This is a genomic window from Halioxenophilus aromaticivorans (assembly GCF_042850945.1).
Classification (GTDB): domain Bacteria; phylum Pseudomonadota; class Gammaproteobacteria; order Pseudomonadales; family Cellvibrionaceae; genus Halioxenophilus; species Halioxenophilus aromaticivorans.
The window spans coordinates 4,549,509-4,664,851 of sequence record NZ_AP031496.1; the positions used below are offsets into that span (position 1 = coordinate 4,549,509).

Sequence of the window (115,343 nt, forward strand, 5' to 3'; positions counted from 1 at the left end):
CATGGTGCCCTTCTTTACCGAATTCACTCAATACGGCGGCGGAGTTAAATCGTTTTTTGATTTGGTGATCGACGTCTTCTACGACACCATCCTGCCACTCAACGGTGCCCTAATCTGTATATTTGTGGTGTATCAATGGAAAAAACACAACCTCGACTCTGAGCTAGAACAAGGCGACCCAGAGTATAAAAGCAGCATCATGGAGCGGTACATTAATTTTGCCCTGGGTACCTTTATCCCAGCCATTTTAGTGTTGGTATTTATCAACACCGTTATGAGCAAATTCTTCGGCACATCATTAATTTAAGTTAGGCGCGAGTAATGGCATCTAGGGAACAGTTTTCATCCACCACGGGTTTTGTCATGGCGGCCGCCGGCTCCGCCATTGGCTTGGGCAATATTTGGGGCTTCCCCACCAATACCGCTGGCAATGGCGGTGCCGCTTTTGTGGTGATTTACTTGGCATTGGCATTTTTACTGGCCTACCCGGCACTCATGGCGGAATTGATCATTGGCCGGGCCTCCAGGGCCAACATTGTAACCTCGCTTAAAGGCATTGGTGCCGAACGCGGCATTGCCTGGGCCGGAGTTTTGGTGGGGCTGTACGGCGTTGTGATTGCCAGTTTGATTTACAGTTTCTACTCCATTGTGGCCGGCTGGATGGTGGCCCACTGGGCGGAATCTGTTACCAGCACGCTAGGCTTAACCGGTATCAGCGAGTGGTTGGTTGGCTTTAGCACCGAGCGTAACGTGATATTTACCGCCCTGTTTATGGCCCTAACCATGGCCATTATTTCTCAAGGGGTAAGTGCCGGCATCGAACGCTGGAGCACACGGTTAATGCCCATTATGTTTTTATTGTTTTTAGCGCTGATTATCTATGTGCTACTGCAAGAAGGCGCCACCGAAGGGCTTAAGCTGTATTTGATACCAGACTTCTCCGGCTTAAAGCCCGAGGTATTCGTCAACGCAATGGGGCAAGCGTTTTTCTCGCTCTCCCTCGGTGTAGGCACCATGTTAATTTACGGCTCCTATTTGGGTGAAAAAGAAAACCTCCCCAGAATTGGTGCCATAGTTACCCTAACCGATACCGGCATTGCCTTTGTGGCGGGCCTGTTGATCATGCCCGCTATTTTTGTGGCCAAGGAGTACGGCACCAACGTATTTACCGACAGCGGCGAATTAATCGCCGGGCCAGATTTAATCTTCCAGGTGTTGCCAGCGTTATTTGGCTCCATGGGCAGCGCAGGTTTGGTGGTTGCGTTTGCCTTTTTCACATTGATGACCATCGCGGCTCTCACCTCATCTATCTCCATGCTGGAGGTGCCCGTGTCTCTGGCCTGCGAACATACCGGAATCAAACGCAACAAAGCCACTTTGATGATTGGCAGCGTTATTTTTGTCATTAGCCTGATCATTTGTTTTAACTTTAACTCGCTATTTGTGTGGGTTATTAACTTCACCACCGTGTATAGCCAACCCATTTTGGGCATTTTGCTGTGTATTTTTGTGGGCTGGTTATGGCACCGCAACCGCATTTTGGAAGCACTCAAGCCCGGTATGCCCGAGGCAGAATCCAGCCTATTTTTTAAACTTTGGCCGGTGTACGTGCGCTTTGTATGCCCGGTTTTAATTGCCCTAGTATTGCTGCAAAGTCTCTAACCCTCACACGCTAATCAATGGGGTCAGAGCGTTTGATCGCCCAAATCAAACGCTCTGACCCCATTGATTCTCACATTTCTATAACAATCCCCACCCTGCTGTAATTTTTCCCCTGCGGCCAACGTATTAACCGGTGAGTTACGCCAACCATTGAGTGGTTGCACGTAAAAAATAACACACCGTTAATATGAGACTTGCATCATGAATACACTTCGCAGATCACTAATTCTGCTGTTCGCGCTATTGCCATTGAGCACTGCCTGGGCGGCGGATATGAAAAAAGAAGCAATCAGCCACGCCGAGATGGCCAGCCATAAGGAGCCGTTTACACAGGCTCGGTTTGAACAACTACAACAAGCCGGCGAAGTGATTTTAATCGATATCTACGCCAGTTGGTGCCCTACCTGCGCCAAGCAACAGGCGGTGCTAGAAACCTATAAAAAAGCCAACCCCGATAAGACGTTCTATACCTTGGTTGTGGATTACGACAAACAAAAACCTGTGGTGAGTGCCTTGCGCGCGCCGCGCCAATCCACCCTATTGCTGTACAAAGGCAGCCAACAGCATTGGTACAGCGTTGCCGAAACCCGCGCTGAGGTGATTACAGAACAGCTGGATAAAACCATCGCCTACGACTACCCAGCCAAAAACTAAACCATGGCTCTGGAATTTACCTCATTACCCCTGGCTTCAGTGGCCGGCGTTCTGAGCATACTATCGCCCTGCGTTTGGCCATTGATCCCCATGGTGATGGCCTCCTCAGCTAACGCCAGCCGCTGGGGCCTGGTGTTTTTAGCTTTAGGGTTAAGTTTGGCCTTTGCGTTGGCTGGCGGCGTTCTCACCTTTGTGTTGCTCAACCTTGGCCTACCCCCGGATGCCTTGCGCTGGGTAGGTACGGCTTTACTTATTTTGGTTGGATTGGTGTTGCTGATAAAACCCCTGGGCGAGTGGGCCAACACCCGGCTATCCATGCTCAGTAGTCGGTTTAACATCCACCAGCCACAAACCGCCTCTACCCTGGGCCAGCTTGCTGTGGGTTTTATGTTGGGCCTTGTGTGGCTACCCTGCGTGGGCCCCACCCTAGGAGCCGCTATTGCTTTGGCTTCGGTTGGCCAAAGCCTGGCCATGGCCAGCGCCATCCTCTTCTGCTACGGCCTTGGCTGCGCCCTGGCACTGATAGTGGCTGCGGTGTTATCACAGAAAGTAGTGCGCGCGGTAAGCCCCGGCCTACTGAGCCGCGCCCTGCAGGCCAAGCAGATGCTTGGAGGCATAATGGTGTTGTTAGGGTTGATGATCTTCACTGGGCTAGATAAACAGCTGGAGACGCTGGCCATTCAATACCTACCAGACTGGAGCTATTCGCTGTAACCCAACAAGGGCGGCGCGTTGCAATCCGCACCGCCGCCCTCATCTATAACTCAGCTACAGATATTTAACTACCACAGCGAATCTGGCCAAGCCCTATACCCCTGTCACGGCGCAAAGCAGGGCTAAACCAGTATTTGTTTCGTATTGCAGAGGTCTATATAATCCGCCGCCATGGCCAACAAACCGAAGAAAAAACCGGGCAGTAACACCATCGCCCAAAACCGCCGAGCACGCTTTGATTTTCACATAGAGGAAACATTCGAGGCGGGCGTTATGCTGCATGGCTGGGAAGTAAAAAGCCTGCGCGCCGGTAAAGGCCAACTCACCGACTGTTACGTGGTATTTGAGCGCGATGAAGCCTGGCTGCTCAACTGCCAAATCACGCCCATCAACACCATCTCCACGCACTTTGTCATCGACCCCATGCGTAAGCGCAAACTGCTGATGCACCGCAGAGAGATCGACAAACTGCAAGAAGCTGCCGATCAAAAAGGCCACACCATCGTCGCCCTAGCCCTGTATTGGAAAAACCATATGGTGAAATGCCAGGTGGCCATCGCCAAGGGTAAAAAGCAGCACGACAAGCGCGACACCGAGAAACAGCGCGATTGGGACCGGCAAAAAGCGCGCATTATGCGCCATAGCTAATCCATTCCCCACCGCCAAACCTTGAAAACCGCTTGGCACACCCCAATCTATGTTGTAGCATCGCCAATCCTCTTGCTATTGGGCTTGTAGTTTCGCACTACCCCCAGAGAGGACGGCAGGCCAGCCCTAACCACTTGGGCCTTTGTAGACCATAAAAGGACGCAAAGAGAGCCGCAATCCAGCACCCCGCAGCACCGAATTCGGGGGCGATTTGGATTCGACGACGGTGACAAAACTTTGAGTGCATGTGGTGATGACAGCCAATCACCTTAATCCAAAGCTGTAAACTAATAGTTGCAAATGATGACAACTACGGTGCTCAACTAGCTGCTTAATTGCAGCCTAATTGTTGCACCAACTAGCCGCTACGGCCGCTAGCGGTCTTTAACAAGGTGCCTATACCGCGTTAACGACTGTCAATCAGAATAGGATCGCAGCAAAGCACGCTTGGGGCGGCGCTGTTAAACACTTTACCAAGCCAGCACTTAGCACCCTGCCCGTTGGGTCGCCTAGTGTTAAATTAATAAACGGACCTAAACATGTAGAGCTTAAAGCGGCGCACTGGCGGACGCGGGTTCAAATCCCGCCGCCTCCACCAAATAAAAAAGGGCCCCCCAATTCTTGGGGGGCCCTTTTTTATTTGGTGGAGGTTGCCGAGTTTGGTCTCTCACATGTCCCGGGTTCAAAAATTCGTCGGGAACGAATTTTGACGCCCAACGGGCGGTCCCGCAGGGATGGCCTACATGGATGTAGGCCACACAAAAATGCAGGACAGCATTTTTGCACATCCGAAGGCTGCCCGAAGGGTGGCGCACATGGACGTGCGCCATGAAATCCCGCCGCCGCACTACGAAGCACGCAACTATCCACACTACCGCTTTTTCATCCGCCTGACGGCAGCGTGTTTGGACTCTCTCGCGTCCCGGGCTACAGAAACCGTCCATGGTTTCTGCCAAAGGCTCGCTTCGCTCATTCAAAAACATTCCCGATGTTTTTGTCACCAATCGTCTGGAACGATTGGTACCGCCTCTGGCGCCCAAAGGGGCGAGGCCTGGCAGGATTTTGCTCCTGCAAAACCTACATTCACGCCATCCATGGCGATCGATGGCCTCGAGCACAATCCTGCAGCCGGACCACGAAACACTATGCGTAGTACGTAAGGAAACTTCTCAGCTCCAATAGATAGCTGAATTCACATGTGTTCCAAGCTAGTGATGAAGAGCCCGCGCAATGCTTCTACAAGAGTCTCAATGACCACCTCTACTGAACGCAAGATAGATCCTCATCCCGATCTCAATAGTTGCCTTAAAAATTCAAAAATAAATGAATTTGAGCGCCTGACCCACTTTGTGCTGATCGAAAAACAGACCGTCCATGCAAATACAAATAATCAATTGAAGATGAAGATTAAATACCCGCGCTACAAAAGCAAAGATAAACTATCGAGATTCCTACCCGACTGACTATATATAGCTACGCATCTGAGATGTTTACAAACAGGACCAGATTTACTGGCCGCTAGATCGAAGTGGACTATAAGTTTTCGGGACTTCAAAGAAAAGCTTATATTAAGTAGTTTTCGCAGGTTGACAAAAGTCCGTTCGAGAATCAATAATTCGTGCTAGAGACGCGAAATGAGCCGAATTGGCTTAGTCGGGCGCTTCGCCAGACTCAATAATATTGCTTGGATTTATCCCGGAGAGAAGCCTCTGGGTATCTCCTCCGCAAGCTCCGTCAATCCCCAGAGGCTTCTCTCCGGGGGAGTTAGGTCTCTCAACTATTATAAGGTCTAAATGGAATTGATGGACCCAAGAATACCTATTCTCCAAAGAATTGACTTATCAAAATCCAGGGTTCAATTCAACAAAAAAACTGTTCTATTGTGCGGCGGCAGATACGGCGGGCCAGAAATACAAGAAGACGAGTTTCTGTCGATTAGGCACGCATTGTACATTGGCCAAGCACCCAACGATGATTTCGAATACTTACTCGCTGAAACCCATCCAGAATGGATACACGATGGAATTTACCCCAACCTTTTAGAGTATGAAAATAATCTTGCAACCCTATGCACTAGGGTTATCGTAATTCTGGAATCGGCGAGCGCCATCTCTGAAGCCGGAGTATTTTCCCAAGTTGAAGAACTGAGCAAAAAAACCACTCTTATAATTCCCGACAGACATCACGGGAGTAATTCATATATAGATTTGGGCGTGGTTAGAAAGATAGAAGAGGACTCAAATAAAAAAAGCCACTATTACCCCTGGCATGAGCACAGACACTCTTCAATCACAAAAGAATTAGCCGAGGAAATAAGAGAAGATCTGAAAGAAGTTATTTTAGATGATCACCCACGTCAGTTTTATAAAAATAGTAATACAGGGCATCTTATTATTTTAATTAACCAACTCATAATTTTCTTTCAAGCCTTGCTGATTAAAGAACTTGAAAGCTACCTTAAAATATTAGGGCTCGACATATCAGAAAAGCTATTAAAAAAACACTTAAAGCTCTTGGAAAACTTGGAAGCCATAAGGTTAGTCCCGGTAGGAAATCGCATCTTTTATACGTGTACAAATAGAGAATTATTCCGAATGATAGTTAAAAACTCCATTCGCACGGAAGACGAAGTCCGCATCATAGAAGAATGCAAACACTTTTACGAAAACAGCAAAGAAGAGAAAAAAAGACTTCAAGCCATTAAAAAGTCCATGGGGATACAGCTGTGAGCATAGCGGATAGAATCTCCACAGAACTTTTTGTACGGAAGCATTGGGTTTCCCGAGTTATTGCAAGGGCTCCTCACGCCTACAAAGAATATAGAATTAAAAAGAAGTCTGGTGGCTATCGGGAAATTGCTCAGCCTGCCCGAGAAACCAAGAGAGTGCAGTACTGGGTCATAGAAAACGTACTCTCTGAATTTGACGTGCATGATTGCGCCTTTGGCTATGTCCAAGGAAAAAGCATTAAACTGAACGCGGAACAACACAAACACAACCAATATATCGCAAAGCTAGATATAGAAAATTTTTTCACTTCCATTACCGAAGACCATGTCACCCTTTTCTTTAAAGAAAATACGAAATTCGACGACAATGACATATCCATCCTACTGAAAATACTTTTAAGGAGGAAGACTGGCGACACAAAAATGGCAATGACAATAGGCGCACCATCCTCCCCCACCCTTTCAAATATATTACTCTGCGATCTGGACCGAGAAATATACTCCCTATGCGCCCCCATGGGAATTACCTATACCAGGTACGCAGACGATATGAGCTTCTCCACCAATACAAAAGAAATTCTTTTTCAATTCAGCGATCGAATCATCCCATTAATCACCAAATACAAATATGGAGATTTCAGAATAAATCAAACGAAAACCATTTTTAGAAGCAAACGAAACTCTAGACGCATTACCGGCCTATGCATAACGAATGAAGAGAAAGTATCCTTAGGCAGAGCGAGAAAAAGAGAAATCAGCGCAATGATTCACCACTACAAGCTATCCAAGCTCGATAAAAAGTCCATAATAAAATTGAAGGGGTTGCTTGCCTTTGCACTGGACGTAGAACCCCTATTTGTAGCCAGAATGAAAACCAAGTATAGCCAAATAACCATCGACAAGATTATGAAGGAAGACTCGGGCAACTATCGGCAAAACAACAATATTCAGTCATAGGAATCAACGAATGACACTAAAGGAACTGACTTCTTTAGACCCACCACAGAGATTTGACGCCAACACTTTTCTCGCTTACAGACTCTCACCCAACGAAGGCGATACGCTATAAGCCCTGCATCACCTCGAACTAAAAGCTCCACAGCGGTGTGCGATAAAGCTTAACCCCTTAAAAAACATCCCAGAGATATCTAGAGCTTAGCTTCCAATATATACAATGAAATTCACATACCGTAATAATTCTTAGAAATCAAAAACACCTAGATTGTACATACCTACATCCCACACATACTGCGCATATAAACATTAAACGGATCCAGCTCCGGTAAAAGCTCGACCTTGTTACCCTCTAAATACTGACGCTGGATATTATAGGCCAGCTCTTCTGAGGCTCGAATGCAGGCGAACTTTTCCATGGCGCCGGATTCTTGCTGATGGTGGTGCACTAACTCGTGCAATAAAACAGAAGCGCCTTGATGGGTTTTTAGGTTGACGGTATCGGCGATGTAGATGGTGTTGCTTTTGTCATCGTAGAGCGCGTGCACTGGTCTATCGTAACGCTGATACAACTCGGCTTCTTCGGTTATCACCACGGTGGGTGGCGACTCTATGGTTATTTCGGTATTTACTGCTAACCATTCGATAAGTAACGCTAGTAATATTTCCACTGTGTTCACCTTTCAAACATGAGCTAACAAAATTAAACATAGACCAATTTAAGGGCTTTGTTAGCCGTTGCTTTTAAAGTGACACCTAAATAATGCATAGGAAAAAATTTGTGTTGTAGACCACGCACTTCCTACTAATAAGTGCGTGGTTTTATGAGGCTAGCGAATATCATTTCGTGCTTACAGCGTCAGCTCTCGCCGCACAATATCTGCCCCGGCACTTAGGGCATTTAATTTACCGCTCGCTACGGAGTGAGGCATGGGCGCCATGCCGCAGTTGGTGCATGGGTAGAGCTTATCGGCATCCACAAATTTAAGCGCCTGGCGCAGGGTTGCCGCTACTTGCTCTGGCGTCTCAACGTTATTAGATGCCACATCAATGGCACCCACCATCACTTTTTTGCCTCGGATCAGTTCGATCAGCTCCATGGGAACACGGGAGTTTTGGCACTCCAGTGAGACGATGTCGATGCTGGATTTTTGCAGCTTGGGGAAGACTTGCTCATACTGACGCCATTGCTGCCCCAAGGTTTGCTTCCAATCTGTGTTGGCTTTGATGCCATAGCCGTAGCAGATATGTACTGCGGTTTGGCATTGCAAGCCCTGTGCGGCTCGCTCCAACGCGGCTATGCCCCAATCGTTAACCTCATCAAAAAATACGTTAAACGCCGGCTCATCAAACTGAATAATATCAACCCCTGCAGCCTCCAGTGCTTTGGCCTCTTGATTTAATATTTTGGCAAATTCCCAGGCCAGCTTTTCTCGACTTTTATAGTGCGCATCGTAAAGCGTGTCGATCATCGTCATGGGGCCAGGCAATGCCCATTTGATAGGCTGCTTTGTTTGCGCGCGCAGATACTTGGCATCCTCTACAAACACCGGCGCCGGGCGCGTAACCTCCCCCACCACAGTGGGTACGCTTGCGTCGTAGCGATCGCGAATTTTTACGGTTTTACGCTGGTTAAAGTTTACCCCCGCTAGGTGCTCAATAAAGGTAGTCACAAAATGCTGCCGGGTTTGCTCACCATCACTCACAATATCGATACCGGCTTGCTGCTGGTTTTGCAACGCGATACTTAAGGCATCTCGTTTGCCTCGCATCAGAGCATCGCCCTGTAATTTCCAGGATGACCATAGAGTTTCTGGCTCTGCCAACCATTCCGGCTTAGGTAAACTGCCGGCGGTTGAGGTAGGTAATAATGTATTCATTTTTTCTCACTGCGTCGTAATTTTTAATAAATGTCGTTTAACTGCGCCGATTTAAAATAGGGGTTTACCTTACTAACGCCTACCAAAACTTAATGCGCCCGGCCAGCCGCTTGTTGCTTCAACTGGGCTTGATAGGGCTTTATAAAATTCGCTTCAGCAAACTTCCCCTGCTCCACCGCCAGCTGGCTACGCTCTTCCCGGTCGTACACAACACCGGTGAGAGAATGGTCTGGCTGATCCAGGCTTGGCTGGTAATTAGCGCCGGCCACCGAGTTAGCATTGTAAATCTCCGGGCGGTATATTTTTTGAAAGGTTTCCATCGTGCTAATGGTACTGATCAGCTCTAAATTGGTGTAGTCCGTTAGCAGATCGCCTATAAAGTAAAACGCCAATGGAGCCACACTGTTTGGTGGCATAAAGTAACGGACTTGAAGGCCCATTTTTTCGAAATATTGCTCGGTTAACGAAGATTCGTTTACCTCGTATTCCACGCCTAAAATTGGGTGTTGATTGCTCAATCGGCGGTAACGTTTGGCGCTAGAGACACTTAAGCAAATAACCGGCAACTTAGTAAACTGCTGCTGGTACTCCTGCGAGCTAATCAACGCCTGAAACAACTTACCATGCAAAGCGCCAAAATCTTTTGGTATGGCAATTTGCTGACCGCCCGTGTTATGGCTAGGCAACAAAATACTAAAATCGTAATCTCGCACGTAGGATGAGAAATTATTACCCACAACGCCAGGCAAACGCTTGTTGGTAGCGGTATCGACTATATGGGTATTTAGCATTTCGATATTGGGGAAGGCGTCGCCGGTAATATTTTGCCCCGCCACACCTACGGCCACGGAAACGATATCCAGCGCTAAGCGATAGCGGTTTTGGTTGGGGTTATCCCAATGGGCCAGTGCGTTAAAGCGATTGTCGATCATTCTTAAGGCCGCACGCAGGTTTTGCACACGGTTATGCCCGCGAGCCAAGTTGGCAAAATTGGTGGTGGTGCGGGTATTCTCGCAGGGCTGATACTGCTCGTTAAAGGGGGAGCAAGTGATACTGAATTGGAATTCTGTTGTCATCGCTTAGGTACCTGTTAGGTTGCTTTGCGCCAGCGCATCACACCCACGGCAAACGTGAGTGCAAACGCACCTGAGCAGCTAGTGGTGTGCTTTTTACCCAACCTAATGCATGAAAAAAAGTGATTTATTCTAATAAGAGCATGAAAAACACTCATGCAATGCTCAAACGGATGTTAGAATGCCGGATAAAAGCCCTACTCTTTTGCCATGCCGCCCCCGCCAGAGGCTATAGCTGAGTTCCTGCGCGCTATTGGTCGCCCGGCTGCGAGAGAGAATTTACCCACACCAATGTCCGCGATAAAAACACAACCACAGCATCTCTGGGCCGCCTTGCTAGGCCTCGTCTTTATTTAGGATGTTGGGGGGGTGAGAAAGGCAGAGCAAACGGCTCACCGCTCGTTGAATCACAAATAGGTTTGTCGATGACATTAACTGCGTTATTAGCACTTATAATCGCCACCTCTATAAACTCGGTGACGGCAAGCCCAGCCACCTCTTTTGCCGGCCTTAAAAAGTTGGTGGGGACCTGGAAGGTTGAGGGAGACGATAGCGGTTTTCACATAGCGTATGAATTAACCGCAAACGAAACGGTCTTGATTGAAAGCTGGGTATCCAACGGTAAAAAACACTTTTTAACCGTTTACCACATGGATAACGACAGACTGATTGCTAGCCCCGATGTACAGCTTTCTGACGAGCCCGGCCAGCGAAGGCCGGGTTTAGGTAGCCTAGCGCTTATTTGTTCTGCAGGTGCTGCCACAACACATCAATAAAAGACATTCCCAACCGCTTGGCCCGCTCTGGCGACCAACCCTGGGCAACGTCTGGCGTGTCTGCGGTATCCTTAAACGGCATTTCCAATGTCATGGCTAAACAACCAAAGGTGTGGGCAATGTAGTTGGAGCACATGCTTAAGTTAGCCGTTCCCGGCGGATTGGCTGGGTAGCCATAGGTGGTTTGAAAATCTGGATTGATGGCCTGGTAACCCTGGCGAAACGCATTCAGTTCGGCGTCGCGCTCTGGGGTCCAGCCCTCAATGCCCTGGGTGCCGGCAATGAAATTGTACGGTAACGCCTCATCGCCATGCACATCCAAACTCAGCCCCACCCCAGTTTGATGCATACGCTGGCGCACCAAATACACCTCCGGACTGGTTTCCATATTGGCATTTTGCCACTCGCGGTTGAGATTGGCCCCCGCTGCGTTGGTGCGCAGATGGCCACGGCGGCTGCCATCTGGGTTCATGTTAGGTACCGCATAAAAACACGCTTGTTTTAGTAGCGCCTTACTTACGGCGTCGTCTTCATCCAATAGCCGCTCTAGGAAGCCCTCCATCCACCATTCCGCCATGGTTTCACCGGGGTGCTGACGCGCTATGGTCCAAACCGGTAGGCGGCCAGCGCCGGAGTCACCAACCACCAGTAAATCAATATCTTGTCCATCCAGGGTTTCGCCTAAAACCTCCAGGCGAGCCAGAGGTGACGTTTGTGCGGTGGCTATTAGGTCGGCGTGGCGCTCTATTGGGTAGGGCGCAAAATAAGCGTAGTAGATGCCATCTTGGGATGAGGTGTGGGTTATAACCAACTCGCCGTCTTTGTAGGCTGTTGGTACGCGGAACCAAAATTCGCGATCATAGGAAGCCACGGCTTGATAGCCATCCCAACCCTTGGGATAGGCTGCATCGGCGGCGTTTTCGATCACATATTGGCACGCCTCACCCTGCACACCGCTGGCCCGAAAATGAAACCACTGGTAAAAATCCGAGTTGTTATCTTTACGGATAGAAAGGCGCACGTTGGAAGGATCGGTACAGGAAAGGCACTGTATATTGCCGCTATCGAAGCCGGTGGAGATTTTCATAAAAATGGCCTTAATCAAGGTAAGCGAGGTAACAAAAGAACGACGATACTAGCTCGGCAAAGGGGTTACAAGGCTGGGATTAGGTGCCTGCAAATTGGGGAACCACCGTACGGCGAAGCGTTACGCCAACAGGGCTACACTGCGGTTGCGCAGAATAGGCCCAACAGCAAATGGGACGAGCTTTACTAACTTACTGGCCGGCGTCTCCTTACCCAGTTGTCACCGCACCAGAACGCCAGACATCCAAAGCCAATCAGTAACTTGATCACACTTCCCTGGCTTCCAGATCGAAATTGACACAATGCTGAGATACCATAAGTTTGCGATAGCACAAGGTGATCTGAGTGTGACAACACACTCCAACGAAGACCACAGCCCACGCCGGGCGCACCATCAAAAAGGGAATTATAACGATGATTAAACTGTACGGTTTTGGCCAAGCCTTTGGCGTTGCCGACCCAAGTCCATTTGCTCTAAAAATCAACGCTTACATGACCATGGCCGGAATAGAATTTGAGCCCCGCAGCGGTTTTGCGGCTTTTAAAAACGCACCCAAAGGTAAGCTACCTTATATAGAAGACGAGGGCGTAATCATCGCCGACTCGTTTTTTATTTTGCAGCACCTGCAAGCCAAATACGGCACCTTATTAGAACAGCACATAACACAAGAGCAAAAGGCCCTCACCAACTTAATCATCAAGTCCCTAGATGAAAATTTTTATTGGTGCATTGTCTATTCTCGCTGGATTCGCGAGGACACTTGGCCCACCATCAAAAACACCTTTTTTAGTGGCATGCCTTTCCCGCTAAAGCATCTATTGCCGTTTTTGGCGAGGAAAGGCATAAAAAGCGCGTTTGTAAAACACGGCATGGGAAGGCACAGCGATGAAGAGATTATGAGCATTGCCAATGACACGCTGCACAGCTTATCAACCCTACTGGCAGATAAGCCCTACTTTTTTGGTGACCAGCCAAGCACTATTGACACTGCTGTTTATGCCTTTTTAGCCCAAGTAACCATTACTGATTTGGATAATCCATTAAACCGCATGGCCCGCGAGCACACGAACCTTGTAGCTTTCTGCGAGAGGATTAGAAGCCGATATTACGAGCCTGAAACGGCAATTAACTGATGGATAGCAAGGCGAATAAACTGCCAACCCAATGCGTTAAATCAGCGGCCGAGATAAATTACTTTAAACACTTGATAAGCAGTATAAACACAGCCGCCAAACACTATTAACCCGGTAACGATTAAGCGTGAGTGCTTTACCTCGGGCACCTGCGCTTCTAAACCGTCCATTTCTCTGGGGTGGTAGAGTGAGCGGGGGCTCCATAGGGCGATAATAATGAACGCGAATACGATCGCTAAAAACGTGTGAATGGAATAGATAAATGCATCCAAGCTATCCATCATTGCCGCCGCTAACGAAAAAACCGCATTGCATATCAACATCGCCAAGCCGAAAACACTCAGCGGTGACTTAACCGCCTTTAGAACAGTTCCAAAAGACGACGCTGGCTCGCTCAGAGAACCATTACCGCCAGTGGGTGCCTCTTCCCTCTGACCAGACAGATTCTCGCCGCTAGGACCATTGCCATTATCAACAGCACTAATACCCTCTTTTCGATTTTGCATGGTTTACCTTTATAGTTTTTCTTCATCACAGGAATATGCACGCCACGTCTAGGGCCCCATATTTAACAATGTACGTAGTAGCGCGCCGAGGGCGTTATGGATAAAACTGTAATACAGTTTAACCAGACACTAAAGAAAAATAGCAGGACCGACTGGTCAATTACATTAACGCAGAAATCGCCAACGGCCGCAAAGGAGGAACAATTATTGTCTGATAGGCAGAAAGAAGGCCCATAAAAACATAGGCAACACCTAAAAGTGCTACCTACTCAGTTTGTACATTCCGATTGGTGTATTGATCTCCATGGCATTGGGCTCAAACAAAACAATCTCCCAGTTCACCTCAGTGGCGCCAACGTTCAAAATCAGCGTATTACCGGAGGCCTTGTAAGGATAACGACGATTACCTGACCCTTTGATTTGCTCCACAACCTCACTCGGCTCAAACACAACAGCATTGCCTTCCTCTAACTGTTTACTTGCTCCATCGTCGTATTGTATTTCGACCAAGTTCCAATGCCCCAAAAACTCCGGCGACGACGCTCTTTCACTACACCCCGTAGCCGCGAACAAAACCCCGAGAAGAATAAGCGACAACCGAACTAAAGTTTTAATATTTTTTATTGTGCACTTTCTGGCCACACAGTTGTTCTTAACAAGTAAGACCAAGCTAGACATAGTTGGACTCTGATGCTCTTGAGCGCGCTGAGGCAATAGTACGAGCCAGCCCATCTGGTAGTTCATCTGTATTGTAAGTGGTTTTCGAAACCGCTCGATATTTTTCTGCTCCCTCCCAATCACGAGCAATAGCAATTACCCCCTGGGTAAAGCAACGACGCCCCCAAGGATGGGGAGACCAAAGGAACTCATTTTGATAAGTCAATTCATAATGCCACCCACGAGCCACCCTGGGATATGAGACGCTCGCCTGCATCTCGTCCTTCAAAACTGCAGCGGCGATTCCAACAACAATAGACGTAAGAACACCGCCTGTGGCAAGAGTGGCAGCCACGGTTAGCCCAGCGGTAGCCAAATGTCCCGTATACCGAATAGCTTTCTCATATTCTGCATTCCATTTCATAGCAGAATCATCTGTCGGAAAGTGTAGTGTATGCGTTAGATGGTTTGAAATCCGCTCCTTTTGGAAACAATTTGGAATTGGCCCACTCCCGATCCAATTGCCAGAGTCAGACCAATTTAATCTGTTATGACATTTACGAAGCAATTCGCTTCTTTGCTCAGCAGATAATCTAGCTACTACTGGAGCTTCACTTAAATCGTTCATGAATCTTCCCTGTTTAAAAATTTGCAGCGCAACATATACAGGACAAACACTCACACATAAAGAATATTTAAAACCACTTGAGATGTAGATCACAATTCCAACACTACTCTACATAACGTTCGCATCTGTAGCTTATACGAACGAGCTAGCTTAATGCTGTTACTTCCGCCAATAGCGAGCAAAACAACGAATCCTGCAAGCGAAAGAATAATGTTCTACCAACTAAAGACTTAATACTTTATTCGTTAATGGTACCGCACTAAACCGTTAGAACTACTGCATCGAAATTAGCAGACACCCCAAGAAAGATCCCCCTGAAATATGTCATCATTGAAAAAGACTTAAGTCTTTGTACTGCTAACGCCACCAAGCAACTGCAAATTTGTAAGCTGCTATTAAGGTAATTGAAATACAGTGACATTCACACAGACACTTCGCGCCTTATTATGACACCAATATTGTTGAATCAACGCCAGTGACGCATGAAACAAAAATTGCGCGGGGTTGCATCACCCAAATGACTAAAAGGGAGTATCCGATGAGAATATTTAGCCTTGCACTACTGACTAATCTATTGCTTTTAGGCTGCACAAACCAACCTAATGTAAGCGATAAATCTGCACACAACCATAATCAAATTACCGTCGCCACAGCACAACATCAGTTAAACGTGGGAATGACTGCCTCTGAAGTGGCTTCAATTTTGGGAGCGCCGACCATTATTTCTTCTGACGATCATAACCAAGAAATTTGGATCTACGATAAAACGACGACAGAAAGAACATCTTCTCGAGGCACAACCTGGCTGTTCGCCCTATTGGCAGGCAGCAACCAAAAACAAGAGACGGAAACCAGCTCCCAAAAAACATTAACGATTATCGTTCACTTTGACCAGAATAAGACAATTGACGATATCGCCTACCATTCGACCAGCTTTTAATAAGTGAGGTAAGCAATGTATATCAAACACGCTTTTTTCGTACTTTTAATGGCATTAATGGTTTTATTTTGCTCAGCTTGTGCCACCAAAAAACAAGGCGTCCTAGGGTTACCCCCCGTGGATGCAAGCAACCATTACAGACAAACCCACGCATTTAACACGGGAGACCGTGCACGAGTACTATCAGCAGCAGTTACCACGCTACAAGAATTGGGATACAACATTACTGTTGCCGAAAGCCAATTGGGCTTGGTTACCGCATCCAAAACAATTAATAACACCAATGCGTTTGACACGGCTCTCGCTACACTGGGAGCAATCCTGAGAGAAGAAACAACTGCGAGAAAGCAAACCCAGGAAATTACAATCTCTATCGTTGCTCTACCATCACAGACTGGTGAGAACACACGCATAAGAACTGCATTCCAGCGCACTACACGAGATACTCAAGGCACGATAACCAAAAAAGAGACCTTAACCGACCCGGAGTTATACAGATCATTTTACCAGAGGGTTTCTAAGTCTCATTTTTTGCAGGCGCACTACCTCTGAGCGTCCGAAAACCTCCAATAAGTGGCCAACATCATTAGAGTAAAGATCAGCTTTTCAATTTGCCCTATTCCGACTCGTTGATTTAGTGGCAAATAGCGACCCTACTGCATTGCGAAGAACAGGTATCAAAGTGTAGCTATGTCCCTACTCTACAGCTCTAAAATGATTGAATTCCACAAACTCACAGCCGCATTAAAATTGTCAGTTTACATTAAGCTGAATACGCTAAAGTCAATCTATAGTCTTCACTGAGTAATACCATGCTTCAATTTCGTTGTCTTTTAATATGGTTGTTGGCCCACCCTGTGTTGGCTGATGACACAGCTGGTGGCGACAACCAAAGTGATACCACAAAGCCTGAACTGGCAACTGACGCTCAAGAAGACACCACCTTAAAACGCGGCCCTACAGGGAAACTGGACCCTACCGAACGTTTAATAACCCCAGTAACCGGCTGGATTGAGAACCAAGCACACAAATCACGCCTATTGAACCCAGATAACAGCCTTAAAACCCCTGCTGAGAGGCAACAAAATAACAGCAATCTAAGGCAAGCCATTGTAGCAGCCCAAGAGTTGTATCCTGGCACCGTGCTTAGTGCCGAGCGGGTAATAGTAGACAAAAATAACATTTACAAGATCAAAATCTTGTCTCCCTCAGGTACTATTAGAGAGATAGAGATCGAAGGGACCTCACTTGCTCTAGGGAAAGAGAAATGAAAGCTTTAATCATCGAAGATGACGCTGTTTTGTTGCACCAGCTAGCCAACCAGCTGAGCGAACAAGACTACCAAGTGGATACAGCCACCAATGGTGAAGATGGCTTATACCAGGCCAAGGAATTCTACTATGACATTGCGGTTGTAGACATCGGCCTACCAAAGTTATCCGGCATTGAAATCGTTGAAGCGCTACGCAACGCCAACAGTAAGTTACCCATTCTTATTTTAACCGCTCGCAGCAGCTGGAAGGACAAGGTATCTGCATTAAGGTCTGGCGCTGACGATTACCTGGTAAAGCCTTTCCAACCCGAGGAATTGTTGGCGCGGTTAGAAGCCCTATTGCGTCGCGCTGGAGGCTATGCTAGCAGCCTAGTCACTCAAGGGCCAATCAGCTTAGACCTGCACTCCGGAGACGTACAAGTCAATGGCACCCCGCTAAAACTTACCGCACTAGAACTCAAGGTACTTCAGCACTTTTTGCTGAACCCAGATAAAGTGATCTCAAAAATTGCTTTAGCGGATTACATCTACGATGCGCAAACGGAAAGAGACAGCAACGTAATAGAGGTAATTATCGCTCGGTTACGCCAAAAGCTGGACCCAGATAATCACTACAAACCCATCGAAACGTTACGCGGGCGCGGGTACAGACTACGGGGCGGTTTGGTGTGAAAAGTAAATCACTAAAACAACAGCTTCTGTACGGCAGCGCGTTTAGCTTGATAGGACTCATGTTAGCCAGCGCCCTTGTGGTATACGCCTACTTCGTAAAGATGATTCACCAAAACGCACAGCAGCAGTTGCAGCTCCATGTTTATAACATATTGTCCGTTGCCGACTTTAAAGGCACGGACATTTTCTTACCCAGTATTTTATACAACCCCAGGTTTAATACTGCCCAATCCGGCCTGTGGGCTTACGTGCTAGATAGCCACGAAAACGTTGCATGGCAGAGCCTATCGGCCACCCCATGGAACGATAAATACCCGCTGCCAAATCAATCCGGAGAATGGATTTATAACAAAGTTGCGTCCAATCAGCATGAATATCTAACCGTTTCCTATAAAGTTACCTGGCAAGGGGAATCGAACACCGCCGATTATTTCCTAATAATAGGAGAGGACACCCAGGCCCACCGCTGGGCAATCCGTAAGCTAACGCTATGGCTATCACTGGTATTCGCAACCATTACCGGCTTAATCCTAATCGGCCAATATCTAGCATTGAAACGCGCACTAAAACCGATAGACACACTCGCCGAAGAAATTAGTGCCATGGAGCAAGGCAAGCGAGAAAAACTTTCCTTTTTTTACCCAACTGAATTACGCATGGTGGAGAGAAACATCAATGCGTTAATCGAAAAGGAACACAGGCTGCGCCAGCGGTACCGGGAAGCGATGGCGAACCTTGCCCACAGTTTAAAAACGCCCATGACTATTTTAACGGGCGAGCTACGCAACGCGCCCAATAACGATGTGGTTCACAGCGCCCTACAAAGAATAAACAGCAACATAGAGTACCAGCTGCGCCGGGCGATTGTTTCAGGCCATACGGTCTTTACCCAAAGCATCGAAATAGAAAATGTGATAGACCACGTTTTACAGGCGTTGAATAAAATTTATGGCCACAAAAAGATTGACGTTACCAGCGAGGTTTCACCCAGCGATGTATTTTTCGGCGATGAAAACGACATGCTGGAAATTCTAGGAAATATACTCGATAACGCCTTTAAGCATGCCAAACGTCGAATAGCCATTACAACACAAAGCACAGACTTTATGCTTTCTATTCGAGTAGAGGATGATGGGCCGGGGCTTGAGCGCAGCGACGCTCACCGAGTATTTAATCGTGGAGAACGACTGGATCAAACCGAACCTGGCCAAGGAATCGGTTTGGCAGCGGTTGCTGATATCGTCGTCAGCTATGGCGGTGATATAAACGTTTATCACTCTTCTTTAGGAGGCGCCTGTTTTGAAGTTACGTTTAATAACAAGGAGAACAACAATGGATAAAATACTGATTGCATTTGCTCTAGCGATACTGATGAGCGCCTGCTCCTCAGTGACCGTCCGAACAGATCAGCTGAGTAAAAACCGAGAGCCACCAAACTTCCAAAAAAGATACAACTATTACTGGTGGGGCCTTAAAGGAGGGCACGCTGTTAATGTTAGGCTGGAATGCCAGGGAAAGCCGGTTGAACAAATGCAATCACTGTATACAACCAGCGATTGGTTGCTAGGATTGGTAACCGTTGGTATCTACCTTCCCAGAACAGCAAGAATCTGGTGTATGGAGGAAAACAATGCTTAACAAAACCATCTATACAGCCCTATCAACTCTCTGCATTTTGATCAGCGGCTGTAGCACTATGCACTTTGTCAATGGCCCAGAGACCGAAGAAAAAAGCCGCAGCCACTGGCATCATTCGGCAATCTACGGTGCTTTTGAAATCAGCCCACCCTACGACATCGCAGAGAGCTGCTACGGCAAAGAGTGGAATAAAATCACCATAGAACGGACCCTCCTTAACTCTCTGGCATCCTTCGGAATAAATGGAGTTAATTTGTACACCCCGTGGAGTGTTCATTACAGCTGCCGACTGCCCGTTGACCAACTACAGTACCAGGATGATCTGTAATAGGGCCAAACCCAGCATTATTTCATCAACGCGCTGCCATAGCCCTAACCGCGGGCTATGGCAAAGCATTACTTCCAAGATGAAATCGCCAAAAGCAATCTTCAATTACTATCGGCTTAACTCTACCAGCCGGCACGCGGGTTAAAGTGGCTGGCATTTTGCAATGCTTGCCAATGGGAGTGCAATTGCGCATCGTCCTCGGTTGGGTTCATTATTTTCAACACCGCAATTAAATCACCCCGGCTATTTTTGGTCGCCAACCCTTTACCTTTGATACGAAGTTTCTGGCCGGCTTGAGAATTGGCCGGAATGGTAATATTGACCTTACCTTCCAAGGTTGGCACGGTGACCTTTGCTCCCAGCGCCGCTTCCCAAGGAGCCACGGGCACCGTTATAAGCAGATCCTGGCCCTGCACATCAAACTTAGGATGTGGCACCAGCCGTACGCGCAGATACAGATCACCGTTATCGCCACCATTGTCGCCAACACCGCCCTGGCCTTTTAATCGTATCCGCTCCCCATCCGCAACGCCTGCCGGAATTTTTACCTTGAGTGTTTTAGTGGCCTTGTAGCGGCCACCGTTGGCGTCAACTTGCGGACTATGATACTGAATGGTTTTGGATTGCTCTGTTAGTGTATCTTCCAAAAACACGGGCAGCTCAGTTTCAACATCGTCGCCTTTTTGGGCGAAGTTGGAGCCTCTCCCGAACCCATTAAACGCCGAGCCACTGTTTTGGAAGTCACCCGCGCCAAAAATAGAACTGAAAAAATCGGAAAAGTCGCCGCTGTAGAACTGTTGCTCAGAACCAGCTCCGCTATGGCTGGATTGCCAACCGGGAGGGGGTTGGAATCGCCCATTTTGACCGTATTGCTTTAGCGCGTCGTATTCAGCGCGTTTTTCTGCATTTTTCAGCACTTCGTATGCTTCCGAGAGCTCTTTAAACCTGGCCTCTGCATCCGGCTCTTTGCTTACATCTGGATGGTACTGGCGTGCCAGTTTTCGATAAGCACTCTTAATCGCTTTGTCATCTGCGGTTTCTTCAACGCCTAATATTTTGTAGTAATCTTTAAACTCCATGGTCGTCCCACCTTTGGGCATGGTACGCCACCAACGAGGTTGCGCTGAAAGCCCAATAAGATACAAGCCCGGCCGGTTAAAGGCCTGGGGGTTAATGATATAAAACTATGTGGGGACGGATTGGGGGGACATCAAGGGGCCAAGTTGGGCAGCCCCTTGACTCAGGTATGCTGGAATTTTACCGAGCACTCTATTGTGGAGAAGTATTCAAAAAGCTTTGTTCGGGTACTGCGGCGCCCGGACATGCCCATACCTAATGGACATGCGCCAACCAAGCGGTGCAACCAAGATACGCTGGCAACAGGCGTACCGAGCGTCGCTAACTCCTACGCAGCAGCAAGTAGGCCCAGCAGCTCATCTTTCAGCTGCAATCGCTGCCGCTTAGCAGTCTCTTCCTCGCTGGTGGCCACCGGGGTCACTTCGTTTTGCATGTTCTCAATGGATTTCGTCAGCTCGTGGCATTCATCAAAGAGCCTACGAAAATGCGCATCCGAGGTTTTTAGCGCATGAATTTTGTCTTTGTATTCGGGCAATTCGTGGATTAGATCATGATGCTCAACAGGCATGTTATTTCCTCTTTAATGTTGTTACCTATTTAGAGTAGCGCCATGGTATGAGTTCCATTTGATTTATATCATAAAGCGCTATGCATGCTTTTAAGAGGTTATTAAAATGGAGCCTATGGCCAGAACTACAATGTCAGACTTACAATATCAGAGCCACAATCACGGGTCGCGAACATCCAGGTACAGTGATCTCGATCTCCGTAGCGCTGCGCAAGCTAGTTTACGAAGATCAAGAAGCCTATGAGTGTAAACTCTATGGTAATTGTGATGCGCAACTGAAGGACGAAGATAGAATCGATAGGAGTTTGAAACGTGCATAGCAGTAAATTAAGAAACTACGCAGCGGGCCTGTCGTCGCTGTTAACCATGGCACTGCTCTGTTTTGCTTTTGCAAAATACGCCTTAGCGCAAAGTGTAAACGCAACCCCAGCCCATTTTTTGAATGATGGTAAGGATATTATCGCTGCTATCGAATATCCGCCACAGGCTCAGGAGGGCACAGTTACCGTGCGAGGCGCAGCCAAAGTATCTAAAGGGGGGACGGTTCGGTATGTTTCCATTCACACAAACTCTGAGCAACCAGAGCTTATCGAACCATTTGAGCAAGCAGTCGTTAAAGGCTTGGGAAACCGATGGAAAATCTCTCCGGCCATTGTTAACGGTAAACAAGTAAAAGTATGGTTTAACTTTTCCGTTGTTTTTGAGAAATACAAAGACTCTACTCGCATTACCTTACACGAAAGCCTTGTGTTCAACCCATCCAAGCACCCCAGCAACTACATCGACCCGCAACGTTATGGCCGAATGCCGTGGCCAGCAGCCTGTGGCAAACATGAGCTTAGAGAGCTGACACCCATCTACATCGGCACTAACATAGATAAAACCGGCACGCCAACTAACCCTAGAGTGCTCGCGGGAGAGGTGCTAGAAAACTGTAAACAAAGTTTGCTGAAGCGAATATCTGAAGCCACATTCATACCCGCCATGCACAATGGCAATTTTGTTTCGGGAACGCATATTGAAGCCTGGTTTTAGTAGAGCACGAGGCCACGCACAGTCTCCCAAAACAAATACCCTGGAAATAACTCAGCAATCTGCAACAGAGGACCAACACCATGAAAATCGAAATGATCTGTACCGGAGAAGAGGTGTTATCCGGCCAAATTGTAGATACCAACGCAGCTTGGTTTGGCGATGTGCTGATGCAACACGGAATCGAAATGCAACGCCGCATTACGGTGGGTGACCGTCTACAAGACTTAATCGACGTATTTGTAGAACGCAGCCACCACGCTGACATTATTTTGGTTAACGGCGGCTTGGGCCCCACCAGTGACGACATGAGCGCTGAGGCCATGGCTAAGGCCAAAGGTGAACCTTTAGCCGAAAACAAAGCTTGGCGCGAGCATATGGAAGGCTGGTACGAAAAAAATAACCGGCCTATGCACGCCAGCAACCTAAAGCAAGCCATGCTGCCCCAGTCCGCAGTGATGGTGCACAACCCGGTGGGTACTGCTTGTGGCTTTAGGGTCGAACTGAACGGAGCTTGGTTATTTTTTACTCCCGGCGTACCAAGGGAGTTTAAAACCATGGTTTATGAACAATTCTTGCCATTTGTTCATGAGTTATTCCCGCAGGCCCAAGCGACCAAACTGATTAAATGGCTTACTTTTGGTGCGGGAGAATCGGCACTGGCCCACGAGCTAGACGCTCTTTGTGTACCCGCCGATATCACTGTAGGCTACCGCACCTCCCTACCCCACGTAGAAATTAAGCTACTCGCCAGAGGGGAACAGGCCATCGCGGCACTGCCAGAATTTACCCAACAAGTGAAACAAGCCATCGGCCACTACGTGGTATCGCAGCGCTTCTCCACACTGGCACAAGAAGTCCATGCACTGCTTACCGAGCGCGACACAACCACCACGCTAAGCTTGGCGGAGTCGTGTACCGGCGGAATGGTGGCGAGCCGATTAATCGACTTTCCTGGAAGCTCACAATACCTGGCCCAGGGAATAGTTGCTTATAACAACACTGCAAAAATGGATTTGCTCGGCGTTAAACCCACCACACTGCAGCAGTATGGCGCAGTTTCTTTGCAATGTGTTAGCGAAATGGCTGAAGGAGCCCGCTCACGACTGGATACTGACTTCGGCCTCGCCATTAGCGGCATCGCCGGGCCGGATGGTGGTACGGAGGACAAACCCGTTGGCACGGTAGCGTTGGCCTTGGTGAGCCGTACACAAACCTGGAGCCAGGTAGTAAAGGCCCCATTGCGGGGCCGCACGCAAATTCGTCAAGTGAGTTGCGCTGTCGCACTGGACATGCTGCGGCGAGCACTGCTGGGTGAAAACCCCATCGCTGATTACGGTTTTATCGAAAGGCTGAATTAAATTCGGTATACAACTTGGACCCCAGGGCTTCAATGCTAAGAACTGTAGAACACCCTTTAAAAAATACGGCTTAAATTATTTGCAAAAACGATAAATAAAAAAGCCCCGCTGAGCTTCCATACTGAGCGGGACAACAGGGCGTTTGTTTTACGAGCGGTTACTCAGGCTGAATTTGCGCTCTGATTTCACCCGAGGGGTGTGCATCGCTGTGAACATTGACATAGTGGCCGCCACCGATCAGCGTGTTAGTTTGATCCGCCGTTAACAATTGGGCGTCAGGCACTTTATAGCCTGTATCAGTAGCCTCTAACATCACAACCACATCACCGGTTTGGCCCACAGCCCCTTGGTGAATATGGGCCGCAGTACTGACCATATTACTAACGCTAAAAGCACCTCTTAAGCTACCCGTGCTGGTGTTGATGGTGAAGGCACCTTCACCACTGGCCATGGTATCCACGGGGGGTACAGAATTATCCCCAGAAAAAGCCAAGGGCAGTAGGTGCGTGTTTGCGGTGAGCGCTTGGCCACGGATTTCTCCAGAGGCGAACTCCGCGGAATGCACATTAACGTAATGGCCGGCATCCAAAAATTCGGCCAAGTCTTCAGCGCCTAGAACGGTACTGTCTGGTGTCATCCACATGGCCATGTTATCGGTGCTCTGGTTAAGCCCCACCGCAACCCCACCATTAGCGCCTGCGGTACCAGCGTGAAGATGCGCAGCGGTAGCTGTCATGTTTTCAGTAATTACCCTAAGCAACAGCTCTCCACTTTTGCTGTTGACTAAGCCATAACCATCGCCACCGGCTGAACTCATCACAGAAGGTACCTCTTGTGCACCCGATAAATCGAACGCCAGCACCTGCCATGGGGATGCGACTATTTGCCCACGCAGCTCGCCACCGGGGAAATCGTCGGAATGGACGTTGACGTAGTGCCCACCAGCCAACAGAGCGGCCTGGGTGGATGCCTCGAGCATGGTGCCTGCTGGTGTCTGCCACAAACCGTCCATTTCGGAATTGGCCTCCAGCATAATGGCAACGTCACCGCTCATGGCTATCTCGCCTTGGTGAACGTGGGCGGCGGTTGCGGTCATATCAAACACATGCGCGTTTAACTTCAGCTCTCCGCTGCTTGAGTTTAAGGTTGCGTAACCCAGGCCAGTTGCTTCTGTGTCCACCTGGGGCACCTCTTGCATCCCTGATAGCGGAAACACCATCAATTGATAGTCCTCGGGTAATATCTGCCCACGAATTTCGCCGCCGGCGTGCTCGCTGGAATGGACATTGACGTAGAGCTCGGCCGCCATCAGTTGTGAAGCCTCATCGCCCGTCAACATGGAACCGTCCGGCGACTGCCACATGCCTTCGCCCTCGCCCATCTCCAACGCTAGGACAACACCACCGCTTAATCCCGCTTGGCCCGCGTGAACATGAGCCGCTTCGCCCTGCACATCCCACGTCCATACGTTGGTTTCCATTGCGCCTGTGGCACTGTCGTAAAAAACGTAGCCATGGCCGTAGGCCGACGTGTACACGGAAGGTACCTCTTGCTCTCCCTTTAACATAAACACGTGAACGCTTTGCGATTCCACTAATATTTGGCCACGTAACTCACCGCTGGCCTGCGCGCTGGTGTGTACATTGATATACAGACCTCCAGCCAGCAACATTGCCAACTGATCGTCGGAAACCATTTCATCTTGTATTTCCCAACTGCCATCCATGTCATCGTCACTGAACGCGAAGACCACATCGCCATTGATGCCCACTTCGCCCGCGTGTATATGAGCACCGGTTACCCCGGCAACACTGCTTAAATCCAACATCGCACTCAACGTTTCGCCGTCGGTGATCGTTACCGTTGCCATGGCTTGGTTGTCTGACTCAACCATAGGCACTTCCTGTTCGCCTTTTAATTGCACCGTGTAAGTATCAACCACCGGATCTGGCTCTGGCGTTGCCACTGGAGTTGAAGACCGATTGTTGTCACTGCCGCCGCAGCCCGTAATAAGCAGAGCAGAAGCAGTGAAGGTTAGAACAGTTTTTTGATTGGAGAACATAATTACACTTTCTTAGTTATGCATAAAACTGGCAGACATTTGCCAGCTCAATGCTTGATTATTATTACTACCACATAATTGAGGGGTAACGCGACAGACCGAATAATTACGATAGCAGGTGATAAACAGACTGGCAGGGGTTAGACCGATTCAGTTTAGATAACGACATTTATATTGCCGAGCAGAAGCACCGATTAAATTGGCAATTTACGTTACGACAAAATAAAGTTTGCGATAATAAATATAAGCTATTGAATGTTTAAGCCAGCGCAGCAATGCTTTTTACCTAGCGGAGAATTACGGGCCTGTAATTGCGGGACCATAATTACGGTTCTGTAATTTCGGGTCTGTAATTGCGAGGCCATATTTGCAAGACAGACATTGGACAACCTAGTTGAAATCTATCGGGCCTAGCTGCTATTTCTTCAAACTAATTTTCCTACCCTAAATCAACTTTCTGCTTTCAAATTAATTTACTACCTCAAACTCAGCCTAATGACCCAGCACTAGCACGACAAGCTAATTGAGCTCCAGCTTGAATTAAAGCCAGTTTATCGGTATGTTGAAGCGACGTTACTGTTGCTCAATGGCGGGTATAACATGAGACTTTTACTGGCGGCTTTGGCTCTCATTGCACACCAAGCATCCGCAGGCACTGCCAGCGTGTTGGCAAGCCTAGACCAGCTAAAATGGCAAAGCCGGATCATTGCTATCAACGCCTCCACCAATGGCCATAGCGCTAATCCTGGCAACATTGAATCATACAAATCAACCTTAAAAGCTTATAAATCGCTAATCGAGGATAGAGACATCGTTTGGCTGGTTGTTACCAGTGACGCAATTACCTCTAACTTCCCTGGCAGCGTAACCGGCAATGTGAGAACAGAAATCCAAGCACTTACCACGACGGATGGCACAAGCGTTGTTTTAATAGGCAAAGACGGCACCGTAAAAGATAAATCGAATACCTTAGATCTTGAATCGCTATTCGGCCTTATCGACACCATGCCCATGCGCATTAACGAAATGCAAAGTAAACGCTGATAATGCTTGTAGAAACATCTCCCCAGAAACATCACCGAAAAAAATCACCACAAAAAAATCTGAACAGAAGCACTACAAATAAAAACACAACCATGAAAAGCGCGGCGAATATGGATTTATAATCAATGAGTGACCGTATTATTTTATTCGATGGGGTATGCAAGCTGTGTTCAGCCTGGGCAAAATTTTTGATTAAATACGACCGCAACCACACATTTACACTTGCCACCGTACAGTCCGCTGCTGGCCAGCAATTATTGACGCAACATGGGTTACCCATCGATTCCTATAGCACCATGGTGCTTATCGATGGTGAAACACTTTACACACAATCCAGTGCCTTTTTACGGGTTATGCGTTTGCTACCGCTGCCCTGGCCTCTATTCACTATTTTCTACATCGTACCCCGCCCGATTCGAGACTGGCTGTACGATAGAATCGCGTTAAACCGATATAAACTGTTTGGCAAGTTCGACAGCTGCCTGCTACCCACCCCAGATCATCAAAAGAGATTTATCGACGGTGACTAATAGCGCTGCGTATATTTTTGCTAGGGCCTGTTGACACTAATTTGGCACCACTGCTGGAGACCAGCTTCCCGTTCAACTAGGCGCCAAGCGTGAAATATAGTGGGCCTACATGAGCGATTGGCAACAACGTTGAGCGGGAAGCTGGCTCCAGCCCTTTGGGTTGAGCCAGGAAATAGCCCACTCGTTGTTGCTCACCGCTTATTTGGGCCCACCAAACTTCGCGGTTCGCGCCTAGATTGGACTATTTCCTGACTCAACAGAGGCTCCGAATTAGTGTCAACAGGCCCTAGGGTAACGGTAGCGTTTGTTTGGATCTATCACGGCGTGTTTCCCAAATTATTAGGCCCACACCCGGATGAGCTGGCAATGAATATGGCTACCGGGATGAGCCATGAGCAGGCACACGCCGTAGCGATGCTAGGCGGTATTGGCGAGGTGATCTTTGGGCTTGGCGTACTTATCCTATGGCGACAGCGCTGGCCATTGGTATTGAGTGCGGTTGCCATGGCTGTGCTATTGGCTTTTGTGATCGGTTATTACCCCGTCGTGCTCACCGCAGCCTTTAACCCAGTAACCACCAACATCGGTGTTCTTGCGCTCTCGCTGGTTGCCTACAGCCTACGGCCCCAATCAACCTTACGTTGATACAGATGTTGCTCTTCATTCGGGTTAGATTCATCATAAGGTGGTTATATAGCCGCTCAAAATAAATGCACATCACACCCTAGGCCACAGGAGCCCCCCCATGCAGCAGTTAACTGAAGCCGGGCAAAACATCGTTAATGACCTCTCTAGCCGCTACAACCTGTCACATGACGCCGTAATCCACATGATGGTTAGCGTTAACAACGGTGCCGGCGGTATGGCACAGTTCAACTGTCCCGAGCTTGGCGGCTCTGGACAGTGGATGCGAGGCGGCATGACCATGGTCGGCGATATGTTCAACCACAACCTCAAGGCCACTGTAGACAATCTTTGCAATGAGTTATCCAGCGCGTTGGCCAGCACGCAAGTATTCCCGGTTATCCCTGCCGGCCGGCCTGGCAGCCCCAATTGGTGGCCCGGCGACTTAGGCATTCCTTTCAGCACCGGAGCTCAGAATTTTATTCGCTACGCCGTATTCCCACAAAGGCTGGCGGTGGAGAACAATGGCCAAGTAACCGTCTATGACACGCTAGATCACAGCATTGGTGGCGTCAGCCAACAACAGGGCGGCGATAGCTCACTCAGCTTTAGTAGCCAATACGGCACTGTGTCGGTTAACAGCCTCCCCGTCATTTCTGGGCCGGGTGTGCCTCCGCCACCGCAAACAAATTTCGCAGCTCCAGCAACTAACGAGCCTTACAGTGCACCATCACCAAGCATTATGCCAGAGACACCAGCAGCGCCGGAAACACAGCCAACACCTGTTCCAAACACAATCAACAGTAACGAGGCCATGAACCTGCTAGAACAGTTGGGCCGCTTGCGAGACGCCGGAGTCGTTACGCAGGAAGAGTTTGACCATAAAAAACGGGAATTAATGGCAAGAATTTAATCGTCATCAGAGCGATGTGATTTGGCTTGTTGAACTCTTGGGGGGTATTAAAAGCGCTTAATGCAAGCTCGTAGCGCATTAGGGAGCACAGAATGCGCTCTACTAAATTACCCCTGTTTGGATTTCCGATGCAATTCAAACATTGCCGTCCACGGAGGGTAGATAGACTGGCCCCTGAGCAGCCAAGATGGCTTGCACCGGCAGCCGCCGCAAACAGGCAGCGCTGTCGCCAGCACTATCACAGCCCAGTGTCATAGGGGTGGCCGCGCCTATTGCCTCAGCGAGCGGTAGGCTGAGTTGACTAGGTGCGTAAGTGCCACTTTGTACAATGGCTTTGTGGAAAAGCCCTTGCGCCTGGGAAGAAACCAGCTGTGTCATCACACTGTGGCCACCGGCGGATTCACCAAAAATGGTGACATTCGAAGGGTCGCCACCATACTCTTCCTCTTCGATATTGCTCTGCACCCAAGCCAAGGCGGCCTGTTGATCCATTATTCCGTAATTACCAGAACCCATACCACTTTCGACAGATAATATCGGGTGGCTTAAAAACCCTAAGATTCTCAAACGATAGTTTAACGTAACAACCACAACCCCCTGCCCCACCAGAACCTTCGGGTGGTATGTGGGCTGGTAGTCGGGGTTGCCATTTTCGGGATCGTTACCAGAGCCGGCCACAAACGCGCCGCCATGTATCCATACCATCACAGGGAACTCTCCAGTGGTGTCCGGTGTAAATACATTCAAATACAAACAATCCTCAGAAACACTGGCAGAACCGAAGGAACCGCCCGTCTGGGCGCATTTGCTACCATATGCTGTGGCCAGTAGTAATTCTGAACGATTGGCAGGCGGAGCTCGCGGCCTGAAACGATTTTCACCCCTGGGAGGCGCTGCGTAGTGGATTCCCTTAAAAGCGACAACCCCGGTATATTCGTCTTCCACGCCCCTTCTAAATCCTGTTCGGTCTGGGCTTGATTGCTAGATAGGCTATTTTCATCCGATGAGTCTGAGTCACAGCCTAATAAGGCTAGGGCCTGTTGCCGCCCAGGGCAGCCAAGGCTTGAACAAACGCAACAATAAAGAGCTATGAAAGATCCTTAGGTTTACCATCGCAACTTACCCCACTTTTATTGTTATTAGGTGTAGTTATTAGGTTGCCTACCCGCACAAGTAAAAAGCGGGGCCGTTACCAGCGCTTAGGTAAGCGCGATGAATATACCGCCTAAATAGGAATGGATGCTCCCCAACACACTAAAGTGTGTTGATTCGTGTAATAGTTTTCCTCTTAATGATATTTAACGTGCGATTAGTGATTCGGCAATTCAATGGAACTGAGCATATTTCTTGTTCGACCTAGTGGTTATTCACCTACCACAATTTTGGCTTCGGACCTTAATATCGCCTGTGGCGCGCAGAATTTATTCGGCCAACGGCAACTGTAGCCGAACCGTTGTGCCACCAAATGAGTTCGGTGACAATATTTGAATCGTGCCTCGGTGCCTATCTACGATGCGTTTAGCGATCGCTAAGCCCGCGCCATTACCGGGGTAATCTCGCCCTACAGCTCTGAAAAACATTTCAAATACGTGCGGTTGATGTTTTGCAGCAACACCAATACCGTTGTCGATAATGTTAAATTGAGCTAGCGATGGATTCTGAGTTCGATCTTCGTTCGATTCAATTGAAATTCGCGCTGTCAGAGCTTTATTGTGAAAAACCAAACTGTTTTTCACAAGCTGAAGAAACAGGATCTCCAATTGCTTGGCAGAACCAATAACGCACGGGGCCGGCTGAATGTTCAATTTAGCGCCCACGGTTTCTATATCCACCTGCAACCTCTGCACGACGGCTTTTAACACCTCAGTGCAATCTACCGCTGACTCGCCTTGTGTTTGCGAACTTACTCTTGAATAAGCCAACAAATCGTCCATTTGGCTTCGAAGTAGGTCTAGGGTTTGAAACGACTCTGCAATACCATGAGTGATCGTTTCTTCGGCGTGCTTATCATTAGCCTCTTCAATCTGTTCCAAATACCACTGTAAGTGTCGTATTGGCGCCTTTAAGTCATGTGACACACGATAGACAAATGCTTGGTGCTCTATGTGCAGGCGTTCTATCTCTGCACGTAACTTGTTTAAATCTGAACTCACAGACCCACACCTAACCTACTGCTCTACTTTGGATGGCAATACGACAATATCAACCCAAAAATTTTCTACCCGGTTGACTATATCAAAGAACTTTCGAGCATCTACCGGCTTTACTATGTAGCAATTAGCGTGTAGGTCATAACTTTGCAATACGTCTTGGTCTGATTCCGAGGATGTCATAATAATAACAGGAATTCGTTTTAGCTCGGTATGCGCTTTTATATCTGCCAGTACTTCTTTACCATCGGTTTTAGGCATGTTTAAATCCAACAAAATGATATCCGGCGTGACGGCATCTTCGTACCCCCCTCGCTTATACAAAAAATCCAAGGCCTCATCACCGTCGCGCACACTGTGGATTTTGTTGCGAAAGCGAGCCTTTTCAAACGCCCTCATTGTCATTTCGATATCTGCGGGATTGTCTTCTACCAGTAAGACCTCTGCCAAAACGTTTGCCATCTCAACCTCCTTATGCTTGCACTTTTTTTAGTGTAAAAAAAAATGTTGAACCTTCGCCAACCGTTGATTCAGCCCACATTTTACCGCCATGAATTTCGACAATCTTTTTACAAATTGCCAAACCAATGCCTGTTCCGGGGTATTCGTTCTGGTGGTGCAGCCTTTTAAAAATTACAAATATCTTATCAAAGTGCCTTTTATCAATCCCGATACCGTTGTCTTGAATCGCGAACTGCCAACAAGCTATCTGATCACTTGCTGTTACTGAAATCGCCAAAGCACGCTCCTTCGACTGGTACTTTACTGCATTACTTATGATATTTTGAAATAGTTGGTAGAGGATAGTCTGATGCCCTCTCACCACAGGCAACTCATTGCGTTTAACATTTAGCCCGATCTGATTTGACTCTAGTAGATCCTGTACAGCTACTACAGAGTCAAGAAGCTCGGCCGTATCGACTAACTCCAACTGGTTTGTTTGGTATTCCAATCGAGAAAAACTGAGTAAATCCCGAACCAGATTTTGTGCCCGAACAGCGCCGTCAACCACGTAGTCCATGTAGCGCGCTAGGGATTCTTCTGCTAACACCCCTGAAGGAAGTTGTTTTTTCAATTCACCACTGTACATGCTAATCATTCGCAGTGGTTCCTGCAAATCGTGGGAGCAGACATAAGCGAAGTTCTGTAATTCCAGATTCTGGTTTTTTATCAAGTCGTGCGCTTTCTTTTGTTCAGTAATATCATTAACAATCACAACGAAACGCACGTCTGTTTCACCAATCTGGGCCTTATCAACCAACACTTCCACTGGGACTAAACGCCCACGCCTGCCCAACGCCTTCTGTTCACAACGAAAAGGATACCGAGCAGACTCTGTCTGATTTGTGGGCACTTCCTGAGAATTCAGGATGGCACCTAAATGTTGTTTGGGGAAGTAGCTAGCCAAGCTACGCCCAGCAATCCCCCCTTTGGTTTCACCCAGGATTTTACTGAATTCTTCATTGGCAGACTCGATGACCCCGCCTCCATCGACCAAAACAATGCCCACCGGGGCGTATTCCAGTACCGCATTAAGATACGAGCGCTCTTTTTGTAATAACCCCAGTAGTTTATAAAAGCGCGTTACGTACAGTGCCGCAAAAACAAACAGTAGAAATACAACAACATCGCTCATTAGGCGCCACTGACCTACTCTATCCAATTGAGCCATCTGGTTGCGGTAGGCATGATCTTCTATGGCGTGTAAATCGCTGATGTGGGTGCGCACCGAATCCATCAGTTGCCGGCCAAGGTTGGTATGGACTACCTCAGCAGCTTGTTCGATACTTTGTGTTTGAGCAAGATGAATAGTCAGAGCGAGCTCCTGTAATTTCTCGCCTGCTAGCTCGCTGATCATTGCCACCCGATTGCTGAGCGCTGGAGAATCCGCTGTCAACTGAGCCAAATGATCAAGAGCGGCTGAAATTCGTTTAATCGCCGTTAAATAAGGCGCCAGGTATTCTTGCTCTTGGGTTATCAAGTAGCCACGCTGGCCGGTTTCTGCGTCTTGCAATAATGAAAACGTAATCGTTAATTGAGACTTGATTGCGGCAATATCAGCCAGGCGATCCGATACGTCATTTTCGATATATCGAGCCCACAGCGACACTCCGATCACCACGATTAGCAGGACGAAGGTCACCGCAAGGGCTTTGGCAGAGGCGATATGATTGTTGTGCAGTTTAGAGTGCATTACTAAAGTAACTTTCGGCCATAGGAACTCTGACATACAAAACACGCACTTAGGATACGTCGCCAGCCTATTTTATTATCTTATTAACAATCTAGAGTGCCACAAACTGCATAGCAACCTCTCCCCAAAGTGCTTTGCTATAAATAGTACAGGTATTCCGGTGCTATCACCATCCCGCACATTGGTATCGGCCAAATGAGCATTGTGACGGCACTTGTGATTGGGAGCTTGACCTGACAAGAATAATGGCCAAACTGAACGCAGTTATGCAGACCTCTTTACTAATAACATCTCTGCAATGGCACCAAAATTGATTGATAAACGCAAACAGACAGTGGCGCACAAATTATCACAGATGACACGCCAACTCTGTTCCAGGCATACGGCACCAGAGCTGCAGGGTCAATACGTAGAGCCTTGTGCCGCTGTTACATTTACGCACTAGAGCGTAATCCAAAAGCGTCACCGAGCACCGATACACGATGGCGCACTCGAAGCTGTCCAACGAATTTCGCTTATTCAACTCGTCTGACATCAATGAAGCGGTAGCCTTTTATAAATTGGCGTTGTTCAAAAATCCGGGGCCACCTCTTAAAACTGTTGAACTTTTGCAGTGCTTGTTACCACTATCGCTCCTGGTTTTGCCAAGCAGGCGCACATGTACCGCGCTATTATTGAAAAATTCAAACCCACCGGAGTGGTAAAAACAGCAAACTTCGGATTCCAGTCTAGACTTTATATCCCCTTCAGACGATAGACGAAACCGGGATCGCCTTGGCAATATTATTTTGGTGAACGCCTTGATGACACAACTCTTCACGGTTGGGATTTTGTCCGGTTTTCCGTTCAATCACACACTATTTTTTAAAGTGCATTTTTCTACTCCCGCAGCCTCGGCACAAGCCTCCGGCGCGCCGCTATCGAAACTGGGATTAGCGTTACCGTTAGCTAAACGCTTGTGATGGCGCCAACGTTTTCTATATTGCGCTTCCATGTAGGAAACAGCTGCAGCTTTGGCGCGCTTACCGTATCGATTAGTAACGCTGCCAGAACCGCTCTCGCCCCGCGCGGTAAAATCGCCAAAATCAACTGGGCCAATCGATCCACCGGTGGTTTCCCATTAATAGGAGGCATCGCAGCGGCGTGTTTCGCCACTGGCCGCAACGACAAAAAGAGTCAAAAATTTACACCAATAATTGAAGCAAGCTAGGCATAGCAATACACTCCATTTTGCAATAGTTTTAGTTACAGTGAAACTTTAGGTTGAGCGGTTCGGCAAACTTTTAGCCAGCAATAATAGCGACTAAAAATCCCTACCCTGACTAGGCAGCCTCAGGGCGGCAGTGCCCTTTATTAAACTATCCATATACTCAACGGCCATATCGCCAAACCTAGGGCAAAACGCCATACTTTCATCGATGGCAGACCGAAAATGAACACCGGCCCACAGCCGACTTTGACCGCAGTCTTGGGCTAGGTCCGTCCAGGTATCGAAGACTAAGGTAGTATCACTTGCAGGCGTTACACCAGGCTCAATACGCGAAGAACCCGCAGGATAATTAACCGGGTATTGCAACAAATCTGTTCCCAAAAATAAACGCGCAGACTGCGCATGGGCCTGGCAAAAACAGGCAGACGCTGACGGGTACTCAGGGTGATCGGCTTCTTCTAAGTAGCTTTGCCACTCGTCTCCTGGCACATCAGCGGAACCCTGCCCTGGCCCTCCCCACGCCCTTACCCAGCGATACCGGTAAAGTAAATTAATAGCACTGAAAGGCCGTACTGCGTCGTGCCGCCGTTTTTCTTTCCACACAAAGATACCGGCATCAAAGGCGGCCATGTTAGTGAGAAAATCCAATTGAATAAATTCTAACAAGGTGAGGTTTTGGCTCAGCGCTGCATGCACTGCGGAGATACCCAAAGACACGATTTTATTGTCAAACAATTCTGCTTTGAGCTTTTGCTCTTCAGTTAAATTAGCGGATGCTTGCAGCACCTCATTAGCCTGCACAACATAGGCCTTGCGGTGTGTTATGTTACTTTTAAAAGGCCTTGGCAAACTGAATAAGTGCGGGCTTTCAAAGGAATAGGGTTCAACCAAAGCATATTGTGGGGTAACAAACTGCTGCACTTTATAAAGCCCCAATCCCTGCCGCTGAATATCCGGTTGCCAACGTGATGGCCGGTGCAAACGGTAGGCCGTATTAACCGGTACGTAGCCGGTATAATCGCTATAGGCTGGCGACGCTATAGGGCCTTCATTGCCCAACTGATTCATTCCATCGTTTTCACGGCCATTGGCCACAGCAATACCCGCCACATTGCCCAAGCCAACGGCCGTTGTAATGTCTTCCGACTCGTCATCTGGGTCCAACCCCACTTGCTCCAGCATTGCACGCCAGCTGCCAGTAAACTCTGGCAGCAATCGGTTGAGCACTTGATAAGACGCATACATCAGCGCAACATTCAGATTCGCATTAGAAGCCTGGGACTCTGGCCGCCGCCCCAGATGCGAATAAACGCCCACCGCGGTGGGATGATAAGGCGCTGTTGCGTCATACCACGCATTGGTGATCAACGTGGTTACGCGTAACACCAAAGTCGCATCCCCGGCGTTGGCTGAGACATTTTGGTAAATAATAGGCACCACCGCAGGTATCACAACCTCCACGGCAGCATTGCCGGCATTCAAGTCAAACGCAGGCTGGCTTTTCACTGGCAATGCCATTGACCATACCAGTGCCAAAAGCCCGCACAGAAAATTTCTGTGCACACGCTGTTTATTCTTATACACCATTGCTTGTCTCCCTCTGATGGGTGTTCATCAATAAGGCCCGGTGGCATCTATGTTCCTCCAAGCCAACCCTGACGCTTTATTGCACTCCTCCGGCGGTGAAATTTCATGAATATCCATACCTAATTTGGTCTCACGAAGGTAAACTGATGAGAACTTCCTTAGGCCCTAAATTTGATTGGCAGATATTTTTCCTATTTTTGGTTACCAACAAATCGATACGCCAATTAATGACGAGAATCACGTAATCGATATGCTTGATCGCGACACGCAACTACAAGCGCTGCACAGGGAATATGACCGTATACAAAACTGTGGTGGCAAGGCTATTTTTATTACCGGCGAAGCGGGCATTGGCAAAAGTACGCTGGCCGAGAATTTTTTAGCAGGCCTGGATAAAACCATACTAAGAGCAATAGCGCTGTGCGACCCTCTATCCACTCCGCGGCCACTGGGACCTGTTAGAGATCTCTACCTAGCCATTAATGGTCACCCACCGAGCGACGCCAACAGCTCGGGCTTTTATTTTGAGCAATGGTTGGCACAACTACAGGCAATGCCAATACCCCCGGTATTAGTGATAGAAGATTTACACTGGGTCGATGAACGAACATTGGATTGGATCCAATTCGTCGGCCGGCGCATTATTCAGCTGCCAATTTTACTGCTGTGCACCTTTAGAGACGATGAGATTTACAGTAACCACCCGCTAAAAAAGGCCTTAGCCACCGTTCCTGCTAGCTATCAAATCAGCCTGTCTTTGCCAGCGCTATCGCTTAGCGCCATAGATGAGATGAATACCAATTCCGGCATAAGCAGCCAACGATTACTTTCGATTACTGGTGGCAACCCCTTTTATTTAACGGAATTATTGAATAGCCAGCATTCAAGCCAAATACCGACTACGGTGGCCGACGTAATACAGTCTAGACTCAATAGCTTACCCAGTGAGGCGCAATTTCTGATTGAGCGATTAGCCTGCGTGGTGGGCGTAATTTCCATACCGTTGCTGCCTGCCATCAGTGACAATCGAGACCTCAGCCCTGTAGACAACGCTATTGAACGCGGTATATTAGAGGAGAGCTGTCACGGGCTGTGTTTTCGACACGATATTGTGCGGATAACCATTTACAATCAACTCAAACCTTTTCAACGCCGGCAACATGAGCGCGCCATACTTCGGGCACTGCTCGGATTACCGGACCATACGCCTTTTCTCGACAGCATAGTGCATTACGCACAAAAGACTGAATCCATAGATACGCTGTTACAATTTGCGCCATTGGCCGCAGCTAAAGCGGCACAATTCGGCGCGCACAAAGAAGCGACAGCTTACCTGGCCCAGTGTAAGCCCATCTTAAATCACACTAGCGCAGATATTGCCGCCACATTACTGGAGGAATGGGCCTACGAAGCGGGATTATCCATACACATTGACTCGGAGGTGATCGACGCTCGTAAACAAGCCATTGACCTATGGCAGCAACTTGGCCGCAACGATAAAGTTGGGGAAAATTTACGCTGGTTATCGCGCATGCATTGGTATCGAGGAGAGTCCCAGCAGGCGCACAGCTATATCGAGCAAGCCCTGGTCATTTTAGAACAAGAGCCTGCCTCGGTTGCGCAGGCCAACGCCTACGCCCTGCGAGCCCAATACCATATGCTGCAGGACCAAATGCCCGAGGCCATTACATGGGCAAATAAAACCATTGCGCTGGCCAAGCAGTTTAATTGCCAAGAAATTCTCGCCCATGCTCTTAATACGAAGGGCACAGCTAAAATGTTCCGGGCCGATTTAACTGGCGAAGCAGATTTACAACAGAGCTTGGCTATTTCTTTGGCCAATAAATTGGATGAACAAGCTGCTCGTGTATACACCAACCTATCTGAGTGTTTAATAGAAAACGGCGAACTGAGCAAAGCCGAAGCCTGCATAGAACAAGGTATTAGCTTTGATACCAGCCACGATTTGGATTCCTGGACGTATTACCTCATTGGCAGAAAGGCGCAATTAAAGCTGGAGCAGAGTCAATTTCAAGAAGCGCAACTCATTGCCAATAGCGCTCTGCGCCAACCCAACCAAACGCTATTAATGAAGATTCCAGCGCAGATCACGCTGGCGAGAACCCTGCTTAGGCAAGGCAGCCCAGGGTTTGAAAAACACCAAGCTCAGGCTAAAGCCGATGCGCTGAAAATCAACGAACCGCAATACCTGGCGGCAGTTTACTTAACCGATTTGGAATACGCCGTTATTCATGAGCAACAAGCCATGGCCACCACGGCCCTAAGCGCCTTACTAAAATTGGGTGCCCTGGCATTAAGCCATCGAAAACGCGGCGAGGCATGTTTTTGGGCCCATTACGGTGATTTGGAAATACCTAGCCGATTTACTAAAAATCTACCACAGGTTTTTGATGTATTTTTAGGCGGCGACATTCAGCGTGCTGCCAACTTATTTACTGAACAGCAATCGGTTTATTTTGCCGGCTGGTGCCTTAGCCTTCAGTCCGAGCCAGAATCCTTGACTCAAGCACAGAATCTGTTTGCTACCATCGGTGCAAATAGTGCTCTTGGCTACATTACGAAACACAACAATAGCACCACAGAAAAAATATCCTTAAATAGTGCTTCTACACCTAGCACACAGACTGCTCTCCACAGTAATCCGCCGACTCATATGCCCTACGGTTTAACCAAAAAAGAGCGACTTGTGTTGTCGTTACTTGTTGCTGGCAACAGCAATAGCGCCATCGCCGAAAAGCTGTCTCGCTCTAAACGCACCATCGAAAATCATGTTGCTTCCATCTTCAGTAAGCTCGGCTGCAAAAATCGAGTAGAAGTTTTACTGAAAATACAAAGTGAACCTTGGATTCAGCAATCCACCCCCGAGGCAGTATTAGCCGATTGAGTGTGCCGCTAGGCTTTCATTGATCTGATGGTCAACCAGCCCACGGCCAAAGCAAAAGCAAAGCTCAACAGGGTTCCCAGCATCATATATTCGGTGAGTTTCATATCCTTATTGGTGGTTAAGTCGCCAAACCGAAAAATGGTTTTTGTGGCCACTAAAAAACCGATGCCGGTAAACTGCCCCATTAAAACAAACGATAACGTTAAAAAGCGCTCTATGTAGCCGATCCAGGCTCCGGCGGAGGCCAATCCCACGCCAGTGAGAGCGCCAGCTTCGCCTTGCTCTGCAGTTTGGCTCATGGCATCGGTATGCCTTTTAAGTGCCATAGAAATCAGTACAGAGGCCGGCTTGCCCACCAACAGATAGGCCAAGGCTATGGCTAGATTCTGGCTGCTCATTAACCAGGCGGCAACTCTCTTAATATCGTCGAAGGCGGTATCCGTTATCCACAACCAAAGCGCAAAGATAATCGTGATATGAATTATTTGATCGATCAGAAAATATAGTAAAGTAGCTGGCCGATAGGATTTCCAACCGTCCGTTAATACGTGGCTAATGGCCAAAATTGCCACCGCACCAGCCACCTGCAACCATGGCGCGGGCTGTTGCCCTGGTAAAAACCACAACAAAAGCACCGCCAAGTAGAGTACCAAATGAACCAAACCGTGCTTCCACAGACCGGGAGATTTGAAATGATTTTCGTTGCGGCAGTGAATCCATTTTCCGGCCTGCAAATAAAAGTCCGCTACAAAATGCGCAGCCAACAGCAACAATAAAAGCTCCATTACTCCTCCCCGGCAATCCGCGTCACGTGATGATTAACAAGCCGCACATAATCGCGGATCAAAAATGCCCCAATACTACTCAATCGATTACTGATGTTTTGCCGGCTGGTGCCGGTGAGCTGAGCAAGCGCTCTATGCTCTGCAAATCCGCTTTCTATATATTGGCTTAGTAGTTGGGCTTGGGACTTGGTGAGGTTATTCAGCTGGTGGTTAAAGAATCGCGTCAGTAAATTCAACTCTTCTGAGTTAACGGCCTGGCCGAAGGTTAGGGTCATTTCCGCACGAGCGGTTTGCTCTAATGCTCGACCAGAATCAATAAACGCCTGGCCCATGGCCGTACCGGGTTTGCCAGTGCTTTTATCGTCGCAGGCGTCATCCTCGCCAAACGCCAGCGCCATGGTGCACAAGATAGGCTTAGCTGCACATTCAGCGGCGTGTAAACCGAGCTTTATGGCCAAAGTGGATTCCAGCGCTTGCAGCGGATTGGTGTAGCGTACCTGGAAGCCATCACCTCGGTAGATTTCACTGTCCGCACCACAGCGCTTCTGCTCAGCCTTAAGTAGCGCACTCAATAGCGCTAGAGTATCTTTATAAACACCTTTTGGGAGCTTGGTGGAATGCACCAAGTCGGCGGTTAGAACGGCTATCACAGTATGTGCCTCTTGTATGAGGCATCAACCTTATTATATTGCCAACAACTCTGCAACTGTATTTAGTTGCATTAATAAGAGCAACTTTATTAAGTTGCAATAGAATTCAATGACGATAGCCAGCCTTACCTGCCCCACCGCCCCACACAATGCAGTAGACTTACCCCTTTTTTACTACAGGAATGCTATGCGCCCCTCCTCCCACGGCGGCGACTATGCCCCGCAACACTTCAACTGGCAAGTGCTCACCGCCATTTGGCCCTACCTTGCAGCTTATAAACTGCGTATTGGGCTAGCGCTGCTATGCTTAATGGCCGCCAAACTGGCCAGCACCTATATCCCGTTTCTGCTCAAGTACATGGTGGATACTCTGGATACCAGTACAAACGGCAATGCCAATCTGGTGCTTATGCCACTGGCCCTGGTGGTTGCCTACGGCGCCGCCCGTTTTGCCAATGTGTTATTTGGCGAACTCAGGGATACTGTATTTGGCCGAGTAACAGAACAGGCCATGCGCCGCATTGGACTCAAAGTTTTTCGCCACCTGCACCAGCTGGATTTAGCCTTTCATTTGGATCGTCGCACCGGCGCATTATCACGGGATATCGAGCGCGGCACCAACGGCATCAGTTTTTTAATGCGCTTTTTCGTTTTTAATATTATCCCCACCATTTTTGAGATCGTTTTAATCGCCGGAATTCTTTTTGTTAATTACGGTTGGTTGTACGCTCTGGTCACCCTGGCCGCCGTTGCTGCCTACGCCGTATTTACCTTTTACACCACAGAATGGCGCACTCGATTTATGCGTGAGGCCAACGCCGCCGACAATTCCGCCAACGCTCGTGCCGTAGACAGCTTATTAAACTTTGAAACGGTTAAATATTTTAACAACGAAGGATTTGAGGCAGATCGCTACGATCAGGATTTAATCGGCTGGGCCCAGGCACGGCGCAAGAATCGCCTATCGCTGTTTACCCTAAACGGCGGCCAGGCGTTGATTATTGCGGTGTCTCAAACCTTAATGATTGGCATGGCCGCCAACGCCGTAACCCAAGGCGATATGACCTTGGGCGATTTTACGTTGATCAACGCCTTTATGATGCAGCTATTTTTGCCGCTGAATTTTTTAGGCTTTGTGTACCGAGAAATTAAAGCCTCTCTGGCTAATATAGAGCAGATGTTCGCTCTACTGGATGAAAAACCGACAGTCATCGATACCCCCGATGCTCCCACCCTCAACACCCACCAGGGCCGAGTTGAATTTGATAAACTGTGGTTTAGTTATAGCCCGGATCGGCCTATTTTAAAGGGTGTGAGTTTTGCCATAGAGCCCGGCCAGAAGGTAGCGGTGGTGGGCGCCAGCGGCGCGGGAAAGTCCACCCTGGTAAAATTACTGTTCCGATTCTACGACCCACAAAAGGGCCAAATCCGTATTGATGGCCAAGATATCCAAGCGGTTACCCAAAGCTCGCTCCGCCAACACATCGGCATAGTGCCACAGGATACCGTGCTGTTTAATGACACCATTTTAGAGAATATTCGCTACGGTAACCCTATGGCTACGGACACAGAAGTTAACCAAGCTATCAAGCTGGCGCATTTGTCGGACTTTATTAATAACCTACCCAAGGGTGCAAATACCATGGTGGGAGAGCGCGGATTAAAACTCAGCGGAGGCGAAAAACAACGCGTCGCCATCGCCCGAACCTTGCTGAAAAACGCTTTAATTCTCGCCTTTGACGAAGCCACGTCGTCCTTGGATAGCCACTCGGAACAAGCCATACTGCAGGCACTGGAAGAGATCGCCCAGGGCCACAGCAGCTTGGTGATTGCTCACCGGCTTTCTACCATTGTGGATGCGGATAACATCGTAGTGCTGAATGCCGGAGAAGTGGTAGAGCAAGGTAACCACACCGCATTGCTTGCCCTCAATGGGCACTACGCCAAACTGTGGCAGAGCCAACAAAAACAAGCCACTGCAAGCGATTAACAAGGTTTTTTTAAACCGCAAAATCCAACGCCATGGTGACACTAAGTACAGTGATGGTAACAATGGACACGCCAAACACTTGCCGTGCCCAGCCCCGAACATCCACACCGGAGCGATACCCTCGCAGGGCCATCAATAACCACCAACAGCTGGTAGTACTGGCCACCAACAAAAAGGCACCGCCGGTGTAACCTTGGAAGGACAACAGCATAGTGACCAAACTAAACACTAGGATGTAAGCCACGATGTGGAATTTCGCTTTACCGATACCCGCAGCCACGGGCAGCACCGGAATGTTAGCAGCGGCGTAATCTTGGTAGCGATAAATGGCAATGGCATAAGAATGAGGCATCTGCCACAGACAAAACATCAACAGCAAAATACTAGCGCCGGCGTCCCATTGACCGGCCGCCGCGGTGTAACCCACCACAGGCGGCACCGCGCCGGATAAACTGCCCACCAAAGTGCCGTATACCGAGCGCCGTTTAAACCAAAGACTGTAAAAGCCAACGTACACCAATAAACCGAATGCGGCCAACCACACACTTAGACTATTGGCATAGCGATGCAACAACACCAACCCCAGGGCCGACAACAATAGCCCACTGCCATAGGCCATAGACGCGGATACCTCACCGGTGACGGTGGCGCGATGCTTAGTGCGCTGCATGCAGGCGTCGATATCGCGATCTATGCCGTTATTAATGGCACAACCACCCGCCACTACAGCGGTAAGGCCCAGCATGCTGGCAATAAATACCGGCCACTGGACATTACCCTGGGCGGCTAAAAAGTAGCCGCCAGCCGCGGCAACTAAATTACCGCCAACAATACCAGGCTTTATTACGTTTAAAGTCGATTTTTTCACCGATTACCCCATCATCATGTGGTTAGCGCTGTAAATAATCCAAACGGACAAACCCACCACCAGTAAAATAACCAGCGCCGTAAATAAAAAAGTGAACGTATTTTCTCGGCTACTGTAAGAAAAATCCAAGTGCAAAAAGTATTTAAGGTGTACCAATACTTGAACCACGGCGGTAGATACGATTAAAACCACTAAGCTACCTTTACTGAGCGCGTGGCTCATCACCGCGGCAAATGGGATAACCGTCAACACCACCGCTAGCACAAAACCCATTAGATAACCGCTAACCGATCCGTGGGATGCCGCCATTTCAGTACCTGAATCACTCATTACAATACCCCCAACAAATACACCACAGAAAATACACACACCCAAACCACATCCAAAAAGTGCCAAAACAGGCTCAAGCAGCTTAGGCGGGTTACGGTGCGTTTCGGCAAACCTTTTTTTGTAACCTCTAACAGCAGTACAACCATCCACACTAGGCCCGCTGTGACGTGCAACCCGCGCATACCAACCAAGGCAAAAAAAGACGATAAAAACGCACTGCGCGATGGACCATAACCTTCGCTGATGAGGTGGTGAAACTCATTGACCTCCATGGCGATAAAAATGGCGCCTAGGGCAAATGTCACCATTAACCAACCCAGCACCTGGGAGCGCTTTTGCTGGTGGGCTGCGATCATGGCAAAGCCATAGGTGATACTGCTTACTAATAACGTAGCCGTCTCTACCGCAACGTAGGGCAATTCAAAAATATCGGGGCCCGACGGCCCACCGGCGGTATTCATAAACAATACCGCGTAGGTTGCAAAAACCGACGCAAACAACAAACAGTCGGTCATTAGATAAATCCAAAAACCGAAGGTGGTAATATTGCTGCTATCGGGGTGCTCATCGCCATGGTCACCCTGGGCCATATGCGGCGGCACCCCGGCGATTGCGGTGTTCATAGTATTCATAGCGCAGCCTCCTTAACCGCCGCTAGATGCTGGCTTTCAATCTCCGCTACCTGGTCTGGTTGCACGTAATAATCCACATCATCGTCGTAGGCACGGTGAATAAAAAAGCCAAAGGCGGCGATTAAACCCACTACCGCCAACCACACAATGTGCCATACGGCGGCAAAGCCAAACACCGTCAGCGAACCCGCAATCAATACGCCAGCGGTGGTATTTTTGGGCATGTGAATGGGCTGATATTCAGCCACCTGCTGGTAGGCCAAGCCCTGCTCTTTTGCCTCGGTAAAGGCATCGATGTCGTGCACATCGGGCAGGCGAGCAAAGTTATAGAATTGCGGTGGCGACGCCGTGGACCACTCCAAGGTATGGCCGTTCCAAGGGTCACCGGTGGTATCGCGGTTTTTCTCTCTATCGCGGAAGGCGACGTAGAGTTGAACAAACTGTAAAACAATACCAATCATAATAATGAATGCGCCGGCACAAGCGATGTACAGCCACAGATTCCAATCCGGGTTATCGGTATGGTTTAAGCGCCGTGTCATACCTAAAAAGCCCAACACGTATAACGGCATAAAGGCCACGTAGAAACCCACCTGCCAACACCAAAACGACGCTTTGCCCAAGCGCTCATTAAGATGAAAGCCCATGGATTTCGAAAACCAAAACGAAAACCCAGCCAGGTAACCAAATACCGCGCCGCCGATGATGGTGTTGTGGAAATGCGCAATCAAAAACAGGCTGTTGTGCAGCACAAAATCTGCCCCTGGCACGGCCAGTAGGACTCCAGTCATACCGCCGATGGTGAAGGTCACCATAAAACCCAGGGTCCACAATACCGGCACGGTAATCTGTAAACGGCCGCGATACATGGTAAATAGCCAGTTAAATAATTTTACGCCTGTGGGCACCGCAATCACCATGGTCATCACACCAAAAAACGCGTTAACGTTGGCACCGGAGCCCATGGTAAAAAAGTGGTGTAACCACACCATAAACCCTAACACCGCAATGGCACCACTGGCCCAAACCATGGAGGTATAGCCAAATAAGCGCTTGGCGGTAAAGGTAGAAATCACCTCAGAGAAAATACCAAACGCCGGCAGGATTAAAATATACACCTCGGGGTGACCCCAAGCCCAAAACAGGTTGATGTACATCATGGCGTTGCCGCCACCATCGTTGGTGAAAAAATGAAAATCCAAGTAGCGATCTAGGGTTAGCAAACCCAGCACGCCGGTTAGAATGGGAAACGAGGCTACGATTAAAATGTTGGCCCAGGTGCAGGTCCAGGTAAAAATGGGCATCTGCATTAATTTCATTCCGGGCGTGCGCATTTTAATTACCGTGACCAAAAAGTTAACCCCGGTTAGGAGTGTTCCTATGCCCGATATCTGCAATGCCCAGATGTAATAGTCCACCCCCACTCCGGGGCTAAACGTCAGCTCAGATAAGGGCGGATAGGCCATCCAGCCGGTGCGTGCAAATTCACCCACCGCCAAAGAGAGATTAATTAATACCGCACCGCCGGCGGTGAGCCAAAAGCTGAGGTTATTTAAAAACGGGAAAGCCACATCCCGTGCACCAATTTGCAAAGGCAGAACGATGTTCATTAACCCGATCATAAATGGCATGGCCATAAAAATAATCATGATCACACCGTGGGCCGAGAAGATCTGATCGTAGTGCTCCGGCGGTAAATATCCCTCAGCGCCGCCGGTGGCTAAAGCCAGTTGGGTGCGCATCATAATGGCATCGGAAAAACCACGCACCAACATCACCAAGGCCAGCACTATGTACATTACCCCCAAGCGTTTGTGATCCACCGAGGTAAACCAATCGCGCCACAGCACGCCCCATTTACGGTAACGAGTGACGGCCACAGCGATGGCGATTCCCACCACCGCGACCATCAAGAGCGTGCCCATAACGATGGGTTCGTGATATGGGATTGCATCCCAAGATAATTTTCCTAATATCGACATGGTATTACCTACGACTCCTTAGCACTGGCCGATGCTGAACCGGATTGATGGGCAGCGTGGGGAGACGAATGTTGCCCTTGCGCGTGGTCACCAGATTTGCTTTTCCAACTGTTGTAATTCTTCATATATTTATGCATCACTTGCTGAAATAGCCCTTTTTCTACTTGGGCAAAATATTCAATGGCATGAGCTTCACTGGGTTCCGCCAGCTGCTGATATTGGCGTTGGCCTAGGGAGTTCGGCGCCGACTTAACCTCATCCACCCAATCAGCAAAGGCCTCAGGGCTGGTGGCCATGGCGATAAATTTCATACCAGAGAAACCGGCACCACTGTAATTGGCAGAGAAACCTTGGAATTCGCCGGGCTCGTCAGCCACCAGATGTAATTTGGTTTCCATACCCGCCATGCAATAAATTTGGCTACCCAACTGGGGAATAAAAAAGGAGTTCATGGTTGACTCCGAAGTCAGCTTAAATTGCAAATGCTGATGCGCGGGGAATACCAATTCGTTGACGGTGGCGATGCCCTGCTCTGGGTAGATAAACAACCATTTCCAATTGAGTGATACCACCTCAATAACTAGGGGAGGCTGCTCATCATCAAGTGGTTTGTAAGGATCCAACACATGGGTGGAGCGCCATGTGATGGTGCCCAACACCAAGATGATGACCAGGGGAATAAGCCAAATAACGGCTTCAATGGCGTGGGAGCGGGACCACTTTGGATCGTAAACTTCGTTTGATCGGCTAGCCCGATAGCGCCAGGCGAAATAAATGGTCATAAAGATAACCGGCAACACCACTATGAGCATTAGGCCGGTAGCCACGAGAATCAGCGTTTTCTCGTGGCTGGCCACCTGGCCCTTCGGGTCTAAAATACCGCCGCAACTGGCCAGCAATAAGCAGGCTCCCAGGAGCGCAAGCAGCTTCCAAGATCGTAGCAACACGTTGCATCCTTTTAGAAACGTGAAACAAAGTTCTGGGCGCAGCGGATCTATCCCGAGAAACCCGGGGAACGAAAGTACGCCCATTGAGACTTGAGTTTTCCGCTGTGCGGAATCACTCAAATAGAAACAGAGATTAAGAAACCTGTGGGGGAGCCCGGCTTAGATGAGCACTGCGAGGGAGAGAATATTTCGTCAATTGCACCGGCCTGCGCTGGAGCAGCAAACGGAACCGAGCAACAAGAGATTTAAGGAAATCGAAAAAGACCAAGAAATGCTTTAAAAAAAGGATATCAGCCACTAACAAGAGCGAAAGCCCCATCAGTACAAAAGCCTCGTATCCATCCACACCGTGTAATAACTGAACGGCGTCTCCGGTATCAAACACCAACCCGTGTTGTACCAACACAAGATGTAAACTCAGCCACAACAAACCTAGCATCAGCCACATAACGGCCATCAGCGCGCCCGGCGTAGACGCGGACTGAAGTACTGTCTGAGATCGAGGTGTGTTGATTTTGGAAGCGTTCAATTGGCCTAGTCCAAAGGAAAATTCAAAATACTTGTAGGTCAAACGACGTGAACAAATAACTGAAGGTGCCGAAAATAGTCGGTTATAAGATGGGACAAGTTAATTTCAAAAAAATTCAATGAAGGTATAGAAATGTGCGCGCATGGGTTGCAATACAGCAGAAGATCCTACCTACGGGCACCAACTGATCTTCTTTCCCCCCTGGTAGCGCACCGCCAGGCCTTGGGCCACCAGCAACGCGCCCAGGCTACGGTCATCCACACAGACATCCGCCAGCAACCGAAAGTACTTATCGCGCTTGATATTCATTAAGGTAACCGAGTTGGCTTGGGTAACAGCCCTGCGGGTGAACAGCCTCGCCGCCAGCGCGCGTTTTTTCTCTTGGGGGCACTGGGCGCGAATTTCTGGCGTATCGATACCGGCCACCCGTACACCAATGGCTTGGCCGATCACCCCTGGCCAAGCATCGATGGTCACGGTAATGGAATCGCCATCGTAAATACCCACAACCTGGCTTACGGCAACCTGGCCGAAGGTCTCAGACTCGGGCCTGACACAAGCAAAAACAGCACAGGACATAAGCTGGCACGCGACCAGCAGCAAGCAGGCAGACCTCAACAAACGCAAACAACACCTCAAGCAAAATAGGCTTTACTCTACAAGCTTAGCCTTGTTGCTCCACGCTGTCAGCCAAGCTGGCAAGTTGTTCTAGCCGCTGGGTGAGTGCGTCGGTAGGCGCCAGGCCCACGGTATCTAACAGGGTTTGCCAGCGGTAGGCCCAATCGTGACGACGCAGGGATTCCACCACATTACGCTGGCGAATCCGTGCCACTCGCTCTGGGTCTGACTCTAGTTCGCGGTAGAGATCAATGATTTTACTCGGATCTTCTGGGTTGGGAATCACCACATCGGGCCAGCCAAACAGCGCATCGAAGGCCTGATTGCGCGGGGCATCGCCAATCATCACGCAACCGGCGGCAGCACCTTCAAAAAAGCGGTAACCCACTTCGTGGTCGTTGGCCCCCAATGGCTGGTCGAACTTTGGCCGATTAGCTAGAAAATACTTAGATCGTTTGAGAAAACTAAGCAATTGTTGGCGGTGATCCTGGGTTGTGACCACCTCCGCCTTAGCCAGCCCACGGACGGTATCTCGCAGATAGAAAAAAAGTTGATCCGTTTGAGAATGAGCCAACAAGCTTCTGTGTATTTGCTCCGGTCTTCTGCCCACACTCAAAAAGTCGATGCACCGCCCAGCTAAGTCTGGATACGGGCAAGAGGCCAAAGCATCAACCGCAGGCGGCAGATAGTAACATGGGCGGCCAATCTGTTTGCTTAACTCTTCCACCGGCCCAGCGCAGCCAATAAACACTGCATCGAAGCATTGCAAACGGTGTAAAAACTCAGTCTTTAACGGCAATTGACTAGCCCACAGTTCACTGATGTAACACACCGAAATTTTTGCAATGTTGCTAAAATCTCGCTGACGCCCCATGGTCAGTAGATCAGCCACAATGCCACAGTGAACAAAGGCCAACTCGTATTGAGCACCGCCGGCCCGGAAAGATGGGGTTAAGGTGTACTTACCTTGGGAGTAGCGCTCCACGAGCTTAGTACCAAGACGGGCAAGTTGCGCACCTGGTGCAGGTTTCACACTGGCTATATCCGCCGGCTCCAGCTGGGCCATTAAGTCTTCAAATTCGTAGCCCAAACACAACCAAGTTAACGGCCGGCTGGCCCGCTGACTAACTATAATAGAACGCGCCGGTTGCTGTGACCTGATCAGATCCCAAGAGCCCAATGGTTTACCCTCCAGGTAATGCAGTTTTACGTATTTTACAACGCAATAATGGTTGGCGCTAAACCTAAGCGGGTTAAATCGGCGCTGATTTCGTCGCAGTATACTGCGTTCATAATCACTACCACGTCGGGCTTATAATCTGTTAAAAACTCTGGGCCAGCAATGGGTATTCCCGAGCCAGGTAAAAAATGGCCTTGGCGATAGGGGTTAATGTCTACCACATACTCCACGGTGGCGTTGGTATCAAAGTCAGACAAAAACGCCACGGCCTTAGAACCGCCACCCCACAAAATCACTTTTTTGCCCTGGGACGCGTAATCGTTCAAGCGGCTTTGCCATTCCTGCTGCTTGGCTTGAAAGCGCTCAGGGAAGGTAGCGACCAAATCCGTTAATGCTGATAAATCAGTATCCGTTACAGGCGCAGCGTCGGTATCGCTAATCGCGTAGGCTTCGATGGTTAGATATTGGTCTGCATACTCGGTGGCCACATCGTCCACTGCGAAGCCATTTTGCTCAAATAAATAGCGTAAGGATTCTGGCGTAAAGTAAGAGCAGTGCTCGTAGTAAATATCCTCGAAGGCTATTTCACGCAGAATTCGGGTGGACTCGGGAATCTGGAAAAACACCGTGGTGCCAGCGCGGTCGCCAATAGCTCGGCGTACGGTGGCGATGAAGTCTCCGGTTGGGTGAATGTGCTCCAATGTCATTTTACAGACGTAAAAATCGGCATTGTGATTGGCGTATTTTTCTGAGTAGAAATCGGCAATAAATTGCGTGCGCTCGGCCACCGGCGAATCCGCCAGCCGCTGCACGTCAACACCCGGGTCAAACCCAGTACCGCGATTTTCTCCCAGGCTGCACAGCAAGGCTAAAAATTCGCCTTTACCACAACCAATTTCGATGATGTCTTTTTCATGCAGGTTGTGTTTTTCAATTAAGCGCTCAGCCAGTTTGTGATGAAACTTTTGAAAAGTACCAGAAAACCCTTGGGTCTCCTCGTACCGGCCGGAGTATTCCGTCAACTTAGGGTTAAACGTGGTATTGGAAATAAAACCGCAATGGCGGCAATAACCGAGCTCTATTCGGCCTTTGGGATAACTTTGGGCCGCCTGTTTCGAATCGAGTAAAATACAGCTGTTTACAGGGACATTTTCTGCGCGATGAAAAATTTCCATTTCACCGGCATGGCAGTTTAAGCACACCACCGGGCTATTTGCTAAGGCAACACTCATGAGGCTTACACACGTAATTTGTTTGACTAGAGGATGGCGGGTTTGGGCACCGGCACAATAAATTTACCACCACGCTCGGCGTACTGAGATTGCTGGGCGCGAATTTCATCGGCAAAATTCCACGCTAAAATCAGCAGGTAGTCTGGCATAGATTCGAGCAACTTCTCGGGCGCAAAAATAGGCAGAAGCTGCCCCGGCATATGCAACCCTTGCTTATAGCTGTTGCGATCTACCACAAAGTCTACCAGCTCGGCGCCCACGCCCACGTAGTTGATCATAGTGGCGCCTTTAGCGGCGGCACCGTAGGCGGCAATGCTCTTGCCTTCGCTTTTTAATTTTTGCAGCAAGGCCAGTAGATCGTGCTTGAGCTGATCCACGCGCTGGGCAAAATCTTCGTAGTAGGTACTGGTATCCATACCCACGGCGCGCTCTTGAGCCAACAGTTCTTTTACGGAATCTTGCACAGCTTCTTGCTTACCCAAAAATAACCGCAGTGACCCACCGTGAATGGACAGCCGACGTACGTCATTCAGGTATAACCCATGGCGACGGAACAGCTTATCCAGGGCAATACCCGAGAAGTAACACAAATGCTCGTGGTAGATGGTATCGAACTCTACGTGCTCAATGAGATCCTTCACGTAGGGCACTTCGATCACAATTTCGCCGTCGTCTTTTACCAAGGTAGCCAACGCGCTCACAATGCCATTGGTGTCTGCCACATGGGCCAAAACATTGTTGGCGTGGATCACATCCGCTTGTTTGCCTTCATCGGCCAAGGATTGCGCCAGCGCCGGTGTAAAGAAATCCACCAGGGTATCAACGCCAATGTCCATGGCCCGCTGTGCCGGTCCGGAGGCCGGGTCTATGCCCAACACTGGAATGCCTGCGGCGTGGTAGTTTTTCAGTAAATAGCCGTCGTTGCTGGCGATTTCAACCACCAAGTGCTGGGGGCCCAATTTACGCCGCGCAATGATTTCAGCAACGTTGGCGGCGGAGTGTTTTAACAGCGCTTCAGAGAACGACGAGTAATAAGGGTAATCCTGGCAAAACAGAACATCCGGGGGTACCGTTTCGCGGATTTGAATCAACGTGCACTGCTCGCAGTACACCACGCTCAGTGGGTAGGTGCCTTCCGGCTTATCGAGGTTCTCGGGTTTTACCAAGGCATCGGCCAGGGGGGTTACACCCAGATCTAAAATTTGCGTCAGTTTACTGCTGGCGCAGGAGCGACAGCTTTTAATTGATTCCATGTTTGATCCTTTCGTTAGCGCCAATGCAGATGGTCGTCCAGCAAGCCATCTTCTACCAAGTGCTTAATATGCGCGATGCGCTTGTAACGCTCGCCTTCAAACTCCTCCAGCGTTAGGCCCACGTCGCGGTAGGCCTGATACAGCTGCTCGATGCCCCGCTCCACCGTCCACTGGGGCTTAAAGCCGTGTAGGGTGCGGGCGATTTTATTGCAATCAACGCGGTAGCAACGTGGGTCTGGGCCAGCATCGGGGGCGTATTCCACTTTGCAGCCCGGCACTATGTCTTGCACGATATCCGCCAGCTCACGTACCTGGTAGTTTTCTGTGGTAACACCAACATTAAACGCCTGGTTGTGAACCACCGAGCGTTGCGCTTCCAGCACAGCAATATACGCACAAGCGATATCTTCCACATGCACCATAGGTCGCCAGGGTGTACCGTCACTTTTGATAAATACCCGCCCGGTGGTAATGGCCCAGGCGGTGAGATTGTTGATGACCAGGTCAAAGCGCAATAGCGGAGACACACCGTAGGCGGTTGAAGCGCGCAGGTAGGTTGGTGAAAAGCTGTCATCGGCCAGCTGATTGAGCGCCTTTTCAACGTTGACCTTGGATACACCATAGGGCGTCACTGGGTTAAAGCTGGCCTGTTCATCCAGAAAGTCGGCGCCGGCCGCGCCATAGTTACTGCACGAAGAGGCAAACAGAAACCGCGGTACACCGGCGGCTTTAGCGCGCTTGGCCAGGGCTACGGAGGCTTGCTGATTGATTTCTTCGGTGAGCGTTGGACGGTAGTCACCCAGTGGGTCGTTGGAGAGGCCCGCCAGGTGAATAACCGCATCGAAGCCTTCCAGCTCCACCCCGTCCAGGGTTCGCACATCGGTATCAAACCCTGGGACTTCAGTTAATTCGCCGACAAACAGACAGCGCTTAAAGTAATTGGTGTCTAGCCCCACTACCTCGTGGCCGTGGGCCTTAAGCATGGGCGTGAGTACGCTGCCGATATAGCCGTTGTGGCCGGTTAACAACACCTTCATTGCTTTAACTCCAGGTCTTCCAGGGGGCTTCGCCAGAATCCCACAAACGTTCTAATAGCTTTTTATCTCGCATGGTATCCATGCACTGCCAAAACGATTCGTGACGATAGGCCATCAGCTGGCCATCTTTGGCCAGGTTTTCCATGGGTTTTTTCTCCCATTGGGTATCGTCACCGTCGATATAGTCAAAGATTTCGGGCTCCAACACGAAGAAGGCCCCGTTGATCCAACCTTCGCTGGTTTGCGGCTTTTCATCGAAGCGAGTGATTTGGTCACCGTCCAATTCTATGTGGCCAAAGCGGGCTGGGGGGCGCACCGCAGTCATGGTAGCCAAACGGCCATGGGAGCGATGGAATCGCAGTAAGTCATCCAAGTCGATGTCGGCTACGCCGTCGCCCCAGGTAAGCATAAAGGTCTCGTTGCCCATCCAAGGCTTAAGACGCTTGATTCTGCCTCCGGTGTTGGTATTGGCGCCGGTTTCCACCAAATCCACGGACCAATCCATGGCGGGCGTATCGTAGCTCTTGACCTCGCCGCTGCCGGTGTTCACCGTCAAACTGCCGTGTAGGAAGGAGAAATCACGCATCCAGCGCTTGATAATCTCACCCTTGTAACCAAGTGCGATGGCGAAATCGTTATGCCCGAACTTGGAATACAACATCATGATGTGCCACAGAATGGGATATCCACCGATCTCCACCATGGGCTTGGGTTTGGTGTCGGTTTCTTCCGCCAACCGGGTTCCCAATCCACCTGCCAGTATTCCAACTTTCATAGGCACTCCTCTGTGTGCGTTGTGCAATGCATGTATCGTTATAAACCTGGGTCGTCCAACCGGTCCACCAGGACATACAAACCGGTCATTTTACCAGATACGGGCCTAGAGCCGGTGCGTTTATAAACCAAATTGCAATATCTTTACAATTTAAGATTTTCCTAATCTGTGGTTTTTATAACCAAGCGTCGTCTATAACCACGCCAGATCTTCTTCACGGCACAATGGCCCTCATTTTTGTGATAGCGCAAAAATAAACGCGCCAATCGCTAAACCACAATGTGAAGACCAGACTCAAGGCTCGTCTGCGGCCTGTTAAAAAGCTGCTTGCAGCGCGAATGCTAAGAAACAGGATAGGAACAGGATGTCTGTCGATGGGTTGGCGCCCAGCTAAGCCGGATAGATCTGCGCTGCGTATCACCAACATTAAATGCAAACTCAAACACCCGAGGACAAGATGCCGGAGAGAAGTACGGAAGATGTCATGATCTCTAGAGTTATTGAAATGGCATGGGAAGATCGAACACCGTTTGAGGCTATTTTGGCCAACTACGGCTTTTGTGAGGCCGAGGTTATTAAGATTATGCGCGGGAACTTAAAGCCAGCCAGCTTTAGAGCTTGGCGCAAGCGCGTAACCAACAGAAAAACCAAACACCTAAAACTCAGGCCGGAGGGTATCCTGCGCGGCTACTGCCCCACACAGTACAAGCAAAGATCGCGCGGCAAATAGAGTCAACCGGCAGACAAAATTGCCGCAATGTCGGCAAGCAGCGCTGCCTACCAAGCGGGTTCTCAACACAAAGCGGCTCCACGACCGTTTTGTAGGTCAGCTATAAATAGGTACTTCGATAATATTTTATATAAACTCAGCTTATTGGATCTCAACGCAATTGATTTCATCGGTAATAAGCTGCAAGTAATGATTGTATTGCGCACCTTTCCACGCACTGTAATTCAAATTTTTAAAGTAGCCGGTCAGGCGCACATAAATTTGCTGAATGTCATTTTTATCGTCAGAATTTACCGGCGCGGCCAGAGCTTGCTCTAATAGAGACAGCAAATCCAACTGCCGAGCCAATGGCACGCTAACGTCTATGTCATCGAATGCATCCTGCTGCAAATATACCCGGTCCACCATTTGAGCTTGTAAAAAAATGACAAAGTCTTCCAAGCTCACCCCTTCTTCACCGGTGACCTTCATCATATTGGTAATATGCTCCCCTGCCTGCAATAAACTTCGCAGCGCTTCAACACGCTGCTGCCAATCGCCAGCCATATGTTGTTGATACCAGGGGGAAAGCTGCTCGTAATAGCGCGACCAAGACTGTAACGGGTCCACCGCGGGGTAAAACCGTTGGAACGCTCGCTCCGAAGATAAACCTAAAAAGGTCTTTACCGTGCCCAAGGTAGACTGAGTGACAGGTTCTTCAAAATTCCCCCCTGCCGGTGACACGGTTCCAATCATAGTTAGGGAGCCAGCCCGCTCTTGCCCCCGTCGCTGTACCACGCCAGCGCGTTCATAAATGCCTTTAATGGCGGAATCCAAATATGCCGGAAAGGCTTCCTCACCGGGAATTTCTTCCAAACGACCAGAGGTTTCTCGCATGGCTTGGGCCCAGCGGGAGGTGGAGTCGGCAATTAAAAGCACATCGTAACCCATCAGCTGGTAATACTCGGCCAGTGTGATACCGGTATAAATAGAGGCTTCACGAGCGGCCACCGGCATGGAAGAGGTATTACAGACTATAATGGTGCGGTCCATTAAAGTACCGCCTGTTTTAGGATCTGGTAAGGAGGGGAATTCTTTAATGGTTTCCACCACCTCCCCGGCTCGCTCGCCGCAGGCGACAACAATGACGATATCGACGTCCGAGTAGCGGGAAATTAAGCCTTGCAAAATGGTTTTACCCGCCCCAAACGGCCCTGGGATACAACCCGTTCCGCCTTTAGCAATGGGGAAAAATGTATCGATCAGGCGGATTGTAGTGGTTAACGGTTGGACAGGATAATGCCGCTCGGCGCAACCCTGCTGAATTAAATGTTTGGTTAAGGAAAGCCGAATAGGCCAGCGCTGACGCAGGCTTACCGGGCGTCGCTGACCGGCGCCAGCATTGAGCTCCAACACAGTATCATCAACGCAAAAACTGCCTTCCTGAACCCAACTCACGCTACAAGTTTTGGCAACATCAAAGGGCACGAAAATGTGATGCTCGAAGCGCCCTTCGGCCACGGTTCCCAACACCTCACCAGGGTTTACCGTCTCGCCCGCTTTTACCCTCGGTTTAAATAACCACTTGCGGTTGTCAGGCAGAGCATTGATATCCATACCTCGCGGTAAAAATAAACCCATACGCTTGCCAAGTTCGGCCAATGGATTTTGCAAACCATCATAAACATTGCCTAATAGGCCTGGCCCCAAATCCACCGACAGCATAGCCTTGGTCTGGGTTACTGGGTCTCCCACCCCCACGCCCACCGTGCTTTCATACACCTGGGCGTCGGCTCGCTTGCCGTCGATGCGTAATATTTCGGCTTTTAAATATTCCTGCCGCTGGTTAGCCGCCAAACGGGTGGGTAGGATATGAATGACTTCGTTTTTTGACAAAGGTAAAAAGCCACCACCGGCAAGTTCAATACTTTCGATGGTGACCAAATCATCCTGCACAGCGACCACCCGGGCACTGATCACTGCCGTGTTTTGGGCTGGGGTATCACGTTCAGACTTCCCTTCAACTTGGCTCATCACCGCTCGGACCTCTTCAATAAAACAACATTATTGCTCAGCTTTGCGCCACTGCGACCAGTGGGCAACTATGTCATCGACCAAATGCCCGCCCACGGCAACAATATTTTGCAACGTGATATCAAATCCACCCGCCGTATTGCCCGGAGCCGGATCTAAATGTTGTAGCGTGGATTCGCTAGCGCTACCTTGATCAAAATTCACCGCACCGCGTAAACTCAACAAACGCTGTGTGCCGTGCAATCGGTTTATCACCTGCGCAATGGCGGCGGCTTCCATTTCTGTCATTGTGTAGGGCGGTGCGTCGTATAACTCGGTGATGTACTGCGCCTCGCGAGACAAACCCGGGCCATGAAAAAACGTATCTCCGGTGATGTGGGTACCCATCAGTAAACGCGGCTTACGGCGAGCTTGCGGCTGGCTGTATCTTCGCTTGTATCGCTCGGCCGAGGGAGACGTCTGCAACGCAACAGATTGCGTTTTGCCATAGACTTTGTCTACCAAGTTTTGGTTTAAAGGGAAAGAGCGTAAAGACTCGTAGCCTGCCCTGGGTTTAAACGCCGGTGACACAGCCGGCTCTTCTTCTGGCGACCAACGGTGCCCAAGATCATAATCCACCAACCAAGAGGCCCAACTAACATCCCCAATCGTACCCACTGAAGGCGGAATACCCGCAACGCCTGTGATAAGAAAGTAGCTTTGGCTAAAATCAAATCGCTGGTCGAGTAAAATGGCCAACATGTTACTACTGGAAGCAACCTTGCCCATACCCAACACCGCGCCACAAACAGCCTCTGCATTACAATAGATGGGGTTGCTGGCGCCGACCACTGACATAGGTTCACTATTAGCAAAATAGCGTTGATACCAATACTGGAACTCCCCGGCTTTGTCTCCTTGCATCTGACCAATCTCGAACATAGCGCCGATCAATACCTTTACCTTGACGGGCTCCGCCGTTTTAGCGTCACCGGCCAGAGCAGCCTGGGTTAGCAGAAGGCTAATAAAACAGGCAAACACAGCGTTGGACCAAAATCTTAATCGTTTGACTTCAATATTGCTGCTCATCTAACAAAACCTCATACTTTATTAATGGCCCTCGATTAACCGGCCTCAAGAAACGTCGGATAACTCTGGTTCTGGCAGAGCGTCTAGGATCGATTCGAATACCACCATTGCGGCATCGGCTTGGTAGCTGCGCCAACGGTCGATAATGCACCACTGCAGATAATAAACGGCTAAAGCAGTAAAATCGTACTGCAAACCATTGGCCAAGCGACTAAGCCCACGCCAAATTTGCTGCATCATTAATTGTTCTAACGAATAAAACTGTTGGTTTAGGATAAATTGTTGGGCTTTTTCCAACCAGCCGTAACGACGACCTAGGCCAAAGGTTGGCTCCTGCCAGTGCTGGTGAATTACTCCCCGTAATTGGCTGGGTGTCCAGTCACCAGCAAGTGTGTTCCCTTGGCTCCGAGCCACCAGTGCTGCCACCAGCGCCCGCAGATCAATCACCTGGGTAATGAATAGGTTTAATCCCCCACAAGCAACACGTTGAACCAGACTTGATAATACAGCAAGCTGACTGTGCTTATCTTTCTCACTCACAATGCTCTGCCAATCGACTAACAGTCGTAATTGCGCCAATCTAGCTTGGTCTATCGCGTTTATAGCCGACAAACGTTTACGCAAAGTAATTTCGGAAACCGGAGAACAGGCCGTTTGCAGCGTCAATGGCATGCGCGGCAAACTCGCCAGTAAATGAGTATATTCATAGGCTGGCTGGGATAAAACGGTGTCTTTTCCCGGATCTAAATTCAACGAATAATGCCATCCAACAAAGCACGAAAGCGCGGGTTCAAATAAGTCAACAACATATCTGCGATGGCTTCATCGGTAACATCCACCGATACCTTGTCGTCCTTGATTTCGATTTTAATGCCCGCCAACTCGGCATCGCCACGGGTGAAAGTTACACCTTCTCGCAGGATTTTGTGCTGTTGTGAAAAAACAAAATCGGCCAACTCGCCACTTCCACCCAGCTCCGGGTCGTTGATAATATCCTCAAGCTGCATAATTTTATCGGGCAGCGTAATTTTTAACGCTTGAAGATTTCCGAGGTTTGCCTGATCGATAATTTTTCCGGCGGCAGCTATAACCAATTGCTGAACGACATCGTCAGATTGCACCGTTTGATGAACCAATCGTTTAACATCGTCCGTAAAGCGGGTAAGCAGATGGTTTTTAATATCCAACACCATATCCCGGTAACAAGTCTGTAGATCTTCCTGCGCGGCTTGGCGCTCACGTTGGATGTTGTCTCTGGCTTGCTGAATCAACTGCTCACTTTGCTTTTTTGCCTGCGCCAGTGTTTGTTGCGCCTCATGCTCCGCTGCCGCCAATATTTGCCGGGACTTTTTCTCCGCCGCCTCAACCCCTTCAGATTGCAACTTAGCCACTAATTCATCGATACCAAAGGCAATTTGCTCGGAATTTTTATTCATAGTGCTGCACCACCACCCGTCACTAAGGAGCCGGACAACACCAGAGCAAAAATAAATACAAACACACCGAAACCCTCGACGATGGCGATAGGCGTGATAGACAACCCGAACAGTTCTGGTTTTTCTTTCACAGAGTTAATTGCCGCCACACAGAGTCGCCCTTGCCAACTGGCAGTCAACAGAAACGCCACTCCCGCCAAACTGCCGATAGCGGCCAGGGCGACGCCTGTTTCTGGCCGAGCTTGGGCTTGGAAAGCAAACATTAACACGATGCCATAGATCACAAAGGTGGAAGGCAACACTGATATACCGATAAAACGCCCGTAGCCAGCTTCGGTATCCAACATTGCACCCAGCGCAGCCTGGCCACCCAGGGCGCAGCCAATCACACTACCCACTGCTCCCAACGCAACCGGCGCAAACACGCCCAACCAAGCTAAACCCAAAAGCACGTCATTCATAGGACAGGTCCCTGCAAGAAAAAGGTACAAACGGGTAGCCCTCGCCCGGCTCTCCCCAGTTATAGAATTCGATAAAATTGAGTCGCAATCCGTGCACCACCCCAGCCATAATCGCTAACAATAAATTTACCGAATGACCAAACAGCAATATCAACAAGCCTCCGGCCAGAGCCAAACCACCTTGATGGATATTGTGCATGGCCAATTGGTTAAATGTGACAGCCAAGGATGCGCTGGCCAAGCCCAGGGCAAACAACCGCATGTAACTGAGGGTATCGCCAAACAATTTGGAGCTGTTCAACAGTGGTAAAAACCCATTAGCGAGGCTACGCCACCAACCTTGATTATCGTTTAAACTGCGCCAAACCGAGCCGACCCCAACCGCAACAAAGCCCAGGGCCAGCAGGCCTTGAGCGCACCATACTGGCCATAATTCATTGGCAAAGACGGTGTGCGAAAGGCCAGCAAACAGCCACCAAAAAAATCCCCCCAGCGCCATAGCGCTCCAGCCAGCTTTGCTAAGCCACTTAGACCTGGGAGCAATTTCACCCTTTAATGCGCTGAAATTAGCCACCACAATATGCAACACACCAATAAAAACAGAAAGTTGCATCATGATTTGGTAGTTGTCTAAATCCAATAGATGCAAGTGGCTCAGCCAACCATTGCCGGGCGAAACGCCAAAATAGCTGCCCACCAAAATGCCCCAGGCCAAAGCCGTTATCACCATTACGGCGGCCAGCCAACGCAGATCCCGGCCCAAAGCACTGTGCTCTAGGCGGCGCCAATAACACCCGAGAACACCTCCTAGAAGAAGCGCATAGCCAGCATCGGACAATATCATGGCAAAAAAAAGTGAAAAGAATAAATACAAGTGCGCCGACGGGTCCCAAGCATGATAACTGGGCAGTTGATAAACGCCAGCCAGCAAAGCACCTGATTTAAACCATTTATTGGGCGCCAATAGGGTTGGGGGTAAATCCTCTGCATTTGCAGTACGGGCGGTAAAGGCAAACCGATTATGAGCCGCTAGGGTTTCAAATTCGGCCACACGTTTTTTTGGCAGCCAAATTTGAAGCGTAAAAAAACCGCCAGACACTCTACATAGGCTGCGTGCGTAGTTAGCAAAAGTACGGTTATCAGCGACGATCATGTGCTTCTCAATTAAACCAATAAAACGAGTCAGCAGATAACGTTGATGGTAGAGTTCATCTAACTTCTGCTCTAACGTGTCTTGTTCTTGCAATAATTGACTTAAGGGCTTTGCCCCCAGATGCTGGCGAGTTACGGGAAGCAATGTCGGTGACGGTTCGTGCTGACTAATCACTACAACGTACAGTTTGGTATTGCTACGCCCCACTATTTGCCAAGGCAAAGTTAACTCGGTCAACGCTCGGCGCTTAGACATTGGCAACAAGTAAAACCAAAACCGATAGTGACCAATAGTTTGTCTTGGGGGAAAGTCGAAGTCGCCCCAAGGTCTTACCAGCTCTATTCGTTGACGAACTTTCTCTAATTGTTGTTCGCATTCTCGCAGTTGCTGCTTTACCGCTAAAGCCGCAGCAACGGTTTGTTGAAAATCAAACTGCGCAAAGTGATTTAACCGGCGGCGCTGTTGTGCGCCGCCCTTTAAAAACTTTAGGGCTAATTTTCCGTCTGCATCCCTGGCAGTTTGCGAAGCCCCAGACGAGGCCTTATCGTCGGCAATTAAGTGACATTGGCCGTAGTGCTGCAAGGTTTTTAGCACCCGAGACTGATCGCGGCTGGAAGCGGCTACAGTCACCTTGACCAGCGGAACTATACTCATTGCACGTTTCTCATTGGACTGAATCCATTTCGCTATGTGTCACAGAGCGTTTCATTTAGCGCTTAGCCCTAGGCTATTAGTAATTGCTAACAGGCTCACGGCATCGGGTCTGGAAGTGCCCGGCGGCGTTTAGCTATTTTGGCAGCAACCACCGCCTCGCGCTCTCGATCCCCCAGATAGACTTGTATGCGTTTAATATTGCTACTGGTGCGTGGAATCAATACATTATCAAACAGGTTAACACGCTGGGTAGTCTTAACCACCGCGGCGCGTAATAAGACGAGCTGTTGTTTTTTAACCTTTAGCGCCACACGTAGCTGTATAGCGGTCAATAATTGCTGCTGTAAATAACCTAACCAGGGCGCATTTACCATGGGGGGGCGGGGTATTACCGTAGCACCGTATTCAACTACGTGGGGTAAAATAACGCCCATTTGGCTGCGGCTCTCAACGCTCACCTGCCCAACAGATACTAGATCAGAGATAGAAAACCGCAGCGCCGACAGCATGGGCAATTGATTTTTTACAGTGGCCATCACTTCTTCCAGTTCACGGCACAGCGCATCGTACTCAATTTGGCATTGCTTTTGAGCTTGGCGTAATTGCTGACGCTTTAAATCCAGCGCAGGTAAAAAGCGCTGGTAAGCCATCAGTTTTTTACGCTCGCTGGCCAACGTATGTTTCGATAGCAGTAATCGAGCCATGGCTAGCTGGCCAACTGTTGCTTTGGAAAATATTGATCGACTAACGCCTGCTTCATTAACAACTGTTCTGGCTTAAAACACTCCGCCAACGTCTGCCAACACAAATCTAAAGCGTCTTCTAAGGGCATACTGATATCCAAGCCCATAAAGCGTCGTTCAAACAACTGACCAAACTTGAGTAATTGTTGGTCATACTCCGTCAAGTCAAAGGCCATGGCACTTTTCTGCTCGGCGGCCTTGGATTCAGAATAGAAACGAATCATGGTGTTCATAATGGGGCTGTGGTCGCGCCGGGTTTGCTTACCCGCTACTTGCTGCTTTAAGCGAGACAGCGACCCAAAGGGGTCTAACTTGCCGTCATGCAAGTAAAACTGTCCTTCGGTGATGTAGCCCGTGTTATCGGGTACCGGGTGGGTAACATCGTGACCAGGCATGGTGGTCACCGACAGGATGGTTAACGACCCACCTTGGGCGTAGTCACAGGCTTTTTCATAGCGACGAGCCAGCTGCGAATACAAGTCTCCGGTGTAGCCCCGGTTTGAGGGCACTCGCTCATTGGCCACCCCCACCTCCTTTAGTGCGTCAGCAAAGGCGGTCATATCCGTTAGCAACACCAGTACCCGCTTACCCTCTTCTACGGCAAAAAATTCAGCCACAGCTAGGGCTAAATCCGGTACCAGTAACCGTTCGACAATGGAATCCGACGCTTGGTTAACAAACATCACCGTGCGCGCTGCAAGGCCTGCGGAAAGAAACGACTGCCGAAAGAAGTGGTAGTCGTCAAAGCCTAAACCTAACCCTCCGAACACCACCAGATCCGCATCGGCCTGAATGCCTATGCGGGCCAGAAGCGCATTGTGAGGTTCGCCAGACACAGAAAAAATGGGAATTTTTTGACTCTCAACCAAACAATTAAAAACATCGATCATGGGCACGTTGGTGCGAATCATTTTCGATGCCAGCACCCGATGCATAGGGTTTACCGTGGGACCCGCCAAAGGAATTTTTTTGTCGAAAGATAGGTCCGGCCCACTATCAATGGCCTCGCCTTTACCATTAAAAATGCGGCCCAGGACATTGTCGCTGGCAGTCACCATCATTGGCTGGTTGAGAAACCGCACACTGGCATCGGTGGCCAGGCCCTTGGTACCGTCGAACACCTGCAGGGTCACTTGGGGCCCGTTTATCTCCGTAACTTGGGCCAAACGACTGCCATTGTCTTGGTCAATCAACGCTAAATCAGCCAAACGCACAGCAGGCGCAGCTCCTGGCTCTGGCATGGCTACGCGCACCAAGTCGCCCACGATGTGGGTGATGGAGTGATAGGATGTGTAGCAACCCTTCATAGCCAACCCCCCAATGCCGGTGACTGCTTACATTATTAGATTCTGAGATAATAAAATACTGGGTTAAACAGCGGGTGAATACTTAGAGATGCTCTTTTATTTACCTAAATCAATTTAGCGCGAAAAAGTCTTTTCGCAGCTCGCCGTGGTTGGTAGATTTGCCGCCTAACAATACCACCTTCATAAAAATGTCACATCCACTGACTATGGTTTTCGCTCAATGCCCCTCTAAAAACTCAACCTTTTAGAGACTATTCGTCAAGATTCAAAGACGCCTACCGCCATGACACAAATGCACATCGAAAACCTCTTCCCCACACCTGTGATGCGGGTTGAAAAGATCTTTAGCCCACAGGAATTGGATACCCTGCAAACACAGCTAGGTAACGGCGCCACGGTAGCCAACGCCAAAACCGACTTACTGACCCACACCCAACCACTAAACACTGATGACATTGCCGAACTGGGTGATTTATCCCACCGATTACAAGATTACCTGCGAGATTTTGGTTTCTTAATGTTTGGCGAAAACCTGCACTGGACAGTAAAAGAAATGTGGATGAATGAATCGGTTACCGGCGCAGCACAGCTATTACATTCCCACGCCAATAGCATGATTTCTGCTGTTATTTATCTCACCGACGTACACCCATCGGCACGGATTGTTTTTCACAAGCCCAGCAGTGGCAATCAGTTTATTTTCAGCAACACCCACGCCGAAAGTGCCACTACCCCGTTTAATGCTGAACGCTGGGTTCCTGAACAACTCAACCGCGGCGATGTTGTATTTTTCCCCAGTTATATGCAGCATGCGGTGCCCCCAAACCAAGGCAACCAACCCCGCATCAGCATTGCACTAAATGCCTTACCGGATCGGTTGAAAAGCTGGGATTACCAAGTCAATTTTAACCACTCTTCCTAACTGGGTATTGGTGTGCACCTTGTATTTGAAAGTGACCAAGCCTTGGTCATCGACAATTTTTTAGCAGCCTCCGACTTCGAACAAATGTGGCGATGGTTCCAGGTTGCACCATTTTTTCCAAACGATCTGCGAGGTCTACACGGCGCCTGGCGCTTGGACGACGGCCGCGTGTTTCGGGGGCCAGACGTCTACTACGGCAAGATTGCCCAGGAGGTTGCCGCCAATAACGAGGGCGCCTTCGCCTACCCTACAGGCACCGCTTTGGATTTATTGGCGCAAACGTTCTGCCAAGCCTCAGAACTCTACCGAAGGCTGGTTGGCAGTGAAGGCAAAGAGTGGCGGACCATGGCCATGGCACCGCGTTTATATGAGCGTGGCAGTAGCCTCTATTGGCATCGCGACACCCCATCGGTGGTCACCGGCTCTTGTACCTACTACGCTCACCCGGAATGGAACATACAATGGGGCGGCGAGCTGTACATCGCCCATCCCTCGGCTCTGAAAATACCAGCATCCCATGGCCCATCAATGATAGCCCCCAAAGAGGTTATCGGCCGAGGACAGGTGCAGCTTTCCGGTCATTTGGATAATCGGGAAGTTAACGCTGCTTTAATGGAGGCGGGCATGGGCTATTACGTAATGCCGAAACCCAACCGGTTGGTGGTGATGAAAACCGGCAATCCCCATATGATCAGCGCAGTCAAGCCAGCTGCTGGTGACCATGTGCGCGCCAGTGTAACGATGTTTCTAATTCGTCCCGGCCAGGAAGGCGTGGAAGGGTTGCGTTAAAAGGGATGCGCTAAAAGGGTTGCGCTAAAACGCCAAAATTGATTATCAGTTGGCCCGTGGCTCAGCCCCCAAGCTGCCAAATTTTGGCGGAAACATTCTAGCCAATAATTCTCTAGCATCAGGTAAGGTTGGGTTGGCTTTATCCAGCGCCAATAGCAATTCTCTGGCTAGCAGCGGGTCTTGGTTGTAAACCGCTTGGGCCATTTGCAAAACGGGATCGTAGGCGGGCAAAAAGTCCGGCGACAGAGCCACCGCTTCCAGCAATGGGCCGCGGGTTTGGGCAATCATCTCTTTTATACCAACATCAGGGTTAGCACCAACACCGGCAGCAAGAAAGTGATCTCGGGCTTGCCAATACGCCTGTAGGCGTTGATCAAACACGCTGCCGCGCTGTTCACTGGCAAGCAGAGTTCCACGCTGAGCAGACAGCTGTTCTACCAACGCTAACAAGCGCTGGGCGGGGGGCTCTGGCTGGCCGTAGACAAAACTTGGCGCTTGGTACACCACCCAAGGAAAGTCATCCGTATTAAGCGGCACGCCTTGGCTGAAACTGCGTAGCCCTTCGGGCCCGGCTATAAACCCACCTAACAGTGCGAAATCCGAATTCAACCGCGACTGCACCAGTTGCTGTTGCAAGGCGCGGTTATGCACACGCTCTTGCAGCCAATCCTCACCAAAGCCCTTTAGCCCATCGCCGCCCAGCAGGCACAGCAGTGGCTGTTGCAAACTGTAATGGGCAAGGTGCATCTGCGCGTTTGGGAAGACCGCTAAAAAACTGCCCGTGATACTGCGCAAGGTTGATAAGTCCAGCTGAAACAGCGGTAACCATTGGCAAAAAACGCCACCTGGCGCTAGACGCTGTCGTACAGCGTTAAAATGCTCCACCGTGTAGAGAGAGCCTGCACCATCCCGGGATGGATGAAAAACCTCGGCAATAATGACGTCGTAGTGGTTGGTGTCAGCGACCACAAATCGGCGCGCATCGGCGGCTAACAATCTCGGCCGGTTTGGCCAATGGTCGCCCGCAGCATCCACCCCGAAATACGGCATCAGCGAAATCATTTCCGGAATCAACTCTACCGCGGTGACCCTAAGTTTGGGGTAATACTGGGCTGCTTGAAAGGTAATCCCCGTGCCCAACCCAAGATACAAAACCTGCTCGGCATTACCACCTTGCCACAGCAAGGGCAAATGCGTCTGCCGATGATCGGAAAATCGGCTGGCAGTTCCACCCATGGTGAAGCGGTTATTGACCTTTAAATGGCGCGATTGGTCTGGCTCCTCCACCACCGCCACCGCAGCGATAACGCCCTCTTGGTATTGCAGCAACTGACTGCCCGCCGGTGCCGCCACAAATCGCAATGGCGCCACTAACACAAACAATACCAGCGCACCCAGAGCAACCGGTAGATTGTAGCGCCAGGTAAACCTACGCCTAGGCAGCAGCCAAGTAAGCACACCATAACCTGCTGCAACCATCACCAATGCAGTTAAGGCACCCACTTTAGGTAATAACACCACTCCCAGAAGCACCGGCGCTCCCGCCGCGCCCAGGGTATTCACTCCCATGGCTAGCCCTAATCCACAGTTGCCACTGGCACGCTGAGCCAAATGACTGAACAGCGCCCCCATGCAAAGCGTTGGGATTAAAAAAACCATGCTGGCGACACTCAACTCAGCCAACATTGCGGACCAATTACTAGGCCCTAACGAAGTCAATACAACGTCGTACAGCCACTGCGATTGCGACAACAAGCCACTGCCTAACAAACATGCCAAAGCAACCGCCGCCAGCAGAAAACGGTCAACTGCGTAGGGGGCGAAGCGATTTTGTAAGGCAATGGGGCCGGCCCGCTGCGAACGCTGATAAAGCGCTGCACCGATGGCTGTGCCCATCAAATATAGCGATAAAATCGCAGCAAAGCTGTATACCGTACCTTCGAGAATTTGCGCCAGTACCCTGACCACCAAAATCTCGTAACCCAATCCTAAAAAGCCGGTGAAAAATAGCAATGGAAGCACTGGCTTGGCCGCGCCGGTTGGTGTTTCGGATTCGGTATGCTCATTAAGGCTCGCCGCGTTTTTATTGACCGCACCACGCAAACTAATACTCAACAACGCAGCGATACCGAAATTGATCGCCGCAAACAAGATTAGTGTTCGGTTGAGGCCAAGACTGGGCAGTAAATAATAGGTTGCCAGCAAGGTGCCGACACAAGCCCCTGCGGTGTTTATGGCATACAAACCGGCAACACGAGGGCCGGTTTGGCCAATGGTTTTGGCCAATTGCAAAGCGGCGGGCAGAGTCGCCCCCATGGCGAAGGTGGCCGGTAATAACACCAGCAAGGTCGCAGTAAACGCCACCAACCAATGCCACAGCGGATCGGGTTGGCTACCAATTAACTGCGCCGTCCATTGATTGTAATGCGGCATGGTAAATATCAGCATCAGCGCCCAAGCACCGATAACGACTTCCAACACCAAATACCACGTGAGTGGCGACTGAGTGTTACGTAGCCGAGCATTGAGTAACAAGCCACCCAATGCCAAACCAACAAAAAACGCCGCCACCACCGCTAGCACCGCCGTGAATTCATGGCCGAGCGACACCGACAGCATTCGCGTCCAGGCCATTTGATAACCCAGCCCGGCAAAGCCGGATAACAACACAGCCGCGTGCAATAGCCAGCCATGTCGACTGACGGGTGTTGTCACCACGGCGGCGGGAGCGCTAAGCACCGACGACACCAAAGCTTTCGAACCCGCCATAAATCAGCCCGGCGGCCAGTATCCAACTGCCCAGTGCACGCAGAGCTATACGCCCCCAGGGTTGCTGATCGTTAACCAGCGCCGCAGCACCGGCCACCAGGACTACCACCAAATAGGCCGCCGTGGTCACGCCTGCCACGTACAGCAAGGGGCTGCCATCCTGCAGTTGGATATCGCCATTGGCGTAGCCATGGCACAGCGCAAACAGGGCAACTAATACCAACCCCGCCCAGGGCGCAATGGGCCGCGAGTAAACCACCAAGGCTCCTAGAGCGATAAAAGAGGCAATATTGAGTAGTAAAACCGCGTCTTCTATAATCCACTGCGATTCTGAGACCATACCTGCCATCACCCCCAAAGCCACCATCAGAGGGAACAGCAGCAAGCTTTTACGAGCAAAAGCCTTGCTTTGCATTAAAGAAAAAATCGCCAAAGCCAACCAAGGCACTAGGTGCACCAGGGACGTTAATGGGTGCAACAAACCACTGTAGAATTCGCCAAAGCGGGTGGATACTAAATGGGCATGAGCAAAACTGGGCTGGGATAACAACACCAAAGCCATCATTGGGCGCAGCCACCGATTGATACTGAAGCTAGTTGACCCTTTAGCCAGTTGCATCGGGCTGAGAAAATTCAGCAGCATGGCCCTACCCCGCGATACCGGCAATGGATGCTAGAAAAAACACACCAAACCCGGAAATCACTGCGCCGCAGCAGCGTATGGCCAACGCTCCCGCGGGCCATCGAATTAAAAGACCGGTGGCAATGCCCGCAAGATGCAGTAAGCCCGTTGAGATTATAAAACCCACACCATAGGCCAGTGGGTTGGCCGCACTGGGCATTTCTGTGCCGTGGGCGTGGCCGTGAAATATGGCAAACAAACCAACCAGCAAGCCCGCCACCCATAGCCCAGGCCGTATATTGCCAGCCACCATGCCGCCCAATGCCAGAGCCGATAAAGCGATACCCACCTCAATAAATGGTAAGGGCATGCCCAGCAAACCTAACAAGCCACCCACCGCCATCACCACAGGAAACACAATGGGCAATAAATACACCGCCGGCATTCCCAATTGAGCCCCCCACAAACCCACCGCGACCATGGCCAATAAATGGTCCAAGCCAAATATGGGGTGCAGTAAACCACTTAGCAAACCACCGGCTACACCCTCCTCAGTGTGCGCAGATGCGGCCATGGATGAACTCGCAGCGGTTATCACAAACGCGACCTGGATTAAAAAATGTGGCTGAGCTTTTTTTATAAAAATCAAAACTGTACTCCCAATATTTAATTTATTGGCCAAGCCCGCGGCATAGTTATCGCTGCACTGGCGGCCGGTGAACATTGCGCTACACCACAAGCGCCAACACACGGCCTATAAACCAATAACTGGCTATTCCTCCCATGGCGTAAATGCCTGCGGTGGAAGTCCATGCCGGGGGGATCGCCTCTAATTTACGGTGCGCGTGGTAAAGCCCGAGCACCACAAACACGAACGCTAATTGCCCCAGCTCTACGCCAAGGTTAAAAAACAGCAGCGCCAGCGGTAGATTCTGTGCATCCAGCCCCACCTCTGTCATGGCTCCAGCAAACCCAAAACCGTGTAATAAGCCAAAACCGAAAGCAATCAACCAGGGCCACTGTGCGCTTAAACTGCGCTGACCGGCACGATAGCGCAGCACTTCCACCGCCAAAATAACGATACTCAGTGCGATGGCAGCGTTAACGGGTTTTTCAGGCACACCCACCCAACCCAATGTGGCCGCGGCTAAGGTAATACTGTGAGCCACCGTGAAGGCAGTGATGGTTTTTACCAACACAGGAGTGCTGCTCACCAACACTATTAGCCCCAACACGAATAACAGGTGATCGACACCCAGCATAATGTGCTCGACCCCAAGCGGAATATAGGCAGAGGCGATGGTTCTCCAGGGCAGTTTGCCATCGGCGGTGAGCATTAAACTGCGATTAGAGCCGGTTAAGGTATAGGTTCGCATTCGGCCCTCACGGGGGTGCACTTTAACCACCGCCGCAGAGTATTGCTCGCCGATTTGCGGCATAGACAATACGCCCAGTAAACCGCGCTGGCCGCAATCTAAACGCGGATAGCGCTCCTGGCAGTGGGCCGGCCACTGCACCGTGGGTGGTTGGTCGGAGTTTGTGGAGTAGTAGGTCCACTCCAGCATCAACACACCGCTGCGTCCCTCGCGAATATCCAAGGATGCTACCGGTGTGGAATGCGCCATAACACTGGAGGATCCCACCGCCAGTATTAGCAACAGCATGGACATCAATGCCCTTAGCAATTGAACTTTCATCGTTTTAGTTAACTTGGTTGTCTTTGGATGCGCCGGCCCGGGCCTTCATGGTGCGGCTATCTGCCCGAGTGGCACCACCAGTGGAAGATTCCACCGAAGCTATTATTTGTGGCAATTGGTCGCGCTCAAATTCGCGATGCAACTGGTATTTATCGGCGATCTCTCCAGCCATTTCGACGAGTTGAATGTCGGCTGAAATTTCCATAAACGCTTTACTGACTTTGGTTTTTACCTCGTCGAACTGCGCGGGAATTGGCGCGTGTCTTTTTGTGATCCGAGCAAGGTGCCAGCCTTTATTGGAGGTGACGGCACGCCATTGGCCTACCGGTGAGTCAACCAGTTGCTGGGCATTATTTTCGCCGAAAAGCGCTTTTACATTGGCAATGGGACGACGCTGGTAGCGCCGGGTCTGAGCTTGATACTCTGGCGGGCTTCCATTAGTGCCAATCTCTACAGCCAACGACTGCGCTGCAATTTCACTGAGCTCTGTTATCGGAAATTGCTCAAAAGAATATCGCTCGGGAATGTCGTATTTTTCACGATTAAGCTCAAACCACTGCTTCAGCACCTCATCGGAGGGGGGATCTTGCACAATGCGGTTAAACAAAATATTGCGCATCTTTAAAATCAAACGACTACGCATCATTTCATCGCCTTGGTCTAATCCCAACGCTTGGGCCTCGCGATAGAAGACCTCGTTTTGGCCCCACTTGATAATCAGGTTTTCAATTTCCTCCGGTTCGGGCAATCGGCCTTGCCCTTCTTGAAAAACACCCACCAGCCAAGCCACACGGTCAGCATCGATATAAATTTGCTTCGGATCACTGCGACTGTTGGAAAAGAAATGATCCAGTGCAAATAAAACCAAGCCAATTAATAGAAACTGTAGCAACGGCTCGCGCAGAACGGACACCCAGTATTTCTTAGCAGGCATGACTTAAACTCTATGCAACAAAGGTGGTAGGAAATTAATTCAAAATTAAAACGGATTTATTACGCTTTTATTAAGCGCTTATGACAACCAGAGCCCTTATTGGGCTAAAGAGCGTTAAGCCGCGCAGAAAACTGACATTTGTAACCTCTTATCAATCAAGCTGTCATATTGCCCTGCTTGAATTGCAGTGACCTTTCACTTTCGCCTTCCGAAAGGTCAATTCCTTCGTCCGAACACAAATATCTACCGCCCACTCCGCACTTTCTTTTGCGTGGTTAGGTTTTGTCTGTTTGGTTGAGGTACGACTAGCTGCTGACAGCATTAAAATTCAAGGAGAAAAAGATGAAACCTAACGTTATGTCCGCCGCATTGACAGCCGCCTTGGCTGGCTCCGCGGGTTCGGCCATGGCCGGAGAATATTTATCCGGCGATTTTCACAACCACACTACCTGCTCCGACGGTTCTACCAACGTTGAAGTACTGACTGAAAAATCATTAACCTACCTAGATTGGTTTATCCACGTAGGTCACTCTGGTTCCGGCGAGCGAGACTGCCGTGTATCCGACTTTTTGTATCTAAACCGCGACGGAGCCTACAACCGTGGCCTTTGGGCGAATACCGTCGGTGCCGGCCCCAACGGCGGCGACTCCTTTGAGATTAAAGGCGACTACGCCGAATCGACCCTGCGCGACGGCAACACCGTAGAGCGTATGTGGCGCTGGCAGTCGCTACAGGAATTCAACCTGCCTTCCATCGTTACCGCCCGCGACCTCCCCGGTAACGAAGACAAAGAGGCGTTCCTAGGCTTGGAATGGGTTGTACCTGGCCACGAGCACTCCTCCAACTCAATTTCCACGGGTGCCTATGCCGAAGAGCCAAACTCTGACGCCGTTGCTCAGTTCGAATACTGCTTCGCTCGCAACTCTGACGATACCTCCCAGGGTGGTGGCCAGGGTTGGACCTGCGAATTATCCGAAGCGGGTAATGAAAAAATTAAGGAACTGTTCGCCGGTCGTCCAGAGGAAGGCGTCGCCGACTACAACAGCACCCTGGTTGACGGCATTAACATTGACGACGTTGGTGAGCATGTGAAATCCACTGCCGCTGTATTGTGGATGCAAGAAAACTATCCCGGTGAGAGCTTTTCTGTAGGCGCCCACGTTGAGCGTCAGGGGGCGTTTATCGAAGCCGATGATGAAGGTTATAACGTTGAGCACTTCCGTGATTGGCATTCCGTCGCCCCAGAAGTTGCCTTCGGTTTTGAGTCCGAGCCTGGCCACCAAGCGGTATCAGACCGCGGTAGCTATAACGCCGGCCGGCCAACCTCCGGTTTGTATACCTACGGTGGCGTGGGGTGTTACGCCGGTGCAGAGGCAGCTAAGCCCGGACTAAACTTTGACGGCGAACCCATTACCCAGGCGGATTACGACAAATACTACAACAGCTACTTCCCAGCGGAGCCGTTGGAAATGTACAGTGGTGACATTGAAAAAATCACCCTTTGTCGCCCCGGTGTTCGTACCATGTGGGACGCTATGCTGTCTGAAGGTCGTCGCTTCTGGTATTTCGCTTCTTCCGATTGGCATTCACGCGGTTCTTTTGGCCCACTGGATTTCGAAACCGATAACGATTTCTGGCCCGGTGAATACCAAGAGATTTTCACCTACGTAGAGGACTACGGTGACGACCCAGCAGTGGACATCATCGACAGCCTTCGCAGCGGTAACTCTTATTCTGTTCAAGGGCAATTAGTCAGCGGCCACGGCTTCGCTTTTTACGCTTGTACTCGCAAACGTAAGTGCGCCTCCATGGGTGAAACCTTAAAAGTGAAAGAAGGCGAACAGGTCTTTGTTGAGCTGCGCGCCATCGATCCGAAAAGCCCCAACAACAGCCCATACAAGTTCAACAACCCATCTCTGCTGCAAGTAGGCATCGAAGAGCCGTTGAACAAACCAAGCCTGCGCCACGTTGACTTCATCACCGGCATAGTGGGCGAAAAGTTCACTCCCGCCGACGAAGGCTACTTTAACCCGCTGGCTCCAGCGACGACCAAAATCGCCAAAAACTTTACCTACACCGGCGATGAAGTGCGTATCTCGTCTACCTACGTATTCCGTGCAACACAAGACAGCTACGTTCGCGCTCGCGGTACGAATATCCCAGCCGGTACGCCGAATGTTCGCGATATGGACGGTAATCCACTGCCAGACTTCCTCAACAACAATATCGCCTGTGACGACCCTGCTTGTCCTGCGCACATTGAGGGTGTTTTAAACAAAGACGTGGAAGCTTGGGCTAACCTTTCATTTACCACTAACCCAATCTTCATTGAAATTGAAGAAGAGCGTAAGTGGACTTGGAATCGTCCTAAAGACTGATAACGATAAATATTTAGGCATGGGCCCTGCGGGGCCCTTTTTTATGGTAACCAAGCTATAAATACAGCACAGAAAAGTGGTCCAGTCGCTTGTCTTAAAGTCAGTGCTGTGAGACTTAGTGCTCATGTGGTTGGTGTTCGTCGCCGTGGTTTTGCTTAGCATGACTGGCTTTCGCATGTCGCTCCCAGGGGGGCAGGCGGCTCTGTTTCGCCTTAGTTTTGGCATTTGCTGCTTCCGTACTTAGCCTTTTGCCCGTGGTGCGAGCCGCCGCTACTTCATTTGGGTAGACATCGCCGTTGTTGTCGCTATCGATACGTTTTAACCCCGCATTTAAATAATCGCGCAATTCATCCGGAGACGCTTTGCCATCGCCGTTGGCATCCATCTCTGAAAACGTGATGTCCAATAGCGCCTTATCTTTGGCAAAGGGATTATTCACAATCTCTTGGCGGGATAAACTGCGGGAACTGTCTGTATCGCTGGCTAAAAAGATCGGCGCAAAGTGATCGTCTGCCTCTCCTGTTTGTATAAAGCCGACATTTTCACAATCCAGCTCGTTGAAATACAAACCTAAAAACTGAGCAGCTGCCTTAGTTTTCTGCTGGTCAGTCAGTTGCTCTGCTTCAGCTACAAGCTGCATTTGCAGTGTGGCTTGGGGTTTGACTTCCAGTTGGCCTTCGGCAAACGCCAAGCACGGGTGACCGATGGCAATATTCAGAAGGATCAGGCGCGTTATTTTGTATTTCATATTCTTTATCTGAAGTGGGTTGTCATATTGGTGCTACTAACGGGCTCTAACTGCTGGTCATCTATTTGTTGAAAATCAGACGACGACAATGATGCACTTTAGTCCTGAAAAATTACCTAACCCAGATGACACACTAATGACGCTTAGAGTCTGGAGGACTCCAAAACGAAATCCACAAAGGCCCTATTGGCTTTGGATAAATAGCCGTCCTTGCGCCAAGCCAAGCATAAATCCAACATCACAGGAGGATTAAAAGACAGGGTGATCAAATCCGGGTCGTCCTCCGTGGCCATGGTCAGTAGTGTGGATATGCCGGAGCCCTGTTTTACAATGGATCGAATCAATGGCAACAGGTTGGTTTCGAAATTAATTTTGGGCGCAATACCATATTGCTCGGCCATTTGATTGATGACTTTGCGGTGGAAGTAGCCCTCTCGGAACAGCACCAGATCTTCGCCGAGAAACGCCTGGGGCGTAACCGAGCCCTGGCCGGCAAAAGGGTGGGCGGCATTCACCACCACTCGCATCTCTTCTCTTAATAAGGGTACGGCCTGTATGGTATCCGGTACGGCTTCCGCTTCTATCACCGCCAAATCCAGCTCGCCGCGCTCCAACATGGTTTGCAGTTGCCAGGCTCCGCCCTCGTGCACGGTAAAGGTTAGGTTCGGGTAGCGCCGGCGGAAGGCCATAATGATTGACGGAAAGTGATAGCTCCCTAACATACTGGGCGTGCCCAATTGCACCGAGCCGCGCTCCAGGCCGCGTAACTCGCGCATTTCTAACTCTGCATCGGCCACCGCCTGCAAAATACGCTCAGCCTGACGATACAACCGCTGCCCCTCGTCAGTGAGGCTGATTTGCCGCTCAACCCGATGAAACAAGGTTAGCTCCAGCGACTGTTCCAGTTTTTTCACCGCCATGCTCACCGCTGGCTGGGCGATGTGAAGCTGCTCCGCCGCCAGGGTGAAGCTACCTCTTTTGGCGACTTCGTAGAAGTAATGCAAGCCTTTAAAGTACATTAGCGCCACCGCAATCGATAACAAAACGTTATGCTTTAAATAAGATAGATATATTTTTATTATGACTCAGCCGGCGATATAGTCCAATTCTCTTTCAACTTGGCTGTATCCCATGATCCCCTACGGAACCGGCGCCTATTGGCGCATCACTCTGGCGCTGTGCCTGGGCTCTTTTTTGGTATTCTCCTGCTTGTACACCACCCAGCCGCTGATGCCTATACTCGCCAAGCAGTTTGCAGTGAGTGAACTTGCCGCCAGCTTTAGCCTTACCATCAGCACCTTCGCCCTGGGCCTTTCGCTGCTGATCTACGGGCCGCTGTCCGACGCCCTGGGTCGCCGCGGCTTAATTGTGGCCAGCATCGCGGGGCTGTTTGTAACCACCCTAGCCCTGTCCCAGGTGAGTACTTATCCCCAGCTACTGGCCCTACGCGCGGTGCAGGGTTTCTTCATCGCCGGCTTGCCCGCCATCGCCGTGGCCTACATGGCCGATGAATTCACTCCCGAGGCATTGATGCACAGCGTGGGTATTTATATCGCCGCTAACACCTTGGGGGGTATTGGCGGAAGATTAATGGCAGGTTTCATCGGTGAGTATTTGGGCTGGCAACAGGCGTTTTTCGCCATGGGGCTGTTGGGTGTTTTAGTTTGGTGCATTTTATTGGTGGCGCTGCCAAAGTCTCTGCACTTTCGGCCCCAAAGCCTACAGCCACACCGTATTTTGGCCGACCTTAAAACCCACCTCAGCAATCGACTTCTTCTGCCTGCCTATATCCTGGGCGGTTTAAACTTTTTAGTGTTCGTTAACCAGTTCAGTTTTTTAACCTTCGTTTTGGAGTCTGCGCCCTACCACCTCAGTGCTAAGTTTTTAGGCATGTTATTTTTAGTGTACTTAACGGGCACAGCGGCTTCGGCGTTATCCGGGAAGTTGGGCAATGGGTTCGGTCAGGCGAACTGCATGCTGTTGGGGTCGGCACTGGTTATTGTCGGTACCTTGGTTACCCTATTGTCACCCTTACCGTTTATTATTTTGGGGTTATTGATTAACAGCTTTGGATTCTTTTTGGCCCACAGCAGTGCCAGTAGCTGGGTCAGCCGCAACGCCACCCATGGAAAGGCCACGGCCAGCTCGTTGTATTTGGTGTTTTATTACGTGGGCGCGAGTGTTGGCGGGAGTTATTTAAATATCTTTTGGCAGTGGCAGCAATGGCGAGGGGTTGTTGCAGGCTCAATTTCATTGCTGTTAGTTACTTGTGCCATGGCAGTGATGCTGAGGGGCCAACAATCACTGCGCGCTACTGTTGCCGTGCCGTAACAGTACTTAAAGGTGGCGGCGCTTTAAAATAGCCAGCAAAAAGGCTACTCCTTGGGTGCCGCCCGCTCGGAAACAATCAACCATTTAGAACCCACTTTCACAAACCGTAACTGCTTGCGCATCTGCTCTTGGAAGTTTCGGGAAGAATAATGTTGAGTGAAGGTTGCAAATCCAACATCGTTATTGCGCGCCACTTCTAGGTTGACATCCTCCAGCTGTAGGCGAATTTGCTTTTGCGGTGTTACACGCTCCAAGCGCTGCTTGCGCCAAGTCTCTCGACTGGTGCCGATATCCGGATTGAAAAATGGTGCATAGAAAGTAAGGTAATACTCGGCATCACCAGACTCCCAAGCCATACGCCATTTTTCTAGGGTTTCAGCCACACGGCTTTTGCTAAAGCGTAGCTCTTCTGCTTCTGCTTCAGCATCGTCCAGCGGTGAAGTGGCGCTGCCTGCCCTGGAGGATTCAACTTGCTCAGCATTGGCTGCCGGGCTGGAATTGGTATCCGTGTTTTGGGTTTGCTCCTCGGTAGCGTCGCTTTCACCCGTTGCTGCCACCGCCGCGATGGCGGCTTGGTCACTGGCGGGCTGCGTTGCTGGAGTTCTCACTATCTTGCCGCCAATGGTAGATTCAGACGGCGTGGCGACCATGGTGACCGATGCCGCCGGGGCCTTGGCAAAAGTAGCGGGATCGGTAGTGGGAGACGCTAATAAAGCAAGCACTACCTTAAGAACCAAATAAAGCATTAACGCGCACAGCAACAACACCCAAGTTCGTACTCGGGTACGGTCTGAAAAAAATGACTCAAACCACCAATAACGGTGATAGCAATTCAAGCACCTATAGGGCCGCCAGGGCAGCAAACGCACAATTAACCGATCACCGCTATTAGCCCGGGATTTTATGGCCCGCCTGATACCGCACTTACGACAGGTTTGTGGCTGCTCGCTGGTTTCGCTGATATCCGACGCTAGGTCGTTGTAGGACGAGGACATTTGCTCATCATCAGCGCCGCCAAACAACCCTTTTAAGCGCTGCTTAATACCACCTTGTTTAGGCTCGTTTAATACTGTTACAACCATATCTCTGTACGAATGACTTACCGCTGTGTTACTGACCGACTTACATCAAGCCACGTTGCTGGCGCGCGGATTACCACACACTAATGAAATAGCACTGTAGGCCTTTTGGCCGGAAAAATCTGCCCACGAGATGTTAAAGAAGTTTAAAGTTCATTGAAATACCTCGACATCTGGCGAATCAAGGCAGTATACAGCAGCTCTCTATTGACTGTAGGACCACACATCGTATGTGTTGGCATCATTGATCGGGTAATCAAAACCACCTGGTTAGATTTAAGGTTGAAACAGCATCGCCGTAGCTTTACAGCGTGCAAATAAAAAGCCCTGGCGTCTCCACCAAGGCTTGCTAAGTGATTCATCGATAATCAGCGTTTTCTTGCTAACTACTTCCTATCTATCCAATTTCTATCTATCAGCTGCCTTGCTAACAGTCTTCTCACTTACAGCTTATATCTCTACAAGAGGGGCCATAACCTAGCAGCGACATGCCGCTGTTTCGCGTTGCTAGAAAACAGCGGATACTCGCTTTCTTTTGCCAAGCTAGAACCGAAAGTCATCTGTTAGCTTATAAGAAATTAGTAGTTCACTACTACCACATCTTGGTCCAGCGCAGATATTACACGCTCTGCTGTGTTACCACGCCGCGTTGCAGTAAGGCCTTTTTGGTTTAAGGTACCAATGATCACCAAATCTGCACCCAGGCGCTTAGCCAACGCTGCAACGGCTTCGTTGGTGTAGCCTTCCTCTACGTGAATACGCTCTGGCGGCACACCGGATTCTTTCGCCAACCGACCGCGATCCGGGTAATGCATTGAGTCTAAATAGGCGTTAACAATATGCAATTCAGCGCCGTAATAACCCGCCAAACGCTCGCCAGCACCGATAATGGATTGATTTAATTTTATCTGTTCGTCTTTAGTGGCCTGAAAGTTAACCGCCGCGAGAATAATTTCTCGTTTTTCTTTTGCTCCAGGCTGAATGAGAGCCACCGGGCACTCGGCATTTTTTAACAATTTCCATTTTGATTCGGTAAAGAATAAACGGGTAGAAGAACCGCGCTCGTGCACGGGTAAATAAATTAAATCGGGATGAAAAGGTTTGGCAGCACGGGCGATGCTTTCTTGCCACTCACTGGACCAACACACTTCCAATGAGTATTCCACGCCGGCGTTTTCCAGCGGGGTGCGAATTTCCGCACTAAACCAACTTTGATCGCGAAATAAATTATTATTCACCGCTCGAGTGTCTACGGCATCGGCATCCACCGCCACAAACACTTTCACCACCGGCGGTTGTTCTGCCAGTTGCGCTGTTTTAATCGCTCTCTCCAAAGCAATGTGTTTACTGTGGGATGGGTCGACAACGACAAAGATTTTCTTAGATTCAGCCATTATTGCGCCTATTGTTGTGTTATTTATTACTATTATTTGAGTGGGCATAGCCCTGGTTCTGCTTCACGCACGGCAATTAAACCACAATCACATTAAGGATTCATAGTGGGCACACTGCGGCTTTTGCCCCCGGTGGCATCAACTCCTTCGCAGATCACGCATATACATAGAGAGCATACACACAGAGAATAGCGCTAAACCTTGGCAAGGCCTTGCTCTTTCCCGTAGCATTCGCGCCAGCAAGCCCGGTCCTTAGCCGGCAGATTTTGTTACCATAGGCGGATACATTATGACCACTAAACAGATTCCCAACGTAGACCTTACCACCCAAGCCAATGTGTATTTCGATGGCAAATGCGTTAGCCACGGCTTTACCCTAGCGGACGGTACCGAAAAATCCGTGGGTGTTGTCTTACCTTCTGAGCTCACGTTTAACACCGCGGCTGCAGAAATTATGGAGTGCGTTGCGGGGGCTTGTGAATATAAGCTCGCGGGCAGCGACCATTGGCAAACCTGCAGTGCTGGCCAAAGCTTTAACATCACCGCCAATAGCAGCTTTGATATTAAGGTTGCAGAAGCCTTCCACTATATTTGTCATTACGGTTAAAGATCTGCTTAGCCTCGCTCTGGCCATGGATGGCCAAGTGACCCCACTGAACAGCACGCCTTGAAGGACAGGCCTTACGATCCAGCCTTTAACCTCAATTTACCAGTATCCCAAAGCTTGTACTCTAAGCATCTAAACAAAAAGCATCTAAACAAAGCCCGCTCTAGGGCTACCCCCCCACTTAAGATACGTTATATCATTGCGGCTAATTATCCCAGTTTTTAGCTGCTAATTATCGATCCGGTGTTCATCTACCCGACTTATCCCCCACCTAAATGCCAGAGATTCTTAAATTATGAGTTGGAAAGCCACCCGTATTTTTTCCATTGTTTTGTTATGCACTTGGGCAACAACCGTATTCGCCAGCCAGCCGTTCGAGTTAGACGGTGTTGTTGTCCCGGCAGGGGAGCAAAAGTCGTTTATGCTGCCGGCGCCCGGTATGGGAATACCAGTAACGGTAATCAATGGCAACCAACCCGGCCCTGTGCTTACCCTAACCGCTGGTGTCCACGGCGATGAGTTCCCCTCTATTTTAGCGCTGCAAAGCTTGAGAACCCGCATCGATGCCGCCGAATTAAAAGGTACTCTGGTGTTGGTGCATTTGGCCAACCTGCCTGGTTTCCACGCCCGCCGGATTGCGCTGCATCCAGAGGATGACAAAAATCTTAACCGCGAATTTCCAGGCGCGGCCGACGGCACTGCCACCGAACAACTGGCTTTTTATTTAACCCGCCAGGTTATTCCTAAAACCGATTATTTAATCGACTTGCACTCTGGCAGCGCGTATCAGGCTTTACACCACCATGTGTATTCTCCCGTGCTTTATCAGGAGCCGCTGGATGAGAAAACCTTAGCGTTTGCCGAGGCCACCGGTATGCAGCACATCGTGCTGTACGATAAGCGCCCCAAGGACTTGGCTAACACTATCTCCTACCCCAACACCGCCCAGGTACGCGGCAAGCCTGCGCTGACCGTGGAGGTGGGCCATTCTGGCCTGCGTGACGATGCTTTTGTCGAGGAAATTATCGCGATTTGCACCAATGCGCTCAAGCATCTGGGTATGCTAGCAGGTAAGCCCAAAACCAAGGCAATCATTTATAGCCATCTGGAATCTATTGCCAGCCCGGCCAGTGGCATTTTTACGCCGGTTGCCGCCATTGGCCAACCGGTGCAGCCCGGCGACCTGTTGGGCACCGTTAGCAATTATTATGGAGAGCCGGTAGCGGAAATTAAAGCCACAGAGGCAGGCACTATTTTGATGTTGCGTCAATGGCCTGCCATCGCAGAAGGCGAAAGCCCAGCGACCTTGGGAATAGAAAAATAACCGTGGTTTGATCCTGAAACGGCGCCCTGCCGTTTCACGGAGCGAACTATTGTTTACTTCAAACTTCGGGTCTCTTTGTTCCAACACTCCCGGCGGCAATGCGATCGTTAAAGCCGCCGGTGCAAATATTAAAGCCACTTTGGGTGCGTCAAAACACAACACTTAATAACGCTGCGACGATAAACGCAATAGTGCCGAGCAGGGTTTCCATTACCGTCCAGGTTTTCAAAGTGGTTTTCTCATCCATATCCAGCAGGCGAGACACCAGCCAGAAGCCGGAATCGTTAAAATGAGAGAGTACCGTTGCGCCACCGGCAATGGCGATTACGATAAAGCAATAATCCGCTTCTGAAAGCCCAGGTGTGGCCGCAACAATCGGCGCCATTAATGCGGCAGTTGTGGTTAACGCAACCGTAGCCGACCCCTGTGCCACCCGTAAACAGGTAGCAATCACAAACGCTGCCACAATAACCGGCAGGCCAGTGTTGCCTAGCAATCCCGCCAGCGCCTCACCAATACCGCTGCCTCGCAAAACGCCACCAAACATACCGCCTGCGCCGGTTACCAGAATGACACCACAAATGGGTGCCAATGAATCTCCGCACAGCTTCTCAACGTTTTCCTTACCCAAACTCTTTGTAAACAACACCAAGCACAGTAACAAAGTAATCAGCAGCGCTATCGGTGTTTTGCCTAACATGCGCAGAATGTGCACCCAGGTTTGGTCGCCGTTAATTGCACCGGATACCTGCAGGGTATTCAGGCCGGTATCCATAAAAATCAGTAGTACCGGGGTAAGCAGTACCAGCAGCACAGTAGCAAACGAGGGCGCTGTGGCTTGCAGCGAATTCTCCGCTTTAGAATTGATGTGTTTAAACATTTCAGGAAGCGGTAGCACGAACTTTTTACCGGCATAGAGGGCAAACAGGTACGCGCCGAAATACCAGGTAGGAATGGCAATCACCAAGCCGACAAACAATAGTAAACCAATATTGGCACCCAGCAAATCTGCCGCTGCCACCGGGCCTGGATGGGGCGGAACAAAGGCGTGCATCACGGCAAACGCACCGGCTGCTGGAAAGGCATATTTGATGGTGGAGCCGCCAAACCGCGCAGCCACGCTCAGCAGGATGGGAAACATCACAATCAGCCCGGCATCAAAGAAAATCGGAAAGCCAAACAACAATGAGGCAATACCAATGGCAAACGGCGCACGCTGCTCGCCGAAGCGGTTAATCAGGCCGTCGGCCAATACCTGGGCACCTCCGGTTACTTCCAATAGCTTACCGATCATGCAACCTAAGCCTACCAGTAGCGCCACCGATGCCAGTGTGCCGCCGAAGCCACCCATCATTACCGGCACAATGTCTTCACTGGCTATGCCCGCCACGGCGGCGGTCAACACACTCACTAAAATAAGCGCGACAAAGGCATGCACCCTTAGGCGAATAATCAGAATCACCAGTAATACCACGGCACCCAAACCGGTGAGCAACAGGTGTGTGGGATCGGAAACCGTTGTTTCAGCCATCGTGGACTCTCTTTTGCGCAGTTCGCTATTATTGCTTTTTAAGCGGTATTTTTGCTCTGTTTGCTGGTGACTTGTTATTGTGGCCAGCTAACAGCACCCGGCGACCCGCTGCTAATGATCGACAAGCGGATAAACCATATCAAAAAACGGCAGTCACCAATAGCTTGGGGCGGCCCTAAGACTCACCGTTCAATTGACCGACACGGCCGTAGGCCAACGGTTGCAGCCCGCTGGGCAGTGCTAGCGATTAATAAGGAGAGCCGGTTAAAGAAATCGAGGCCAGGGTGGCGGGAATTTTGATCCTGAAAAGGCGTCCCTGCCCTTTCGCGTTATCGAACTTATTTACCCTTAAGGGCTTCGGTAGTATTTAGGGTTGAGCTTTGGTGTGCTGTATCCACTGCTCGGTTCTTTGCTCCAACACATCCAGCGGCAAGGCTCCTTTTTCTAAAATCGCATCGTGAAAATCGCGTAGATTAAAGGCTTCCCCTAATTGTTCAGAGGCCTGTTGGCGTAGGGCTTTTATCTTTAACTCGCCGATTTTATAGGCCAATGCTTGGCCGGGCATTGCGATGTAGCGGTCGACTTCCACGGTTATATCGTGCTCAGACTTACCTGCGTTTTCAATAAAATAGTCGATGGCCTGTTGTCGGCTCCAGCCCAGTGCGTGCATGCCGGTATCTACCACCAAACGCACCGCGCGCCACATTTCGTAGGTCAACTGGCCAAATTTATCGTAGGGGTCATCGTACATTGCCATGTCTTCGCCCAGGCTTTCAGAGTAAAGCCCCCAGCCCTCAATAAACGCGGTGTAGAACAGATTCTTAACCAGATCGTGGGCGGCCTCTTGCTCCTGAGCCAGAGCAATTTGCAGGTGATGACCCGGTACCGCCTCGTGTAAGGTCAGCGCAACCATCTCCCACTTAGGCCGCGATTTTAAATCGTAGGTATTAGCGAAAAACACACCGGCGCGGCCCTGCTCAAGGGTACCCGACATATAATAGGCAGTAGGGGCGGATTTCTCCGCGTAGCTGGGTATCGGTGAAACACCGTAGGGCAATCGTGGCAAGGTGCCAAACAGCTTAACCAATTGCGGGTCTGCCTGTTTGGCAATATCACGATAGCGCTGCAGTAATTGCTCAGGCTCTGTAAAAAAGAACTGTGGGTCGGTTCTTAAAAAAGTAAAAAATTCGCTTAAACTGCCCTCGAAGCCGGTAGACTTCATGGTGCTCTGCATAGCTTTCCGGATTCGTTTTACTTCCTGCAAGCCAATGTTATGAATTTCTTTCGGCGTCAGTTCTGTGGTGGTGTAACTGCGCGCGGCGTAGGCGTACCAGGCCTCGCCATTGGGCAATTCCGATGCGCCCACAGCAACTCTTGCCGCCGGTAAATAAGTTTGTTCTAGATAATCCCGCAGTGTTTGGTAAGCAGGCAGCACACCGTCTTTAACAGCGTTTATTGCGGCATTTTTTAACTGCTTTTGCTGGCGGTCTTTAATGGTGTCGGGAAAGCGCTCAAACGATGTTAAAAAGCTGCTGTCATCCACCCCCTGGTCCAACACGCCAGTAACCTGCTCAATCACCCGCTGGACGACAATTTTCGGCGGCATAAGCTCGGCGTCTTTGCTTTCTGCCAGCAAGCCTAACACTTGCTCCATCAACAAAGGTAAACCCTCTAGCCGGGCAACAATATTTTCATAGTCCTTTAAATTGCTGGTTGGCATGCTGGCAATCACATCAGGCACTTCAATGTGCGCTCCGGACATTTGGCTTAATGGCCAGGGCGCTGGGCTCAGCCAACCCGCCGCTAGCGGGCCATAAAATTCATTTTGCTGTTGCGTATCTTGCAACGACTTCACCACCAACTGGTATTCCAAACTGGCCTTGGGGTCTAGCTGGCTGGTGTCAATGTTAGCCAAGGCGCTTAATTCTTGTGGTGTTTGTTGAGTGCGTTCGGCCATGGCGGTGGGCGTAAGATCCGTCCAGCGGTTATGGGCAGCTGGGTAGCCGTAGTAGGTGCCCAACTCTGGGTAGTCGGCCAGTGATTGCTGCCAAATGAGATCAAACAATTGGTAGAGCTTATCTTGCTCGGTCAATTTACTGTTGCTGGCCACACTGGCTAAGCGTTGTGAATAATCGCTGGCTAACACCGTGGACGGCCAAACGATGTAGCCAACGATAAGCAACAAGAGTTGCACTAAGACAGAGTATTTAAAATAAAACGAACGAGAATGCCTATGCATGGGTAGTGGCCTTTTTAACAAGATTCCCAATAGTAGCCGCATCTAAAGCATGGGTTCCACCGCCTGTTCTGAACTACGTCACAACCTCCAAACAACAGGCCCGGCTATCGAGATTGCTGCACGTCAATGCCGGAGTTAATTTCACTGCCGCTGCTGGTTCGCAATATCAACATTTCTGGCACTTGCGTTACATTACGGAATAATTGCTGGTAATAACCTTTGTCGGCTTTCCAGCCCACCGAGCCCAGTGTTTGCGGCTGGCCATTCACAAGAACCTCGGCGCTAATGTCTGCCGTGCCCGCCGGTGCATCCGAGGTGGCCCGCACCCAGAGTTGTTGTTGCTCAACAAAATAGATGGCACTGAACACACTTATCGTATCCGGGGCGGTACAAGCATTACCGCTGCCAGTGACAGCCGCTATCACAGAGGCCCCACTGGCACTGTGTATCTCCACGGTTTCGGGTTTGCAATCGATGTTTTTAAAGTTTTGTTGATAGGCATTTTTGCTCGGCTTCCAGGCCACCTCGCCAAGCTCGGTCACTTGGCCTTGCTGGCTCATACTACCGGTTAATGTGGCTGAACCTTGCGGCTGCAAATTGGAAACGACTCTTATCCATAAAAAGTCTTCAGCGGCGTTGTAGAACGCATCGGTAATGCTGAGTTCTTCCGGGGCGATGCCATCGCCAAACAACCCGACATCCAGCCCGTGGCGGATTTGACCATCGGCCAAATACCGGCAAGCGTCGGTGCCGTCTATGGGGCTAGCATTGCTGTCCACGGTGTAATCGCCGGCCGCCAAGGCTGGGCTAAATTGATAGCCCGCCGGCGCCACAAATTGCAACTGATAATCCCCAGCCGGCAACTGATCAAAGCTATAGGCGCCATTGCCATCGCTGACCGTGGCTCTAACCGCAGCGGCATCACAATTTAAACGAAGATTTACCTTCACACCGGCAAGCCCCACCTCGCCGCCGTCTTGAATACCGTTTTCGTTGTCGTCCAACCAAACAAAATCTCCAATGGAGCCGCTGCCAGTACTTAGTTGAGTTTCCATCACCCAGGGCTCACGGCCATGCTCGCCATCGTCGGCAGAAAAATACAAACCACCGGCCACTGCTAGATGCTGCGGGTTAGCCCCCAACATGCCCGGCCGGATGTCGGCCACCAACACAGTGCCCACTGAGGTGCCATCACTTTGCCAAAGTTCTCGGCCGTGGGTGCCGTCGTCGGCGGTAAAGTACAAGGTGTTATCGAATACGGTTAACTGTGCTGGCGCACTGTCACCGCCCGGCCACAAATCCGCCAACAGCGTTGTGCCAGCAGCCGAGCCATCACTTACCCACAATTCGGCGCCGTGCACGCCATCATTGGCTTGGAAGTAGAGCTTGCCGTTGAATGCGGTTAACTCATCCAGATGAGCGCCCTGACCTGGGAAAATGTTTTTAATGAGAGAAGTACCGCCACTGGTACCGTTAGTACGCCATAATTCCGGGCCAGTAACACCGTTGTCGGCAATAAAATAGGCCACATTGCCAACCACCGTTATTTGCGAAATTGCACTGTTATTACCGGGGTGAATATTTGCGATCAACTGCGTACCGGCGGCCCTACCGTCACTGCGCCACAGCTCACGGCCGTCGGCCTGGGTGTACGCCGTCAACAGTAATTGATTGCCAAACGCTGTGATCTGCTCAGGGCTGCTGCTATCGCTACCTGATACAATATCAACAGCTAGTTGGGTGCCAGCCGAGGTGCCGTCGGTTTGCCACAATTCTGCACCGTGGATGCCATCGTTGGCGGAGAAATACGCTACACCACCCAATACCGTCGCCTCGCGGCGATAATCATTACCACCGGCAAAAGCAGTGCTGTTGATATCTTTAACCAGCTCGGCGGTATTATCCGAACTATTCGCTTTGAATAGTGCCGCCTCGCCGTTATTTTGGTCCGCGGTAAAAAGTACTTCGTCCTGCAACTCGAAAAGTCTGTTTGGCCGAGCATTACCATTGGCCGTTGCATACAGCAATTGCGTCCCTACCGCTGTGCCATCACTGCGCCAAAGATTATAATCTCCCAGCTTCATGTGGCTGGCGCTGAAGAAGGCCTGATTGTCCAAAACAGTGATTTCCTCCGGATTGGCGTCGGCATCGCCGGGATAGATATCGTCTACCAAACTGGTACTGGCGCCTTCGCTCAGCCAAAGCTCTCTACCGCTTTGAATGGTCTGGGCCGAGAAATAAACCCCATTGCCCGCCGCCGTAAATTGCTCGGGGTCGCTACTGGCCGCATCCGGTGTAATATTCGCCGCTAAGCGAGTGCCAGCCGCACTGCCATCGGTCTCCCAGAGCTCTACACCCGCCAAGCCGCTGTAGGCGGTAAAATACAGACGGTTACCGACCTCGGTCATATGGCTGGGCTGGCGTGAATCTCCGCTGCGATTACGCTGAAAATCCCCTACCTTGAGGGTACCGCTGGCTTGCCCGTTACTGCGCCACAAATCAACGCCATTACCGTCATCGGCCACTAAGAAGTAGAGTAAATTACCGGCAATCACATAGCTTGCGCGCAATTGATTATTGGCCGGAACTTGAAAAAAACGGTTGGTGTTTACGGCGGTGCCATCGCTGCGCCACACGGCGAAGCCATCGCCATCGTTGGCCGAAAAATACAGTTCGCCATTGAAGGGGATAAAGCTATGGGCGTAGGAATCTCCGGCCGGATTTATATCCAACAGCATAACCGTACCGGCTGCAGTGCCATCGGACACCCACATTTCCTCGCCGTTAACGCCATCATCAAACTGAAAATAGAGTTTGCTGCCAAAGCCTTGCAAGTGGTCTGGCACCGGGGAGGAACTGGACAGCCCGGCTAAATCCGCCACCATGGCCGTGCCACTGCTGGTGCCATCGCTGAGCCATAGCTGCGTATTCTGGTAGACGAAAAATAATCGGCTACCCACGGCTGTGAAGTGATCCAGGCTCAACCCAGAAGGTGCATTTAACAGCGTGTGGGTGCCAGCCGGCGTGCCATCGGTTACCCACAAATCGCCTTCAACCAATAAAAACAGTTGATCACCTACCGGCGTCATTTGCTGGGGTGCCGGCAATGGGTTACCGCCCGCATCCAATACCTTTTGAGTGCCAATATCGGTGCCATCACTCACCCACAGGTGTGCACCAACCCCACCGCCTTCGTACGCACCGAAATACAACAGGCCATTTAATGCAGTTAATTCATAGGGCGCTCTGTGGCCCTGGTTAGAATTGATTTCTTTTACCATATGGGTACCGGCCTGCGTACCGTCACTAACCCACAGTTCGGAGCCGTTTTCGCGTTCATCCTGCGCGACAAAAAAAAGCTGACTACCCGCCACTACGGCTTGCTCAATCTCTGCACGGCCGCCGTAGTTTGGCGCCGCAACCGGTTGCGCGCTACTTCCGTCGAAGCGCCACAATTGACCACCCGCCGCTCCACTGTCTGTCGTTCCCACGTAGCCCTGAAAATACACCTGATTGTCATAGGCCACTAGATTATTGGGATAGGACCCCTGCACACTTGGCGCGGGATCTGCATCAATAAGTAACCTAGGGTTAGCGTGGGACTGATCAGCCACGGTCATGGCGGAGATGAGCAACAGAGACATAAGCGTTGGCGCAACAACGCGTCGATTACGATCCTTCGTTAGCATAAGAGCACCTGTGTGATTAGCACAGCCGAGGAAATTTGGATTACGCGGGCTTTAACTGTGAATTGATTTCGGTAAGGTTAGCGTGAGCAGACGAATCCAAAAGTGGCTGTGTTATTCGTTGTTTTAGTATTCAGATTGTGAGCGAGCATTCACACGCTACGAGCTTCAAGACGAGAAGTCTAATCATTTATTTATCAATTAATTTGTTATCTACATTGACTTTAGAAAACAAGAGTTTAAACAATCGCTTACTTGGCATCAGGCAAAATTGGCGTGGTACACGGCAAATACTAGAAAGTCAGGTAGGCGCGTTTTGCCACATTATTTTCTACAATTACGGTGGCTTAGTACCTACAGGAGTACCTACCAGGAGTACCTACCAGGAGTACCTACAGGAAATTGCAATACCAACAATCCATTGTAAGCTTTGCACACCACGCTCTCAATCGCTGAACTAATCACCACGGCAGCAAACAAAACGAGAAGCAAAACAGAAACATTCGAGCCGCTACATTGGCCGAAGCAGCAACACCAAAAACTGGAATGTTTAATTCCAGTTATCCGCCCGCTATTCAATCACTTGCAACTATTTGGAGTTTTTAATGCTATTACGCAATGAGGTACAGTTAATTTGCTACCCCAATCGTATAGGTAATGATATATCTGACTTGTACTCATTTATGCACCAGCACCTAACCAATGCGGTGGGTGGAGTGCATATATTGCCGTTTTACCCCTCCAACGCCGATGCTGGGTTTTCACCACTTACCCACAAGGAAGTCGCTGCTGAATACGGCGGCTGGCAGGACATAGAACGTATATCCGCAGAATTCGATTTGTGTGCTGACGTAACGGTCAATCATATTTCTGATGAATCAGAAGAATTTAAAGACTTTCTGCAAAATGGATTTGAATCAGACCACGCCGACTTGTTCGTTGATGTTGATAAATTTGGTGATATCCAGCCCGACGATTTGGCTAAAATCCATATCCGTAAAGAAAAGGAACCCTTCCGTGAAGTCACCTTCGCCGATGGCAGTACTGGCCGTGTGTGGTGTACCTTTACAGAAAAACAGATCGACCTTAACTACGAATCGCCAAAAACCTACGCTCTTATGGAGGATTATCTAACCTTCTTGGCTGCGAAAGGTGTTAAATTGTTCCGCCTGGACGCCTTTGGCTACACCACTAAAAGGATCGGCACCAGCTGTTTTTTGGTGGAGCCAGAAGTTTACCGGTTACTGGAATGGATCAACGATTTAGCACTGGCAAACGGCGCCGAATGCCTACCCGAGGTGCACGACCACACCAGTTATCAGTACGCCATCTCACGCCGAAACCTGCGCCCGTACGCGTTCGCACTGCCACCACTGTTACTCTACTCATTGTTAGATGCAAACAGTGTCTATTTAAAAAATTGGCTGCGCATGTGCCCGCGCAATCAAATTACCGTTTTGGATACCCACGACGGCATCTGCATTCCGGATGTTGAAGGTGTGCTGCCCGAGGACAAAATTCAGAGCTTAATCTCTAACATCGAAACACGCAGCGCAGACCCCATTTTAAGAGGCTCCGCCGCCGACGTGCACAGCGTAGGCGCCATCTACCAAATTACCTGCACGTTTTACGATGCATTAATGCAAAACGATGACGCCTACATAGCTGCACGGGCGATTCAATTCTTTACCCCCGGAATTCCCCAGGTGTATTACGTAGGGCTGTTAGCGGGCCGTAACGATAACGAACTTAAAACCGCCACCGGTGAATTGCGAGATATAAACCGGCATTTCTATTCCCTAGAAGAAGCCGAGGCAGCCCTAACCCAACCGGTGGTGAAACGTCTGTTGTGGTTAATGGAATTTCGCTCCAACTATCCGGCATTCCAAGGGCGCTTCGAATTAAATTATTCCAATGATTCCAGCGTTGCCATGGCCTGGCGTCACGGCGATTACTATTGCCATTTATTCGTGGACCTCAATTTTAATACCACAACCTTAGATTATATCGACGAGAAAACAGGCGAGGAAGTCCATCTTCGTTGCTAGTTGGCTGAATCAGAAACGGCGTCACTGCCGTTTCGCTGCGTTTAAACCATTAAGCGCGGGTTGATTGCCGCCAGTGAAATCGCCCAGGAGGGGCATGTGAGCACCTTAACGACTTTAGATTACAGCGTATTGTGCGGTTACGGTTTGATTGTTGTCGCTCTATGCTTGATGGTGGCTAAGCGCTCACCGGATTCCGATGAGCTGTTTCTCGCCGGGCGCAGCTTGGGCCCCATGGTCATTGGGCTTTCGTTATTTGCCTCCAACATTTCCTCCACCACACTCATAGGCTTGCCAGGTGCCGCTTGGGAGTACGGCATTTCAGTGGCGAATTATGAGTGGATGGCCTCGGTTATTTTATTGCTTTCGGCGCTCTTTATCGTACCTGTTTTTCTGGGCCAGCGTTTAACGACGGTGCCGGAAATCATGGAAAAGCGGTTCGACCCAAGAATGCGGCGCTATTTGTCCGGTACCTCATTGTTTTTAAGTATTGTGCTCGATACCGCCGGCAGCCTATACGCCGGCGCGTTGGTTCTAATGCTGTTTATTCCCGGGCTGAGCTTAGCCCCTACTTGTGCCGCCATGGCATTATTCGCAGGCGTGTACACCGCCCTTGGTGGACTGCGAGCCGTGGTCTACACCGATGTTTTACAAGCACTGGTTTTATTAATTGGCTCTTTGATATTAACGATTATTGTTTTTCAGGAATTTGATTACAGTTGGAGTAACTTGGTTAGCCGAGTGGACGCCGACCACCTGTCGTTAATTCGGCCACTGGATGATCCATCCCTACCCTGGCTAGGGACACTAATCGGCCTACCCGTTTTAGGCTTTTACTACTGGACTATGAACCAATACGTGGCTCAGCGATTGTTGGGCGCACGCAGTGCCGACGCCGCAGCCAAAGGCGCCATGTTAGCCGCCGCATTAAAATTGCTACCGCTGTTTTTAATGGTGCTGCCAGGCGCTATGGCGGCAGCCCTGTTCACCGATTTAGAGCGCGCCGACACGGTATTCCCTCGCCTGATTTCCGAGTACGCACCACCGGGTATTGCAGGCTTGATGGTGGCCGGGCTTTTAGCCGCCATAATGTCCAGCGTTGACTCAACCTTAAACTCAGCTTCCACGCTATTTATTGTCGATTTTGTAAAACCAAAAAAGCCCCATTTAAGCACCCAACAAATGGCCAAATTGGGCCGCATTAGCACCATTGCACTAATGGTTTTTGCCGCGCTCTGGGCGCCCGCCATTGATAACTTCCCCGGTTTATTCGCCTATCTTCAGCAGGCCTTCTCCTACGTTGCACCACCACTGGCAGCGGTGTTTCTCGCCGGCTTTTTCAGCCGTCGAATAACAGCGCCGGCGGCATTGCGCGGTGTAATTACCGGCCACGTTATTTCCCTGGCATTTTTCCTGGGAGCACAATTAGGTTGGCATAATATTCACTTCACCATTGTGGCAGGTTTATTGTTCGCCCTAACGCTGGTCGCGACCCTTGCTTGGCAAGGCTGGATAAATCGCGGCACAACCATCACAACCACCGATGCCCAGTGGCAGACAGTGGACACACGCAACGCTCAGCCAGTGGCTCTACCGGTTAAAATTGGCATAGTAACGCTGCTCGTGGCTACGGCATGTTTGGTACTGGCGTTTTGGTGATGAGGGCAGTCAGTTTAACGCCGAAACGTTAATTTTTATTAACGACTCCAGTGACTAAAAAAATACACCCAAAAAACCATCAATCCGGGCGCATCTTTCAATTCGTTGACAATTTGTAACAAAATGCGGATGCAACCCGCCACCCTAGCGCCGCGGCCATCAGCCACTCCTAAAAACAGCCCGAAAAAGGCAAAAGCCACCGCTTTCGGCTGCACCGATTTGGCCACAAATAGCCCTTGAGCAAGGTTACGTGTCGCAAAACAGCACTTTTGGCTTAGCAACCGTGGTTTGAATTACCTTATACTGGCGTCTGTTTTCTTATAAGAAAGTGTCGCGCCTGGATTGTATCTTTAGATGGTAAAGCTCTGGTTTAAACGGCTTGGCGTAATTGCCGCCAATATTTTGCTTTTGTATGTCTTACTCAATGAGTTACTAAGCGCCCCCACCTACTCCGCAAGAGAGGTAGATACCGCTATTGCTATGGCCATTGAGAACGCCCGTGCCGAGCGTCTCGATGCCGCACTGCAGCAACTCGAGGCCCTTACGGAGCTGGCCGGTGAGTACCCACAGGTTTGGTACAACTACTTAACCGTGCTGTCCTGGGACGGACAAAAAGCCAAAGCGGTAGAACTGTTAAAGACCGTAGCGGTGGCTGACGCGCCCGCCTACTTCCTTAAAGAAATGATAGATGCTGTGCTGCAAGAGGCCGACTACGAACAACTGCCTCGTTTAGCTAAGGCTGCAGTCGCCAACAGCGGCACCCCAGAACAACTCGGCCTAGACTTGATCGCCGAGTTGCTGGCCCGAGAGCAAACCGAGGTCGCCACCGATATTGCTCGCCATTATCACCAACAATTCCCAGATAACCTGCCCATCCAATTGCTAGTGGCCAAAGCATTGGCCACCACCGCCCCACAAGAAAGCGCCGACCTTCTAGCTCAACTGCTGACCCAAGAGCCCGCCAATGAAGAAGCGCGCCGGCTTTGGGCAGCCCATCTGGTGGACTTTGCCCGCCAGGGCGATGTTGCCGACACGGTGGACAACTTCACCCGGTTTTATCAACAAAACCCCGATGCCAAGGCCCTGGCCGGAGAGTTACTGATTTTAGAGAGCTGGCAGGAGAACGATGCCAGGGTAGTCGCCCTATGGCCCGACCTGGCCGACTCTGCTCCTGCTCAAGTGAAGGCCGCTGCGGCTCAATCGTTGCGCCGCCTGGGCGAGGCCGAGCAGGCCCAACAACTGTACACCGAGCTACTGGCCTCCGACCCGGACAACCCAGACTACCTCATGGGCTCTGCCTTGGTAGCCCTGGCCATGGGCGAGCCCGACATCGCCGCAGTGCAATTGGCTAAGATAGACCGGTTAGCCCAGCACCACATTAACGATGTTGATCTACTGGAGGCAAAAGCGCTCACCTACGCAAGCCTGGGCGAGCACGAACAGGCCGAGCAATTTTATCAACGGTTACTCACACTCAAACCCGAAGCCCAACGCCCATACACGGCCTGGTTTGATCAACTGGCCCAACTGGCCAAACAACAGGGCTGGGCAGCAGCTGCCCCTTACTTGGACCAACACCTGGCCGATGCACCGCTGGCAACAAAAGTGGAGGCCGCCGGCTTGATGCTGTCGCTCAGCCAAGCCCAGCCCGCCAATCAACTATTGGCTCAGCTGCCCTTGGCTGAGCTAAGCAAAGAGCAACTCGAAACCCTGGCCAAATTGGCCCGCAACGCGCGGCAGTACAACACCGCGCTACGGCTCTACAGTGCTGCGTTACAGAAAGCTCCTGATGATTTTCAGTTGTTGCTGGGCCAAGCCCTGGTGGATATAGACCGCGGCGACAGCCAAGCGGCCTGGCAACGGTTAGAAGCTTTAGAGGATCAGCAGCCGCGCAACACGCAATTATTGGAAGCCTTGGTGTACTTCCACCGCCGCTTTGGCAACGACCGCCAAGTGGCCTTTTACCTAGAGCGTTTAGCCGAGAGCAGCACCTCACCCGGGCCCTACCTAAGCAGCTGGGGTGAACACAAGCTGGCCAATCAAAGCGCCGTGCCCATGGCCAATCTGATTGAAGAATTTGAAGCCATGCTGGAGCGCTACCCTAACAGCGACTCACTGCGTAACGGCACCATTGGCCTGATGCACCGCGTCGGCTATTACGACGACGCCCTGCAAACCGGTGAACAAACCGACCTAGACTCCGCCCCGGCCTACGTTATCGAAGCCCTTGGGCAGAGCGCCCGCGAACTGCAACGCTACGACCGGGCTCAAAGCTTGTTTTATAAGGGCAGCCAGCGCTTTCCAGACATGGGCGTTTTCCCTATCAGCATGAGCCTAGTGATGGTCGATAAAGGCGAGCCAACCGATGCCCTGGCCAACCTTGCCAAATACCAGAATAAATTTGGTAAATCGCGGGATTTCCTGTTGGCCCAAGCCTACGCCTATGAGGCCAGCGAACAATACCTACCGGCACTGGCCAACTACCAAACCTTAATGGATGCCAACCCCAACGACGATGCGGTGTACCGCAGCTGGGTTATGGCCATCAATCAATCCGGCGCTCCGGCTATGGCCTTAGAAAAAGCCAACCAACGACCGGATATTTTTCGCCCAAACGATTGGCAGCGCTTAAAAGCCGACCGCGCCGCCATCGCCGTGCGCGAGGGCAGCTTTAACGATTTAGCCGCAGAGGATAAACGTCAGCGCGCCGAACAAGCACTGGCCCTGGTGCGCAACTACCAACAGTATTTACAGCAAAATTTTGCCGAGCAAACCCAGCCGCAACAACTGGCAGCGTACGACGAAATTATAGCGCTGCACTCCGCCGGCCAGTTTGATGAGGCTACTCGCGCCTACGAACAACAAGCCGACGCCCTGGCATTGCCCGACTACGTACTCACCGTGGTTGCCGACGCCTATTTGCGCCAGAACCAGGCCAAGCAGGCCAACCCCCTGTTAGAAGAAGTGGTTAAACGCAAGCCCAACGACCACAACGCCAATATGATGCTGTTTTACGCCCAGGTGGAAACCGAGCAATACGACAGTGCCCAACAAACCATTGAGCAAACCGTTGACAACCAACCTAAGTGGCGCCGTAACGGTAAAGTGATTCGCGATAACCCCAAACGTTTGGCGGCCGAGCGCGTGGCCAATTTACTCAAGGCCTATCGCAACCAATTGGACAACGCCCAACAGCAACTGGAACAATGGCTGGGTTTCGCGCCCCACAACACCACCCTGCGCGGCGACCTGGCAAAAATCTATCGCTGGCGCGGATGGCCCAACCGCTCCCTGGCCGAGTATGAATTAATCGCACCGGTGGCTCCGCAGGAGTTTGAGCTTGGCCTCGGCCGCGCCCAAACCTTAATGGATATGCACGAGTACGCCCAAGTAGAACAACAACTGGCCGGCTTGCAGCAAGATTACCCCCAGGATACCGGCGTAAAAGCCCTGCAGCGGCGCTGGGATTTATACCGTCGCCGTGAGTTAATCAGCCAGGTGGGCCGCGCTTTTGGCGATAACGATTTTGTTGGTGGCGACAGTTTAAATTGGGATACTTGGCTATTCGACCAACCCTACGGCCATAACTGGCGACCGTTTGTGCACCACCAATTTAACCGCGCTAATTTTAGTGAAGGCGTGGGCCGTGTGGAGCGACTGGGTGCTGGCATAGAGTTTCGCAATAACCAATGGCTGGCTCAGTTTGAGCTGCACGAGGGCATACGCGGCAACGGTGAAACCGGCGCCCGCTTAAGCGCCAGCCACAATACCAGCGACCACTGGCAACTGGGCGGCGAGCTACAATTGTTTAGCGACCTAGTGCCGGTGCGCGCTATTAACAATGGCGTGGATGGCGATTCACTAGAACTGAACGCCCAATACCGTTGGCACGAAAGCCGGGCCGCCAGCGCGGCACTGCAGGTAGTAGACTTTTCCGATGACAACCGTCGCCTGGCGCTGTCGTTGTACCACCGTCATACGCTGTTCCAAAACGAACACCACCGCTGGGGCCTAGTCGAGAGCGCCTACGCCTCCAAAAACAGCGAGCAAGGCGGCACCTACTTTAACCCAGAAAGCGATCTTTCCTTGGCCGTGGCCGTTGAATACAACGGCTTGCTCAACCGCTATTACGAAAATCAATTATCCCACCGCTTTTTGGCCGGTCTGGGCCACTACCAGCAAGAGTCATTTGGTGGCGATTTCACCTGGGACCTAGAATACGAACAAACCTGGCAACGCAGCCAAGCTTTTAGCCTCAATTACGGTGCGCGCCTAGGTCGGCGTGTTTACGACGGCCAAAGCGAATTACTCAGTAGCTTATTTGCGGGTGTGAACTGGAGATTTTAATGCGGCAACTGCACAGAATTTTGTTGCTGTTAACGGCAACCTTACTACCCCATTTGGCCCTGGCGGCCGGCCAGGCAACGGACCTTATTGCACTGTGCTACCACGATGTGCGCGAAGATGTGCGTGGCGATATGGATGAAGACGAATTCGCCGTTAGCACAGCGCATTTAATTCAGCACTTTCAGTGGCTAAAAGACAACAACTACCAACCGGTATCCCTGGATCAAATCGAAGCCGCTCGTAGTGGCGGCCAGCCGTTGCCCGAGCGCGCCGTACTGCTCACATTTGATGACGGATACGCCAGTTTTTACCAGCGTATATTTCCGCTGTTAAAACTCTATAACTACCCAGCCGTATTTGCTCTAGTCACCCATTGGCTGGAGTACAATAGCAGCCAAGCGGTGCCCTACGGCAATGCTCTGCGCCGGCGCGATGAGTTTCTGCACTGGAATCAAATTAAAGAAATGCAGGCCTCGGGCCTTGTGGAAATTGCCTCCCACAGCAACAACAGCCACCAGGGTATCTTGGCCAATCCCCAGGGCAACAGCCAAGCCGCTCTAGTGACCCGGCAGTTTTTCGCCGACGCCAATCGCTATGAAACCGAACAGCAATACCAAGCGCGTATTACCCAGGATTTAACGCGCTCGGTGGAATTAATTGAGCAACACACGGGCAAAAGACCGCGCGCCATGGTTTGGCCCTACGGCAGTTATAACCAGCAAACCGAGCAGGTGGCAAAATCACTGGGCATGGATTACTTCTTTACGCTTAACGGCCGGGTAAATAAATACCCTGCCCAGCAGAACGACGTAAACCGTATCCTAATTGCTCGCAACCCAACCCTGCAGGATTTTAAAAACATTCTGCTGCCGGATAACCAGCCGGAAACCAAGCGCCTGGTGCACGTTGATATCGATTACGTTTACGACGAAAACCCAGAGCAACAGAGCCGCAACCTCGACCAACTGGTAGAGCGCATTTACCGGCTCAAGGTTAACACCGTCTACCTACAAGCCTTTGCCGACCCAGACGGAGATGGCAACGCCGACGCTCTGTATTTCCCCAACCGTCACCTACCCATGCGAGCGGATCTCTTTAACCGAGTGGCTTGGCAATTACGCACCCGTGCCAACGTCACCGTGTACGCCTGGATGCCGGTGAGCGCGTTTAAACCGCGCGGCACGACAGCGCCGGAGCGCTGGGTGTGGTCCTTGGCCAGCGGTACGCCCGCGCCCTCAGACAACAGTTACCAACGGCTGTCCATATTCCACCCTGAAAACCGACAAATGATCAAAGAGATCTACCACGATCTCGCACTCTATTCGGATTTCGGTGGCTTGCTGTTTCACGACGACGCCCTACTCACCGATTTTGAAGACGTCAGCCCCAGCGCGCTGACCGCCTACCGAAAGAACGGTTTACTATTTACCAACCCACAACAACTGCGTGACGACCCAAGCCTGCGTCAACAATGGACCCGGCTAAAAAGCCAAGCTTTGGTGGAATTCACCCAGGAGCTGGCCGGTGAGGTACGCAACCTACGCCCGCTGATTAAAACCGCGCGCAATATCTACGCCCTGCCGATTCTCAACCCCAATAGCGAACAGTGGTTTGCACAAAATTTAGAGGATTTCCTGGCCGCCTACGACTACACCGCGGTGATGGCCATGCCCTACATGGAAGGTGAAACCAAACCCGGCAAAGCCAAAAAATGGTTGCGCAAGCTGGTGAAAACCTTGCCGCCGGAGCAACTATCGAAACTGGTATTTGAACTGCAAAGCGTGGACTGGCATAAGCAACAGCCCATTCCCGCGAAGGAACTGGCGGCACAGATGAAACTGCTGGCCCGCCACGGGGTAACACACTTTGGCTACTACCCCGATAACTTTATCCAAAACCAACCTGCATTAACGGATATAAAAGCCGCGTTGTCGTTGGAAGATTACCTCTACGCCAAGTGACACAACGCCGAGAGTAACGCATGAATTCATTGGTCGATTTTTTTTGGGATTTTGCCTACTACTACCCACTGTTTATGGCCTACCTGTGGATGATAGGTGGCCTGTACTACCGTTTTCACTGGGAGGGTAAAGACGGCCGCCACTACGACAACCCACCGGATTTACCCCACTACCCGCCGGTAACGCTGCTGGTGCCTTGCCACAACGAAGGCGAAAACGTGCGGGAAACCATCGACTACCTATTGGGCCAAGCCTACCCAGAATTCGAAGTCATTGCCGTAAACGACGGCAGTAGCGACAACACCGCAGACATACTGGACGAGCTTGCCGCCGAACACCTAGCCCTGCGAGTGGTGCACCTCAGCGAAAACAGCGGCAAAGCCAACGCCCTGCGCGTGGGCACTATGGTCTCCAAGTACGAATACCTGGTGTGCATTGACGGCGACGCCGTACTGGACGCCCACGCCACCACCTGGCTGATGAAGCATTTTGTGGAGTCCCCACGAGTTGGAGCGGTCACCGGCAACCCACGCATCCGTAACCGCACTACCCTACTGGGCCGCCTACAGGTGGGCGAGTTCTCCTCCATTATTGGCATGATCAAGAGGGCACAACGTATTTACGGCCGTATTTTTACGGTATCCGGCGTGGTAGCAGCGTTTCGCAAAACGGCATTGCACCGGGTGGGATATTGGTCCACCGACATGGTCACCGAAGACATTGATATCTCCTGGAAGTTACAGCTCGATCACTGGGACGTCCGTTACGAGCCCAATGCCCTGGTCTGGATTTTAATGCCCGAAACCTTGCGCGGCTTGTGGCGGCAACGCCTGCGCTGGGCCCAAGGCGGCTGGGAAACCGCCACTCGCTACTTTAAAAGTATGCTGCCCTGGCGCAAACGGCGCATGTGGCCGGTGCTACTGGAATACAGCGTTAGCTTGGTGTGGAGCTATGCGGTGTTTACCATCGTGGTGCTGTGGATTTTGGGTAAATTTATCGACATGCCGCCACAGTGGTACGTGCCCACTATTTTACCCGGTTGGCAGGGTATTATTTTGGGGGTCACCTGCCTGCTTCAATTTTTCGTTAGCCTGTCCATCGACAGCCGCTATGAAAGCGGCCTACTGAGAAAGTACTTTTGGATGATTTGGTATCCCCTGGCCTACTGGTTAATCAATGTGATTACCATCGTCGTGGCCGTACCCAAATCTATTTTCAGCAAGCGCGGCTCCCGAGCCGTTTGGAATAGCCCAGATCGAGGCATCCACTGATGTCAGACTCACCCGCAAACAAGCCGCAAAAGGCCCGTGAAAAACACCCGTTGATTATTGAAGAGCCAGACTCACTGCGCCTGCCCCATAAAATCACGGCGGTAACACTAACCTTGTTATTTTGGGGGATTTTGCTGTACCTGTGGCAACCTCTAATCAGCATGGTTGCCTGGGCGTTGAACATCAAACTGTTTTATAACCACATGATTGTGCTTGGCGGTTATCACAATTTTTTAGCGCTGGTTATCGACTACCTTATTGTAATCGGCATCATGGGCGGAGTACTCATCGTATGGGCGCGAGTCAATTTATGGCGCTTCCGGGGCAAAGACCGACGTAAGCGGCCGGACGACGCCAGCACCGAAGAGCTGGCGCAATTTTTCAATGTGAGCGCCGAGCAGCTCCAGCAGTGGCAGACCATGAACAGCTTAGAAGTCAGCCTCAATGATGAGGAGCTGCCGAGCAAGGTGGTTGCCCATATTCCGAAGCCCGGCTCTGATGATAATAAGCCTGTGGAAAATAAAGCCGTTGATAACGAGCCCGAAGAAAACTAGCCCGCGCAAGAAAAAACAAGTTCCTAGAGCATAAAAAACCCAGCCTTGTGAGCTGGGTTTTTTGTGCTTACCTAAGGATACTATCCGATGGCGAGCTTTTTGATACTGCCCCTGATGATAGCTCGGATAGTACGTCGGGCTGTTAGTTACTGATCGCATCCTGCTGCGGTAACTCCAACAACTCCTCACCCATTTGGCTACGCTGAGAATTGCGCATCATGGTGCTGCCGTTTTCGATCATACGGCGACCTTCGCTAATTTGAGCTTGGCCATCGTTGATCATTTTGTTGCCTTTGGTCACCATTTTATTGCCGTCTTTCACTGCATCGATAGCATCTTCCCAACGACCACCAATGTCTTTCAGTTGTTTGGCTTCAGTGGAAACCTGGCCGGGTGTGGTAGACGCACCAACCGCACTGGCAGCGGATTGATAATCGTGACGGGCTTGCAACATGCGCTCGTTGCCGGAATCAATCAGGTTTTCGCCTTCACGCACTTTATTACGGCCGTCGCTTAATAGCTTGTCGCCTTTAGCGACCATTTGCTCACCCTTCACCACGGTTTTTTGGCCCTCGGCCCACATGGCTTGAGGATCGCCGGACAAGGCTGCGTCTGATGCATCGGTGGCGGCACAGGCGGTGGTGGCAAGAATGATTGCAATTAAGCTTAATTTTAAAACGTTTATAGTTTTCATAGTTATTCACCTATTTGTGGTTGCCGGCACAATATAGTCCAAGAAATGCCAACACGTAAACACTTTAGCTATAAAATTTTTATATTTTTACCGCATTCAGACAGGGTTAACATTCGCCAACCAAACTCCGTAAGCCGTTGTAAATGTTACAATTTATTGCAAAAAATTCTGGCACCCTATTTTTCCTTTGGCTATAACGCTATGCCACACTTTACACTCTACTGATCGCGCTGCTGTTTTAATAGCAAAGCAGAGATAACAAAGCAGAATCAGAAAAACAGAAATATCAAAGCAGATTGCTCTCCGCCAAAACGCAGCCTCCCCAAAAAAACGAGGCGGTTAAATCAGACACCCAATCCAATTGCTTGGCCAATCCAGTTGCTTGGGAAACACTGGCTTTAGGTTCAATACTCTTAAAGGTGATTGGTTTTAAGTAAAAGGTGATCTGCTTTAGGTCGGTGCCGCCAACTAGCTTCTAACGAGAGCGCTTCTAACGAGCGGGCTATTATTAAAATTGATGCGACTTCACCGCAGAGTTCAAAACTCACAACAACCTACGACTAAGGTCGAAGATACCGACCTATTTTACTACCGCGGGAAATTAACGATTCTTACTTGAAGGTCAGTGTTGCAGCCCAGACGTCGATTCAAAATCAAAATCTGTCTGCCTAACTCTGATATTTTCGCCCAATTCACGGCCCATTTTGGCGGCTTCAACAAAACCAATCAATTCCATCAAGCAATTTGATTATGTTTCCCTGGCGATAAAAATGAACAGATTTTGCGCATTATTAAATTAATCACGTTCTGATCACCGTTCTAAACTGTCAACAGAGTAATTCACTGAGGGAAATCCGTCCCAAAATGGGTCATCCCCCACCCAATCAAGATTCAAAATGATGCACCTTTGACTGATAGTTTTTCCTAATCTCCAGCACCCTAATCTCCTAATCAAACTATCGCTTTAAACTGTTGTTATTAAATTCAGCAATGAAGATTTCTTCGCTTATTCAATTTCTAAACTTAAGGAACATTAAATGAAACATTTAATCTCTGGCGTTTCTCGTTTTCAAAAAGAAGTATTTCCTGGCAAACAGAAATCGTTTGAGCAACTGGCCACTGGCCAAAGCCCAGAAGTGTTGTTTATCACCTGTGCGGATTCCCGCATCGATCCAAATCTGGTTACTCAAACCGAGCCCGGTGAGCTGTTTATATGCCGTAACGCAGGCAATATTGTTCCACCCCACAGCCAACAAACCGGCGGCATGACCGCCTCCATCGAATTCGCCGTAGCCGGCCTAGGCGTTAGCCATATTGTTATTTGTGGCCACACCGACTGTGGTGCCATGAAGGGCGCCCTAGCGCCAGAAAAACTGGATGAATTACCCCATGTTAAGGAATGGCTGGGCCACTGCCGCTGCGCGTCTTCGGTTTTAAAAGAAAAGCACGGCGAGATTGACCATAGCCACCTGGACTTGTTAACCCAAGAAAACGTCATCCAACAGCTCCAGCACTTAAAAACGCACCCTGCGGTTGCCGCCAAACTGGCTACCGATCAGGTTCAATTGCACGGCTGGGTTTACGACATAGGCACCGGTGATGTGCAGTGTTTAGACGAAGCCAGCGGGGAGTTTACCGACCTCCAGAGCGCCTACGCCGAGAACAGCAAATTAGCCAGCAACGCCTAATCACTTGTTGCTGCTGATGTTGGTGTTATTCCCGCAAAGGCTAAACTGCCGTGTTACGGCATCCATATTAATCATTGATGATTTTTAGAGGTCTGTCATGAAGTCTGACTCCCTATTTAAGGATATAAAATACGACCTACCCGCCAGTGTGGTGGTGTTTTTCGTCGCACTCCCGCTATGTTTGGGTATTGCTCTTGCCTCCGGCGCTCCGCTCTTTTCCGGTATTATCGCCGGTATCGTCGGCGGTATTGTGGTGGGTGCAGCCAGTGGTTCCAAGCTGGGTGTGAGTGGCCCGGCCGCCGGTTTGGCGGTAATCGTGTTTGATGCCATCACCAACCTAGGCGGCTGGGAAGTCTTCCTATGTGCGGTGGTTTTGGCAGGTGTAATCCAAATTACCCTTGGTTACGCCAAAGCTGGTTTTATCGCTTACTTTTTCCCAACGTCAGTAATCACCGGCATGTTAACCGGTATTGGCTTAATTATTATTCTTAAGCAACTGCCGTATCTGCTGGGCTGGCACGCTGACTTTATCGGCGAGCAATCCTTCAGCCAAGCCAATGGTGAGAACACGTTAACCGCTATCCAACACGCGATTTCCGTTATCTCTATTCCGGCCGTAATTTTGTCAGCCGTATCACTGGCGCTGTTGGTTGCCTGGGATAAATTCCTAGTGCCGTGCCACAAGATTTTTGAACTGATTCAAGGCCCCATCGTTGTGGTTCTGTTGGGTATTGTTGTGTCGGCCTTAATGGCCAGTAACGGTGTCGGCTTCGACAGCGAACAACTGGTTACCCTACCAGAGATTAGCAGCTTCGCTGAACTGACCCAGGAAATGGCCTTCCCTGCGTTTTCCCAAATGTTTAGCTGGGATGTGCTGACCGTAGCAGTAGTATTAGCGGCGGTGGCGAGCATCGAAACGCTATTGAGCGTGGAAGCTACCGATAAACTGGACCCAAATCGCGGTGTTACGCCAACCAACCGTGAGCTCAAAGCCCAAGGTTTAGGTAACATCGTATCGGGTTTGGTGGGTGGTTTACCGGTTACCCAGGTAATTGTGCGCAGCTCCGCCAACATTGCCTTTGGTGCTCGCAGTAAGCTTAGCGGTATCGTGCATGGCTTCCTGTTGCTGATTAGTGTTGCCACCATCGCGTCCTTGCTGAACTACATTCCGCTGTCGTCACTGGCTGCTGTGTTGATCATCGTTGGTTACAAACTGGCCAAGCCTGCTATGTTCGCCAAGATGTTTAAGTACGGCCCAGAGCAGTTCTTTCCGTTTATCGTAACCATCGTTGCTATGCTGGCTACAGATCTATTAACCGGTGTTGTAGCAGGATTGGTAGTGAGTATCTTCTTCTCCCTTAAGCACAGCTACGAGAACTCTTTCAAACTGAAAGAGACTGCCGCTAACGAAGAGCCAGACGGCACACGCCACATTGTTTTGGCTGAAGAAGTTACCTTCTTCAACAAGCCAAGCATCATGCGTGAGCTAAACGATATTCCGCAGGATACCAACGTTATTCTGGATTTCAGTAACACCCGATCCGTCGCCCACGATGTGGCCGAGACGGTGAAAGAGTTTGTGACCAACGCACCGCGTAAAAACATTAAGGTACAAACCATTAACTTTAATCCGGCTCAGGTTGCATAGCGTGCAACGCTAGCTTCAAGAATTGGGCTTAACCGCCCTCCCTTCCCTTAGCAGCTTTGCCCGGTTAGTCACCGGGCTTTTTTATGCCCCGCAATTGCAACGCCCATCCACGGCCACTTGAACCCTTCACCCCGCTGCCACCATACTTAGGCAATTAATTCGTCCAAACGAGCACCATCAAGAAAACCATGACAGACACCAACACAGCCCAGGGCGCCACCGTTGTTATCCACCAAGCCGTAGACCACGAACACCAACCGCTACTGGAACAATGGATCACCGAGATCGACCCAATCATTCGGCGCCAACCGGGGTTTTTGGACAAACAAATTATTCGCCCTGTGCCGGGTCTAACCCATAGCTACACCATCATTATCCGTTTCGCCGAGCGTGCAGACCTTGAACACTGGCTTGCCTCCCCCGAGCGAAACGAGATGGTGGCCAAAATTGAACCCCTGCTGCACGAAGAACTGGCCGTATCAGTGCACACTGGCTTGGAGTTTTTGTTTCAACCTCCCGGGGCAAGCAAAACCCCCGTGCGTTGGAAACAATTTCTACTGACGTGGTCGGCGATTTTCCCGTTGGTGTTGCTGTCCCAGGCCCTGGTAATGCCATTGCTGGCGACGGTGGGCTTGGCCGACGCTAGGGTGCTAGGCGTATTCTGTGCCACTGGATTGGTGGTGTACGCCATGGTGTACTGGGTAATGCCCCGGTACACCAAATTGGTCAGCGCTTGGTTATTTAAATAAGTAAAAAATTTAGCCGACAGCCGAACGGTGAAGCTAAGACTGGCGATCTTCGTCAAAGCCACCCGGCGGTGGCGTCCAACCGCGATCGGTGGCGTGGTGATGATCAGAGCGATCCTGCTGCATACTCTCCAGTAGGATTTGTTCTATCTCCATAAAGCGCGAGCGGTAATGCTCATCCACCCCAACCTTGTCGCCCTCGTTAAACCAGCTTTGGTAGAGTGAATCGAAGTGTTGTTTTTCAATGCGCGTGAAGTTTTGCTTAATTTGTTCAACCCTAAAGGCGTGAAAATTAAGCCGCTTTAACACCTCTCCCCCCAATTGCAGGGCAGATTTATAGGTTTCGCTGATGACGACATCGGCACCGGCGTTGATCAACTCATACTGATGACTACGGTCAAATGCCCGAGCCAACACCTGCACGTTGGGGTGCATGGTTTTTACGTGCTTCACCATGGCCAAGGCCTGCACCTTGTCATCCACTGCAACCACAAACACTTTGGCGTCGTCTATGCCTGCGGTGGTTAGTAATTCCGGCCGACTGGCATCGCCATAATAGCTTTTAATGTTAATTCCCCGTAGCCGACTGACGGTACTGACCTTGTGATCCAGCACCACCGGGGATATACCATTGGCCAGTAATAAACGATTGATAATCTGACCAAAGCGACCAATACCCGCGATGATGACCTTACTTTTATGGCCTATTTCATCCTCTGGCTCGGGGATTTTTTTATCCTGAAAACGCGGCTCTATGACTTTATCGTAAACAATAAACAAGGCCGGCGTTAAAAACATCGATAACGCCACCACCAAAGATAATGGCTGCACAATATCCGATGGCAATACGTGGTGGGTTTGCGAATAGGACAGCAGCACAAAGCCAAACTCGCCGGCTTGAGCCAGACTCAAGGTGAACAACCAACGGTTGTAAGACTGGATACCAAAAATCCAGCCAAGTAAGTACAGTAGGATTGCCTTTAGAGCCATCAGCCCTAGAGTACAGGCCAAAATCAGCCCGAGGTTTTGCCACAGCACAGGGAAGTCCACGCCGGCTCCCACGGTGATAAAAAACAAGCCCAGCAGCAGGCCCTTGAAGGGCTCGATGTTGGCTTTTAACTCGTGGCGAAACTCGCTACTGGCCAGTACCACGCCGGCCAAAAAAGCCCCCAGTGCAGGCGACAACCCGACCAAACTCATCAACGCAGCGATGCCCACCAAAATCATCAACGACGTGGTAGTAAACACCTCTGGCAGGCCAGATTTTGCAACATAGTAAAACAGTGGCCGGCTCAGAAAATAACCCGCCGCCACCACCGCAACAATGGACGCTGCCAGGGCAGTTGCCTTGGCCCAGGCGGGAAGATGCTTAACCAAGTTAAGGTCTTCGCTGTGTTGCGCAGCCTCCACGGATCCACCAGCGCCCTGCAACTCCGGCAGCGCCAATAGTGGCAACAACGATAAAATCGGAATAACGGCAATATCTTGGAACAACAGCACTGAAAACGCATTGCGCGCGCCCTCGGTTTTGCTTAAGCCTTTTTCATTAAAGGTTTGCAAAATGATGGCAGTGGACGACAGTGAAAAAATTAAGCCAATGGCTAGCGCCACAGACCAGCGCTCCACAAACATCAGGGCGATGGCAAAGATAGCGCTACAGGTAAGCAACAGTTGCAGTCCACCCAAGCCAATCAAACTGCCACGCATTTGCCACAGTGTCTTAGGGTTTAATTCCATGCCCACCAGAAATAGCATCATCACCACACCAAACTCGGCAAAGTGCTGAATCGCCTCAGCTTCACTCCCCACAAGGCCGGTTACCGGGCCAATAATAACGCCGGCAATCAAATACCCCAGCACCGAGCCCAAGCCCAATCGCTTGGCCAATGGCACCATCACCACAGCTGCGCACAGATACACAAACGCCTGAACAAAATAACCGGTCATTTCTTTTCCTTGGCACGGGCCACCAGGTAGTGGTTCAGCAGCTCATACTGTTTGGCTTCGGTGGGATTAATGCGTTTTTGCAGCAACCCAGACAGCAATGCCTTCCACTGGGATTTGTGCTCGCTTAGGCGTCCTTGCTCCTGGGCATTGCGGGCGCCGAACAGCGCAAACGGCGGCAGATAGGTCATGCCGGTTATGTTGGCCATTTGCTCAATGGGTTGCAGCAGCTGGCCCAGGGTAAAATGAGCGAAGCCGTCGTTTTCGAAGGCTTGCTCGGTACCACCGGCGGAGGTGGCACAGAAAAATAATTTGCCGTGCAACGCGGTGCCTTTTTTTCCGTAGGCGAACCCGTATTCCAACACCAAATCCTGCCACTCTTTCAACATGGCTGGCGTGGAATACCAGTACAAGGGAAACATAAATACGATGATGTCGTGCTCGATCAATCGTTGCTGTTCGGCTTCGATGTCAATTAAATAGGTGGGGTACTGCTGGTACAGATCCACCACGGTAACACCGGGATAGGTGTCTGCGACTTGCATTAGGCGCAGGTTGACCTTGGATCGGTGCAGCGAAGGATGAGCAAAGAGGATAAGAATGCGCTGGTCGGCCATGTCGTGCTTAGTTCTAACTGGGGGGTACTAAAATAACACACCAGCGCCTGTGAGAAAGCAAGCCTACTTGCGCAGGATTTACCCGCCGGAGCTGCTAGCCACACCGGCTTTGGGCTCGGCGGGAATATGCGCTGCGGATTCAATGTCTCGCAAGGCTCGCAACTTGTGGCAACTTATGTAGCCCACACCGGTAACCACAAAGGCCACCCCTGCCCCCACCAGCGCCGCGCTGGTAGCGCCAAACGCAGCAGCCACGGCGCCAGCACGAAAGTCGCCGAGGTCGTTGGAGGTGGCTATAAACAGAGAGTTTACCGCATTAACTCGGCCACGCAGAGCATCCGGCGTGGCCAGGTGAACCAGAGTTGAGCGAATATTAACGCTGACCATATCCGAAGCGCCGTACACAAACAGCGCCACCAAACTCAGCCACAAGCTGTTGGATAGCGCGAATACCAGCACCGAAAAAGAAAACACCAATAGCGACCAAAACAAGCGCGCCCCGGCACGGTGATTTTGCGTCCAGCGCGACATCACCGCACCGGCCACCACCGCGCCCAACGCAGGCATAGCGCGCAGCAGCCCTAAGGCCTCTGGCCCCACCCCCAACACATCCACAGCAAACACTGGCAACAGCGCCACCACGCTGCCGAACAAAATTATAAACAGATCCAAGGTAATACTGGGCAGCACAATGGGGTGGGAAAACACAAAGCCGATGCCTTCGGTAAGCTGTTTGATGCTACGCTGGGTTTGCTGCTCTACTCGAATATCGGGCAATTGAGTTAGCAACAGCAACGCTAGTATTGTGAACACCACCAGTAACCAGTAGGCGTAAAAATCCAACAACACCAGTATCAGGCCCGCTAAAAAAGGGCCAGCGGTCATGGCAGAGGTGGAGCAGGTGCTGGTGATGGCCACGGCTTTAGACAACTGCGATTTGGCGACAATATTGGGCAGCACAGATTGCATGGCCGGGCCGATAAAAGCGCGGGCACAACCACTTAAAAAAATCAGGGCAAAAATGGGGAGTCGTTCCACCTGGCCATTTTGCAGCACTAACGCTAAACCGAGAAACGCGACCAGCTGCAAGCCATTGCACAGCAACAACACTTTATTGCGCGGAAAATTATCCACTACCCAACCGGTGACAATAAAAAGCATAATCACTGGCAGAATTTGCATAAGCCCAACCAGAGCCAAGTCGAAGGGGTTACCGGTGGCTTGATACAGGTGCCAACCAATGGTTACCGACAGCACCGCCGAGGCCAAAGCACTGCACACTCGAGCGCCGACAAAGCTAACAAACACACGGTTTTTAAAGGGTTTGGGCAAGGTCGCAGACAAGCAGAACTCCAGGGGCGGGCACACAGTTTTCCAATCTGCGCATTGTAACACGCTGCGGGGTCGGCAACGGCCCCGTCTCTACACCTACGATGATACAGCCTGGAAAACAAACGTTATTGGTTATCCAACACCAACAACCCGGCACCGGTATTGGAGATGGGCACATGGTAGTGCTTGTGAACCAGTTTTACCTGGGGCTGCAACGCGCCGCGCATCACTAACCACATAATGGTCTCAATGCCCTCGGTGCCGGCCTGGGCCATAATCTCATCGTTGCTAAATTGCGTGAGCCACTGTGGTTCGTTAATGATTTTCTCCATGCAATCGAGGTCGAACTCCACATTAATTATGCCGGCTCGCTCACCCTGTAACTGATGCGACATACCGCCGGTACCCAACACCACCACTTTAAGGTCCTCTGGGTAGGATTCTATGGCCCGGCCTAAGGCATGACCCAGCTGCAAACACCGTTTGGCACTGGGCACTGGGTGCTGCACCGTATTTACCGCCAACGGAATGGTTTTAATGGGCCAGGGGTCACTGGTACCCCATAACGCTCGCAGCGGGTTGACAAAACCGTGGTCCACTTTTATTTCTTGGCAGGTGCAAATATCGAACTCTTGCTCAACCAGGCTCTCGGCAATGTGCCAGGATAACTCTGCATCGCCGGTAAACGGTGCCACGGGTTTTAGCCCCCAGCCTTCGTCGGCGTTTTCGTAGCGATCTGCACAGCCAATGGCAAAGGTGGGTACTTTATCCAAAAAGAAATTAAGCCCGTGATCGTTGTACACCACAATGACCACATCCGGTTGGTTTTCCGCCAACCAAGCTTTGGCCGGTGCGTAACCATCAAAAAAGCGTTTCCAATAGGGCTCCTGAGTCAACCCCTGCTCTATGGCATTACCCACCGCCGGTATGTGAGAGCTGGTTAAACCTCCAATGATCTTAGCCATGCCAGTAGCCTCCTTTTGCTTCTAAAATTGACTCTAAACCCTGCCCTTTTTGCAATAAATTACGCTGAAATTCCTCGGTGCTGATGCCTTGAAAGGCGGCTCCAGCATCCTGCACCGAGACCCCTCGAGGCACCGCCATCTTGGCCAAGTAATAAATATTGGCACCCAGGCGAAGCATGCCGAGAAAATCGTTGCTGAGCACCGCTTCGCGGTACACACCTTCAACGCCAAAGCGCTGGCAATAGGCCTCGGCGTCGGTTTCAAACGCTGTGCGATTTTCTGCATCGTTCAGTGAAAACAGCAGTTTGTTGATGGCGTAACTGGGGTGTGCGCGCCGGCCATCGAAGACATAGGTGCCGGGTATGTCGTTATATGGGTGTTGCTGCCAAGCCATGGAGCCTCCAAAACACAATGATTGAGTGAACTACGTGAACTGGCTTGTATATTACGCGCCTCAATCAGCCAAAAAATGGCCATATCAGGGTAATTTATTGTATATTTCGCAGATTCTCAGCCGACGAGAGACAGCCTCAGATGGCCCCTACACATGCAGCTGACATACTCACCACAACTCTGTACGGGGAAAGTGACGCCTGGCAAGGCATAGACGAGGTGCACTGTGAACCTCTGGTGGAGCGCAGCGCAAAACACGATTGGCAAATCGAGCCCCACCGTCATGTAAATTTGGTGCAGATTTTTTATCTCAGCCAGGGTGAATGTGAAGCCAGCATTGACGAGCAAAAAACGGTGCTGACGCCGGGCGCACTGGTTATTTTGCCGGAGCACAGCGTGCACGGGTTTCGCTGGCGCAAAGACTCCTACGGCTACGTGCTGATGATAACGCGTTCGCTGCTAACACGCATGGAACAAAACCTCGGCCCACAGCACTGGAGCCGCAACCAAGGCAGCGTGAGTTACAGCCCCAATCAACAGCCACTTATTGCCCAGGTATTTGCCCAATTGCTTGACGAGTACCGCCATCAACGCCCACAACGCGCCATTATGTTGGAGGCAATCACCTTAAACTTAATGGTGTTAATTGATCGACTGCACAGCGAGCAGCATCGTACGGCCAGTAATTCAGCTAGCAAACTAAAACAACTAGAGCGCTTTATTGAATTGGTAGAGCATAATTTTCAACAACACCATCAGGTGAATTGGTACGCAGAAAAACTCGGCATCACCCCAGCCCACCTGAATAGCCTGTGCAAGCAAGAACAGCAACTGTCTGCGCTAAAACTTATTCACCAGCGAATTATGCAAGAGGCCCAACGACAGCTCATTTATTCTGGCAAAAGCGCCAGCACCGTGGCCAGCCTTCTTGGCTTTGAAGACCCTGCGTATTTTAATCGTTTTTTTACTCGCCTAGCCGGCAAATCACCGGGTAATTATCGCAAACAATGGGCTCACAAAAACCAGCCCGAATAGAATATTAAACCTACCAAACTGAGCGGGACGGTTATTGACAAGCCAGACGGTTTAAGCCACCCTCGATGCGTTGCTTACCCGCATTAAAAAGCACGAGATCGAACACCAGCCGACGCACGCACAGTAAAACAGGGTTGTTTTATGGAAGGGTCAAAGGTTGCAGGCAAGTGCATATTTCACTGCGAATTATCCGCGCCGCTGTATTATAGAATTAAAAGCGGTGCTGGCCGCCCTGTATATTCAGCATTGCTAATAAAAAAGATCTTTAAATCAGACAAAGCGCTCAAGCATTGGTTTTTCACCCATAGCAAACGCTCTCCACGCCGTCCGGGTTTGGCCGCTGCGATTTTGATTTTATTGTTCAACACTGCTTTGTATTTTCCGCGAACAACAGCGGATACCTTGGCACAGATTAAGTCTTCAAATAACCTCAATATAGACCAGAGTGCCATTTCCATTTCCGGGTTGTCTTCCGGTGGGTTTATGGCGGTACAGTATCACCTTGCCCACTCTAGCGAATTAACTGGTGTTGCTTCTGTGGCCGGTGGCCCCTACCACTGCGCCGCAACACCGTCTTTTTTCTGTGACTACATGCTGTGGTTTTTACCCCGAGGAGTGTGCAACGCCAGCTACCGCTGCACCGCCACGGCGAAAAAATTACTGCCGTTTGGCTTTTACATGGGCCCGCCCGATCACGAAGACTCGGTGGACTCCGCCCTAGCTCTAGCAGAGGCCGGGCTAATCGACCCGCTTAATGGCCTTAATAATGATCGCGTTTGGATTTTCACCAGTGGCCAGCCGAATAAAACCCCGCGGGATACCTTAGTTCCCCATGAAATAGCCGTGCAATTGAAAGATTTTTACCAAGCGTTGTACAACCAATCGGAGGCGGTTGAGGGTGGTGATTTAGTGTTTGTGGATTCGGTGCAAGCCGAACACAGCATGGTGATTGATGACCCCACCCGTGACGATAATTGCGACGCCTTCGGCCACCCATTTATCGACGATTGCAGCTACAACACCGCGCAACAATTACTCGATCATCTCTACCCCAATAGCGTCAAACAATTAGCCACCAGCCAGGGCCAACTATTGAGTTTTGATCAGCAGGCTCTGCCCCAGGCCACCATGGCCGATACCGGCCATATTTATGTGCCTGCGGCCTGCCGGCAAACCACTTGCCCCTTGCACATAGCCCTGCACGGCTGCGGCCAAACTCAAACCATGATTGATGCAGCATTACCCGAGCCCGAGCGGTTATATTTTTATCGCGATACCGGCTACAACAGCTGGGCCGACACAGCCAACGTGGTTATGCTCTACCCGCAAGCCGCAGCCAGCGAAGACAATGAAAACGGCTGCTGGGATTGGTGGGGCTATAGCAGCGAAGACTTCCATAATCAAAGGGCGCCGCAAATCCTGAGTATTCGATCCATGGTACAGGCATTAACAGGGCCTGGTGACTGATTACAAAGCAATTAACCATTGAGGTGCGTTTCACACACTAAGATTGCCACATTATTTTTACGGCAGGAGTCTAAGAACCGCCGGCCTAAAAGGCAGCTAATACCGGTAGCAATGTAAAATCGCGGCACTATTTATGAAATTTTGCTTTATTTAATGCGCAACATAAAGCATCTATTCGAATAGAGTATTACTATGAACCTTAATAGGGAACACAGCCCACGGAAGCAACGGCGTACACGCAAAATCAGCTATGGCTACAACCTCCAAAATTAACGGTCATTTCGTATCAGAGCGAAACAGCAAAAAAATTCACGTTTCTGAATTACAAATCGGCATGTGGATTTCCAAGCTCGATCGAGACTGGCTTGACACGCCATTCCTTATGCAAGGTTTTTTGGTTGAAACACCCGACGATATCGCTACCGTGGCCGAATTTTCTCAGTTCGTCTGGGTGGAGGCAGAAGAAGAGCAATGGGTGGATTACAACAACAAAGAAACCCTCAAGAAAAAATTCCGCGCAAAGACCTATATCAACCAAGTTAACGCCCAAACTGAAAATCGCAAAGTACTCGGTGTTTACCGCGAGGCTCGCCGAATCACCAAGTCCCTTCTCGATGAAGCCCGTTTCAGCTCAGTGATCAACGCCGAGACCGCCAAGCAAACCGTAGACGACTGCGTGCACAGCGTGATCCGTAATTCCGATGCACTGATGTGGTTGTCTAAAATTCGATCCAAGGACGAATACACCAGCGAGCACTGCCTAAATGTGTGTATTTTATCCATCGCTTTTGGCCGGCAGCTGGGTTACGAAGAGCAGGCGCTAAAAGATTTGGGTATGTGCGGCTTGTTGCACGACGTAGGAAAAATGAAAATCCCGCTGGAGATACTCAACAAGCCCGGCAAATTTACGCCCAACGAGGCGAAAATCATGAAAAGCCACTCAATTTTAGGCCGCAATATGCTTATGGCAGCGGGGACCAAGGTGGCTCAAGCCGTGGATGTGGCCTGGAGCCACCATGAGCAGATTAACGGCAAGGGCTACCCGCGGCGCCTGGAAGATCGCAACATTAGCCGCTACACACGTATTGTTTCCATCGTCGATGCCTTCGACGCCATGACCGCAGACCGCTGTTACAGCAAAGCCAAAACCTCCACCCAGGCCTTAAAGATCATTTATCGTAACCGCGGTACCCAATTTGATTCCGACTTGGCCGAGCAGTTTTTACGCTCGGTAGGCTTGTACCCACCAGGCACGTTAGTGGAGCTGAACAACGGTATGGCGGGTTTAGTCATTGAGACCAATCAAAAGTATCGCCACCTACCGAAAGTGATCATACTGCGCAACCAGCTCAAACAACGCGTTAAGGAAAAGATTCTCAACCTGGCACTCATTGAGCAGGGCCGGCTGTCCAACGACTTTCTCATCAAAGACGTTCACGTGGATGGCACTTTTGGCGTGAGCGTACGTGAATATCAAGAGCGAGGCCTGTTGTTTAGACACAAATAGCATAGACATAGCAAGTTTAGGCATACATAGCTTGGACAACGCTAGTTCCAACAACGATAGCCCCGCGACTCATACCCCATAGCTAACGCCATATTGTGTCTCTTTCTTTACCGCTCTTGCCCACATAATTTGACGCTCTTCGTCATATTTTTTTAAGCACACCGGCATTGCGCCGCCGACCCTGCGCTGATAACTTCTCGTTTTACCTACCTGCTGCGCCCGCAGCACAACTGAGTTATTTACTTTGTCTGCTGAACATACGTCGAATCGCTTTATTATTTTAGCGCTGGCCGTCGGTGGTTTTGCTATTGGCACCACCGAATTTGCCGCCATGAGCCTCGTGCCCGAATTTTCTCAAGACTTAGGGCTGAGCAAGCCCCAAGCCGGCCACGTGATCAGTGCCTACGCCCTGGGCGTGGTGCTGGGCGCCCCCATTCTGGCAGTACTGGGCGCACGCTTTACTAGCCGCCGGTTGCTAACCGCGTTTATGGCGGTGTTCGCAGCCGGCAATGTGCTCTCGGCGTTGGCGGATAGCTACATCACCCTATTATTATCGCGGTTTTTAGCCGGCTTCCCCCACGGTGCCTTCTTTGGCGTGGCAGCCCTGCTGGCGGCCTCCCTAGTCCCTAGGCATAAGCGTTCGCAGGCCTTCGCCATGGTGCTTTTGGGGCTAACTATAGCCACGGTGGTGGGTGTACCCCTGGCTGCAACCATTGGCAAATGGGTCAGTTGGCGCTGGGTATTTGCCTTTGTAGCACTGTTGGCTTCCATTACCGCCACCTGTGTATGGCTATTGGCCCCCAGTAATCACCGCACCGGCGGCAGCAATATATTGGCT

Annotated in this window: 101 protein-coding genes, 1 other RNA gene and 1 pseudogene (2 of these 103 cut by a window edge); 47 read left to right on the forward strand and 56 right to left on the reverse strand. The window is 50.4% G+C overall.

The window, feature by feature from the left end; all coding sequences use genetic code 11:
• The 10 genes from ACGHM3_RS19440 to ACGHM3_RS19485 all read left to right on the forward strand — a co-directional run.
• Nucleotides 1-307, forward strand: the 3' end of a protein-coding gene (locus tag ACGHM3_RS19440) for a sodium-dependent transporter (protein WP_345423862.1). The gene continues 1,115 nt to the left of window position 1, outside the view; the window shows 307 of its 1,422 coding nt (coding positions 1,116-1,422); its start codon lies off the left edge, out of view; it ends in the stop codon at nt 305-307.
• A gap of 14 nt (nt 308-321) precedes the next feature.
• Complete coding sequence (locus ACGHM3_RS19445) at nt 322-1,662, forward strand: sodium-dependent transporter (RefSeq protein WP_345423859.1); 1,341 nt, start codon at nt 322-324, stop codon at nt 1,660-1,662.
• A gap of 201 nt (nt 1,663-1,863) precedes the next feature.
• The gene (locus ACGHM3_RS19450; protein WP_345423856.1) at nt 1,864-2,316 is read left to right on the forward strand and encodes a thioredoxin family protein; all 453 of its coding nucleotides are present in this window, start codon (nt 1,864-1,866) and stop codon (nt 2,314-2,316) included.
• 3 nt (nt 2,317-2,319) lie between these two features.
• Nucleotides 2,320-3,030: a cytochrome c biogenesis protein CcdA gene (locus tag ACGHM3_RS19455; protein ID WP_345423853.1), complete on the forward strand. Its 711-nt coding sequence runs from the start codon at nt 2,320-2,322 to the stop codon at nt 3,028-3,030.
• 171 nt (nt 3,031-3,201) lie between these two features.
• Nucleotides 3,202-3,678 (forward strand): SsrA-binding protein SmpB, encoded by a 477-nt coding sequence (gene smpB, locus ACGHM3_RS19460; protein ID WP_345423850.1) that lies wholly within the window; start codon nt 3,202-3,204, stop codon nt 3,676-3,678.
• A 202-nt stretch (nt 3,679-3,880) separates the two neighbouring features.
• Nucleotides 3,881-4,276: a transfer-messenger RNA gene (gene ssrA, locus ACGHM3_RS19465) on the forward strand.
• Between the two features lie 145 nt (nt 4,277-4,421).
• Nucleotides 4,422-4,838, forward strand: a complete 417-nt coding sequence (locus ACGHM3_RS19470) for a hypothetical protein (protein ID WP_345423847.1) — start codon at nt 4,422-4,424, stop codon at nt 4,836-4,838.
• Between the two features lie 90 nt (nt 4,839-4,928).
• A complete protein-coding gene (locus ACGHM3_RS19475) occupies nt 4,929-5,141 on the forward strand; it encodes a hypothetical protein (RefSeq protein WP_345423844.1) in 213 nt (70 codons plus the stop codon).
• 330 nt (nt 5,142-5,471) lie between these two features.
• Nucleotides 5,472-6,407: a retron St85 family effector protein gene (locus ACGHM3_RS19480; protein ID WP_345423841.1), complete on the forward strand. Its 936-nt coding sequence runs from the start codon at nt 5,472-5,474 to the stop codon at nt 6,405-6,407.
• The gene (locus ACGHM3_RS19485; RefSeq protein WP_345423838.1) at nt 6,404-7,363 is read left to right on the forward strand and encodes a retron St85 family RNA-directed DNA polymerase; all 960 of its coding nucleotides are present in this window, start codon (nt 6,404-6,406) and stop codon (nt 7,361-7,363) included. Before ACGHM3_RS19480 ends, ACGHM3_RS19485 begins: the two co-directional genes overlap by 4 nt.
• A 275-nt stretch (nt 7,364-7,638) precedes the next feature.
• Here the strand turns inward: ACGHM3_RS19485 and ACGHM3_RS19490 are convergent, their stop codons facing one another.
• The 3 genes from ACGHM3_RS19490 to ACGHM3_RS19500 all read right to left on the reverse strand — a co-directional run bounded on the left by ACGHM3_RS19490 (nt 7,639) and on the right by ACGHM3_RS19500 (nt 10,316).
• Nucleotides 7,639-8,031 carry a DUF6647 family protein gene (locus tag ACGHM3_RS19490; protein WP_345423835.1) on the reverse strand — a complete coding sequence of 131 codons (393 nt, stop codon included), beginning with the start codon at nt 8,029-8,031 and terminating at the stop codon, nt 7,639-7,641.
• Between the two features lie 180 nt (nt 8,032-8,211).
• Nucleotides 8,212-9,240 carry a methionine synthase gene (locus tag ACGHM3_RS19495; RefSeq protein WP_345423833.1) on the reverse strand — a complete coding sequence of 343 codons (1,029 nt, stop codon included), beginning with the start codon at nt 9,238-9,240 and terminating at the stop codon, nt 8,212-8,214.
• Between the two features lie 89 nt (nt 9,241-9,329).
• Nucleotides 9,330-10,316: a putative oxygenase MesX gene (locus tag ACGHM3_RS19500; protein ID WP_345423830.1), complete on the reverse strand. Its 987-nt coding sequence runs from the start codon at nt 10,314-10,316 to the stop codon at nt 9,330-9,332.
• A 422-nt stretch (nt 10,317-10,738) separates the two neighbouring features.
• On the opposite strand from ACGHM3_RS19500, the gene ACGHM3_RS19505 reads away from it, so the two are divergent.
• On the forward strand, nt 10,739-11,089 hold the full coding sequence (locus ACGHM3_RS19505; RefSeq protein WP_345423827.1) for a hypothetical protein: 351 nt from the start codon (nt 10,739-10,741) through the stop codon (nt 11,087-11,089).
• On the opposite strand, the gene ACGHM3_RS19510 is transcribed toward ACGHM3_RS19505, so the two are convergent.
• Nucleotides 11,052-12,176 carry a M14-type cytosolic carboxypeptidase gene (locus ACGHM3_RS19510; protein ID WP_345423824.1) on the reverse strand — a complete coding sequence of 375 codons (1,125 nt, stop codon included), beginning with the start codon at nt 12,174-12,176 and terminating at the stop codon, nt 11,052-11,054. The two genes, ACGHM3_RS19505 and ACGHM3_RS19510, sit on opposite strands and share 38 nt — an antisense overlap.
• 413 nt (nt 12,177-12,589) lie before the next feature.
• On the opposite strand from ACGHM3_RS19510, the gene ACGHM3_RS19515 reads away from it, so the two are divergent.
• Nucleotides 12,590-13,309 (forward strand): glutathione S-transferase C-terminal domain-containing protein, encoded by a 720-nt coding sequence (locus tag ACGHM3_RS19515; RefSeq protein ID WP_345423821.1) that lies wholly within the window; start codon nt 12,590-12,592, stop codon nt 13,307-13,309.
• Nucleotides 13,310-13,350: 41 nt separating this feature from the next.
• Here ACGHM3_RS19515 and ACGHM3_RS19520 read toward each other — a convergent pair whose 3' ends face one another.
• From ACGHM3_RS19520 to ACGHM3_RS19530, 3 genes are all read right to left on the reverse strand, one after another.
• Nucleotides 13,351-13,815 (reverse strand): hypothetical protein, encoded by a 465-nt coding sequence (locus ACGHM3_RS19520; RefSeq protein WP_345423818.1) that lies wholly within the window; start codon nt 13,813-13,815, stop codon nt 13,351-13,353.
• A gap of 261 nt (nt 13,816-14,076) precedes the next feature.
• Nucleotides 14,077-14,325 (reverse strand): hypothetical protein, encoded by a 249-nt coding sequence (locus tag ACGHM3_RS19525; protein WP_345423815.1) that lies wholly within the window; start codon nt 14,323-14,325, stop codon nt 14,077-14,079.
• A 160-nt stretch (nt 14,326-14,485) separates the two neighbouring features.
• Nucleotides 14,486-15,193, reverse strand: a complete 708-nt coding sequence (locus ACGHM3_RS19530) for a hypothetical protein (protein WP_345423812.1) — start codon at nt 15,191-15,193, stop codon at nt 14,486-14,488.
• 445 nt (nt 15,194-15,638) lie between these two features.
• Between ACGHM3_RS19530 and bamE the strand changes: the two genes are divergently transcribed.
• The 7 genes from bamE to ACGHM3_RS19565 all read left to right on the forward strand — a co-directional run bounded on the left by bamE (nt 15,639) and on the right by ACGHM3_RS19565 (nt 19,951).
• The gene (gene bamE, locus ACGHM3_RS19535) at nt 15,639-16,040 is read left to right on the forward strand and encodes an outer membrane protein assembly factor BamE (protein WP_345423809.1); all 402 of its coding nucleotides are present in this window, start codon (nt 15,639-15,641) and stop codon (nt 16,038-16,040) included.
• Nucleotides 16,041-16,055: 15 nt separating this feature from the next.
• Entirely contained in the window at nt 16,056-16,592 is a 537-nt protein-coding gene (locus tag ACGHM3_RS19540; protein WP_345423806.1) for a hypothetical protein, read from the forward strand.
• A gap of 260 nt (nt 16,593-16,852) precedes the next feature.
• Complete coding sequence (locus ACGHM3_RS19545; protein ID WP_345423803.1) at nt 16,853-17,311, forward strand: hypothetical protein; 459 nt, start codon at nt 16,853-16,855, stop codon at nt 17,309-17,311.
• The gene (locus tag ACGHM3_RS19550) at nt 17,308-17,985 is read left to right on the forward strand and encodes a response regulator transcription factor (protein WP_345423800.1); all 678 of its coding nucleotides are present in this window, start codon (nt 17,308-17,310) and stop codon (nt 17,983-17,985) included. Before ACGHM3_RS19545 ends, ACGHM3_RS19550 begins: the two co-directional genes overlap by 4 nt.
• Nucleotides 17,982-19,325: an ATP-binding protein gene (locus ACGHM3_RS19555; RefSeq protein WP_345423797.1), complete on the forward strand. Its 1,344-nt coding sequence runs from the start codon at nt 17,982-17,984 to the stop codon at nt 19,323-19,325. The genes ACGHM3_RS19550 and ACGHM3_RS19555 overlap by 4 nt, the downstream gene beginning before the upstream one ends.
• Nucleotides 19,318-19,623: a Bor/Iss family lipoprotein gene (locus ACGHM3_RS19560; protein WP_345423794.1), complete on the forward strand. Its 306-nt coding sequence runs from the start codon at nt 19,318-19,320 to the stop codon at nt 19,621-19,623. The genes ACGHM3_RS19555 and ACGHM3_RS19560 overlap by 8 nt, the downstream gene beginning before the upstream one ends.
• Nucleotides 19,616-19,951 (forward strand): Bor/Iss family lipoprotein, encoded by a 336-nt coding sequence (locus ACGHM3_RS19565; RefSeq protein ID WP_345423791.1) that lies wholly within the window; start codon nt 19,616-19,618, stop codon nt 19,949-19,951. Before ACGHM3_RS19560 ends, ACGHM3_RS19565 begins: the two co-directional genes overlap by 8 nt.
• 122 nt (nt 19,952-20,073) lie before the next feature.
• Here the strand turns inward: ACGHM3_RS19565 and ACGHM3_RS19570 are convergent, their stop codons facing one another.
• Nucleotides 20,074-21,030 (reverse strand): DnaJ C-terminal domain-containing protein, encoded by a 957-nt coding sequence (locus tag ACGHM3_RS19570; protein WP_345423788.1) that lies wholly within the window; start codon nt 21,028-21,030, stop codon nt 20,074-20,076.
• 326 nt (nt 21,031-21,356) lie between these two features.
• Nucleotides 21,357-21,596 carry a DUF465 domain-containing protein gene (locus ACGHM3_RS19575; RefSeq protein ID WP_345423785.1) on the reverse strand — a complete coding sequence of 80 codons (240 nt, stop codon included), beginning with the start codon at nt 21,594-21,596 and terminating at the stop codon, nt 21,357-21,359.
• Between the two features lie 312 nt (nt 21,597-21,908).
• Between ACGHM3_RS19575 and ACGHM3_RS19580 the strand changes: the two genes are divergently transcribed.
• Both ACGHM3_RS19580 and ACGHM3_RS19585 read left to right on the forward strand, forming a co-directional pair.
• Nucleotides 21,909-22,631, forward strand: coding sequence for an energy transducer TonB (locus tag ACGHM3_RS19580; protein ID WP_345423782.1), 723 nt, complete (start codon nt 21,909-21,911; stop codon nt 22,629-22,631).
• Between the two features lie 80 nt (nt 22,632-22,711).
• Nucleotides 22,712-23,989, forward strand: a complete 1,278-nt coding sequence (locus ACGHM3_RS19585) for a CinA family nicotinamide mononucleotide deamidase-related protein (RefSeq protein ID WP_345423779.1) — start codon at nt 22,712-22,714, stop codon at nt 23,987-23,989.
• Between the two features lie 157 nt (nt 23,990-24,146).
• Here the strand turns inward: ACGHM3_RS19585 and ACGHM3_RS19590 are convergent, their stop codons facing one another.
• Entirely contained in the window at nt 24,147-26,051 is a 1,905-nt protein-coding gene (locus ACGHM3_RS19590) for a CHRD domain-containing protein (RefSeq protein WP_345423777.1), read from the reverse strand.
• 600 nt (nt 26,052-26,651) lie between these two features.
• On the opposite strand from ACGHM3_RS19590, the gene ACGHM3_RS19595 reads away from it, so the two are divergent.
• The 4 genes from ACGHM3_RS19595 (at nt 26,652) to ACGHM3_RS19610 (ending at nt 29,162) form a co-directional block, all read left to right on the forward strand.
• The gene (locus tag ACGHM3_RS19595; protein ID WP_345423774.1) at nt 26,652-27,095 is read left to right on the forward strand and encodes a DUF4174 domain-containing protein; all 444 of its coding nucleotides are present in this window, start codon (nt 26,652-26,654) and stop codon (nt 27,093-27,095) included.
• Nucleotides 27,096-27,220: 125 nt separating this feature from the next.
• A complete protein-coding gene (locus tag ACGHM3_RS19600) occupies nt 27,221-27,625 on the forward strand; it encodes a thiol-disulfide oxidoreductase DCC family protein (protein ID WP_345423771.1) in 405 nt (134 codons plus the stop codon).
• 273 nt (nt 27,626-27,898) lie between these two features.
• On the forward strand, nt 27,899-28,270 hold the full coding sequence (locus ACGHM3_RS19605; protein WP_345423768.1) for a DoxX-like family protein: 372 nt from the start codon (nt 27,899-27,901) through the stop codon (nt 28,268-28,270).
• A gap of 100 nt (nt 28,271-28,370) precedes the next feature.
• Nucleotides 28,371-29,162 carry an SHOCT domain-containing protein gene (locus ACGHM3_RS19610; protein ID WP_345423765.1) on the forward strand — a complete coding sequence of 264 codons (792 nt, stop codon included), beginning with the start codon at nt 28,371-28,373 and terminating at the stop codon, nt 29,160-29,162.
• 135 nt (nt 29,163-29,297) lie between these two features.
• Here the strand turns inward: ACGHM3_RS19610 and ACGHM3_RS19615 are convergent.
• The 5 genes and pseudogenes from ACGHM3_RS19615 to ACGHM3_RS19635 form a co-directional block, all read right to left on the reverse strand.
• Nucleotides 29,298-30,110, reverse strand: a pseudogene (locus tag ACGHM3_RS19615) (carboxylesterase family protein); the annotation flags it as partial.
• 473 nt (nt 30,111-30,583) lie between these two features.
• On the reverse strand, nt 30,584-31,315 hold the full coding sequence (locus ACGHM3_RS19620; protein ID WP_345423762.1) for an ATP-binding protein: 732 nt from the start codon (nt 31,313-31,315) through the stop codon (nt 30,584-30,586).
• A gap of 15 nt (nt 31,316-31,330) precedes the next feature.
• Nucleotides 31,331-31,774 carry a response regulator gene (locus tag ACGHM3_RS19625; RefSeq protein WP_345423759.1) on the reverse strand — a complete coding sequence of 148 codons (444 nt, stop codon included), beginning with the start codon at nt 31,772-31,774 and terminating at the stop codon, nt 31,331-31,333.
• Between the two features lie 10 nt (nt 31,775-31,784).
• Nucleotides 31,785-33,542 (reverse strand): CHASE3 domain-containing protein, encoded by a 1,758-nt coding sequence (locus ACGHM3_RS19630; RefSeq protein ID WP_345423756.1) that lies wholly within the window; start codon nt 33,540-33,542, stop codon nt 31,785-31,787.
• Between the two features lie 1,267 nt (nt 33,543-34,809).
• Nucleotides 34,810-36,234 carry a vanadium-dependent haloperoxidase gene (locus ACGHM3_RS19635; RefSeq protein WP_345423753.1) on the reverse strand — a complete coding sequence of 475 codons (1,425 nt, stop codon included), beginning with the start codon at nt 36,232-36,234 and terminating at the stop codon, nt 34,810-34,812.
• 244 nt (nt 36,235-36,478) lie between these two features.
• On the opposite strand from ACGHM3_RS19635, the gene ACGHM3_RS19640 reads away from it, so the two are divergent.
• Entirely contained in the window at nt 36,479-39,208 is a 2,730-nt protein-coding gene (locus ACGHM3_RS19640) for a LuxR C-terminal-related transcriptional regulator (protein ID WP_345423750.1), read from the forward strand.
• An 8-nt stretch (nt 39,209-39,216) separates the two neighbouring features.
• Here ACGHM3_RS19640 and ACGHM3_RS19645 read toward each other — a convergent pair whose 3' ends face one another.
• Complete coding sequence (locus tag ACGHM3_RS19645; protein WP_345423747.1) at nt 39,217-39,993, reverse strand: DUF3307 domain-containing protein; 777 nt, start codon at nt 39,991-39,993, stop codon at nt 39,217-39,219.
• Complete coding sequence (locus ACGHM3_RS19650) at nt 39,993-40,643, reverse strand: hypothetical protein (RefSeq protein ID WP_345423744.1); 651 nt, start codon at nt 40,641-40,643, stop codon at nt 39,993-39,995. The genes ACGHM3_RS19645 and ACGHM3_RS19650 overlap by 1 nt, the downstream gene beginning before the upstream one ends.
• Before the next feature lie 187 nt (nt 40,644-40,830).
• On the opposite strand from ACGHM3_RS19650, the gene ACGHM3_RS19655 reads away from it, so the two are divergent.
• Nucleotides 40,831-42,633, forward strand: coding sequence for an ABC transporter ATP-binding protein/permease (locus ACGHM3_RS19655; RefSeq protein WP_345423741.1), 1,803 nt, complete (start codon nt 40,831-40,833; stop codon nt 42,631-42,633).
• A 10-nt stretch (nt 42,634-42,643) separates the two neighbouring features.
• On the opposite strand, the gene cyoE is transcribed toward ACGHM3_RS19655, so the two are convergent.
• The 12 genes from cyoE to rfbF all read right to left on the reverse strand — a co-directional run bounded on the left by cyoE (nt 42,644) and on the right by rfbF (nt 54,016).
• Nucleotides 42,644-43,501 (reverse strand): heme o synthase, encoded by an 858-nt coding sequence (cyoE, locus tag ACGHM3_RS19660; RefSeq protein ID WP_345423738.1) that lies wholly within the window; start codon nt 43,499-43,501, stop codon nt 42,644-42,646.
• 3 nt (nt 43,502-43,504) lie between these two features.
• Nucleotides 43,505-43,831 carry a cytochrome o ubiquinol oxidase subunit IV gene (gene cyoD, locus ACGHM3_RS19665; RefSeq protein WP_345423736.1) on the reverse strand — a complete coding sequence of 109 codons (327 nt, stop codon included), beginning with the start codon at nt 43,829-43,831 and terminating at the stop codon, nt 43,505-43,507.
• Nucleotides 43,831-44,421, reverse strand: coding sequence for a cytochrome o ubiquinol oxidase subunit III (cyoC, locus tag ACGHM3_RS19670; RefSeq protein WP_345424098.1), 591 nt, complete (start codon nt 44,419-44,421; stop codon nt 43,831-43,833). The genes cyoD and cyoC overlap by 1 nt, the downstream gene beginning before the upstream one ends.
• A 38-nt stretch (nt 44,422-44,459) precedes the next feature.
• On the reverse strand, nt 44,460-46,445 hold the full coding sequence (gene cyoB / locus ACGHM3_RS19675; protein WP_345423733.1) for a cytochrome o ubiquinol oxidase subunit I: 1,986 nt from the start codon (nt 46,443-46,445) through the stop codon (nt 44,460-44,462).
• Nucleotides 46,446-46,453: 8 nt separating this feature from the next.
• Entirely contained in the window at nt 46,454-47,392 is a 939-nt protein-coding gene (gene cyoA / locus ACGHM3_RS19680) for a ubiquinol oxidase subunit II (protein ID WP_345423730.1), read from the reverse strand.
• 133 nt (nt 47,393-47,525) lie between these two features.
• Nucleotides 47,526-47,921, reverse strand: coding sequence for a hypothetical protein (locus ACGHM3_RS19685; RefSeq protein WP_345423727.1), 396 nt, complete (start codon nt 47,919-47,921; stop codon nt 47,526-47,528).
• Nucleotides 47,922-48,092: 171 nt separating this feature from the next.
• Entirely contained in the window at nt 48,093-48,500 is a 408-nt protein-coding gene (locus tag ACGHM3_RS19690) for a thermonuclease family protein (protein ID WP_345423722.1), read from the reverse strand.
• 85 nt (nt 48,501-48,585) lie between these two features.
• Nucleotides 48,586-49,605, reverse strand: coding sequence for a glycosyltransferase (locus ACGHM3_RS19695; protein ID WP_345423719.1), 1,020 nt, complete (start codon nt 49,603-49,605; stop codon nt 48,586-48,588).
• 149 nt (nt 49,606-49,754) lie between these two features.
• Complete coding sequence (locus ACGHM3_RS19700) at nt 49,755-50,951, reverse strand: class I SAM-dependent methyltransferase (protein ID WP_345423717.1); 1,197 nt, start codon at nt 50,949-50,951, stop codon at nt 49,755-49,757.
• A gap of 26 nt (nt 50,952-50,977) precedes the next feature.
• On the reverse strand, nt 50,978-52,204 hold the full coding sequence (locus tag ACGHM3_RS19705; protein ID WP_345423714.1) for a class I SAM-dependent methyltransferase: 1,227 nt from the start codon (nt 52,202-52,204) through the stop codon (nt 50,978-50,980).
• Between the two features lie 14 nt (nt 52,205-52,218).
• Nucleotides 52,219-53,241 carry an NAD(P)-dependent oxidoreductase gene (locus tag ACGHM3_RS19710; protein WP_345423711.1) on the reverse strand — a complete coding sequence of 341 codons (1,023 nt, stop codon included), beginning with the start codon at nt 53,239-53,241 and terminating at the stop codon, nt 52,219-52,221.
• A 4-nt stretch (nt 53,242-53,245) separates the two neighbouring features.
• Nucleotides 53,246-54,016 carry a glucose-1-phosphate cytidylyltransferase gene (gene rfbF / locus ACGHM3_RS19715; protein WP_345423708.1) on the reverse strand — a complete coding sequence of 257 codons (771 nt, stop codon included), beginning with the start codon at nt 54,014-54,016 and terminating at the stop codon, nt 53,246-53,248.
• 484 nt (nt 54,017-54,500) lie between these two features.
• Here rfbF and ACGHM3_RS19720 point away from each other — a divergent pair, with 484 nt between their 5' ends.
• Nucleotides 54,501-54,746, forward strand: a complete 246-nt coding sequence (locus tag ACGHM3_RS19720; RefSeq protein ID WP_345423705.1) for a TIGR03643 family protein — start codon at nt 54,501-54,503, stop codon at nt 54,744-54,746.
• A 141-nt stretch (nt 54,747-54,887) separates the two neighbouring features.
• Here ACGHM3_RS19720 and ACGHM3_RS19725 read toward each other — a convergent pair whose 3' ends face one another.
• The 8 genes from ACGHM3_RS19725 to ACGHM3_RS19760 all read right to left on the reverse strand — a co-directional run bounded on the left by ACGHM3_RS19725 (nt 54,888) and on the right by ACGHM3_RS19760 (nt 63,581).
• Nucleotides 54,888-56,759: a V-type ATP synthase subunit A gene (locus tag ACGHM3_RS19725; RefSeq protein WP_345423702.1), complete on the reverse strand. Its 1,872-nt coding sequence runs from the start codon at nt 56,757-56,759 to the stop codon at nt 54,888-54,890.
• 30 nt (nt 56,760-56,789) lie between these two features.
• Entirely contained in the window at nt 56,790-57,827 is a 1,038-nt protein-coding gene (locus ACGHM3_RS19730) for a purine nucleoside permease (RefSeq protein ID WP_345423699.1), read from the reverse strand.
• Nucleotides 57,828-57,872: 45 nt separating this feature from the next.
• Nucleotides 57,873-58,580 (reverse strand): hypothetical protein, encoded by a 708-nt coding sequence (locus ACGHM3_RS19735; protein ID WP_345423696.1) that lies wholly within the window; start codon nt 58,578-58,580, stop codon nt 57,873-57,875.
• Nucleotides 58,577-59,263 (reverse strand): hypothetical protein, encoded by a 687-nt coding sequence (locus ACGHM3_RS19740; RefSeq protein ID WP_345423693.1) that lies wholly within the window; start codon nt 59,261-59,263, stop codon nt 58,577-58,579. Before ACGHM3_RS19740 ends, ACGHM3_RS19735 begins: the two co-directional genes overlap by 4 nt.
• Nucleotides 59,260-59,724, reverse strand: a complete 465-nt coding sequence (locus ACGHM3_RS19745) for an ATP synthase subunit C (protein WP_345423690.1) — start codon at nt 59,722-59,724, stop codon at nt 59,260-59,262. Before ACGHM3_RS19745 ends, ACGHM3_RS19740 begins: the two co-directional genes overlap by 4 nt.
• The gene (locus ACGHM3_RS19750; RefSeq protein ID WP_345423687.1) at nt 59,717-61,531 is read right to left on the reverse strand and encodes a hypothetical protein; all 1,815 of its coding nucleotides are present in this window, start codon (nt 61,529-61,531) and stop codon (nt 59,717-59,719) included. Before ACGHM3_RS19750 ends, ACGHM3_RS19745 begins: the two co-directional genes overlap by 8 nt.
• Before the next feature lie 95 nt (nt 61,532-61,626).
• The gene (locus ACGHM3_RS19755; protein ID WP_345423684.1) at nt 61,627-62,235 is read right to left on the reverse strand and encodes a V-type ATP synthase subunit D; all 609 of its coding nucleotides are present in this window, start codon (nt 62,233-62,235) and stop codon (nt 61,627-61,629) included.
• Between the two features lie 2 nt (nt 62,236-62,237).
• Entirely contained in the window at nt 62,238-63,581 is a 1,344-nt protein-coding gene (locus tag ACGHM3_RS19760) for a V-type ATP synthase subunit B (RefSeq protein ID WP_345423681.1), read from the reverse strand.
• Nucleotides 63,582-63,864: 283 nt separating this feature from the next.
• On the opposite strand from ACGHM3_RS19760, the gene ACGHM3_RS19765 reads away from it, so the two are divergent.
• Both ACGHM3_RS19765 and ACGHM3_RS19770 read left to right on the forward strand, forming a co-directional pair.
• The gene (locus tag ACGHM3_RS19765; RefSeq protein ID WP_345423678.1) at nt 63,865-64,503 is read left to right on the forward strand and encodes a putative 2OG-Fe(II) oxygenase; all 639 of its coding nucleotides are present in this window, start codon (nt 63,865-63,867) and stop codon (nt 64,501-64,503) included.
• A 12-nt stretch (nt 64,504-64,515) separates the two neighbouring features.
• A complete protein-coding gene (locus ACGHM3_RS19770; RefSeq protein WP_345423675.1) occupies nt 64,516-65,292 on the forward strand; it encodes a hypothetical protein in 777 nt (258 codons plus the stop codon).
• Nucleotides 65,293-65,337: 45 nt separating this feature from the next.
• Here ACGHM3_RS19770 and ACGHM3_RS19775 read toward each other — a convergent pair whose 3' ends face one another.
• From ACGHM3_RS19775 to ACGHM3_RS19795, 5 genes are all read right to left on the reverse strand, one after another.
• The gene (locus ACGHM3_RS19775) at nt 65,338-68,061 is read right to left on the reverse strand and encodes a fused MFS/spermidine synthase (protein WP_345423672.1); all 2,724 of its coding nucleotides are present in this window, start codon (nt 68,059-68,061) and stop codon (nt 65,338-65,340) included.
• Complete coding sequence (locus ACGHM3_RS19780) at nt 68,024-68,704, reverse strand: HupE/UreJ family protein (RefSeq protein WP_345423669.1); 681 nt, start codon at nt 68,702-68,704, stop codon at nt 68,024-68,026. The genes ACGHM3_RS19775 and ACGHM3_RS19780 overlap by 38 nt, the downstream gene beginning before the upstream one ends.
• 4 nt (nt 68,705-68,708) lie before the next feature.
• The gene (locus ACGHM3_RS19785) at nt 68,709-69,257 is read right to left on the reverse strand and encodes a HupE/UreJ family protein (RefSeq protein ID WP_345423666.1); all 549 of its coding nucleotides are present in this window, start codon (nt 69,255-69,257) and stop codon (nt 68,709-68,711) included.
• A 154-nt stretch (nt 69,258-69,411) separates the two neighbouring features.
• Nucleotides 69,412-70,380 (reverse strand): HupE/UreJ family protein, encoded by a 969-nt coding sequence (locus ACGHM3_RS19790; RefSeq protein WP_345423663.1) that lies wholly within the window; start codon nt 70,378-70,380, stop codon nt 69,412-69,414.
• Between the two features lie 4 nt (nt 70,381-70,384).
• Nucleotides 70,385-71,314 carry a peptidylprolyl isomerase gene (locus ACGHM3_RS19795; RefSeq protein ID WP_345423660.1) on the reverse strand — a complete coding sequence of 310 codons (930 nt, stop codon included), beginning with the start codon at nt 71,312-71,314 and terminating at the stop codon, nt 70,385-70,387.
• A gap of 342 nt (nt 71,315-71,656) precedes the next feature.
• Here ACGHM3_RS19795 and ACGHM3_RS19800 point away from each other — a divergent pair, with 342 nt between their 5' ends.
• Complete coding sequence (locus tag ACGHM3_RS19800) at nt 71,657-73,693, forward strand: hypothetical protein (RefSeq protein WP_345423657.1); 2,037 nt, start codon at nt 71,657-71,659, stop codon at nt 73,691-73,693.
• 115 nt (nt 73,694-73,808) lie between these two features.
• On the opposite strand, the gene ACGHM3_RS19805 is transcribed toward ACGHM3_RS19800, so the two are convergent.
• Together ACGHM3_RS19805 and ACGHM3_RS19810 are read right to left on the reverse strand one after the other, a co-directional pair.
• Nucleotides 73,809-74,441: a hypothetical protein gene (locus tag ACGHM3_RS19805; protein ID WP_345423655.1), complete on the reverse strand. Its 633-nt coding sequence runs from the start codon at nt 74,439-74,441 to the stop codon at nt 73,809-73,811.
• A gap of 143 nt (nt 74,442-74,584) precedes the next feature.
• A complete protein-coding gene (locus tag ACGHM3_RS19810) occupies nt 74,585-75,460 on the reverse strand; it encodes a LysR family transcriptional regulator (protein ID WP_345423652.1) in 876 nt (291 codons plus the stop codon).
• 112 nt (nt 75,461-75,572) lie between these two features.
• Here ACGHM3_RS19810 and ACGHM3_RS19815 point away from each other — a divergent pair, with 112 nt between their 5' ends.
• A complete protein-coding gene (locus ACGHM3_RS19815) occupies nt 75,573-76,772 on the forward strand; it encodes an MFS transporter (RefSeq protein WP_345423649.1) in 1,200 nt (399 codons plus the stop codon).
• 44 nt (nt 76,773-76,816) lie between these two features.
• Here ACGHM3_RS19815 and ACGHM3_RS19820 read toward each other — a convergent pair whose 3' ends face one another.
• On the reverse strand, nt 76,817-77,854 hold the full coding sequence (locus ACGHM3_RS19820; protein WP_345423646.1) for a hypothetical protein: 1,038 nt from the start codon (nt 77,852-77,854) through the stop codon (nt 76,817-76,819).
• 575 nt (nt 77,855-78,429) lie between these two features.
• A complete protein-coding gene (locus ACGHM3_RS19825; protein WP_345423643.1) occupies nt 78,430-79,245 on the reverse strand; it encodes a universal stress protein in 816 nt (271 codons plus the stop codon).
• A 289-nt stretch (nt 79,246-79,534) separates the two neighbouring features.
• On the opposite strand from ACGHM3_RS19825, the gene ACGHM3_RS19830 reads away from it, so the two are divergent.
• The gene (locus tag ACGHM3_RS19830) at nt 79,535-79,852 is read left to right on the forward strand and encodes a pyrimidine/purine nucleoside phosphorylase (RefSeq protein WP_345423640.1); all 318 of its coding nucleotides are present in this window, start codon (nt 79,535-79,537) and stop codon (nt 79,850-79,852) included.
• Between the two features lie 295 nt (nt 79,853-80,147).
• A complete protein-coding gene (locus ACGHM3_RS19835; RefSeq protein WP_345423637.1) occupies nt 80,148-81,176 on the forward strand; it encodes a M14 family metallopeptidase in 1,029 nt (342 codons plus the stop codon).
• 148 nt (nt 81,177-81,324) lie between these two features.
• Here the strand turns inward: ACGHM3_RS19835 and ACGHM3_RS19840 are convergent, their stop codons facing one another.
• From ACGHM3_RS19840 to ACGHM3_RS19850, 3 genes are all read right to left on the reverse strand, one after another.
• Complete coding sequence (locus ACGHM3_RS19840; RefSeq protein ID WP_345423634.1) at nt 81,325-82,707, reverse strand: GntP family permease; 1,383 nt, start codon at nt 82,705-82,707, stop codon at nt 81,325-81,327.
• Between the two features lie 367 nt (nt 82,708-83,074).
• Nucleotides 83,075-84,946 (reverse strand): DUF885 domain-containing protein, encoded by a 1,872-nt coding sequence (locus ACGHM3_RS19845; RefSeq protein WP_345423631.1) that lies wholly within the window; start codon nt 84,944-84,946, stop codon nt 83,075-83,077.
• 104 nt (nt 84,947-85,050) lie between these two features.
• Nucleotides 85,051-88,635 (reverse strand): ELWxxDGT repeat protein, encoded by a 3,585-nt coding sequence (locus ACGHM3_RS19850; RefSeq protein ID WP_345423628.1) that lies wholly within the window; start codon nt 88,633-88,635, stop codon nt 85,051-85,053.
• A gap of 602 nt (nt 88,636-89,237) precedes the next feature.
• Between ACGHM3_RS19850 and gtfA the strand changes: the two genes are divergently transcribed.
• The gene (gene gtfA / locus ACGHM3_RS19855) at nt 89,238-90,680 is read left to right on the forward strand and encodes a sucrose phosphorylase (RefSeq protein WP_345423625.1); all 1,443 of its coding nucleotides are present in this window, start codon (nt 89,238-89,240) and stop codon (nt 90,678-90,680) included.
• 96 nt (nt 90,681-90,776) lie between these two features.
• Nucleotides 90,777-92,336 (forward strand): sodium:solute symporter family transporter, encoded by a 1,560-nt coding sequence (locus ACGHM3_RS19860; protein WP_345423622.1) that lies wholly within the window; start codon nt 90,777-90,779, stop codon nt 92,334-92,336.
• 38 nt (nt 92,337-92,374) lie between these two features.
• On the opposite strand, the gene ACGHM3_RS19865 is transcribed toward ACGHM3_RS19860, so the two are convergent.
• Nucleotides 92,375-92,563: a hypothetical protein gene (locus ACGHM3_RS19865; RefSeq protein ID WP_345423619.1), complete on the reverse strand. Its 189-nt coding sequence runs from the start codon at nt 92,561-92,563 to the stop codon at nt 92,375-92,377.
• Nucleotides 92,564-92,690: 127 nt separating this feature from the next.
• On the opposite strand from ACGHM3_RS19865, the gene pgaA reads away from it, so the two are divergent.
• Genes pgaA through pgaD form a run of 4 tightly spaced genes read left to right on the forward strand, consistent with a single transcriptional unit; the run spans nt 92,691 to nt 100,469 of the window.
• Nucleotides 92,691-96,683: a poly-beta-1,6 N-acetyl-D-glucosamine export porin PgaA gene (gene pgaA / locus ACGHM3_RS19870; RefSeq protein WP_345423616.1), complete on the forward strand. Its 3,993-nt coding sequence runs from the start codon at nt 92,691-92,693 to the stop codon at nt 96,681-96,683.
• The gene (gene pgaB / locus ACGHM3_RS19875; protein ID WP_345423613.1) at nt 96,683-98,644 is read left to right on the forward strand and encodes a poly-beta-1,6-N-acetyl-D-glucosamine N-deacetylase PgaB; all 1,962 of its coding nucleotides are present in this window, start codon (nt 96,683-96,685) and stop codon (nt 98,642-98,644) included. Before pgaA ends, pgaB begins: the two co-directional genes overlap by 1 nt.
• 20 nt (nt 98,645-98,664) lie before the next feature.
• Nucleotides 98,665-99,915: a poly-beta-1,6-N-acetyl-D-glucosamine synthase gene (gene pgaC / locus ACGHM3_RS19880; protein ID WP_345423608.1), complete on the forward strand. Its 1,251-nt coding sequence runs from the start codon at nt 98,665-98,667 to the stop codon at nt 99,913-99,915.
• A complete protein-coding gene (gene pgaD / locus ACGHM3_RS19885; protein WP_345423605.1) occupies nt 99,915-100,469 on the forward strand; it encodes a poly-beta-1,6-N-acetyl-D-glucosamine biosynthesis protein PgaD in 555 nt (184 codons plus the stop codon). The genes pgaC and pgaD overlap by 1 nt, the downstream gene beginning before the upstream one ends.
• A 142-nt stretch (nt 100,470-100,611) precedes the next feature.
• On the opposite strand, the gene ACGHM3_RS19890 is transcribed toward pgaD, so the two are convergent.
• Nucleotides 100,612-101,163, reverse strand: coding sequence for a hypothetical protein (locus ACGHM3_RS19890; protein ID WP_345423602.1), 552 nt, complete (start codon nt 101,161-101,163; stop codon nt 100,612-100,614).
• 1,037 nt (nt 101,164-102,200) lie between these two features.
• Between ACGHM3_RS19890 and ACGHM3_RS19895 the strand changes: the two genes are divergently transcribed.
• From ACGHM3_RS19895 to ACGHM3_RS19905, 3 genes are all read left to right on the forward strand, one after another.
• Complete coding sequence (locus ACGHM3_RS19895) at nt 102,201-102,851, forward strand: carbonic anhydrase (RefSeq protein ID WP_345423599.1); 651 nt, start codon at nt 102,201-102,203, stop codon at nt 102,849-102,851.
• A gap of 97 nt (nt 102,852-102,948) precedes the next feature.
• A complete protein-coding gene (locus ACGHM3_RS19900; RefSeq protein WP_345423596.1) occupies nt 102,949-104,499 on the forward strand; it encodes a SulP family inorganic anion transporter in 1,551 nt (516 codons plus the stop codon).
• A gap of 188 nt (nt 104,500-104,687) precedes the next feature.
• Entirely contained in the window at nt 104,688-105,248 is a 561-nt protein-coding gene (locus tag ACGHM3_RS19905) for an antibiotic biosynthesis monooxygenase (RefSeq protein WP_345423593.1), read from the forward strand.
• A gap of 33 nt (nt 105,249-105,281) precedes the next feature.
• Here ACGHM3_RS19905 and ACGHM3_RS19910 read toward each other — a convergent pair whose 3' ends face one another.
• The 5 genes from ACGHM3_RS19910 to ACGHM3_RS19930 all read right to left on the reverse strand — a co-directional run bounded on the left by ACGHM3_RS19910 (nt 105,282) and on the right by ACGHM3_RS19930 (nt 110,497).
• On the reverse strand, nt 105,282-107,192 hold the full coding sequence (locus tag ACGHM3_RS19910) for a cation:proton antiporter (protein WP_345423590.1): 1,911 nt from the start codon (nt 107,190-107,192) through the stop codon (nt 105,282-105,284).
• Nucleotides 107,189-107,806: an NAD(P)H-dependent oxidoreductase gene (locus tag ACGHM3_RS19915; RefSeq protein WP_345423587.1), complete on the reverse strand. Its 618-nt coding sequence runs from the start codon at nt 107,804-107,806 to the stop codon at nt 107,189-107,191. The genes ACGHM3_RS19910 and ACGHM3_RS19915 overlap by 4 nt, the downstream gene beginning before the upstream one ends.
• Nucleotides 107,807-107,884: 78 nt before the next feature.
• The gene (locus ACGHM3_RS19920; RefSeq protein ID WP_345423584.1) at nt 107,885-109,150 is read right to left on the reverse strand and encodes an MFS transporter; all 1,266 of its coding nucleotides are present in this window, start codon (nt 109,148-109,150) and stop codon (nt 107,885-107,887) included.
• Nucleotides 109,151-109,263: 113 nt separating this feature from the next.
• The gene (locus ACGHM3_RS19925; RefSeq protein WP_345423582.1) at nt 109,264-110,103 is read right to left on the reverse strand and encodes a class III extradiol dioxygenase family protein; all 840 of its coding nucleotides are present in this window, start codon (nt 110,101-110,103) and stop codon (nt 109,264-109,266) included.
• Nucleotides 110,096-110,497 carry a protocatechuate 3,4-dioxygenase gene (locus tag ACGHM3_RS19930; RefSeq protein WP_345423579.1) on the reverse strand — a complete coding sequence of 134 codons (402 nt, stop codon included), beginning with the start codon at nt 110,495-110,497 and terminating at the stop codon, nt 110,096-110,098. The genes ACGHM3_RS19925 and ACGHM3_RS19930 overlap by 8 nt, the downstream gene beginning before the upstream one ends.
• A 140-nt stretch (nt 110,498-110,637) precedes the next feature.
• Here ACGHM3_RS19930 and ACGHM3_RS19935 point away from each other — a divergent pair, with 140 nt between their 5' ends.
• The 4 genes from ACGHM3_RS19935 to ACGHM3_RS19950 form a co-directional block, all read left to right on the forward strand.
• Complete coding sequence (locus tag ACGHM3_RS19935) at nt 110,638-111,531, forward strand: helix-turn-helix domain-containing protein (protein WP_345423576.1); 894 nt, start codon at nt 110,638-110,640, stop codon at nt 111,529-111,531.
• Nucleotides 111,532-111,672: 141 nt separating this feature from the next.
• Nucleotides 111,673-112,998, forward strand: coding sequence for a hypothetical protein (locus ACGHM3_RS19940; protein WP_390517488.1), 1,326 nt, complete (start codon nt 111,673-111,675; stop codon nt 112,996-112,998).
• A gap of 250 nt (nt 112,999-113,248) precedes the next feature.
• The gene (locus tag ACGHM3_RS19945; RefSeq protein WP_345423567.1) at nt 113,249-114,505 is read left to right on the forward strand and encodes an HD-GYP domain-containing protein; all 1,257 of its coding nucleotides are present in this window, start codon (nt 113,249-113,251) and stop codon (nt 114,503-114,505) included.
• Nucleotides 114,506-114,749: 244 nt separating this feature from the next.
• A protein-coding gene (locus tag ACGHM3_RS19950; RefSeq protein ID WP_345423564.1) for an MFS transporter crosses the window boundary here: on the forward strand, nt 114,750-115,343 show its beginning. The gene runs 597 nt beyond the window's last position; the window shows 594 of its 1,191 coding nt (coding positions 1-594); its start codon is at nt 114,750-114,752; its stop codon lies off the right edge, out of view.

Bases quoted from the DNA above. Each gene is read 5' to 3' on its own strand.
- ACGHM3_RS19445 (WP_345423859.1), top strand. From the start codon at position 322: ATGGCATCTAGGGAACAGTTTTCATCCACCACGGGTTTTGTCATGGCG.
- ACGHM3_RS19450 (WP_345423856.1), top strand. From the start codon at position 1,864: ATGAATACACTTCGCAGATCACTAATTCTGCTGTTCGCGCTATTGCCA.
- ACGHM3_RS19455 (WP_345423853.1), top strand. From the start codon at position 2,320: ATGGCTCTGGAATTTACCTCATTACCCCTGGCTTCAGTGGCCGGCGTT.
- smpB (WP_345423850.1), top strand. From the start codon at position 3,202: ATGGCCAACAAACCGAAGAAAAAACCGGGCAGTAACACCATCGCCCAA.
- ACGHM3_RS19470 (WP_345423847.1), top strand. From the start codon at position 4,422: ATGGATGTAGGCCACACAAAAATGCAGGACAGCATTTTTGCACATCCG.
- ACGHM3_RS19475 (WP_345423844.1), top strand. From the start codon at position 4,929: ATGACCACCTCTACTGAACGCAAGATAGATCCTCATCCCGATCTCAAT.
- ACGHM3_RS19480 (WP_345423841.1), top strand. From the start codon at position 5,472: ATGGAATTGATGGACCCAAGAATACCTATTCTCCAAAGAATTGACTTA.
- ACGHM3_RS19495 (WP_345423833.1), bottom strand. From the start codon at position 9,240: ATGAATACATTATTACCTACCTCAACCGCCGGCAGTTTACCTAAGCCG.
- ACGHM3_RS19500 (WP_345423830.1), bottom strand. From the start codon at position 10,316: ATGACAACAGAATTCCAATTCAGTATCACTTGCTCCCCCTTTAACGAG.
- ACGHM3_RS19505 (WP_345423827.1), top strand. From the start codon at position 10,739: ATGACATTAACTGCGTTATTAGCACTTATAATCGCCACCTCTATAAAC.
- ACGHM3_RS19510 (WP_345423824.1), bottom strand. From the start codon at position 12,176: ATGAAAATCTCCACCGGCTTCGATAGCGGCAATATACAGTGCCTTTCC.
- ACGHM3_RS19515 (WP_345423821.1), top strand. From the start codon at position 12,590: ATGATTAAACTGTACGGTTTTGGCCAAGCCTTTGGCGTTGCCGACCCA.
- ACGHM3_RS19520 (WP_345423818.1), bottom strand. From the start codon at position 13,815: ATGCAAAATCGAAAAGAGGGTATTAGTGCTGTTGATAATGGCAATGGT.
- bamE (WP_345423809.1), top strand. From the start codon at position 15,639: ATGAGAATATTTAGCCTTGCACTACTGACTAATCTATTGCTTTTAGGC.
- ACGHM3_RS19540 (WP_345423806.1), top strand. From the start codon at position 16,056: ATGTATATCAAACACGCTTTTTTCGTACTTTTAATGGCATTAATGGTT.
- ACGHM3_RS19545 (WP_345423803.1), top strand. From the start codon at position 16,853: ATGCTTCAATTTCGTTGTCTTTTAATATGGTTGTTGGCCCACCCTGTG.
- ACGHM3_RS19550 (WP_345423800.1), top strand. From the start codon at position 17,308: ATGAAAGCTTTAATCATCGAAGATGACGCTGTTTTGTTGCACCAGCTA.
- ACGHM3_RS19560 (WP_345423794.1), top strand. From the start codon at position 19,318: ATGGATAAAATACTGATTGCATTTGCTCTAGCGATACTGATGAGCGCC.
- ACGHM3_RS19565 (WP_345423791.1), top strand. From the start codon at position 19,616: ATGCTTAACAAAACCATCTATACAGCCCTATCAACTCTCTGCATTTTG.
- ACGHM3_RS19570 (WP_345423788.1), bottom strand. From the start codon at position 21,030: ATGGAGTTTAAAGATTACTACAAAATATTAGGCGTTGAAGAAACCGCA.
- ACGHM3_RS19575 (WP_345423785.1), bottom strand. From the start codon at position 21,596: ATGCCTGTTGAGCATCATGATCTAATCCACGAATTGCCCGAATACAAA.
- ACGHM3_RS19585 (WP_345423779.1), top strand. From the start codon at position 22,712: ATGAAAATCGAAATGATCTGTACCGGAGAAGAGGTGTTATCCGGCCAA.
- ACGHM3_RS19590 (WP_345423777.1), bottom strand. From the start codon at position 26,051: ATGTTCTCCAATCAAAAAACTGTTCTAACCTTCACTGCTTCTGCTCTG.
- ACGHM3_RS19595 (WP_345423774.1), top strand. From the start codon at position 26,652: ATGAGACTTTTACTGGCGGCTTTGGCTCTCATTGCACACCAAGCATCC.
- ACGHM3_RS19600 (WP_345423771.1), top strand. From the start codon at position 27,221: ATGAGTGACCGTATTATTTTATTCGATGGGGTATGCAAGCTGTGTTCA.
- ACGHM3_RS19610 (WP_345423765.1), top strand. From the start codon at position 28,371: ATGCAGCAGTTAACTGAAGCCGGGCAAAACATCGTTAATGACCTCTCT.
- ACGHM3_RS19625 (WP_345423759.1), bottom strand. From the start codon at position 31,774: ATGGCAAACGTTTTGGCAGAGGTCTTACTGGTAGAAGACAATCCCGCA.
- ACGHM3_RS19630 (WP_345423756.1), bottom strand. From the start codon at position 33,542: ATGTCAGAGTTCCTATGGCCGAAAGTTACTTTAGTAATGCACTCTAAA.
- ACGHM3_RS19635 (WP_345423753.1), bottom strand. From the start codon at position 36,234: ATGGCATTGCCAGTGAAAAGCCAGCCTGCGTTTGACTTGAATGCCGGC.
- ACGHM3_RS19645 (WP_345423747.1), bottom strand. From the start codon at position 39,993: ATGGAGCTTTTATTGTTGCTGTTGGCTGCGCATTTTGTAGCGGACTTT.
- ACGHM3_RS19655 (WP_345423741.1), top strand. From the start codon at position 40,831: ATGCGCCCCTCCTCCCACGGCGGCGACTATGCCCCGCAACACTTCAAC.
- cyoD (WP_345423736.1), bottom strand. From the start codon at position 43,831: ATGAGTGATTCAGGTACTGAAATGGCGGCATCCCACGGATCGGTTAGC.
- cyoC (WP_345424098.1), bottom strand. From the start codon at position 44,421: ATGGCCCAGGGTGACCATGGCGATGAGCACCCCGATAGCAGCAATATT.
- cyoB (WP_345423733.1), bottom strand. From the start codon at position 46,445: ATGTCGATATTAGGAAAATTATCTTGGGATGCAATCCCATATCACGAA.
- ACGHM3_RS19690 (WP_345423722.1), bottom strand. From the start codon at position 48,500: ATGTCCTGTGCTGTTTTTGCTTGTGTCAGGCCCGAGTCTGAGACCTTC.
- ACGHM3_RS19695 (WP_345423719.1), bottom strand. From the start codon at position 49,605: ATGGCCCAGCTGGAGCCGGCGGATATAGCCAGTGTGAAACCTGCACCA.
- ACGHM3_RS19700 (WP_345423717.1), bottom strand. From the start codon at position 50,951: ATGAGTGTTGCCTTAGCAAATAGCCCGGTGGTGTGCTTAAACTGCCAT.
- ACGHM3_RS19705 (WP_345423714.1), bottom strand. From the start codon at position 52,204: ATGGAATCAATTAAAAGCTGTCGCTCCTGCGCCAGCAGTAAACTGACG.
- ACGHM3_RS19710 (WP_345423711.1), bottom strand. From the start codon at position 53,241: ATGAAGGTGTTGTTAACCGGCCACAACGGCTATATCGGCAGCGTACTC.
- rfbF (WP_345423708.1), bottom strand. From the start codon at position 54,016: ATGAAAGTTGGAATACTGGCAGGTGGATTGGGAACCCGGTTGGCGGAA.
- ACGHM3_RS19720 (WP_345423705.1), top strand. From the start codon at position 54,501: ATGATCTCTAGAGTTATTGAAATGGCATGGGAAGATCGAACACCGTTT.
- ACGHM3_RS19725 (WP_345423702.1), bottom strand. From the start codon at position 56,759: ATGAGCCAAGTTGAAGGGAAGTCTGAACGTGATACCCCAGCCCAAAAC.
- ACGHM3_RS19730 (WP_345423699.1), bottom strand. From the start codon at position 57,827: ATGAGCAGCAATATTGAAGTCAAACGATTAAGATTTTGGTCCAACGCT.
- ACGHM3_RS19740 (WP_345423693.1), bottom strand. From the start codon at position 59,263: ATGAATAAAAATTCCGAGCAAATTGCCTTTGGTATCGATGAATTAGTG.
- ACGHM3_RS19745 (WP_345423690.1), bottom strand. From the start codon at position 59,724: ATGAATGACGTGCTTTTGGGTTTAGCTTGGTTGGGCGTGTTTGCGCCG.
- ACGHM3_RS19750 (WP_345423687.1), bottom strand. From the start codon at position 61,531: ATGAGTATAGTTCCGCTGGTCAAGGTGACTGTAGCCGCTTCCAGCCGC.
- ACGHM3_RS19755 (WP_345423684.1), bottom strand. From the start codon at position 62,235: ATGGCTCGATTACTGCTATCGAAACATACGTTGGCCAGCGAGCGTAAA.
- ACGHM3_RS19760 (WP_345423681.1), bottom strand. From the start codon at position 63,581: ATGAAGGGTTGCTACACATCCTATCACTCCATCACCCACATCGTGGGC.
- ACGHM3_RS19765 (WP_345423678.1), top strand. From the start codon at position 63,865: ATGACACAAATGCACATCGAAAACCTCTTCCCCACACCTGTGATGCGG.
- ACGHM3_RS19775 (WP_345423672.1), bottom strand. From the start codon at position 68,061: ATGGCGGGTTCGAAAGCTTTGGTGTCGTCGGTGCTTAGCGCTCCCGCC.
- ACGHM3_RS19780 (WP_345423669.1), bottom strand. From the start codon at position 68,704: ATGCTGCTGAATTTTCTCAGCCCGATGCAACTGGCTAAAGGGTCAACT.
- ACGHM3_RS19785 (WP_345423666.1), bottom strand. From the start codon at position 69,257: ATGGCCGCATCTGCGCACACTGAGGAGGGTGTAGCCGGTGGTTTGCTA.
- ACGHM3_RS19790 (WP_345423663.1), bottom strand. From the start codon at position 70,380: ATGAAAGTTCAATTGCTAAGGGCATTGATGTCCATGCTGTTGCTAATA.
- ACGHM3_RS19795 (WP_345423660.1), bottom strand. From the start codon at position 71,314: ATGCCTGCTAAGAAATACTGGGTGTCCGTTCTGCGCGAGCCGTTGCTA.
- ACGHM3_RS19800 (WP_345423657.1), top strand. From the start codon at position 71,657: ATGAAACCTAACGTTATGTCCGCCGCATTGACAGCCGCCTTGGCTGGC.
- ACGHM3_RS19805 (WP_345423655.1), bottom strand. From the start codon at position 74,441: ATGAAATACAAAATAACGCGCCTGATCCTTCTGAATATTGCCATCGGT.
- ACGHM3_RS19810 (WP_345423652.1), bottom strand. From the start codon at position 75,460: ATGTACTTTAAAGGCTTGCATTACTTCTACGAAGTCGCCAAAAGAGGT.
- ACGHM3_RS19815 (WP_345423649.1), top strand. From the start codon at position 75,573: ATGATCCCCTACGGAACCGGCGCCTATTGGCGCATCACTCTGGCGCTG.
- ACGHM3_RS19820 (WP_345423646.1), bottom strand. From the start codon at position 77,854: ATGGTTGTAACAGTATTAAACGAGCCTAAACAAGGTGGTATTAAGCAG.
- ACGHM3_RS19825 (WP_345423643.1), bottom strand. From the start codon at position 79,245: ATGGCTGAATCTAAGAAAATCTTTGTCGTTGTCGACCCATCCCACAGT.
- ACGHM3_RS19830 (WP_345423640.1), top strand. From the start codon at position 79,535: ATGACCACTAAACAGATTCCCAACGTAGACCTTACCACCCAAGCCAAT.
- ACGHM3_RS19835 (WP_345423637.1), top strand. From the start codon at position 80,148: ATGAGTTGGAAAGCCACCCGTATTTTTTCCATTGTTTTGTTATGCACT.
- ACGHM3_RS19840 (WP_345423634.1), bottom strand. From the start codon at position 82,707: ATGGCTGAAACAACGGTTTCCGATCCCACACACCTGTTGCTCACCGGT.
- ACGHM3_RS19845 (WP_345423631.1), bottom strand. From the start codon at position 84,946: ATGCATAGGCATTCTCGTTCGTTTTATTTTAAATACTCTGTCTTAGTG.
- ACGHM3_RS19850 (WP_345423628.1), bottom strand. From the start codon at position 88,635: ATGCTAACGAAGGATCGTAATCGACGCGTTGTTGCGCCAACGCTTATG.
- gtfA (WP_345423625.1), top strand. From the start codon at position 89,238: ATGCTATTACGCAATGAGGTACAGTTAATTTGCTACCCCAATCGTATA.
- pgaA (WP_345423616.1), top strand. From the start codon at position 92,691: ATGGTAAAGCTCTGGTTTAAACGGCTTGGCGTAATTGCCGCCAATATT.
- pgaB (WP_345423613.1), top strand. From the start codon at position 96,683: ATGCGGCAACTGCACAGAATTTTGTTGCTGTTAACGGCAACCTTACTA.
- pgaC (WP_345423608.1), top strand. From the start codon at position 98,665: ATGAATTCATTGGTCGATTTTTTTTGGGATTTTGCCTACTACTACCCA.
- pgaD (WP_345423605.1), top strand. From the start codon at position 99,915: ATGTCAGACTCACCCGCAAACAAGCCGCAAAAGGCCCGTGAAAAACAC.
- ACGHM3_RS19890 (WP_345423602.1), bottom strand. From the start codon at position 101,163: ATGAAAACTATAAACGTTTTAAAATTAAGCTTAATTGCAATCATTCTT.
- ACGHM3_RS19895 (WP_345423599.1), top strand. From the start codon at position 102,201: ATGAAACATTTAATCTCTGGCGTTTCTCGTTTTCAAAAAGAAGTATTT.
- ACGHM3_RS19900 (WP_345423596.1), top strand. From the start codon at position 102,949: ATGAAGTCTGACTCCCTATTTAAGGATATAAAATACGACCTACCCGCC.
- ACGHM3_RS19905 (WP_345423593.1), top strand. From the start codon at position 104,688: ATGACAGACACCAACACAGCCCAGGGCGCCACCGTTGTTATCCACCAA.
- ACGHM3_RS19910 (WP_345423590.1), bottom strand. From the start codon at position 107,192: ATGACCGGTTATTTTGTTCAGGCGTTTGTGTATCTGTGCGCAGCTGTG.
- ACGHM3_RS19915 (WP_345423587.1), bottom strand. From the start codon at position 107,806: ATGGCCGACCAGCGCATTCTTATCCTCTTTGCTCATCCTTCGCTGCAC.
- ACGHM3_RS19925 (WP_345423582.1), bottom strand. From the start codon at position 110,103: ATGGCTAAGATCATTGGAGGTTTAACCAGCTCTCACATACCGGCGGTG.
- ACGHM3_RS19930 (WP_345423579.1), bottom strand. From the start codon at position 110,497: ATGGCTTGGCAGCAACACCCATATAACGACATACCCGGCACCTATGTC.
- ACGHM3_RS19935 (WP_345423576.1), top strand. From the start codon at position 110,638: ATGGCCCCTACACATGCAGCTGACATACTCACCACAACTCTGTACGGG.
- ACGHM3_RS19940 (WP_390517488.1), top strand. From the start codon at position 111,673: ATGGAAGGGTCAAAGGTTGCAGGCAAGTGCATATTTCACTGCGAATTA.
- ACGHM3_RS19945 (WP_345423567.1), top strand. From the start codon at position 113,249: ATGGCTACAACCTCCAAAATTAACGGTCATTTCGTATCAGAGCGAAAC.